The organism is Marinomonas vulgaris, assembly GCF_018145875.1.
Taxonomy (GTDB): Bacteria; Pseudomonadota; Gammaproteobacteria; order Pseudomonadales; family Marinomonadaceae; genus Marinomonas; species Marinomonas vulgaris.
Genome location: NZ_JAGSSV010000008.1, coordinates 1 through 115,343 on the forward strand (window position 1 = coordinate 1; position 115,343 = coordinate 115,343).

The following is a 115,343-nucleotide window of genomic DNA, read 5'->3' on the forward strand; positions in this document are numbered from 1 at the left end:
AGTTGATGTGACATGGTCAGGCTCGAAGGTTAAAAATGAATTGTCTCATGCGCGGGACTTATTCGCATCTTCCCTAGCCATGTATTTCTACTCATTGAACAGCCAGAGCGTTACCAACACAACAGACTTAATACTCAATAACTACATCCGACTTCGCCACGGTACAGCAAGATAAAACGTAGCCAGCCTCTACATCCTCATCGGTAATACCGCCGTTATGATCCATTTGCGTCTGACCTTCTTTTACCAAAACTTTGCAAGTACCACAGATGCCCATACCGCACGCCTTGGGAATCATCAAATCCAGTTTTGCTGCCGCAGTATGTAAGGTTTCCCCTTCGCCGATCTGAATACTCTTACCGCTGGTCGCAAACTCAATACGCAATAAATCGTCTTGATTCACAGCATCCGCTTCGGCTTGAGCCACTTCGGCTTGCTCTTTTGCATCCTCCACCACGTCGGCTGGCGTCGCGCCAAAAGACTCTTCGTGGTAATGCGACATATCAAAGCCCCGTGATTTCAATAACGCTTTGACTGCTTTCATGTAAGGGGTTGGGCCACAACAGTATATTTCTCGCTCCATAAAGTCGGGGGAAATCATGTCTAATTTGGCAGCATCAAGATAACCACGATACCCTTGCCAAGGCAGCCCGTTCTCCATTCTTTCAACAATGAGGTACAAACCAAAGTTATCCAAACGAGCGGCCATGTGATCCAGCTCTCGGGTAAAAATCACATCGCGAGGAGAACGTGCGCTGTGTATAAACGTCATGTCAACATCGGCATTGGTATCAAACCACCAGCGCGCCATAGACATAAGTGGCGTAATGCCAACACCGCCAGACAACATAAGTACTTTTTCCGCAGGAAAATCGATGCAGTTAAATTGACCAACCGGCCCGTGCACCGCCAACTCCATCCCGACGGTCATGTTGTCATGCAACCAATTTGACGCCTCGCCACCCGGCACACGTTTCACCGTGATCGAAAAGCTGTAAGGAACCGATGGCGAGCTAGAAATGGTGTAAGAGCGCATTACCTGCTGGTTGTTGATGTCCAATTCCAAGGTAACAAATTGACCTGGCTTGAAGAAAAACATCACCGGTTGCTGAGCCATAAAGCAAAACGTACGCACATCCCATGTTTCATGAATCACTTTGACACAGCGCACATTATGACGACCATTAACCCATGTTTGAGTGTTTACTGGGGCCAAATAGTCGGCATTCACGATTGGAGAAGAGGAATTGGTCATATTGAAATCTCTATTGATGAGCATGAAAATGGATAAACAGCTGGCCACCAAAACCGGCCTTTCACCTTCATTCTGAATGCTGGTGAATCCCGCTAATTAACTCTAAACGACAAGAAGTTGCTCGTGGCAGTCAAAGCCTTACCAACTACGCCGTTGCGCGTCGATTTAGGTATCAACCTGTGTCGCTAATGGGCATTTTCGTCCCCTCTGCTTAGGAGATTATACGTTCGTCATTACCGACAACACTTCGAGCCGGTAACCCCATTATTCTTTTTGTCATTTAAGGCCCAGAAAGATGAATCAACAAGACCTGATCAACAAACGCCACGCCTCTCTTGCGGATGCAAAAAGTGATATGAAAACCATGCTCGCGAATCGTCTGAGCCACTACTCGCTCGATGCACCCTTATATAACGATCCGAACCTGTTCAAAATCGATATGGAGGAAATATTTCAGAAAGAATGGCTTTTTGTTGGTATGACCAGTGAGATACCCAAAAAAGGCGACTATTTTACGGTGGAAATTGGTCAAAATCCGGTGCTACTAGTTCGCGACGGCGAAGGTAAGGTTCAGGCATTTCACAATACTTGTCGTCACCGTGGCTCTCTTATCTGCACTGAGCACAGAGGCAAGGTGGCGAATCTGGTCTGTCCATATCATCAGTGGACTTATGATCTGAAAGGCAATTTATTATTTGCCGGCACAGAAATGAACAAAGACTTCGACTTAACACAACACGGCTTAAAGTCTGCCTTTTGCAAAACCGCCGGTGGCTTTATTTTCGTCTGTTTGGGTAAGACACAACCGGACGATGAATTCGACGCCTTTCTTGAAACATTGAACGAGTACATGGCGCCTTACGATGTGGAGAATACCAAGCTAGCCGTTGAATCCACCATGCACGAAAGAGCAAACTGGAAACTCGTGCTTGAGAACAACCGCGAATGCTACCACTGCGCCGGCAGCCACCCAGAATTACTCAATACCTTATTGGAATGGGACGACACGGAAGACCCTCGCGCACCGCAGGATTTCCACGATCATTACAACGCCCAAGCAAGTGAATGGGATGCTGAAGGCATTCCTCATCAACACCGAAGTTTTGGGGCAACACAGCGCAATCGCATCGTACGTATGCCGCTCAAAAAAGGTACCAAGGTAATGACCATTGACGGCTCAGCGGCGTGTTCAAAAAAACTAGGTCGTGTGCTCAATGCAGAACTTGGTTCCATGCGAATTTTACACCTGCCAAATTCTTGGAATCACATGCAATCTGATCACTTTATTGTCTTTAGAGTGTTGCCTGTGTCAGCACAAGAAAGCATAGTGACCACCAAATGGTTTGTGCACAAAGACGCCGTAGAAGGCGTTGACTACGACGCCGACAAGCTTCGTCATGTATGGGATGCCACGAATGAGCAGGATAAAATATTAGGAGAGCGTAATCAGATGGGCATTAATTCAATCGGCTATCAACCAGGTCCCTATTCGCAAACCTACGAATTTGGGGTGATCAATTTTTTACAATGGTACTCAGATACCATTCAGAAAAACCTGTCATAACAAAAAGCCGATAATTCATTATTCAAAGCACGATGACCGCTAAATCTCAGTGGTCATCGCACTTGTATAGAAAGTTGTCGAATTCGGAAACAACCAAAACGCTTCAATTATAAAATACGCTTCAACAACCGATCAGCACGAGTTCGAATGACTTTTTTCAGTAACCGCTGGATTTTTGAAGGGTAATCGCCCATGGCATCCAACTGCTCAAACGACGCCACTCTGTGGGTATGTTGGAAAATATTGTCATACTCGGCCGTAAATTGAGCGAGTAAATGCTTATCAGGGTCTTCAATCAATAAACCATTCTCAAGGTCAAGCGACCAAGCCCTTGGATTAATATTATGTCCTGTCAGCAGCATACTGCACTGATCAACCCACAACCCCTTTAAGTGAAAACTGTTGCTGTCATGCTGCCACAGATGCAACGACAAAACGCCTGACTCAATGTATTTCTGGTTCACACGAGCAAATTTACGCAAATTTATCTCATACAAATAGGGCAAGCCCGCGATTGCACGAAAAGGCTGATCGGGTGGAATGTAAAAATCGTTGGCGGTTTTATCACCCACAATAATATGAACTTTAACACCTCGCTTTAGCGCCCGTTTTAATTCTCTTAGCACCGCTTTGGGCATATTAAAATAAGGCGTACACAACACCAGCTCTTTCTTAGCGTCGGCCAACATGCGAATGATACGATTATTCAATGCATTTCTGCGCCTACCTACACCAACTAAAGGCGTCACAGCCACACACTGATCCGTTAAGGGTTCGTGTTTCAGCTGGTAAAACGCTTTCCCTAATGCCAAACGGCATTGTCGTATAGAAAACCGCAATTCTTTTGTGGAAGGCAAAGGGCTTCGAGACAAATCGTTCACAGCAGGGTGTTGAATCAACTTATCAAGGATAAAGTTCACCATGCTATTGGCCAGCGTCGCGTGTTGAATCAGGTGGTAGCGGTCAAATCGATAGCGATCCTGATGATGCAAATACACATTGTTGAAACTGGCACCCGTGTAAAGCAGGGTATCGTCAAAAATAGAGCCCTTTAAGTGCAGCACGCCAAACACTTCGCGATTTCGTACTGGCACACCATACACGGGGACTTTATGAGGGTATTGCTCAGCAAAGTCTTGATACATGCCGGCATTACCTTTGCCCTTTTTAGCGCCGATTAACCCTCGTTGAGCACGATGCCAATCCACACACACCGCCACATCCAAAGAGGGATTGCGCTGTTTTGCCTCGTAAATGGCCGTTAAAATTTCTCGCCCAGCGGCATCATCTTCTAAATACAAACCCACCAGGTAAATACGCTTACTGGCTTTGCGGATCATTTCCAGCAAAACCTGTCGATATTCAGCTGCAGAATGTAAGAAACGAAACGCATCGGGGGCGATGGCGAAAGAAGACACAGGAGCCAATAGAGATCGAATGGGCATAATGAAAATGCACTACCTTTATTAAAAACTAACGAGCGACTGTAACAAATCCCTCTCATTTTTCCTAAGACAATTGTGTGAACAAGCGTATTTTTGACCATCAAAAGCCATAAAAAAACCCCATAGAACAAAGTGCTATGGGGTATGTCTCACGAAAGCAGTATGTTTAAGTGGCTTATTAAACGCGCGATATTAGATCGCCTCGCTGGGTGAAACGCACTAACACTTTATAGAGCCCATACGCATCATGGCTTCCCGCCAACTCTCGAATGGAGTGCATTCCAAACGTTGGCAAGCCAATGTCGATGGTTGGCACGCCAATTTCACCCGAGGTGATCGGTCCTATGGTGCTACCACACGCCATGTCACTGCGTACCACAAAACATTGAACCTCGTAGTTTTCCTGAGCCGCGATGTCCCGATAAATACTGGCCGTCTCACTGTTCGTTGCGTAACGTTGATTCGCGTTCACCTTGATCACAGCGCCCTTATTAATTGCTGGAGCGTGCAATTTATCGTGCTTATGAGCGTAGTTAGGGTGCAAAGCATGGGCATTGTCTGCCGACACCAGCATAGAGCGCTGCATGGCTTGAACATATTGCTCAGGGTTGGGTGTTAAACGACGCAATACATCTTCCAAGAAAGGCCCGTTCGCACCACATGCTGACAAGCTGCCAATTTCTTCATGGTCCGTGCACACCAATAAACTTGGGCGCTGTTCTTTCGAATCCAACAAGGCTTTAAGCCCCACAAAACAACTCAATAAATTATCCAAACGAGCCGAGCAAATGTATTCTTTATGCAAGCCTACCAAGGCGGCTGGCTGGGTATCGTACAGACTCAATTCGAAATCAAGAACACTGTCGACTGCTAACGCTGGATATTGTTTTTTAAGCTGGCTTTTCAGTAGCTCATGAAGGTCAAACTCGTTTTCAACGCCACATAAAATCGGCAAAATTTCCTCTTGAGGATTCACCGAAAAGCCCTCGTTTGCCTGTCGATTTAAGTGAATCGCCAGGTTAGGAATCACCGCGATTGGATCAACAAAATCCACCAAACGACTCACAATTTCGCCGCCTTGTGTTTTCAGGGTAATACGGCCGGCGATCGACAAATCACGATCCAACCAAGTATGCAACAAAGCGCCACCGTAGACCTCCACACCCAACTGATGGAAACCAAAACGGTCAACCTGAGCATTGGGCTTTAGCTTCAAACACGGGCTGTCGGTGTGTGCCCCCATCATTCTCCAGCCGAGTTGATTCAGATTAAGCTGAGGCACAGTAAAAGCGATCAAAGAGGAGTCATTACGTGTGACAAAATATTGCCCGCCCTCGTCAATCACCCACTCTTCAGATTCGATTAATTCAACAAAACCCTGTGCTAATAAATGTTTTTTCATCGTCGCTGTGGCGTGAAAAGGCGTTGGCGACGTATGAAGAAAGGACAATAAATCGTCGTTAAAATGTGTAAGTTCCATAATGACCTGTCAGCACAATGCTGTAAAAAAGTGACTTTTTAACACTTTGGCTGGTTTTACAGCCCTGTGTCTAATATGATTTTGACTATGACGTTCCAACTAGACTGAGAGAACCCATCCTGGATGAATTATAAACGCCTTTTGCTTTGCCTTTTAACCGGCTACACCTTCGCCTCAACTTCCGCGTTGGCTTATCAAGAATTGCAACCGCCTCATGAATACGACAAGGTATCAAAAGAGCTCGTTGAGATGCTAGAAGGCATTCATTATAACAGACCCGTTATTGACGACGCCATTTCGGCTAAAGCCTTTGATTACTATATTGATGCGCTTGATCCAAGCAAAAGTTTTTTCTTGAAAAACGACATAGCCGCTTTGTCCAAATACAAAACCCGCTTTGATGATGCGCTAAAAAGTGGCGACACCCAAGTGGCTTACACCATTTATAATCTCTATTTGAATCGTTTGGAAAGCCGCCTTATTTCGCTGCAAGAAAACCTGCCAGATATGGTGAAAAGCTTCAATTATGACGTCGACGAATCCCTAAATGCAGACCCTGAAGCACTCACCTGGGCGGCAACCAACGCTGAGTTGGACGATTACTGGCGCAAACGCCTTAAAAACCGCGCCTTGACACTTAAGCTAAATGGCGAAAGCGAAGAAGAAATTGTGTCGATTTTAGAGCGTCGCTACAAAAACCAGCTTAAGCGCGTCGATCAAACTAACGCCACGGATGTTTATCAAACCTTCGCCAACGCAATTACCTCGGCTATTGATCCGCACACCAGTTACTTTGCACCTCGCGCATCCGAGACATTCAACATCAACATGAGTCTATCCTTGGAAGGCATTGGCGCAGTGTTACAAATGGACGATGACTACACCAAAATCGTGCGTCTTGTGCCTGGTGGTCCTGCCGCGACACAAACCGACCTTGCCCCTAATGACCGCATCATCGCCGTAGGCCAAGATGACGAGCCCATGGTCGATGTGGTTGGCATGCGCCTAGACGATGTTGTCGACATGATTCGTGGCGAACGAGACACCACAGTCACGCTGGAAATCACCCCAAGTAAGGGCGACACTCAGACCAGCAAACAGATTAAAATTGTGCGTAAGAAAGTCAAGCTAGAAGATCAGTCCGCACAAAAAGAAATCGTCGAAGTAGAACGAGATGGAGAAACCTACAAGGTTGGCGTCATCAGCTTACCGACGTTTTATTCTGACTTTGCCGCCATTCAAGCGGGTGAAAGAGATTATAAAAGCTCAACTCGTGATACGAAAAACTTAATTGAAGAACTTCGTCAAGAAGACATTTCCGCTCTGATCTTGGATTTACGCAATAACGGCGGTGGCTCACTTCAAGAGGCCAACGCCTTAACAGGGCTGTTTATTCCATCAGGCCCAACCGTTCAAATTCGCGATCAGGGTGGACGTGTCACACCGTTAGGCGATACGGACACAGCCATTACCTACAGTGGTCCTATGGCGGTATTGGTGAATCGAATGAGTGCATCCGCATCGGAAATCGTCGCCGGTGCTTTGCAGGACTATGGCCGCGCCTTGATTTTAGGCGATCAAACCTTTGGTAAAGGCACAGTTCAAGTATTGCAAGACATGGACAAAGGCCAGCTAAAAGTTACTCAGGCTAAATTTTATCGCGTTTCAGGAGAAAGCACCCAACACAAAGGCGTCATGCCTGATATCACCTTCCCTTCTCTCTTAGACAAAGAGGCGATTGGTGAGAGCGCGCTGGACAACCCACTGCCATGGGACAAAATACACGAAACTCGCTACCCTGTTTATTGGAACATTCCAGCGTATCTGCCAATTTTAGAACCTCGCCATCAAGCTCGAATGGCCAAAGACCCTAATTTCGTTGCCATCAACGATCAGATCGAAGACTTCAAAGAGCAAACAGAGAGCTACAAAAACATCTCTTTAAAAGAAAGCACGCGACTTGAACAACAAGAAGCAAACAAAGCCCGTGAACTGACACGCGAGAATACTCGTCGAGAAGCTCTTGGCTTGGAATTACTCACCTCGGTTGATGACATTGAAGCCATAGAAGAAGACACCTACGCAAAGGAAGCGTCTGAGATTTTATTGGACTTTATTGCCACCAACCAAATGGCGCAAGAACAAGCAGAAAAGAAAACCGCACAAAACTAACGTCATCTGGGCGCACAACTGTTAAGCTGTGCGCCCTTTTCATCATCTTAAAAGAACGTATTTAACACCATGGCTAAAGCGTCATCCGATCGCAATACAATCGACCTATTTGGTAAAGCCCCAGGTCGACCACGCACCCAACCTTTAACGCGTAAAGACCAACTTAAAATCAACAAGCGTGCACAACGTGAAAAGGAAAAAGCCCTTGGGTTAAAGCGCTTAGAATTGGTGGTGGAACAAGACACCATCGCTAAACTCGATGCACTTTGCGAACAAGCTGGCGTAAAACGCACAGAATGGCTCACACAGCACATCAACAAAACTTTTGGCAAATCAAAAGCTGTATTAGCCCAAACCCGCACGAAAAAATAAGCTCATTTGCCATAGTGATTTGTTATACTTGCCGACCTTATTCACCCGCAAACAATTTTTACTGACTTCCCATGGCCAAACTGTATTTTTATTATTCCGCAATGAATGCGGGGAAATCGACCGTTCTGCTTCAATCGGCTCACAACTACCAAGAACGCGGCATGAAAGTGTTACTGCTAACCGCGTCTATTGATGACCGCTTTGAAACGGGTCAAATCGCATCACGTATTGGCATTTCAGCCGATGCCAGCTTATTCGATAATCATACTGACCTCATGTCGCTGGTGGAAAACGAGCCCAACGGACAACCATTAAGCTGTATTTTAATCGATGAAGCTCAGTTCCTCACCAAGCAACAAGTGTATGACCTGTCTGAAATCGTCGATACATTGCACATTCCCGTGCTCGCTTTTGGCATTCGTACCGATTTCCAAGGGGAACTGTTTGAAGGCAGCCAAGCACTGCTTGCGTGGTCAGATAAATTAATTGAATTGAAAACCGTTTGTCACTGTGGCAGCAAAGCCACTATGGTCATTCGTTTAAATGCCGAAGGTATCCCTGTAAAAGAAGGCGCACAAGTCGAAATAGGCGGTAACGATCGTTACCTGTCTGTTTGTCGAAAACATTTTAAAGAAGCCGTAAGAGAGTAATTATGTGGTTCAAAAACGCCCAAATCTTCCAATTAAAAGACATTGAATCACTCGATACAAACGAGCTTATCAATAAAATCCCTGAATTCCCTCTAAAAGAGTGTGGCTCCCAAGAAGAGTTTTCTTTCGGTTGGTTACCTCTTATTCGTAATAGCGAGCAATGGAGCCTTGCCAGTGATCACTGTTTATTGTTTCGCGCTGGCAAAGAAGAAAAAGTCCTTCCCTCTTCTGTTATTCGGGAGGAACTCGAAAACAAGGTCGCCGAAATTGAATTGATTGAAGGCCGCAAAGTGGGCCGTAAAGAAAAGTCAGATATAAAAGACGAATTGGTTTTTACTTTACGACCTAAAGCATTTTCAAAACGCAGTGATATCTGGGCCTACCTTGATTTAAAAGCCAACATTCTGGTTCTCAACAGCACCAACGCCAGCATGACGGAATTGCTATTTAAACAACTACAAGTCACGTTAGGCAGCTTTGCCATGGCGCCCTTACAAGCACAAGTTTCACCGTCATCCTTAATGACGCAATGGCTCACCAAAAACGAAGTACCCGCCAGTTTAGAAACCGGAGCAGAATGCGAGATCCAAGACGCATCGGAAGACAAAGCGACCATACGTTTTAAATCTCTTGAACCTCTATCCGAAGACGTTACTCGTCATTTAGAAGAAGGCATGGCCGTCAAAAACCTCGCTTTGCGTTGGACAGACAAACTAAGCTTTGTACTACACGATGACTTAACATTGCGTAAAATAAAAGTAGACGATGCCCTTAAAGAAGCCGCTTTCAACGATTCACAGGGAGGAGGATTGTCTGATATGGACGCGAACTTCTCATTAATGTCGTTAACACTGCGTGAGTTTTACGCATCCTATTGTTTGTGGTTCGAAATCCAATAACATCGAACTGACCCAAGCTTTTCCACAGATATCGTGGATAAGCTTGGGGAGAACATTGGCTAAGCCAGACAATCAGCCCACCTTACTCAGTTCGCTTAAAAAACCACCTACTTCTTCATAAAATTGCATGGTATAACATTCATTATTTTGAAAATAAGCGAAAGTGAGCCTTACTATCTATCGCTTCGTATGCACCTATAATCGACAGTTTACAACGGGTCAAATACCTCATGACAAAGCTAAAAAAAGAACAAGACATCGCCGTAAGAGTCACTCTTGTCGGCGCCTTTTGGGACGGTGTACTAGGACTAGCCAAAATCGCTGCCGGCTACTTTTCCCAATCTCAAGCTTTAATCGCCGATGGTATCCATTCCCTGTCGGATCTGGTCACCGATGTGTTTGTGTATTTCGCCTCTGCCAACTCACGTAAAGGCCCAGATGAAAACCATCCCTATGGGCATTTGCGCTTCGAGACCCTAACCACGGTTTTCCTAGGCATGGTACTTATTGTTGTTGCAGTAGGCATTGCATACGAATCCATTACATCAACCGCCTCGCTCGCACAATTCACTTGGTATGGCGCGGCCGCGTTGATCTTGACCATAGTCGTCAAAGAAGCCATTTTTCATTACACCAAACGAGCGGGCGAAAAAATTCACAGTAAAATGCTTGTCGCTAACGCGTGGCACAGTCGCAGTGATGCGCTGTCATCCATCGCTGTATTAATTGGTTTGGCTGGTGTGTACTTTGGCTATGGCTGGGCTGACATGATTGCTTCTATTGTAGTGGCTTTATTAATCGGCAAAATGGCGGTCAGTATGGTGTGGGAAAACCTAGCCGAATTAGTAGACACAGCGCCAGACCCGAAATTGATCGAGCAAATTAAAGAAACAGCCAACAGCTTGAAGCATGTTATGGCGCCTCACGATGTTCGCGCTCGCTCCATGGCCGGAAAAGTGTATCTCGATATGCATATTCACGTTCCTAGCCACGCCAGCGTGAGTGAAGGCCACTACCTTGGTGACTTGGTCGCGTACACAGTCAAAAAAGCCCACCCTCAGGTGGAAGATGTGATGGTACACATTGATACAGATGAAAAAATCCAGACCGACAGCTTCATTGATAAATCAGGCAAACCACCACATTTACAATTACCCGCTCGCCACCAGATCATGGCGGACTTAGGGTTCCTACTGCGTCAGCACTCGGCTTATGTGGATATCCCTAACACTCGCTTGCATTATTTGAATAACATGCTGGATTTGGAGATTGTCGCCCTTAGCGACAAGGCACCAGACAACGCTGACTTAAAAAAGCTCACCGCTGGCATTTTGTTCGACCTAGAGAACACCCGTTATATTAACAAGGCGTCTGTGTTCTGGCTGTTTCCTAGCTAATGATCTGAATCACTCTCTTGATCGTCTGTGGCGTTATCTTGAAGATACGCCGCAGGCAGCGCTTTACTGGTTTTCGCTCCCATCAGTTTGAGCTTCTCCGCTCTGGACACCAGATTACCACGACCTGCTGTTAACTTTTTCAGTGCCGCATCGTGGGAGCGTGTTACCGCCTCAAGCTTGCTGCCGATGTCGTCCATGTCTTGTACAAAGCCAGAAAACTTATCGTACATGGCCCCTGCTTGACGGGCGATTTCAATGGCATTTTGGCTTTGTTTTTCGTTGCGCCAGATGTTCTGAATGGTTCGCAAGGTGGCCAACAAGTTAGACGGCCCAACAATGATAATATTATGCTCAAACGCCTCGCTAAATAAGCCGTTATCACCTTGTAACGCTAAACCGAATGCCGCTTCAATCGGAATGAATAAGAGCACAAAATCTAACGAGGTCACGCCCGGTAAATCATGATAGGACTTAGCACTCAGCTCTTTCATGTGACGACGCACCGCCTCAAGGTGCTGCTTCAAAGCACGGTTTCTGTCTTCGTCTGTATCGGCCTCCATGTAAGCCAAATAACTGATCAACACCATTTTCGAGTCAACAATAATTTGTTTACCTTCTGGAAGGTGAATCACCACATCGGGCTGTAAGCGGCGACCTTCTTCGGTTTGATACGAGGCTTGCGTTTGATACTCTCGTCCTTTTTCTAAGCCAGAACGCTCTAAAATGCGTTCCAAAATCACTTCGCCCCAGCCGCCTTGCAGCTTATTTTGTCCTTTCAAGGCATGCGTAAGGCTCACGGCGTCATCGCTGATTTTTTGATTCAGTTGCTGCAAGCCCTTAATTTCTTTCACCAAAGAAAAGCGCTCGCGGGCCTCTTCCTGATAGCTTTTCTCGACGCTTTCTTGGAACTTCTGAATTTGCGACCCAAGGGGAGTAAGTAAAGAGCCAAGCTGGCGTTCGTTTTCTTTGGCCAATTGCTGACCTTGATGGCTCATAATATCGTGGGCAAGTTGCTTGAACTCAGTTTCATTTTGCTTTTTTTGCTCACGATAAAACGCTTCTTTCTCCTGCCACACACTTTGGGCTGCGGCAAACTGCTGCTCTAAAGTCAGCGACTCTTTTTCCAAATAGTGAATGTGATCTTTCGATTGCTGCAAAAGGCGCTGCAATTCCTCATTTTGTTGCTGCATTTTTACATCAGCATGGTGCCACTGCCGACGCATAGACTGTACAATAACGCCTGCGACCGCAGACAGTAATATTGCACCGATACAAAAGCCCGATAACACCAACACGGCTTGCCATTGCCACTCTGCCATATAATTAACAACCTGCTATTTTTGTAGAAAAATCAATCACTCTTGAGTTAAGTGGATAAGTTTACATGGATTACTATCTAAGCCCAACACACACGCAACGCTTTGACCTAGAGATTAAAAATAGTCAGTTTATTACCCATGTGGCGCGCACTAAAGGTCGCGATCAAGCAAAGGCATTTATTGATGAAATGCGCCAGCGTTACCCAGATGCCAACCACAATTGTTGGGCGTTTGTTGCCGGTGTACCCAATAATGCCCATTTGTGGGACCAAAGTGACGATGGCGAACCCAAAGGCACAGCGGGCAAGCCCATGTTAAACGTATTGCAACATTCTGATTTCGGCGAAACCACCGTGGTGGTTACACGTTTTTTTGGCGGCATTAAATTGGGTGCAGGCGGGCTAGTCAGAGCCTACAGCCAAGCGGTGCAAGAAGCCCTAACGCACACCGAACACGAAAATATTTATCCGCGCCTCCCTGTTCAGCTAAAAATATCCTACCCTTTACTGGGTAAAGTCGAATATTGGCTTGAACAAAGTGACATAGAAATCACCGAAAAAACTTATAGCGACAGCATAGTACTCGACCTTGCTGTTATTGAACGCACCTGGCCTGAGCAAAAAATCGCCCTAATCGATTTATGCCAAGGCAGCTTAACTTTAATTGAACCGGACAACGCATAACTATGTACCAAACTGGACAAAGATGGAGTAGCCGCAACGAGCCTGATCTCGGCGTTGGCATGATTGTAGACAAACAGAACAAGTCTTTTACCTTGCATTTCCCCGATGCAGAAGCGGAACGTCAATACTCAAACGACCAGACCAGCCTTGTTCGACGCTCGTTAACCGACGGCGATCAGCTGCACTATCAAGACAACACCTACACCGTTTTAGAAGTTGAAGAGATCAACGGCCTTATCGAGTATCGCATCAGCGAGGACGACGATTGGTTGGAAGAATCGATTATTCAATTTCCTCGCAACGACAAAAACGAACTCGACTCGCTATTAGCCTTGTCGCCAGCGCGTCGTATGTGGTTTGACCTACGTCGTCACACGTTGGAGCATCAGGCGGCCAATGCCGCATCGCAAGTGCGCGGTTTGATGGGTCTAAAAGCGGAATTATTACCGCACCAGATTTATCTGGCACACGACATTGCCAATCGCCCTAAAGCTCGCGCCTTGCTGTGTGACGAAGTCGGCATGGGGAAAACCCTAGAAGCAGGGTTGATTTTGCATCAACGCTTGCTCAATGGCTTGTGCAAACGCGCTCTGATTCTGACGCCAACCAACTTACAACACCAATGGTTAGTGGAAATGCTTCGTCGCTTCCATCAGCCCTTTACGCTGATCAATGAAGCTGTGTACGAAGATTACATGGATGGCGACGACAACCCCTTTGAGCAACAACCTTTCGTCATCGCCCCCATCGATTGGGCCAGCCAACACCCGAAAGCCACCCAGCACATGCTGGATGCAGAATGGGACATGGTCATTGTCGACGAAGCACACCACCTTGCTTGGCATCCAGAAACACCGAGCATCAGCTATCAAGTAGTCTCTCGCTTAGCTGCTCAAACAGAATCCTTACTGCTGTTGAGCGCCACACCTGAACAAACGGGCGAACGTGAGCACTTCTCTCGCTTGCAATTGCTCGACGCAGATCATTACCACGACTTCGAGCATTACCAGACACAGCAGCAGGCTTTTAAACAAGCCGCAGAACTGGCGGAAGCTTTATTGCCTTTCACCCAAGCGGAGCAACAAACCGACGCCCTTGATTGGACCCAGGCTTTTGGCGATTACCTAGGCGAAGTCAGCGCGAAAGATTGGTTCCAAACACTCACAACGGAACAAGGCGATGCACAAATAGCCGCCGCTCAAGACGCCATCAGCTGGCTGATTGACCGTCACGGCACAGGTCGAGAAATGTTCCGCAACACACGGGCGGCGGTTGGCGGTTTTCCTGATCGTTTTGTTCACGCTTATCCATTGGATAACAATGAGTTTTTCGAATCGGCTAATCATCATGTTCAACCCGAAACAGATGTGGCAGACGGCCTGTGGGAAAAAGACCCACGTTGGGGCTGGCTAAAAGAATTTCTTGAATGCCAAGCCGACAAGGTCTTGGTGATTTGTCACACCGCCGACATGGCGCAATGGCTCAACGACCAGCTGACATTTGCTGGCTTTCAGAGCGCCGATTTCCATGAGCAAATGCCACTGATCCACCGCGATCGAGCTGCGGCCTATTTTGCAGACGAAGATGGCGCACAAATTCTGGTTTGTTCTGAAATTGGTAGCGAAGGTCGAAACTTCCAGTTCAGCCATCACATCGTCATGTATGATTTGCCGGAACACCCAGATTTGCTTGAACAACGCATTGGTCGTCTTGATCGCTTAGGTCAGTTGAATGACGTGCAAATTCATGTGCCTTACATCAAGCAAAGCGTGCAAGAGCGCCTGTTCCATTGGTATCACCTTGCGCTCAATGCTTTTTGCCGCACCACAGGTTCTGGCGACAAAGTGGAAGAAGCTTTTGGCGACAGCTTACACGCCTATTTACACGGTCAAGACGATGACACAGACCTGCTAAAAGAAGCCAATGCGTACCACGAAGCCCTGCTCAAACAGATGGAAGAAGGTCGTAACCGCTTATTGGAAATGAGCTCTTGTCGTCCAGAACAAGCCCGTGCCTTGATCGATCAAATCAATAACCAAGCAACAAAAGGCCTTCACCACTACATCGAGCAAGTCACCCATGCGTTCAATATTTACGCCGACTGCATTAACGATGAGCCGGAACGCGCCGCTTGGTTCTTGCGCCCTTCGACCGACATGATGCTAGAAGCCCTGCCAGGCATTGAAGAAGAAGGAAAAATGCTGATGCTCGACCGCCGTCAAGCCAGCCAACGTGAAGATGTGGCTTTTGCCACCTGGGAGCACCCTTTAATCACTATGCTCATGGACGAAGTACAGGGTTTCGATTCGGGTAAATTAACCTCTGCCATTCTACCAATCGCCGCCCTTCCTGAAGGTACGGTGTTGGTTGAGAGTATGTTTGTCATTGAAGCCACTGCGCACCCACGTTTGAAATTGGCTCAGTCGTTGCCAATGACCCCTATGTGGCAATTGTCTGACTCCAATGGCAAATTCTTACACCAACAGTTCACCGCGGACAAATGGGCGGAGAAACTCAAAGGCGTGCCGAACCGAGTCGCAGAACAATGGGTGGCGGCGTTACGCAAAAACCTGATCGAAGTATTACAAGCCCACCAGCTTAACGCACAAGATCAGGCTCGCCCTATTGTTCACGCAGCGAAAACCGCGTACCAACATCGTTGCCAAAACGAAATTGAACGTCTTGCAGAGCTGCAAGCCTTCAACAGCACCATTCGTGATGAAGACATCGAGCGCCTTGAAGTGAATATGCAGGAAGGTTTGACCCGTATCGACGAGCACCAAATCCGTTTGGATGCGATTCGTATTATCTTGACCACCAAGCCAGAATAATACGAGTGAAGGACTCTCTGTGAAAAGCAATGCGCCTATGAAGAGCAATGTGCCAAGTTTAGAGATACTTTACGAAGACGATTGGTTTGCCGTTATCGACAAACCGGCTCAATGCTTGTCTGTGCCCGGTCGTGGGCCAGATAAGCTTGATTCGATTTTGCATCGGGCAGAATTTTTGTTTGGCGAGGCGTTTGCCATACATCGCTTGGATGAAGCCACCTCTGGCTTGATCCTAGTGGCGAAAACCCATGAATGCCAAAAGCGCATGTACGCGCATTTTCGTGAACGGGAAGTAAAAAAGGAATACCGCGCCTTGTTGCGCGGTCACTTGCTCGGCGAGCGGGGCGAAGTTCGCAAGCCGCTGCGCTGTGACTGGCCTAATCGACCAAGGCAAATTGTTTGCACCGACGAATGGAGCAAAGATTCCATCACATTTTGGCAATCAATAGGGCGTGAGGGTAACAATACTCGCGTTCGGCTAGTGCCTTTCACTGGCCGCTCTCACCAACTTAGAGTCCACATGCAAAGCCTTGGACACGGCATCATTGGCGATGAGTTTTACGACGACCAATTTACCGACGAACCTCGGCTGCTGCTACACGCTTATCGGCTGGAATTTCGCCATCCTTTTACCAACGCTTGGGTCGCGTTTGTCGCGCCCTGTCCTTTTTAAACACCTTCTGTTGAATTCACGGCCTGCCAAACTTGATTCGCCGCTTGATGCAATAGGCTGTGTCGCCATGCCACCTTATCTTCTTGGCGATCGTAGCCGCCGCCAATCACGCAAGCAGTGGGAAGATTCAACGCAATACAAGTTTCGATAACATACTTGTCCCGAGCCAATACTCCAGCATCCGTCAGGTTGACGTAACCCAGCCGATCGTCTTGATGAACATCCACCCCGGCGTCATAAAAAATAAAATCTGGCTGATGGGATTTCAAAATCTTCGGCAAGGTATCGGTTAGGATAGCCAAATATTCTTCATCGTTCGTGCCTTTGGGAATGGCAATGTTAATACCGCCAGTTTGTTTAACTTGCGGGTAATTCTCTTCGCAGTGCCACGACACGGGAATGATGTTTGCCCTATCTCTAAAAAAGGCGACTGTGCCGTCGCCTTGGTGTACATCGCAGTCCAAAATCAAGACTTTCTTCGCCTTACCACTATTTACCAAAGCCAACGCGGCGACAGCAAGGTCGTTAAAAATACAAAAACCAGCCCCATAGTCTGGTCCAGCATGGTGAGTGCCACCCGCTAGATGACAAGCCAAACCATGCTTTAACGCCAATTCGCTGGTCAAAATAGTGCCTGACACCGCCCGCAACGTCCGCTCTACCAGCCATTCAGACCAGGGTAAGCCAATGGCTTTCTCTTCTTGCTGGCTGAGTTCTCCGCGAATAAAGCGCTGAACATAGGCTTTATCGTGGGCATTCATCAATGTCGTTAAAGAAAGTGGCACAGGCTCATGGGTATTTGCCGCCGTTAGTATGCCCTGCTCTCGCAAAGTATCGGCTAACAGTGCAAACTTCTTCATGGGAAAACGATGTCCCGCCGGAAACGGAATGCTGTAATGAGGATGATACACCAAAGGTAACAGAAGAGGTGAAAAGAGAGGCATAAACGTCCAAATCCCTATGGTTATTTGTTACTGACTTTTGGCCACCAGCACTTTACGCATGGCTTTGTTGAAGGATTCGATTAAGTGCGGCGGAAAGCCTTTACCGCTTTCGAAATTGACCATTTGCACAGCTCGCATGGCGCTTTTACTGTAGTCACTTCCCGACTTACCCCAAACAAAATCAATAAACATCACCGCCATAGACAAAATAAACGCCCCTTGTGGAATAAGGGAGCCGACTAAACCTTCTGGGAACCCTGTACCATCAAAACGCTCTTTATGCGCCTGAACCATGGCCACAGCGTCTTCCCACCCAGAGTGTTTGGCTAGCAATTTTGCCCCCACTAATGGGTGATTCTGTTCGGCTTGTCTTTTTAAGGATTCGTCATCTTTGCAATTAAGAATCAGCGCCATGCCCATATTATGCATATAAGCTGCGGCACTTAATTGCGCCTGATCAACTGGCTGGGTGCATTCCATATTGATCAGCTGACATAACTTTAAAATGCGTTCACTTCGCTCGGAAGAGTAGCCTAATAAACGATTTAACTTCTGACTGAAACCTGTGAACAAAAGAATGTCGTTCTGCTGTTCTTCTGAGAACGTCACCTTGATCAACAAGGAAGACAAATCGGAATCCCTCGTTTCTTCTTCTATCACTTCTTGCGAGCAAAGGGTAAGTAATCGAGTGGTTAACACCAGACGATGCTCAGCGTCTTCTTCTGCGTATAAGGCATCTAGGCCTTTTTGCAACATATCCCGACGCTCGCTGTCGGCCACATGGGATTGGTAAATTTGCTTCAACAACACATACACCTGCTCGATCACCACATTGATAAGGTCACCCAAATGGGAATGGTACTCAATATAACCGCCGCGCATACCATCGACAATTTCTTCGAGCTTATGCAATATCCCCACCAAAGGATCGAGAAAACACACTGAGCAATTGCCTTTCATACTGTGCAAAGAGCGAAATAATTTATCTAGCTTGTCGAATGAAAAACCGTCACTTTCAATACTGTTGATGATCTCCTCGATTTCCTGCTGGGCTTCCACATAGCATTCCATCAAATCGTCTTTAATTTCTTTTTCCAGTATTGAAAACGCTTTACAAGCAAAATGGCTCATTTTTTTCTTCCATTACAAAGGGCACATGTGACCAAACACATTCAATCTATCGAAAAGTAAGTATAGCGCTCAGCACACCTTCTACTCACTAATGAAACTCTCTTTCTCTCTGTTTTAAAGAGATTGCATGATCAAAATAATACTGCACCGCCATGCCTAAATAATCATACTCATCACCAGTACGAGCAATGATACCGATACTGCCCTGTTGTTGGTATTTTTGCGGCTGATAATAGGTTTCCAATCGCCAGCCATTATCGTTGTCATCGTATTTTTCTCGATACAAAGAGGTGCGTACATCATCGTTAAAGTAGTAACTCACCCCCAGCCGAGAACTGGTAATATTGCTCAGGGTTTTTTCAGTAGAAATATAATTGGCGGTCAATGAAAAGTCGCCGAGAAAAGCTTCGCCAATAAATTGACCGATCACATCGCGCTCGGTTTCAAGACGTTCGTCCATGGGCTCCACTTCACTGATGCCTAGCCCTAATCCAAGTCGCCCATAGCCATTCTGTAAAAACCAATTTGAAGAAAACTCAGATTGCGCCACGCTGGTTTCGGAAGACCCTGTTATTAAATAATTGCTATTGAGTAAAAGTTGTGTGGATAAATAGGCATTGAGCGGGATATTTATCTTGAAATCGATGTTCAGCAGGGACTGCTCATCTAACAAGCCATAACCAAGCCCAAAAACAAAATTGGGGTGTGCCTTTTCCTCTGAAATGTCAGTATTGGACGAGCTTTCGGTGGACTGACTTTGGGCGTATACCGTGTTACTCAAGGTTAATGATAGGACAAAGATACGAAAAAAAACGTTCACAAAGTGCCTTTTAGAATGTTTAGCGGATGAATAAACAAATGTGTACCTATTGTGACGACTCTCAAACAAAATCGCCAGTAACAAAAAGCCAACTATTTTCTGATAAAATGCAGGGAATTCAGAACACCGCTGGGATTCGAGAGAAAAGCCCAATATAATAGCGCCAAAGTCGATTAGACGAACAATTTTTTAGGTTTATACGTTACATGGCAAAAAAACTTTTTATCCAAACTCATGGCTGTCAAATGAACGAATACGATTCTTCTCGTATGGCAGATTTACTTGGCGAAAGCCATGAAATGGAACTGACTGACAACGCTGACGAAGCCGATGTGCTTTTGTTAAACACCTGTTCTATCCGTGAAAAAGCACAAGATAAAGTGTATCACCAGTTAGGGCGCTGGAAAAAACTCAAACAAAAGAACCCTAACCTAGTGATTGGTGTGGGCGGTTGTGTGGCAAGCCAAGAAGGCGACGCCATTCGTAAACGCGCCAAACATGTGGACATGATTTTCGGACCACAGACCCTGCACAAGCTACCAGACATGGTGAACGCAGCAGGAAAGCATATTCCAATTACTGATGTTACCTTTCCTGAGATTGAGAAATTCGATCATCTCCCTGCTCCTCGGGTAGAAGGTGCTGAAGCTTTTGTTTCCATTATGGAAGGCTGCAGTAAATACTGTACTTTTTGTGTCGTGCCTTACACTCGCGGCGAAGAAGTCAGCCGTCCTTTTGACAGTATCTTAGTAGAAGTAGCACAACTGGCGGAACAAGGTGTGCGTGAGATTCATTTGCTCGGTCAAAACGTGAACGCTTATCGTGGCGAAACACCAGACGGTGATGAAGCAGATTTGGCTGACATTATTCATGCCGTGGCACAGATTGATGGGGTCGAGCGCATTCGCTTTACCACCTCTCACCCAGTTGAATTCAGTGACAGCTTAATAGAAGCATTTAGAACAGAGCCCAAACTGGTTAGTCACCTACACTTGCCTGTTCAGAGCGGGGCTGACAACATTCTTAGCGCTATGAAACGCGGTCACGATCGTCAGTACTATATTGATAAGATCAATCGCATAAAAGAAGCGCGCCCAGGTATCAGCCTCTCCTCTGACTTCATTATTGGCTTTCCCGGCGAAACAGATGAAGATTTTATCGACACCATGAACCTTATCCAAGAAATTGGCTTCGATCATTCATTTAGTTTTGTCTATAGTCAACGCCCTGGCACACCAGCATCGAATTTAGAAGACGATACACCAGAGGAACTTAAAAAAGAGCGCCTCGCCATTCTACAACGTCGTATCAGCCAGCAATCCTACGACATCAGTCTGGCCATGGTCGGCGAAGTACAACGCATTCTAGTCAGTGGCTACTCGCCGCGTGATCCAGGCCAACTGCAAGGTCGTACTGAAAATAATCGCATCGTGAATTTTCGCGCTTTCGATCCACAGTTAATCGGCAAATTTGCCGAAGTGGTCATTACCGACGCTTACCCAAATTCCTTACTCGGCGAATTAGTGGGCTCTGAGCTCGACGCCGATTTCGTACTTTAAAATAAGGTAACTCTTGGACACTACACAGACAACTCAACAAATCCGTTTGGTACCTGCCGAAGCCGAGGCTTTGGTTGGCCTGTGCGGTCAACTCGATGAAAACATCAAGCTCATAGAAAAACGCCTTGATGTTACCATTAAGTACCGTGACAACCTTTTTGACATTTCAGGTGAAAATTCAGAGCACGTTGCGGCCACGAAGACCTTACTGGAAAATTTGTACCGCGAGGCACAAGCCAATACAGAAATATCGCCTGAAACCATCCATCTTTATCTACAAGAGTCAGCGATTGAATCGTTAACAAGCAGCAAACGCGGCAAAAGCGATCAGCTAGTCATCAAGACCCGCAAGGCATTTATTAAGCCCAAAGGTGCGAATCAGCAAGACTATGTCAAACAAGTGCGTAAGCACGACATCAACTTCGGCATTGGGCCGGCTGGTACAGGCAAAACTTATCTTGCCGTTGCCTGCGCCGTAGAAGCGTTAGAAGCTGACCGAGTTGAGCGCATTATGTTGGTTCGTCCAGCGGTGGAAGCCGGAGAAAAGCTTGGTTTCTTACCGGGGGATTTATCACAAAAAATCGACCCGTATTTGCGCCCTTTATACGATGCTTTATACGAGATGCTTGGTTTTGAGTTGGTTGACAAGTTAATAGAGAAAAACGTGATTGAAATTGCGCCCTTAGCCTTTATGCGTGGCCGTACTCTCAATAACGCCTTTATCATTCTAGATGAAAGCCAAAACACCACGCGCGAACAAATGAAAATGTTTTTGACGCGTATCGGCTTTGGTTCAACCGCGGTGATTACTGGTGATACTACTCAAGTCGACTTACCTCGTGGCACGTCTTCAGGCTTGGCTCAAGCCATGCATGTACTCAAAGGCGTGAATGGCATCAGCACGACTATTTTTAACTCTGCCGACGTGGTGCGCCATCCTTTGGTTCAACGCATTGTAGAAGCTTACGATCGCTTTGATGTGGAAGTAGAAGCAGAAAAAAAAGCGCGCACCGAAGCACGCCTAGCCGCACAGGCTGATGTTACGGAAGGTCATTCCTAATGCCGCAAGTGGAACTGGACTTACAAATTGCAACCAACGACACCGCACACTTACCCAGTGAAGCGGATTTTTTATTGTGGGTTGAAAAAGCGCTGGCCAATTCAGACGATGAGTTCGAAGTCACTATTCGCATTGTCGATGTCGAAGAGAGCCAAGCGTTAAATCATGAATACCGTGGCAAAGACAAACCGACTAATGTATTGTCATTTCCATTCGAAGCACCACCCGGGCTTGAGCTTGCATTGTTAGGCGATTTGGTAATCTGTAATCAAGTTGTGGCAATGGAAGCCGAAGAACAAAAAAAAGAGCCGCTTCATCATTGGGCCCATATGACCATCCATGGCATCTTGCATTTATGCGGCTATGACCATATAACTGATGACGAAGCCGACGAAATGGAATCTCTAGAAACGAAGCTACTGGCTTCTCTTTCCATTTCAGACCCCTATTTGATTAAAGAGTGAGCTAACACCCCAATGAGTGACGACCGATCGAGTACATCCAACGATCAACATAAATCTTGGTTTGAGCGTTTAACGCAAGCCTTCAACGATGAGCCACGGAGTCGAGGTGACATCGTAAAACTTCTAGAAGCGGCCGTGAAATCAGATATTATCGATCGTGATGCCTTCACTATCGTAGAAGGCGCGCTGGAAGTATCCGAAGTACAAGCACGAGACATTATGATTCCGCCGTCTCAAATGGTGGTGATAAAATCGGAGGATGACCCTAAAACGTCGCTGCGTAAAATCATCGACTCTTCCCATTCACGATTCCCTGTGGTCGGTGAAGATTCTGACGAAATTCTAGGTGTGCTTCTAGCGAAAGATCTGTTGCCATTCTTGTTCAAAGAAGGCGAGGTCACCATTGAAGACATAATGACGTGTTTACGTTCTGCCAATTTCATTCCAGAAAGTAAGCGCCTGAATGTGTTATTAAATGATTTCCGCACTAAACGCTATCACATGGCTCTAGTATTGGATGAATACGGCAGTGTATCTGGCCTTGTAACCATCGAAGACGTGTTAGAACAAATTGTTGGTGAAATTGAAGACGAAACCGACAAACTGGACGACGAGACTATTCAGGTCACGACAGAACCGGGTGTTTATATGGTTCCCGCTCTATCGAGCGTGGAAGACTTTAATGAGTTCTTTAAAGCCGACTTAGACGAAGAAGATTTCGACACCATAGGTGGTGTGCTAGTACAACAATTTGGGCATGTTCCCGTGCGCGATGAAGAACTTACTCTCAACGGTTATCATTTTCGCGTAGTCAAATCCGACGGCCGCCGTATAAAAACCATTCATGTCACTAAAATCAATCTAAACGATACAGAGTAAAACACCCATGCCCCACCCCGATTCCACTAACACAACAACGGGGTGGGCGCCTCGTTTTACGACTTTTCTACACACCCTTTCTCCTCTTTGGACAACACTGATTGGTCTTGCATCAGGCGCATTGGGTGTCACCAGCTTCGCCCCTTTTCATTTTTGGCCAGGTTATTTTGTCAGCCTCGTGGTGTTCAGCGCGTTTGTGATCACCAGTCCAACCAGTAAAGTCGCTGGCTGGCGCGGCGTCAGTGTTGCATTAGGCTTTTTTGGTGCAGGCATTTCTTGGGTTTACGTCAGCATCGCTGAATATGGCCAAGTGGGCGTTCTGATCGCCGGTGTCATCACTCTCGCGTTTATCCTGGTGCTCAGTTCATTCTGGGGCTTGGCCGCCTTGTTTGCGTGGCGGTTAATACAGAAATTTCCTTCGCTGCCTGCCAGCCTGTGGATTACGATCTGCTTATTGCTTGGTGAAACAGCAAGAAGTACTTTTTTCACTGGTTTCCCTTGGCTATTACCCGGTTACGCGGTTGAAAATAATTGGTTGTTTGAGCTCTTACCTCTTGGCGGAATCTGGCTAACCAGCACCGCGGTGATATTAACGTCCAGTGTCATAGCGGTCACTTTGCTGACGCCTTCTAATCCGAGCCAACCAACCAGACAACCGATTCTCTGGCTTGCCCTATTGGGACTTTGGGGCAGTGCTGCCTACTTGCACTATGCTCCTGTGACCTGGGTACAAGAAACCGCTCACATCAAAACCACCCTGGTGCAAGGCAACATTAAGCAAGATGAAAAATGGCTTGCTCGCATGGCGAAGCAATCCCTCAGTTTTTATCAACAAACGACCATAGAGCATCTAGACAGCGACTTGGTCGTTTGGCCTGAAACCGCGATTACTTACAGCTACCCACAAGTCAGCCCTTATCTGAAATCCTTTAGCCAAGAATTAGCAGACAGCCAAACCACTTTGATTACAGGCATTCCCGATGTCGGTGAAAAAACGGGGGAATACTATAACGCGATCTGGGCAACAGGAAATGGCTTTGGTTTGTACTACAAGCGCAGGCTGGTGCCTTTTGGTGAGTACATTCCTTTTGCCGAATACGTGGGGCCCATTTTGGATGTTTTTGGCATGCCTATGTCTAGCTTCAAATCAGGAGACGATAACCAGCCCGTGTTGCAAGCTGGCGAATGGGGCATTGCGCCTTTTATCTGCTATGAAATTGTCTATGCAGAGCAAGTTAGGCAGATGGTGAGAGACAGCGATTTGCTTATTACCATCAGCAATGATGGCTGGTTTGGCACATCATTTGGCCCATGGCAACATTTGCAGATCGCCCAGTTTCGCGCCAAAGAAACAGGACGCTACGTAATCCGAGCCACAAATACCGGTATCACGGCGTTTATTGATGAAAAAGGTAACATCATCGCCCAAGCGCCGCAGTTTGAACAAACGACGCTCACTGCCAACGCCAAAACGTTCAGTGGCATCACGCCGTATGTCAACTGGGGAAATTGGCCTACGATTTGGCTATTAGGCCTGTGTGCTGCATTATCCTATCTGTTTAGGCTTTATCGACGTCGTGACTAGACAGCAAACCATAATGACAGATTTCGCAAGACCCTAGTGGCTGCGTTGCTTCGACAATATTATCGTGACCACAGGACATGCATCGATAAGTACCCGGCTCGACTTCTGTGCCAACCACATGACACTCTTCTAGTGGCACTGGATTATTGTTGGCATGGTTGATCAACCAAAGCAGCGCGGCATCTTCTTTTTTGTCGAGCTCTTCAACCAGATCCTGACCCTCGTCCATAACAAGGTGCCAGTTAGCATCTACCCAGGCTTCGGTGTAGCCCATTTTGTCGTGCCAATATGCGTTCATCAATGCCATGTCTTCAAGTAACCAATCTTTGGCACCGACCAGTGTTTTACGCGCTTCTTCAACCAAATTAGAATCACTGACGTGGTTTGACGAATCTTTTTTCACAGTTTTCATAACTCCTCCTCTATGCACCTTCTAATTAGCGCTTCATCTCTATAAAATAACGCAAAAATTCAGACTCTGCTGGCCATTAGACTCATTTGTTGCGCTATGTCGCGCTAATGGCCCTCTTTGATCATAAAGAGAATACAGATCTGCCAATCTTACGTCGATCATGGGATAAGAATACATCATGCAAGAGCAATATAATCCGCAGCAAATTGAACAAGCGGCGCAATCTTTTTGGGACGAGAACAAGGTCTTCAAAGCGGTCGCAGATTCCAACAAAGAAAAATTCTACTGCCTTTCCATGTTCCCTTATCCAAGTGGCCGACTGCACATGGGTCATGTGCGCAACTACACCATCGGCGATGTTATTTCTCGCTATCAGCGCATGCAAGGTAAAAATGTACTTCAACCTATGGGCTGGGATGCTTTTGGTTTACCTGCTGAAAACGCAGCGATTAAACACAAAACAGCTCCTGCTAAGTGGACCATGGAAAACGTGGCCTACATGAAAAACCAGTTAAAAGAACTGGGCTTTGCATACGATTGGGACCGCGAAATTGCCACCTGCACACCAGAATATTACAAATGGGAACAATGGTTCTTCACTCAATTAGTAGAAAAAGGCCTCGCTTACAAGAAAACAGCGGCCGTGAACTGGGACCCTGTGGACCAGACCGTATTGGCCAACGAGCAAGTCGTTGACGGGCGTGGTTGGCGTTCTGGCGCTTTGGTTGAGCGCAAGGAAATTTCTCAGTGGTTCATTCGTATCACCGACTACGCTGAGGAATTACTGAATGACCTTGATAAATTAGACGGCTGGCCAGAAAAAGTAAAAGCCATGCAGCGCAACTGGATTGGTCGCTCCGAAGGCCTAGAATTCAGTTTTGCAGTCGAGGGTAAAGACGAGCGTTTATCGGTTTACACCACTCGCCCAGATACCATTATGGGCGTCACTTACGTGGCGGTTGCAACTCAGCACCCATTGTCTTTAGAAGCGGCTAACCACAACGCAGAATTGGCTGCATTTGTCGAAGAAAGCAAATTGATGTCGACAACAGAAGCCGACATGGCGACAGCTGAGAAAAAAGGCATGGACACAGGCTTCAAAGCCATTCACCCAATCTCGGGAGATTCGGTGCCTATTTATGCGGCTAACTTTGTGTTGATGGATTACGGTTCCGGCGCGGTGATGTCGGTTCCTGCCCACGATCAACGTGATTTCGAATTTGCCAAAAAATACGACCTCACTATCAAGCAGGTTATTCAGCCTGCCGGTGAAGAAAGTATTAATTTGGATCAGGAAGCCTTTACCGAAAAAGGTACCTTGTGCAACTCCGGTGAATTCGACGGCATGGCCTTCAAAGAAGCCTTTGATGCCATTTCCACTTGGATGGTTGAACGTGAATTAGGCGAAGTTAAAGTCAATTATCGTCTTCGTGATTGGGGCGTGAGCCGTCAACGTTACTGGGGAACCCCTATCCCAACGATTAACCTTAAAGACGGCTCTGTAGTTCCTGTTCCAGAAGACCAGCTTCCAGTTGAATTGCCCACCGATGTGATCATGGACGGTGTAAACTCGCCTATTAAAAACAACCCAGCTTTCTCTTCTATCATGTTTAATGGCGAAGAAGCCGAGCGCGAAACCGATACCTTTGATACCTTCATGGAATCCTCTTGGTACTTTGCTCGTTACTGCTGTCCAGACTCAAAAGACGCCATGCTAACGGAAGAAGCCAATTACTGGCTCCCTGTTGACCAGTATGTTGGCGGCGTAGAACATGCCATCCTGCATTTGTTGTACTCACGCTTCTTCCACAAATTGCTTCGCGATGCCGGCTTGGTCACTTCGGATGAACCGTTCAAACGCCTATTAACTCAAGGCATGGTCAACAAAGACGGCACCAAGATGTCTAAGTCAAAAGGCAATACGGTTGACCCTCAAGAGATGATTGAGAAATACGGCGCCGATACCGTTCGTTTGTTTATCATGTTTACCGCGCCACCTGAACAGTCTCTTGAATGGAACGATGCGGGTGTAGACGGCGCATCCCGTTTCTTGCGTCGTTTATGGGCCTTGTCATACCGCCACACTAACGCTGGAACGGTGGGCGAGCTTAAGATTGATGAGCTTAACGGTGCACAAAAATCCTTGCGTCGTAAAACTCATGAAACCATTCAAAAAGTCACAGACGATATTGAACGTCGCCAGACCTTCAATACAGCAATTGCCGCGGTGATGGAGCTGTGCAACGAGATAAGCAAATTTGAAGACACCTCGGTACAGGGTCTTGCCGTAGAACGCGAAGCTCTGGAAGCCGCAACCTTGTTGTTGTCTCCTATCGTGCCACACATTGCCCATCAGCTATGGGCCGAATTGGGTCATACTGACAATGTGGTGGATACGCCTTGGCCGACCTTAGACGAAGCCGCCTTGATCAAAGACGAACTGACCATTGTGGTGCAAGTTTTGGGCAAGAAGCGAGCTGAATTAACCGTTTCCGCCAGTGCGGACAACAAAACCATTGAAGCTGAAGCCTTAGCACACCCGGGCGTGATCAAGCATCTTGAAGGCAAAACGGTACGTAAAGTCATCGTTGTGCCAGGTCGTTTGGTTAACATCGTCGCTAACTAAACCCCTGCCGCCAGAGGTGGCACTGCCACCTCTGGCTTGCTTGACGCATTTTTACTCACTCAATCGAGATCACGGATATGACCGCCACCTTCACACAAACAACACGTCTTTTATTGTTAGCGTTACTGACCATGAGTTTAGTGGCTTGCGGCTTCCATCTTCGTGGCCAAGTGAACATTGCCAGTCAATACAAAACCCTGACTCTCACTTCTGAGAGCGGATCAGACAGCTTCGAGCGCTCCCTGCGAATCGCCTTAACCAAAGCCGGCATTACCCTTGTCGACAAGGCAAACGCCACCGATGACACCTTAAATCTGAAGATTAACAAGATCACCACATCCGATGTGGAGCTTGCGCGCAATGCTTCAAACGATGTATCACAAGTACAGCGCACGTTAAGCAGTCAGTATTTTATTCGCCAAGCCGATGGAAAAGCGGTTTATGGCTCACGTACCATCAGCACCAACAAAACCCTGACCAACCAAGACGCTGAAGAGAGCGCAAAAACCTCTTACAACAAAGCACAAACAGACAGCATGAGTGAAGAGCTGGCCAACCAGCTGCTTTACGACTTAAACTACGCGCCCCAATAAGTCGTCTTTTAATTTAAGCACTCACTACTTAGGCACTTACGATGAAAGTCAGAGCGGATCAACTCGCCCAACAGCTGAAAAAAAACCTCGCGCCTATTTACATTATTTCTGGCGATGAGGTTTTATTGGTGCAAGAAGCCGCCGACAGCATTCGCAAAATAGTGCAACTGCATCGCATTGAAGAACGCCTACGCTTTGTGGCAGATGCGCAATTTGATTGGCAAGATGTGATCAACGAGAACCAAAGCCTGTCTTTGTTTTCAAGCCGCCGCTTGTTCGATATTCAAATCGATAAAATGGGTGAGAAACACACCAAGGCATTAGCACAGCTAGGCCAGTCTCTTAGCGAAGACAATATTATTCTGCTAACCCTACCCAAACTTGATGCCCGTAGTCAAAAAGCCAAATGGTTTACTCAATTAGAAACCCAAGGCGTGTTTGTGCAGGTTTGGCCAATCGATGGCAACCGCCTTCCCGCTTGGGTGCAACAGCGTGCGCAAGCCTTAGATCTGTCACTCACCCGCGATGCCGCGAGCATTGTGTGTGAGCGTGGTGAGGGCAACTTATTGGCCTTATCTCAGGAACTTGAAAAGCTAGCATTGATACATGGCCAAGGGGCAAAAATCGATGCTGAAAAAGTGGTTGAGTCGGTGGCAGACAGCAGTCGCTATTCCATTTACGACCTAAGCGATCGCTTATTAATGGGCAAAACCAAGGACGCCATGCATTGCCTCAGCCAGTTACTGGCGGAAGGCGTAGAAGCCAGTATTATCCTGTGGTTATTCAATCGCGAAGTTCAAAGTTTGACCAGTCTACTGCAAAAAATGCAAACCTCCAGCTTCCGACAAGCCTGTCAGGCGGAAAGAATTTGGGACAAACGCATTCCTTTTTACGAAAGCGCCCTGTCTCGCCACAACGCCATCACCTTGCCTTACATGCAAAACTATTTGGCGCTCGTCGATAAATCGATCAAGGGCTTGGAAGGCCCAGACACAGAAACCGGCTTTCGTAATTTAGTGATGATGTTTTGTGGTTACAAGCCCGTCATCACCGAATTAGATGTAGCATGAACCCAACAGATGACACTAAGCCAATGACAATGACAATGAACCAAGATCCTCTCGTTTTAGAAGAAATACAGGTATGGACAACGCCACTCTTCGTCACCCAAATGCCAGACCATGACTTTTTAAAAGATGCCCTGCTTGCGGCTGTGTACCAGCAGAAAGATCGTCAGCTCACCGCAATCGACAGTGGCGTTGCTCCCAAAGCAAAACACGCCATGCACGAAAGCACTTTAGACTTTTTAGAATTGGCTGACGCCAATGTGATGGAAGCCAAACGCGCACTCGAAGAATTGGTGCTTGAAGTTGCAGCCAGGGTGAATCAAGCTTTTTGGCCAGAGGACATGGAAGCCGATGCACGCATCATTGAATCTTGGTATCACGTCACCCAACACGGAGGCTATCATGACGCCCACTCTCACCCAAATTGCTCTTGGTGCGGCATTTATTATCTAGATCCGGGCGATGCCAGCGAAGCAGGCAAAGGCGGCCTAAATCGTTTTTATGACCCAAGAGTCAACGCAGAACATTATGCCGATCCAGGTACGGCCTACTTAGGCGGCCACGGTGTGTGGGACTTCACGCCTATAGATGGCCAAATTGTGATTTTCCCGTCGTACTTGAAACATTCAGCCTTGCCCTACTTTGGCAACAAAGACAGAGTCGTCATTGCTTTTAATTGTATTATTGACGCTTACTGAACCCATTCTCGGTGCCATAAAACGTCTCAGCTGGTTATCTTTCTGACTATCTGTCTCTTTTTGTGCATTTGTGAAAGAAAACCCATTAGTTTCCTCTCAAAGATTCACAACAGATTGGTTTTTGTAGTAATTTAACAAACCATGTTGGACATTGACGGGGAATTTTATGCGTTTTCAGTTTGATCAACTCAATGCTAGCCAGCGCTATCACCTGATCACTCAAACCATCACACCACGGCCCATCGCGTGGATTCTAACCAAAAACGAAAACGCAAGTTTCAACCTTGCGCCTTTCTCCTATTTTGCCCCATTAAGCCCAGACCCTGCCCTTTTAGCTGTGTCTATCGGCAATAAAGCTACTGACGTTCCCAAAGACACCAAACGTAATCTAATACGCGAACAGGAATGTGTTTTGCATATTCCCAGTGGGGAATTAGCTGAAGCAGTCAACGAAAGTGCCGCCAGCACTGATTATAACGAATCTGAGCTACCAAGAGCGGGCTTATCTCTTACCGACTTTGTCACCAGCTTACCTAGAATTGCAGAGGCCAATATTGCCTTACATTGTCGACTGTACGATATACACAGCATAGAAAAGGCCTCTTTTGATGTCTTATACCTAGAAATTATCGACTTGTATGTGAGCGATCATCTTGTCTCACAAGACAATAATCGTACTACCATCGACAACCAAAAACTGAATCCGCTTTCGCGCTTAGGAGGCAACGACTTCGCGCTCCTAGGTGACATAGTGACGATTCAACGTCCTAACTAGGACACTATACAGATTGAGGTATCCAAAATGGACGTAACACAACAGGTAAACGCATTTCCTTTTATGGTTAATGCAGAAAGTGATATTGCCAGTTCTCTGATCGAACTCGCCAGCATCAGAACACTCAAATCCGGTGACATATTGGCGAAACAATTTGAAATTGGTCAACATATTTATTTTTTATTAGACGGCGAAGTAGCGATTTCAGTGCCTCTGACTGACACGGGGAAATCTTACAATGTGGGGTTAATCAACCACGTCATGTCCCCTATCGGCTGGTCTGCCTTTCGTCATCCGTCCCGTTACGCTACGACCTTTACCGCGACCCGTTCGACAACCTTGTTAATGTGGCCCATTGTCGAGTTACAAAAAATACTCGACTCCGACCATGCTTTTGCCAGTCAATTTTTGCAATTTGTGTATCAAGAATCCTTACCGGTTTTGACCAATATTCAAAACCAAACTCGCCCGTTTTTTTCAAATGAGTCACTGGCATTTGATGAAACTCGTCCGCTTCTTGACTCTGATACTCAAACCTATGCGATCAAGGACGCGACCGCCCTATTAAACTACGCTCCCTTTTGCGACACCTTTACCCAAGCTGAAATTCACACTCTGGCCAAAAAATCGTCTATTTTACTGGCGCACCAAGGGGATATTTTAAGCCAGCAAGACCAGCCAGCCGATGGTCTGTATTTGCTAATCAAGGGCAAGGTCGTTGTCAGTTATCAAACGGAATCTGGCGATCTGATCACGACTCGATCCATTGCCCGCGCGGGCACGGTATTGGCTTGGTCTACACAAAATGAATCTTTGAAGAATCGCACCTCGATTATCTCCTCCCGTGACAGCAGCATTCTTTTTATCGCCCAAAAAGATTTGCTAGACATATTTGACGACAATCCCAAGTTCTCAGTTAAATACCTTTATCGACTCATCTGGCTTGTCGGCACTCATTTGTTGGCGGCGCGCATGCGCTATTTATCGCAAATTGCCAACGATGAAGTGCTGGCGGTTAGCAATGTGATTGAACAAAACGCCGCCCTTTTACCGGTGAGCTCTCCCCTTTATAAAGTCAGCGAGCTGCTCAAAAGTGCCATCACCACCGATGAAGCCTTTGGCGTCTTGTACAAATGCCTGCACTTTGGCTGTGTGCTAGAACGCACCATATCAGGCATGTGCCTGGACATCTTAAAAGATTTACAGCGGGAAAATGCCTTTTATCGCCATTTACAAAATGTCTACGACACCATCAACAGCTTGCCCAAAGACACCCCGGTATTAGACGCAAGACGCCACGGCACCGAGCTGTTCAAACAGGCTTTTCAACAAGTACCTTATGTCGTAAAAGGCTTAGAAAATTTACCGAAAAAAGCCGGTTCCTTGTTTATTTATAATCACTTGTTAGGATCGTTAACCAATCGTCTGCCTAATGGTTTCCGCTTTTCCATGGATGCACAATTTATTGGCACCATGGTGATAGACAACGAATACGGCGTGTCTGGCCAACGCGTAGTTCGCCGCAGCAAAGAAAGTGAATTCTGGCGAGATGATTTTTATGGCCGCTTTGGGAATATCTTCATCAACAGTTGGGACAACCTGACCAAAGACACGCCTGAATACGATGAATTTATCCGCCAATCGCAAGACGCTTTGCGTCATAACTTTCCCTTGATGATATCGCCCGAAGGGAAAAGTTTCAGCACGCAGCACTCACCAGGTGCGTTTTTGCCCCATGCCTTTGAGTTAGCCGGTTCAATGGAAGCAGACGAGCCTTGGATCGTGCCCATCGCTGTCGCAAACTTTGACAAGCGCGCTGATCACAATATCTACACTGTGATCATCAAGCCGGCGTTCAAATTGTCGAGCAAAGTGGATTATAAGGACAAAGACGCACTCAATCGATTTTTAGCCTCGTATCAAGAAGAATACAAAGGGTATGTTAGCGAAGCCGTCGAGCTGTCTCGTGAGATTCGCCAATACCCTATTTTCAGCGGAAAAAATGGCTATCGCTCTAATGTGATGAGCTTGAATCAAATTGACGTTGAGTTTGAATCAGACGTTCGTGAACTTGAATTTCATCTGGCTTATCAAGAATACAAAGAGCGCCCAGTGGCGTTTTACGGCTCTTCTACCATGCGATTGTGGAGCAATTTTGCCAAACACTTCCGCGATTCCGACGGTATCAACCTAGGTTTTGGCGGCGCTACGTTAGAAGCCTGTGTGTACTACTTTGAGCGCATTATCCTGCCACACAAACCGCGCTCCTTGGTTATATACGCGGGCGATAATGACATTGGCAACCACTGTGATAGCAATAAAGTTGTAGAACTCTATATTGAATTATTACAGAAAGTGGATCGTCATTTACCGGGTATCCCAGTGACCTTAGTTAGCATCAAATGCAGTCCTGCTCGGCTTGCCATGCGCGACACCATTGAAAAGACCAACCTTCAGCTGACTCGACTCGCGAAAACGCGGCCAAACACACAGTATCTCGATTTATTCTCGACTCTTTTGGATAAACAGGGCGACATCAAAGCAAACCTGTTTGAAGGCGACAAACTGCATTTAAACCACAAAGCCTATGATTTGTGGACGGAAAAGCTACTCACCACAGCCGAGTTTATTTTCCAAAAGTAAGACACCTCCTGTATTCAATCAAATGTGTTCAATCAAAGCGCCCGACCAGGGCGTTTTTTATAACAGGCAAACATAACAACAAGAGACGACAATACAGAATATTGTATATTCAAAATACAGGCGCAATAAACGCCCTTCGCATATTGACCTTTATTCAAAAAAACGTCAGCATACAAAAACTTTCGAAATCACAGATTTAATTATTTTTATGAACCAACTTTTCTTAAATAAACACAACGGCGATAAACGTAAAGCTAAGAAGCTCTGCGGCGCTGACGTGTGGAATTAAGATTCAAATAATTTCCCGGCAGCATCTCTGCTGACGGTCTCTCCCTTCTTTTCAGCAGAATGCATACCGGCCAAAATGAGGCAAAAGTATGTTTTACGGCGCAATTACGGCATTAATTACTCCTTTTCGTGACGGCCAATTAGACGAAGACGCTTTGCGTAACATTGTACGCTGGCAAATCGATCAAGGTATCAACGGCTTAGTGCCCGTCGGCACCACAGGCGAATCACCAACCTTAAGCGAGCACGAACACAAGCGCGTGATTGAAATTACCGTACAAGAAACCAACAAAGCCGTACCCGTTTTAGCCGGTGCAGGGTCTAATAACCCCGTCGAAGCAGTGACCTATTCAGAATATGCCCATCAAGCTGGCGCCGATGCAACCCTTCATGTCGCTGGCTATTACAATCGCCCTAATCAAACCGGCCTGTACGAGCATTTTAAATACGTACACGACAACACCAAACTGCCCATTATTCTTTACAACATTCCACCACGCTCTGTCGTCGGTTTAGAAGTCAGCACATTGGCTCGCCTTGCTGAGCTACCTCGAGTTATTGGGGTAAAAGACGCCACTGGGGATTTAACCCGCCCTATTCGTGAACGTGCGCTGATTAACAAACCCTTCAACTATTTAAGTGGTGATGATATTACTACCGTGGCCTACAACGTGGGCGGCGGCAATGGCTGCATCTCTGTGTCTTCTAACGTAGCCCCCAAACAAGTGGTGGAATTACAGCGTTTATGCCGAGAAGGCAAATTCGTTGAAGCCGCACAGCTACAAGACAAACTCTTCGCTCTGCACAATGCGTTATTTATCGAACCCAACCCAGCAGGACCAAAATACGCCATGTCCTTACTTGGTTTATGCTCAGAAGAGTGCCGCTTACCAATGGTGCCATTACAAGACAGTACAAAAGCAACGATTCGTCGTATTATGGAAGAGTTAGAATTAATTTAACCGGTTTCAGCTTAAAATTGGCTTCGATGAGGACATTGTAATGGGTACAGTACATTTTGTTGGCGGTGAAAAAGGCGGCGTGGGCAAATCCATGACGGCACGAGTGTTAGCGCAATATTGCATCGATCACGATCAGCCATTTTTAGGCTTTGATTGCGATTCCTCCCATGGCACTTTTTCACGTTTCTACAGCGAGTTTTCATCGCCTATTGTCGTGGGTGAAGAAGACAGCTTGGACGGCATGCTGGCCGCCATTGAAGAATACCCAGACCGCGACTTGATCATTGACTTGGCTGCTCAAGCAGCGCAACCACTTGGAAAATGGATCGAAGAAACCGACGTATTTGGCTTGCTCGACGAACTTGGCTATCAAGTCTGCTTATGGCACGTAATGGACGATGGTGCCGATTCGGTGGCTTTGTTGGATGACTTGTTAGCGCGCTATTCGCAGCCTTCTGTCGACTTTGTCATTGTGCAAAATCTTGGCCGCGGCAGTGATTTTTCTCGCTTCAAAAAATCTGAGACCTTTCAAAAAGCCACAGGTTGCGGCGCTCTGATTATTGAATTGCCAAAGTTACAAAGTAAACTGACGCAAAAAATTGATTTCAATAACAGCAGTTTTTGGGCGGTTGCTAACGACAAAGGCATTATGAACATTGCCGAGCGTCAACGCATGAAAGTCTGGTTACGAAACGCTTATGAGCAACTAGATCAATTAGGCTAACGACAATATCACCAGCAACAAACCAAAGCCGTTACGCAATAAAAAAGCCAATACAAACTGTATTGGCTTTTTTGGTTTGTGCTGAAGTTTATGGGCGGGCTAACGGTCGTTTTACTCTTGTACATCCATGTACTTATTCGCCCAGACTCGATTCTCTTCCAAGGTGGAATAACGAGTCGACAGTTCAGACGCATTTAATGTGCCTTCTGCGATACCACGCTGCTCACGCAAACAGTCGTAAGTGGCTTTAATCGCCGCAAAATAAGCCGCATGGCCATTTACCACGATGCGCACGCCATTCGCAGCCAACCGTTCGCGATCACGCAGTTCTGGATTATCATACGCCACCAACATAACGGGAATGCTAATGTGCTGACTAATGGCTTCTAGGTGATCAAAGTCACGAATGCCCACCATGCAAATTCCATCCACACCCACCGCTTCGTACGCCTTTACTCGTACTATGGTTTCTTCGAGGGTAAGTTGACCGGCATTTGTACGAGCAATGATGCTCATTTTTGGATCTATACGCGCTTCCAACGCCGCTTTTAGCTTGCCGACCGCTTCTTCAATCGGAATTAAGTCTGTCGATTTATGACCATATTTTGCAGGCAACAAGGTGTCTTCGATGGTCAAGGCTGCAACGCCAGCACGCTCAAGCTCCACAATAGTGCGCATCACATTTAATGCATTTCCATAACCATGATCCGCATCGGCGATAATTGGCAAACGCGCTACGCGACCAATTCGAGTCGCCTGCTCTGTAAACTCGCTTAAGGTGATTAGAGCAAAATCCGGTGCAGCAAGCACCTGCAATGACGCGACAGAGCCACCTAGAATACCCACTTCAAAACCCAAGTCTGCAGCAATGCGTGCCGACATAGGGTCAAATGTTGATGCGGTGTAGTAGCATTTTCCACTTGCCAGTAACGCTCGAAAATCATTGCGTAAATCGTGCTGGGACGGTGTTGCCATAGATTAGATACTCCTAAAATGTCGCTAAATTTCATAAGTGTTATTGTCATTATTATATCCACTTGACTAAGACAGCCAGATAGCGTCATGACCAAATGGTTAATTTTGCCGGTAAACTACCACTCCCCAGCAAAAAATACACCAAGCTAAAACAAAATTTCACACTAAAGTTGCTTTTGGGCGCACGTTATACTTTCTCTTTCTGTAGTAATTTTTCTACACCAGGGTAATTAAACTCATTAAAAGATACAATCTTGAGCTCATCCTTGTATCTTCCATAATAATTTCTAATTTTAAGGAACTTTTTGCCTTTTCAGTAAGTGACAGGCCTCAGCACTAGGGATAACATATCTACACAAAACGTATCCCATCTGATCTCAGATCTTATTAATCATCTTAAGGTTCTCAAATGAACGCTTGGTATCTCATCTGCTTTCTCTCTGCATTGGCGGTAATCATTGCTTTTACCAACCAATACATTCTCAAAATGCAAACCACCATTGCCATAACAACTGGCTCTGTTGTGATTTCCCTGTTGTTGATTTTAGCGGTGAAAATGCTTGGCGATGAAACCGCTGTGTTTATCACTCAAGTGGTTTCTGGTATCGATTTTAATCAGTTGCTGCTTAAGGGTATGCTAGGCTTTTTATTGTTTGCAGGCGCACTGGAAATAGACCTTACAGCACTTAAGCGCCAACGTTGGGAAATCACCATATTGGTGTTGTTTTCGACCTTAGTTTCCACTTTTATTGTGGGTTATTTGAGTTACTATCTGTTTGCTTTGTTTAACTTCCCGATCCCGTTTATCTATTGCTTACTATTTGGTGCCTTAATCAGCCCAACTGACCCAATTGCGGTGCTAGCTATTATTAAGCAAATGAGCGCACCACAAGGTATTTCCATTCAGGTAGAAGGCGAATCCTTGTTCAACGATGGTGTTGGCCTGGTGATTTTCACCACTATTTTTGCTGTGGCGTTTTACGGTACCGAAGCCAGCTTCAGTGAAGTCGCCGAGCTTTTCTTAGTAGACGCCATTGGCGGTATTATTTTTGGCCTAGTCATCGCCCTTGTCGGCCACTTTGTTATTATCAACTGCAAAGACATCAATACCCGCCTCTTGGTGACATTAACCATTCCTTCCGCTGGCTTTGCGCTGGCCAATATTTGGGAAATTTCCGGCGCGCTCGCCATGGTCACCAGTGGCATTCTACTTGGTAACATTACCCGCGCGACAGCATCCAAGCGCCGCGGCCCAGACGGCACCCGCTATGTGAAAGACTTTTGGCATGCAACCGACAGTTTCTTGAACGCTTTGCTGTTTTTGATTATTGGTATGCTCATTGTCACCATGCCACTCACCTGGGAAATCATCGGTCTAGGGCTGGTTATGGTGCCTGTTGTGCTTTTCGCTCGTTTTGTCAGCGTCGGCAGCCCTTATCTTATCTTTAAGCGCTTTCGTGAATACGACAAGCACTCGGTGAAGATTTTAACTTGGGGTGGGTTACGAGGCGGATTAGCGTTGGCCATGGCCGCCGCCATTCCTCCTAATCAATTTACTTTGGAAGGCTTAGACCTGCATGACATCATGGTTATTATCACCTATGTGGTGGTGATATTTTCCATCATAGTGCAGGGTTTGACAATTTCACCGTTGATACAAAAAAGCATTCAGGCGGCTGAAGAAAAGTCCCACTAAACAAGAGATTAACACACAGGTATTTAAGGCGACTTAAATACCTGTGAGATTTGGTTCGCCATAGGGTTCACAACCTCATCAAACCAACTCAACGACAGTGTTTGCACCAGCACTGTGTAACCATCAGCATTAAGCGAACTTTGCACATAAAACGCTTGCGTGCGCCACACCTCCCCTTCCGCCGACATCAGTTGCCAACGCCCAGACAAATGCACCTGTCCTTCAAGATCTGCGTAAAACTTGTCCACTTCAATACTGAGCTCAGCAATAGCATACGCCGGTAATCGCTGCCCGCTGAACCAAGATAGCTGCGGCAAGGTATTTTCCAAACGCTGCTGAGTCAATCGGGTTAACTGAGCCGATAGGGATTCAGCCCATAAGTTTTGCTGCGAGCGATGCACGACGCCTTCTTTGCTGACCAACACAATGTCGTTACCCGCCAGATAGTTCGCCACCACGACCGGCATCAATTGCACAGACTGTGCCGATGTCGGCAAGGCAGACACCTGCTCCAACTTTGCATCGAGCAATAAATATTCTTTACTTGGTGGCGCCACTGGTGCGGCACAACCGAGTAACCAGCCGCTAAGCACACCAATGGATAACAGTCGCTTGTTGATGATCATGCTTGTCTTTCCTTTATTGAGCGGCGCTTGGCACTATATCGGCCTTAGGTTTACGATCGAAAATCAAGGTATTAGGATTTTCTCTTAATTGACGCAGCAAGGGCTGCAATTCATTCAAAGCGCGCCCTAAGGACACCATGTTTTCTCGTAACGGACGTCCAATTTGACCATTCGCTTGGTAACTTTCTAATGTGACGCTCAACTCGTTGATGGTCGCGGCCAAGTCGGCAGGCAATTGCTGGGTGGCGGACTGATCCAACAATCGCTTCACACTGACACTCAGCCCTTGAAGCTGCTGCAAGGTTTGGCTGGCTTCATCCATGGTCTGACCCAGCTTATCGAAAGTTTGTGACAGGGGAACATCAGACAAACCATCCAGCAGACGGCCTACTTTGGACTCAAGATTCGCCAACGAATCAGGCGCGGTAGGGAAAATAAAATGGCCATCGTATTCGCGCCATTGTACGTCCGAAGGGTCGCTCATAAAGTCCAAACTCACTACCCTCGCAGCATTTAAATAGTTGCCTATCATCAGGCTCGCTCTTAAGCCATTCTCAATGCCATCCTCGATAAAAGCCTGCCATTCCGCTAAGGAAACATCGCCATTTGGGTCTAAAAAGTTCAATCGTTGAGGTTCGATTCGGGCACGAACTGGAATCAGCGGCGCATTTAAAGAAGCAAGAGACGATAAAGAAATATCTTTAAAAGGCACCTCTAATACTGTCCCGACTCGAACACCTCGGTATTCCACCGCGGCGCCCGGCATTAAGCCACTCATATTGCTGTCGAACAAAAACACATAGTATAAATACTCATCGTAGCGATTATTCACCGCGCTGTATTGGGAATCGAATAGAGTAAATTCCGTCATGTCTGCCACCGGCGCGCCCCCTTCTTCTCCTTCTGGCAGGCCAAAAGTAATACCACCCGCAATCAGTGTTTCCAGAGAATCAAGGCGTAAATCAAAGCCACTAGCGGAACTGTTGAACTCGAAACCAGGGGTAATCCAAAACTGCACATCGGCGTTCACCAAGGCATCATAAGGAGAACGAATCACCACACGATATACGATGGTGTCTTGGTCGGCATCGAACGCCACTTTTTCGACATAACCCACTTCGTAACCCCGAAAGTGCACCAAAGATCCGACATCTAATTTCGCACCGTCTTTACTCGACAACACGATGCGTATGCCTTCCGTCTCGGTTGATAACGGTGGCTGACTTTGTAACGTGAATTTAGACTGCTGCTTACCATCCACACCGGGCGTCATGTCAATATACGCCCCGGATAATAGAGTTCCTAGACCACTCACTCCTTCCTTGCCAATGCGCGGTTTAACCACCCAAAACTTCGCATCGTCTTTGAGCATTTGCTGAGTGCCTTGATTCATCCTGACTTGAATAATGGCGTTTTCAAAATCGTCGCTTAAACGAATGTCTATCACTTGCCCCACGTCCACGTTACGGGATTTCAGCTTAGTTTTGCCCACTTCTAACGCATCGGCGTTGGACGCGACTAAGGTAATCACCGGGCCTTGACTCGACCAGTTCTGATACAGCATCCAGCCTGCGACTAAAAGCGCAATTAAGGGCACCAACCAGATAGAATTGAACCGTACTTTGCGTGTGCTCTCGATGGGTTTAACGGGGCTATTCACTCGGTTCTCCTAGCGGGGACAAAGGCAAACGACGAGATTCGTCTTTATCCCATAATAATCTTGGATCAAAAGACATCGCCGCCAACATGGTCAACACAATCACGGCCGTAAAAGACAATACGGCTGGTCCCGGCAAAATGGCCATAAAATGTCCTATTTGTACCAAACTGGTTAAAATTGCCACCACAAACACATCAATCATCGACCAACGCCCTACCAACTCGGTAATACGATACAAGGTCATTTTTTGTGACGTTAGCCGCTTGCTGGGGTAATAACTTTGCCAACACAACCAACTCAAAGAAAAGACTTTTGCCAAGGGAATCACCACGCTTGCGAACAAGATAATCAAGGCCACCGGATAAGATTCAAGCGACCAGAGCAAAAACACGCCACCTAAAATAGTCGAAGGCTCACTGCTGCCTAAAAAGGTGGTTTCCATGATGGGAAACACATTGGCGGGGATATACATGATTAACGCTGCGATTAATAAGGCAATGGTCGTGACCACACTTTTCGGTCGTCGACTATGAACAGAGTGACCACAGCGATCACAGTGATGCGCGCTGCCAAGCAAGGTAGCACCGCAAAAATGACAACCGATCAAGCCCTGTTGTTTTGCCGTGCCCATGACGATCTGGTGATCGGGAGACGGCCCAGCGACCTGATTCCAAAACCAACGTTTGTCAACAAGGGTAACGGTTTTCAGCAGTAACAAAACATAGCCGCAAAATGCCCAAAAGGACAGTTCAAAGGAGATGTCTGCCATGCTGCTCATCTTCACCAAAGCGACCAAGACGCCGACTAAAAACACATCGACCATCAACCAGGGTTGAACCACTATCAACCAACGAACACAGTAGCGCCTAAGGGAGTGGTATTGGTTTGGTCGCCGAAACGACCACACCAGCGTCAGCACAGAAAGCAGATACACCATAGGGAACACAAACAAAGCCAGACTGATAATGGCCCCAAGAATGAGATAACCCTGACTGAGCAACACGCTTAAAGTATTAAACAGGGTGACAGTACGGCCAATACCGTTCACAGAAAACCCCAGAAAAGAAAAACTCAACGACAAGATCAACATCAGCAGGGCAGAAAGCCCAACACTGAGAATACGAGCCGACACGCGATTATGCAGACTCAATAAAACATGGCCACAATGGGTGCAACGAAACCGCTCCCCTTTTTGCAAAGGCGGCACTCGATGAACAAAATCGCACGCCTCACAGGTAGTTACCGTTTCATAAAACATCGTCATTATCGATGAGAAGTGCCTGCACCGCCGCCGGAATGACCGTGAGGGCCGCCGCCAGGCATCATCACACAAGCCGAAACACTAAACACCAACAAAAGTAAAAAAGCGGGACGCAGTAAATATTTCAACGATTTCATAGCAATCTCCAAAATGCGTATTATTTAAATCAGATAAAAAAAGCTTATACAGTTAACCTATTAAGGACGGGAGGGTCTTTGTGCCCCGCCTTTGCCTTTCACCGGTCGCTTACCATTACCTTTGGATGCGTTTGCCGGCTTACCGCCTGGGCGTTTTGTGTTGCCTGCGGGCCTCTTCCCGTCACCAAACGGGCGTTTGTCTTTCGGTGGGTGCTTGGTATTGCCTTTTGACACAACAGCGGCTTTGGCTTGGGGCTTAGGCTTGTTGGTTTTTCTTGGGCCATTACGGGATTTTTTCGCAGGCGTTGTGGCTTCAGAAGAAGAATCTTCAACGGCTTTTAATAACACCGACAATTCTTTTTGTGTCAGATCTCGCCACTCTCCAACCGGAACGCCTTTTAAATTCACGTTCATGATTCGGGTACGTTCCAGTTTTACCACTTCATAACCAAAGTGTTCACACATACGACGAATCTGGCGATTTAGACCTTGCACCAAGGTAATATTAAACACATTAGGCGACACTTTTTTGACAGGGCACTTTTTTGTCATGGTGCCCAATATGGGCACACCGCCCGCTAAACCGGCAATAAAGTCGTCGGTAATGGGCTTATTCACCGTGACTAAGTATTCCTTTTCGTGGTTATTTCCGGCCCGCAGTACTTTGTTAACTAAATCACCATTATTGGTCAAAAAGATCAGGCCTTGGGAATCTTTGTCGAGTCGACCGATGGGAAAAATTCGCACCCCATGGCTAACAAAATCAACGATGTTGTTTCGTTCAGCGCTTTCGGTGGTGCTGACAATACCGACCGGTTTATTTAATACGATGAACACAAAATCATCGGCGTCTTGTGGCTCAATGATTTGTCCATTCACACGCACCGTATCGCCGGCCATCACCTGATCGCCGACTTTGGCTCGCTTACTGTTGATGTAAACATTGCCTTGCTCGATGAAGCGATCGGCGTCTCGACGTGAACATATGCCGCTTTCGCTGATGTATTTATTTAGACGAGTAGAAGACGCATTAAACATAAAGTGCCATTTTGATTGGATGAATTTTGTTAGTTTGTAAATGAAACATGAAAAAATCTAAACAAGAGTATATAGGAAAACCTCTCCTAAATACGCCTTGCGTTATGTCTCCCGCTTCCCTTTCAGGCAACGCCCACGGGGCTCGTTGCTTTCAAATAACACGATATCTGAATGCAAAAACTCCGCTGCCGCCGCAGAATCTTTTACTTTCACCGCACTGCGGGTCAGCATTTCTTCTTCAAAGGCATCGAGTACATTGTGACGAATACCCGTTTCTCTCCAATGGGACAAAGACCAACACCCTTTGGTGATTTCACGCGCCAAGGACAAGGCATCTAACACAGCTTGATTCGCCCCTTGGCCTTTAAACGGACTCATTGGATGGGCAGCATCGCCAATCACTGTCGCTTTGGGGCTGTTCGCCAACCATTTCGGCTGTATTAACGCACGGTCATAAACCGGATAACCCGATACTTTACTGGCTTTTGTTGTCGCTAAAATCTGCGGAATAGGATCATGCCATTGCGTTCGACGACAGGCTTCGGCTTTTAATGCTTCAGCGCCTTGTGCACTAAGCGTTTTCGCATCCTCTTCTGCCATAGGAAAACTGAGCTGCCACATCACCGATTCTGCATCGTAGGGCATAATGTAAATACGCTCATGGCCGTTAGCGGTTTGAAACACGGTGGCAGAATCTAATAGTTCGCTGTCGGTGTTTGGCAAATCGCTGAGTGGACAAATGCCCAAAATCACGATGCAGCCAAGGTACTCAAGGGGCGTCTTTTCATCACCAATTAACTGCTGGCGCACCAGGCTACGAATGCCGTCGGCACCCACAATCAAGTCCGCTTGCGCGTGTTTTATTTGCCCAGCCACCTCAAAGGTTAAACTTACTGGAGCGTCTTCTGCTTGATGAAAATCAACCAACTGATGATTCCATTGCACCTGGTTGTCACCACCGAGTTGTTCGAGTAAAGCCAAACGCAGCGACTGACGAGCAATGTGTACATTAGAGCGTTTTACACTGGCCTGATCTGACGACGCCATCCACTTGCGCATGCCCCATTCGCCCACCTGCTTGCCTTCTGGCGTATGAACCACATGCCGCGTCGACACAACGCCCTGATCTAACGTAAAAATACCCAACCCTTCAATGGCTCGGCTGGCCTGTTGCAAAGTCAAACCGTAGCCTTGCGAACGTACATCAAAACTTTCGTCGCGCTCGTAAAGCGTAAAAGGAATACCACGATGCAAACAAGCCACTGCAAGAGCAACACCGCCAATACCGCCGCCTATAATCGCCACATGGGGGTATTGATCTGCTTTCACCTCTGGAAAATTCTGTGCGGGTAAAATACCGGTTCCAGCACAAGCAGAACAGGCGTCTAAATGGCCTTTGGGTTTTTCTGGAGCAACCCCGTCACCATTGGATTTTTCAAAGGTTTCTAGCGCCTGCAAATAATTAAGCCGCACTCTTTTGCGTAACCGACGGCTTTTTTTTCCACGGCCTTGGCAATCGGGACACTCGGCCCACTTGCCCTTATTCACCTATGTGCCAACCGTTGGTAATCGGATAACGACGATCGCGACCAAAGCCACGAGCGGTAATGCGCACACCAGTAGGCGCTTGGCGACGTTTGTATTCGTTCACATCAACCAAACGCAGCACGCGATACACGGTATCGCGGTCAAACTGCCCCGTCGCCAAAATGGCCTCGGCGCTTTGGTCTTCTTCAATGTATAGACGCAGAATTTCATCCAAAATATCGTAGCTTGGTAGCGAATCTTCGTCTTTTTGATCAGGCGCTAATTCCGCCGATGGTGGGCGCGTGATGACTCGCTCAGGAATCACATAACCCAAGGTATTTCGGTAACGACACAGTTTGAACACCAAGGTTTTAAACACGTCTTTTAACACCGAATAGCCGCCCACCATGTCGCCATATAAGGTCGCGTAGCCCACCGCCATTTCGCTCTTGTTGCCGGTAGTGAGTACCATCAAGCCTTTTTTGTTGGAGATGGCCATCAAGGCCACGCCACGGGTGCGCGCTTGTAAGTTCTCTTCGGTGGTGTCTTTGCCGTAACCCTCAAACTCTGGTGCGAGCACATCGGTAAAAGCAGACACCATGGATTCGATCGGCAACACGCTGTATTTCACACCAAGCAAATTGGCTTCTTCTTCGGCGTCGTGCAAACTAATAGACGACGTGTAGGTGTAGGGCATCATCACCGCTTGCACACGATCAGCACCAATGGCGTCCACGGCCACCGCAAGGGATAAGGCCGAATCAATACCGCCGCTCAACCCTAATACAATGCCTTTAAAGCGGTTCTTAGTAATGTAGTCTCTAAGACCCAGCACCATGGCTTGATAAACACTCGCTTCTAGGCTCAAGGCGGGGGCAATGAGGCCTGCTACCGGCTCCACCTTGTTGGCTTGGCTTTGATCGACCATCATGTCAACGCAATACAAACCCGATTCAAACCAAGGTGCTTGTCTGATTTTCACCCCTTTTGCATTGACCGCAAAAGAGCCACCTTCGTAAACAAGCTCATCTTGTGCGCCCATGTAGTTCACATACACAATCGGTAAACTGACTTCGGTGGCACGCTGATGCAATAAAGCCTCACGCTCACCCATTTTCTCGGTGTGATACGGCGAAGCGTTTAGGTTGAGGATCAATTCGGCGCCCGCTGCTTTTGCTTGCGCTATCGGCTCTGGATGCCAAATGTCTTCACAAATACTCAAACCAACGCGCACGCCTTTAATGTTGACAATGCCCGCTTCTTGCCCTTCACGGAAATAACGCTTGTCATCGAACACCAAAAAGTTCGGCAGTTTTTGCTTGGCGTACTCGAGTAAAAGCTCGCCTTGATAAATCACCCCAGCGCAATTGAATAATTCGCCATCAATGCGACGCGGATAACCGACGATCACATAAATGTCACGAATTTCTGCCATCATCTTGGCCAACGCAGATTCAATACGTGGGTCTAAACTGGAGCGCAGCAATAAGTCTTCAGGCGGGTAGCCAGTTAAGGTCAATTCGGGAAACACCACCACATCGGCTTGTTCGTCATCGCGCGCTTTATTCGCCGCGTCGATCACCGATTGGGTGTTTCTTGTGATGTCGCCGACCAGCATGTCCAGCTGGGCCATTGCAATTCGTAATGTCATACAGTTGCTATCTCGTGAACTCTGTTAGAATATGCCCGTTATTGTCTGGAATTCCCCAAGCTAGGTAAAGTCTATGATTGTACGTTTAATCGTTTTTGTTGCTATTTTCTCAATTGGTTGGTGGTTGTACCGACAGTTTGTCGCTTTTAAACGCAGCCAAGCTCCTAGTAAGAGCCAAAAGCACAGCTCGGATAAAAAAAATGATACGCAAGAAAGTATGGTTCGGTGCGAACAGTGCGGTACTTTTGTACCAAAATCTCACGCCATTCACGATCAAGAAGCCCGCGCTTTTTGCTGTGCAGAGCATCTAAAAGAATTCAATCAACAACCCTAACCCATCCATCGAATGATAATTGCCTGTCACGCCACCACCAGCATTGATACTGCCGTTGGTTTTGCGAAGCACAAAGGCGATGGAACTCGGTGGTATCGGCGTTTTCATAACGATGCCACTGGTAGTAAAGCAAAGCGCTGTTTGACGCCGCTTGCCAGGTCTTTTCGTTTGGGGTGTATTGTGCTTGATTTAACTCACAAAACCCTTGGCAAAGACTAACGCTTCCACCGGCAAAGTCGGCTGAGTCGACAAACTGCCGCTCAAATTCAGTCCAAATAAGCTGATCTTTGTCAACGTCACTAAGCTGACCACGCCACTGATAAGACGCCATCATCGATTCCTGATAATGCATCGACACACTGGACACCGCCAACAACAAACCAATTATTGGCAAAGAAATCCAGCCTCGTTGATCGAGGAATAAAAGCAGGTTTGATCGCATTATCGCCTCCCTTTACAAACTGATAATCTGATTGCCAATTCCTTGGCATGGTGGCGAATAACGCCAGACTTCTCCTCGCATGGATGCGTACTCTTGCGCACCCAAATCACTAAGGTCGTCCCGACAATTATTCAGGCGATATTGATATTCCACCCATAGAGCACGCACTTTTACTAAAGGATATTGGCCATAATCGGTAGCTAATGCATCGACTAGTCCATTGTCTGTTTCGTCTAACAAAGGCAAAACAGCAAGTCGCTCTATGCCATTCATCAACTCTTGTGAATTGCCACTGAGGTCGGGGGTTCGCCATAAAGCATCGCTGCCATCTTTACCAGGGGACAAATACCAATAAAATCCATCTTGACTGGCCAATATCCCTGACTGCCCCCGAACAGCATCATTGTTAAAGACAATGGTACTTTTATCACCACGACTGTTTACCTTAGTCACTTGCCCATAATACACACCATCACAACCAGCAAAACGGACTGTATCGCCTTCGTCCCAATGACAATCCAAACGTACCTCGGTAGGGTTTTCGTCGATGAACAAGGAGCGTCGACATAAACCATAATCTATCCCGCGCAACCAATCCGACTGGCTTGATACTGTTCGTGAAGACAAACGCGAAGGCGGTGATTGGCCTGATTCAATGGTTAGAAATGCATTATTATCCAGCGCACAACCTGCTGGCTGCAAACGCGCCCATTGGGCTTGAAAATGCGCCTCAACGGCCGCTTTTATTTCGAACTGATCTTGGTAGATTTGTGCCAATGCATGCCGGTCTTGCAGACGTGCCAAGGCCGTTACAAGTAAGGGAAGAAAAAGCGCAATCAACGCCATCACAACCAGCATTTCGATCAGTAAACTGCCTTTATATTGAGTTCTTGACATCATGGGATACTGACTCCTTTATCAGATTCATCAGACGTTGGCGCAATGGAGTACAGAGCAGCCTGAAACCAGATAGCAAGTTGATCTCCACGACAAATTTGGCAGCTAGGGTAAGCAACGTCTTGATCAGGCTCCTTGCTTTGCCATTCAGAAAAGCCTGTCAACCTGGCCATTACGGTTTGTTTTTGCTGATTATCGGCGCGCTTTTGCTGTTGTTGGGCGTATTCTATGGTTTGCCAATGGGACGTACTTTGTCGCTGGGCGACAGACAACACCACAGCAAACAGAGCCAAACATAAGATAACCTCCATCATCACCCAGCCACCTTGCTGCGATCTTCTAATGCGAGCACGGTTTATAGTCAGATTTTTCATAAGCAGGTCTCCAGCGTTTTTGGCTGAATATCCGTGCTGTAAAATCGTCCGCTTTGATTTAGCACAAGGCCCGTCTGCCAACCCTCTAAACAAAATTCAAAGGTGCCGTTTTGATAGGCTGACAAGCCATGTGTTTGAAATTCGACCTGCGTCTTCTGGGTTGGAAAGCCATTCCACACCACTTGTACCCCATCATCGAAAGCATGTTGGCGGAATATCTGTTTGCTACTGTCACTGTCTGTCGCCTGATACAGGCTGAAGCCAGATGACCAAACTCCGTTGCAATCGACACCACCACAGAGAAAACTGGTTTGGCCACTAACCACCGCCAATTGCCGCGCCTGAGTCAAGGCGTCGGCAAGCTGCTGACGCTGCTCTTTAAGCGTTTGTTTGTCTTGGGTTGTTTGACTGATTGAAAGGAAAGGCGAAGAGCCGAAATAGGCCAGAACACTGATGATGGCGAGGATACAGAGTACCTCTAGAAGGGAAAATCCCCGTTGCTGATCCATAAACAAACCTCCTTGTTTGTTATTGAGATGCGCTCGTCTTGATATGACTCTGTTTAGACTAAACTATGGAAAACCATTTGTTAATATGATTGGCAATTTGTCTGGGTTTTTGAAACGGCAATGAGTGATCACAAGCGCTCAAGGTCATATGTTGCCAATGTGTATTTTGCTCGCTTAATAAATCGTAATGTTGTTTAAGCGCCTCATGGCTTAACTCTCCCGAAAACAAAAACACCTGCTCCGACGCGTCGATAATGTCTTGTCGCAAGGTAGGCTGTTTCGCCATGACTTCCACATAATCTGTGACGGCATCAAGCGCATAAGCAAAGCCAAATGGGCGATGCGCTAAGCGTGATTGTGTGGTGGCTTCCGCAACAGGGTGCTTACGACGATTCGGTGACACGCCATCCATAAAGCTCGCCACGCCCAGTTCTACGTCGCCCGTATCACGGATCAATTTCGACGCATGACGATATTTTTGGCGTACATCCATCAATGAAGACAAATCCTCTCGATCGAGGGAAGCAGGCTCAAGCAAGGCCATTTTGACACTTTTTCGCCCTCTGGAGCGACGCTGATGGTTCAAATTTAACGCCACCAAACCACCTAAGGAATACGCCACCACATCAAAATTGTCCCATTTTAAATGCACTAACAAAGCGTCTACTTCTTCGGTTAACTCAGCAATGCTCACCGCCTCTTCTTCACCGTGCTGATGAAATGAATCGCCCATGCCTTTTAAATCAGGCACCAACATCCAGCGCCATTTGGTCAAATACGGCAACATGGGAGAAAAGGTAATTTCTCCCGCCACACCAGCGCCATGCAACATCAAGCACTTAGCGTCAGTATTAGCGTTGGGATTTTCATAAAGGCGATATGCGATGTCCGCATTGGGTAAAGAAAGAAAAAATACGTCAGACACTTGTAATTAACCTGTGAGGAGCCTTATTAAAAGAATACAATGTTTGCTATTAGCAAAATGACTTTATATTGAAATGTTTGCAGGGTGCGCGAATCATTGCCGTCGTGTGAACGAGCATATTACTAGGTATTGATTAAAAATGTCAGAAGTCGAATACGTAAATCTTCCTTATCAATCGTCGTTATTGTCTTTTTTCTCAGCGGTTAGGGACCTTCCCTATCCGGCGTTACTCGACAGCAACCATGAACACTTTCCTGATACCCAGTTTGATATTCTAGTGGCAGCGCCCCTAGCGCGCATCCATCCAGCAGCAGGCGCTCAACCCATCACTTGGTTCCGCACGCCACTTTATATGCTCAGCCAAACTGACAATCCATTGTCCTTGCTCAACGAATTAATGACCTTAATTTGCCAAGAACCTTGGGCAAAATCGGCCCCTAAAGATCTACCTTTCATTGGTGGCCTGTTGGGTTATTACGGTTATGAAAGCGGCCACTATGTTGAGCAATTGCCAGACACGGTAAAGCATGACATTCAATTGGATGATTTGAGTTTGGGTTTGTACTCCTGGGCCGTGGTTACATCGCATTTGAAGAAAACCACACAATTGATATTGTCGCCTTGGTGCGACTCAGAAACGGCGGCGGATCTTATTAATCGCTTCACCAGCGCCTGCGACGATGTATTGGTGAAACACGAGTTACATCACTCCAACCCCTTTTGTCTAACAACCCCCTTTACATCGAACATGAGTGACGCAGACTACGCAGAGAAGTTCGCAGCGGTGCAAGGCTATATTCAATCTGGGGATTGTTATCAGGTGAACCTAGCGCAGCGCTTTTCCAGCACTTACCAAGGGGATACCTTTACGGCCTATCACACTTTACGAGATGCCTGCCCAACGCCTTTTGCGGCGTATTTGCAGCTGTCTGATGGGCAAAGCCTGCTAAGTCATTCCCCTGAGCGGTTTTTACTGTGCGATCAAGGCCGTGTGGAATCCAAACCCATCAAGGGCACCATCGCCCGAGGCAAAACCCCAGAAGAAGACCAAGCCAACGCCGATCAGTTAATGGCCTCAATCAAAGACAAAGCCGAAAACCTGATGATAGTGGATTTACTGCGCAACGATTTGGGCCGAACCTGCCTAACGGGTAGCATCAAGGTGCCCAAGCTCTTTGCCCTTGAAAGCTACGCCAATGTGCACCACCTTGTTTCTACCGTAGAAGGTCGTATCGATCGAGCCGACCAAGCTATCCAAGTGTTTCATCAAAGCTTTCCTGGCGGCTCTATTACCGGCGCGCCCAAAATTCGCTCAATGCAAATCATCGATGAACTAGAGCCACACCAGCGCTCTGCCTACTGTGGCTCTATTGCCTATTTCAGTGCAAACGGCCAAATGGACTCCAGCATCACTATTCGAACCCTAGTTGCTGACCGAGGAAAACTGCATTGCTGGGCAGGCGGTGGACTGGTCGCCGACTCGAAATGCCAAGAAGAATACCAAGAAACCTTTACCAAAGTAGGCAAATTAACTCATACTCTAGAACAAGACTTTTTGAAATAGGCCGTATCATGTCTGACATAGAGCAGTTTTTACAAGCTCCTCCTATTGATCTCAATTTGGATGACATTCGTGCTGCATTAGACAAAGCACCTTATGCGCAACAAATTCATAATCCAGATGAAAGCCTGTTTACTAACGACCACGATTTGCAATATCAGTCTGCTGCGGTTCTGATTCCTATCTGGCGAGAACCCAAAAACGATGAATTGTATGTACTGCTAACCCAACGCGCCTTGCACATGCGCAATCACCCTGGGCAAATGGCTTTCCCTGGCGGTAAGCACGATCCCGAAGACGCCAGCATGCAGTACACGGCGTTACGTGAAACCTTGGAGGAAGTGGGCCTGTCTCCAGACTGCTTCGATCTGCTCGGCGAATTGGGTGAATACTGTACGATTTCTGGTTACTGCGTGAAGCCCATTATTGCTGAAATGACAAGAAGAACCGAGTTGAGCTTATGCAAAGACGAGGTTCACTCTGTTCACTGGATTCCATTACGCTATTTACTCACGCCACAAAATTACTGCTTCACAGAAAAAAAAGTTGGCGCTATCACACGCAGCTTTCTAGAGATTGAATACAAAGAAGTAAGAATCTGGGGCGTCACCGCAGGTATTCTTTATGGGCTTTACCAAACTCTGGCTGATAATTCACGCTGAACAAGCCGGTCGTGTTATGGCGACATTATAAGGTTAGTGCGCTTTCGTATTTTGCTTCGTTCGAGCAACTTGGTAAGGTATAAGCACTCTAACTTACACTCTGGTATCCCGTCCTATGTCAGCATTTGATTTAACGTCTTTTATTGCCCATCATCAAGAAGACGCCGCTCAAAAAATCCTTCACAGTGCCATGAGCGCTTTTGACAACATCGCTGTTTCTTTCAGCGGTGCCGAAGATGTGGTACTCATCGATATGGCCGTTAAAGCAAACAAAAATGTACAGGTTTTTTCTCTCGATACCGGTCGCTTGCACCCCGAAACCTATCGCTTTATTGAGAAAGTAAGAAAGCATTATCAACTTGAGATCGATGTCTTATCTCCCGATCACCAAGAGCTAGAAACCTTTACCCGCCGTAAAGGTTTATTTAGTTTTTTTGATGACGGCCACAAAGAATGTTGTGGCATTCGGAAGGTACGACCCCTGAAACGCAAGCTAGCCACCCTTGATGCTTGGGTAACGGGCCAACGCAAAGATCAAAGTCCAGGCACTCGCAACGTGTTGGCTTTCGCAGAGGCAGACAGTGCGTTTAGCACAGACGAAAAAACCTTATTCAAATTCAACCCGCTGGCGAATTGGTCTTCTGAAGATGTGTGGAATTACATTAAAATGTTCGACGTACCCTATAACGAGTTGCACTCAAAAGGGTTTGTTAGCATAGGATGCGAGCCTTGTACCAGGCCAGTGCTGCCAAACCAGCACGAACGAGAAGGTCGCTGGTGGTGGGAAGAATCTGAACACAAAGAGTGCGGTTTGCATATCGGCAATGTGATTCCTACTCAGCAAGGTTAATCTCGCAGAAATAAATATCAGAATGGCTAAGAAGCTTAGCCATTCTTTTACGCCTCAGGGACGTCTTTTTCGTTGTTCAAAAATGCATGCCAAATATTTTTGAATCGTCCACAGCAAGCTTCTAATTCTTCAATATGCTGCAGCAATAACGTACCCGCCGAAGTGATCGCCGTGGTGCGGCCATGTCGAACCAATAATGGCTCTTTTAGGTCTTTTTCCAATTTTTGAATGTGCTGACTGACTGCAGGCTGAGTAAGCCCTAAGCGTGCGGCGGTTTTGGTAAAACTGCCTGTTTCAACCAATACTTTAAAGGTCATGAGATGTTGTGTATTAAGCATAAAGATTCCTTATAACTTTTTGCATTATGCCTAACCAACCAACGCCCATCATTGACCTATATCGTGTTTTCATGAAAGACTGAGAATTATTCACTGTATGGATGTTGAGCATGACAAGGTCACTGGATGAAATGTCTCTTTGGTACGAAAGACAATCTGGCCCCAAACCCTCTAGGCAAGATGACCACCGCACCCCTTACCAAAGAGATCGCGCCCGCATCATTCACAGCGCCGCCTTTCGGCGCTTACAATCAAAAACACAGATTCTCGCCATTCGCCAAAATGACTACAGCCGTACTCATTTAACCCACTCCCTTGAAGTCGCCCAAATTGGCAGCGGCATTGTTCATCAGCTCAAACACAGTAACCCAGCCCACGCCGATTTTCAGCCTTGGCTCGCCGACGACGCCCTCATCGAAACCATTTGTCTTAGCCACGATATCGGCCACCCACCATTTGGTCATGGGGGCGAAGTCGCACTCAATTACATGATGCAAGCCCATGGCGGCTTTGAAGGCAACGCGCAATCATTGCGTATTTTGGGCAAGCGCGGCTCTTACTCACCAACATTTGGTATGGACGTAACTCGACGCACCCTACTTGGTATTTTAAAATACCCAGTCGTTCACGACACCGTGGTGGGCCACTACTCTGCGCCGTTGGCTAACTTTCGCCAATTTAAAGCCTCTGATTGGGCGCCACCAAAATGCGTTTACCATGAAGAACAAGATTTGCTCGATTGGATACTAGAGCCTTTTAGTCGCGACGACAAACAGTGCCTGCAATCTATTAGCAAGCAGCAAAATGATCGCCATGCTAAATCTAAACACGCCAGTTTTGATACCAGTATCATGGACTTGGCGGACGACATCGCATACGGCGTTCACGATTTAGAAGACGCCATCGTGTTGGGCATGGTCACCAAAGACATGTGGTCAATTCATCTAGAACCCAAACTGGCGGCGTTGGATTCAAATTATCTAAGGGACAATCTAGACACCTTACGCACACAACTGTTCAGTCGACAAAGTCATCTACGCAAAGAAGCCATTGGTAGCTTAGTAAGTTGGTTCATTACCTCGTGTCATGTTTACACTAGAGACGAGTTCGAGCACCCGCTACTGCGCTTTCAAGTGGGTTTACCCGAGGCGCAAAAACAGGCCTTATCTTTACTAAAACACTTTGAGATGCAGCATATTATCCAACGCCCAGAAGTGCAAATGCTGGTCTACAAAGGCCAACAAATGCTGTTGGAAATGTTCGAAGCTTATTCAGCCGACCCCGCTAGACTTTTGCCCAGCGACATCGCCAATGAGTGGCAGAAAAGCCAAGACAAAGGCGATAACGGCCTGCGCATTATTTGTGATTACATGGCCTCCATGACAGATGACTACGCGAGTCGCATGTACACCAAGCTTTTTGTACCCAGTTCTGGCTCAGTGTTTGACCCTATGTAACTACATGGCCTCCATGACCGATGACTACGCGAGTCGCATGTACACCAAGCTTTTTGTACCCAGTTCTGGCTCAGTGTTTGACCCTATGTAACCAAGACCAGCGGCTGTGTTATTCGCTCAGCCGCTGAATCAGTTCAAGAACATCAGGCAAAATCGTCGTTTGCTCCTGTTGCCACTCAGCACAAAGTGATCTAACAGCGTCTTTGTGCTCTGGTGCTGATTGTAACCAAGCCAATGTTGCCACTTCAATGTCGTTTAGGCTTTCCATGGCGTGAATCGGTGCCCCAAGTGCCAGCAGTTTTTCTTTTAGATCAATGTCGTCGATCAAGTCTACAATCATCATACAGCTTGCCTTTTTATTCTATCAATACGCCAAATGGCTCGATTTTAGCGTATCACTTTTTCTTCTAATAATAGATCAAAAATCGCTTGCGCCTGCTCTTCAACGGATTCGTTTCTCAACACTTTACCGCCACCACCTACAGGCTTTGCCGTGGCGGCCTTCATTCGGTCCGCTGCAGTTTTGGCCTTCACCACTTTAAGTCGCTTAGGTTTGGGTTTCGCTGGTGCCACTTGCCAGTGACTGACGGCATCATCAACTCTCGAACCATAATCGAGTGTCGTTAATGTTGCTCTTAATCCACGGGCAAAAGCACTCTGTCGCGGTTCTTGAGCGGCGGAATCCACACTGGCAATAAAAGGCAAAGAAACCGTTACTACGCGACGCTGACCCCGAGGCAAAGCCAGTAAGACTTCGGCTTCAAATTCGTCGACACGCACAATGTCGGCAATGCGCGGCACTATAGGCCAACCCAGTTGTTCAGCCAATAAATAGGGCAGCATGCCAGACGATTCTCCGCTCTCGGCGTTCACGCCGGTCAACACAATTTGACGCGAATGATGTTGTCGATTGGCTTTGAAATACGCCACCAACACCGGTACGGCATCGTCGCCTTCCCCTTGAGGTAATACCGTAAAGCCATCTAACCCCATGCCTGCGTATTGACGCAGCACGGTTTCGTGGGCGTTGCCGGCATGCAACAAGGTAAGCTTATCTTGAACCAATTTCAGCCCCAGCTCGACCGCTCGGCCATCTTGCTCTGCTCGACGAGCCCGACCCGATTGAGGGTGGCGACCAATCGACACCAAAGAAACGACGTTCACATTAGGCTGCATTGCTATTCTCCCCATGAATTTGCTCGGCATGTTTCGCCAACTGGTGTTGTTCAACTAGGCTGGCTAAGGCCATAAGAAGCGCGTCGCTGTCTGCAATGACCGCAAGATCCGCCCGCTTTACCATATCGCACCCCGCGTCGGTATTAATCGCAATCACCTTGTCACATTGCCCTATGCCTTGCATGTGCTGAATCGCACCCGAAATACCCACGGCCACATACACCCGCGCGGTCACCCAGGTACCAGACGCCCCCACTTGTCTCGCTCGTGGCATAAAACCCTCGTCTACGGCCACGCGACTGGCGCCTTCTGTGGCCCCCAACGCCGTAGCCGTGGCGTGGAACTGCGCCCAATTATGAATGCCGTTGCCTGCCGATAAAATAAACTCGGCTTCCGCCAAGGGCACAGCGCTGGCATCCACCGCCATTTGACCTTTTTCTTTGAGTCGAGCTGATGGGACTGCCATCGGTTCAAGCACCATTGGTAAGGCTTGATGCTGTGTGTCTTCAATGGGGTCCGCGCACTCTTCCAATAGTGTCACAATACGTGGTGTTGCTCGCTTAATGTCCATACTGCCCGACGCACCGCGGGACAGACATTGCTCCCTATCAAGCTGCCAAACGTGAGCCGCCAAACGCTCGCCGATACGCGCCGAGAATCGACAGGCCAAATCTGCACCGCCGTGCACGCTGTCAGGAAAGAGCCAGTGCAAAGGTTGATACTGCGACTCAATTTGTTGTAACGCGCCAAGCCTCGCTTCGGGAGAAAAGCCATCGTACACGGTGTCTTCAAGGTGAAACAGTCGATCCACGCCCGAAAGCCCAAGCTGATCGTCCTTTATCTGTCCAAAGCACACCAAGGCCACCGCGCCACAACATTGGGAATTCACATCGCTGTACTGCACGACTAAGCGATGGGCTTGGCCTAGCAGATCTTTATCGTGAGCGGTCAAACGCCCTCCCACCATGTCGGCGACCACCATGATATAAAAGTCGGCCTGCTCGACGACATGCAATGGCCGCGCTGTCTGCGTATCTTTCGAGGCCGACCTTCTTGTCGTCGTATCGACCGTCAACAGATTGGCTCTGTCGATGCGTTTTATCCCATTCGGGCCAATAAAGCCGACGTCACGGACATTTTTTCTTAACAGTCCAGAAGGGCCTCGAACGTCACCTTGCTGGCTTTTAACCAATGAAAGGTGCAAAGGATGAAGCCTGTTTCGAACAATCCATTCTGCTCTTGGGTCTCTTCGAATGATGTCACTCATCAATGCACCTCCTCGACCAACTGTCCGACTAATATTTCAGCGATGTCTTTCACCACAGGACGTGGCTCAACGACACCTTCCAACATGGCCGTGCATTGCTGACAGCCTACCGCTACCATTTCTGCACCGGTACTGACCACATCTTCCATACGCATGTCAGCAATACGACGCTCTCCCGGTATGTCCGTTATGGGTGCGCCACCGCCACCGCCACAACAACGGGAGCGAAAAGCCGAGCGCTCCATTTCTGCGATATCAATTCCTAAACTCGCCAACAACTCTCGCGGTGCTTCGTATTCGCCGTTGTAACGACCAAGGTAACAAGGATCATGGTAAGTCACCTTGCCCCCTTTAAACGTGTCCAGTCGCAAACGGCCTTCTTTCACCAAACGATTCAAAAAAGTGGTGTGGTGCAATACCTCCACCCCATCCAGTGCGGTTGAACCAAAATCGCCGTATTCGTTTTTCAAACAATGAAAAGCATGAGGGTCGGTCGTGACAAGAGTAGAAAAACGATATTGCGACAAAGTGGCTAGGTTACGTTTAGCCAAACTTTGAAATGTCGCGTCGTCACCTAAGCGGCGCGCCACATCACCACTGTCTCGCTCTTCATCCCCTAAAATCGCCACATCTACCTTTGCGGCTTTAAGCAGAGTCACAAAGGCACGAAGAATACGCTGACTGCGCATATCAAAGGCACCATCTGAAACCCAAAACAGTACTTCGGCTTTTTTTACGTCTTTCATCAAGGCTAAATTTTGATCAGCGGCCCAATAGGTTCGACTTTCTGGTGAGTGGCCATTGGGATTGTCTGTGGCGATAATGTTTTCCAACACTTGAGCGCCTTTATTCGGCGTGTCGCCTTTTTCCAAGGTCAAAAAACGGCGCATATCAACAATGGCGTCCACGTGCTCAATCATCATTGGGCACTCTTCCACACAGGCACGACAGGTTGTGCAAGACCAGAGAGTATCTGGGTGAATCAGCCCGTCGGTGATGATCTGATCCGCACCACCTTTGGCATAACCCACCTCTTGCACGCCACCTTTTCCATCGGGGTACGGACTGCCGGCGTACTGAGCATCGCTGCCGCCCGCAAAGCCAACAACCATATCTTGAATGAGTTTTTTCGGATTCAGTGGCTGACCTGCAGCAAAGGCTGGGCACACGGCTTCACAACGACCGCATTGCACGCAGGCATCAAATCCCAGTAATTGGTTCCATTTGAAATCACTGGGTTTGGCGACTCCGTGCACTTTGTTCACGGCGTCATTGTCGCTGAACAAAACCGGCTTTAAGCCGGTCGAGCGTCCGCCACCAAAGCGCTCGGAACGACGATGAAACGCCAGATGCAAGGCACCGGCGAAGGCGTGTTTCATAGGCCCGCCCCATGTCATCCCAAGCAGCACTTCGCTCAAGCTCAGTAGAATAAGAGCGGACAACACCAAGGTGAATACCCAACGGCCTGTGCCATCGGGCAATATGCCGGCAGCGGGTAAGGTCAGTACAAAAAAAGTCACTGAAAACGTCAGCAAACTTTTTGGTAGACGCATCCATGGCCCTTTTGAAAGCCGTGATGGTGGGTTTAACCGACGCTTGAAAACAAACAGTGCGCCACAAAACATCATCACCAAGGCCGCCATTAAAGCCCATGCCAGTAGCGTATTATTTACTCCAAACACATGCACCAGTACGATAAGCGCCATGGCTAAGACAAAGCCACCTCCCGTCGCGACGTGCGTACGGGAAATGTATTTATCTCTGTCTACCACATGGTGTAAGTCGTGTAAATAACGCGTCGGCATGGCCATTAGACCTGCCAAAATAGCCACTTCTTCAGCCTGACCCGCGCGCCATAGGTTGATGCGACGAATCGCCCCAACCCCAGCCAACACCAGCAGAACCCCTATCAATGTGGGTGGTAACCAATCCAGCATCATACTCAACCCCTTATTGGATCAAAGGTCCTTGCACAGACGCAAAGCGTCGTACATAGCCGCGTGCACATTACGCTGGGAAACACCGTCTCCCAAACGCCACAGGATCATGCCCTCGGACGACGTATCCGCCAGCGCTGGTTGCGGCTCAATGGCAAACAGGGTTTCGTTATCAATTTGCCCTTTGTTTTTTGATCTGGGTTTTAACGCGTAGTAAAGGTCTTCGTTAGGGCGAATGCCGTTCTCAATCACTACTTGATCCACGACACGCTCTTCTTTTTGCGCCGTGTACTCGTTTTCCAATACCGCCACCAACTTATCGCCTTCGCGGTACACCTTGTCGAGTAACATGTCGGAGGTCATGATGACCTCTTTTTCATACAAGGAGCGGTAGTACGTTGGAAAAGTCGTGCCGCCTATGCCGACACCTGGCTTAATGTCGTCGGTGACCAATTCCACCAAAGACCCCTTAGATGCCAGAAAGTCTGCCGCCGACATACCAGAGAATTCACAAATAGTGTCGTAAACCAAGACATTTTTGCCCGGTTCCACCTTGCCACTCAAAATGTCCCAGGTGGAGACCACCAAACCTTCCGACGCACCCCATTGTGGATTTTGTTCCATAAAAGGTCGTCCTCCCATGGCCAAAATGCAGACATCGGGCGTTAAGGAGCGAATCATGTCTTCATCGGCGGCGGTGTTTAAACGCACCTCCACGCCCAAGCGCTCCACCTCCATCACCAGCCATCGAGTAATGCCGGCAATTTGATCTCGCTGTGGCGCTTTGGCCGCAAACACCAACTGCCCGCCCAATTCGCCTGCTTTTTCGATCAAGGTCACCTTGTGACCACGCTCTGCGGCAACTCGTGCGGCTTCTAATCCACCAGGCCCACCACCGACCACGACAACATGACGAACAAGCCCCGTGGTTTTTTCGATAATATGCGGTAAGCCCATGTATTCACGAGACGTTGCCGCGTTTTGAATACAGAGTACGTCCAGCCCTTGGTATTGGCGATCGATGCAGTAATTAGCACCAACACACTGACGAATTTGATCCACCTGATCCATTTTGATTTTGGCAATGAAATGCGGATCGGCGATGTGCGCCCGCGTCATGCCGACAAAATCCACATAACCCGCTTCAATGATGCGTTTGGCTTGATTCGGGTCTTTGATGTTTTGAGCATGAATCACTGGCACATTGACCACTTCTTTAATGCCAGCGGCCAAGTACAAAAAAGGCTCCGGCGGGTAAGTCATATTGGGAATCACATTGGCCAAGGTATTGTGGGTATCGCAACCCGAGCCCACCACGCCAAAATAATCCACCATGCCGGTGGCGTCGTAATATTGGGCGATTTTTTTCATCTCTTCATGGCCTAAGCCATCAGGATGAAATTCGTCCCCTGTGATGCGCATGCCCACCACAAAATCAGGACCCACTTCCGCTCGTACCGCTTTGAGGACTTCCATACCGAACTTCATTCGGCCTTCAAAAGTGCCACCCCATTCGTCGGTGCGTTTATTCACCCGTGGTGACCAGAACTGATCAATCATGTGTTGATGTACCGCCGACAATTCAACCCCATCTAAGCCGCCTTCTTTAGCGCGACGTGCCGCTTGGGCAAAATCGCCAATTACACGCCACATTTCCTCTACTTCGATGGTTTTGCACGTCGCACGATGCACAGGTTCACGAATGCCAGATGGCGACATCAGGTTGGGCCAGTTTTCACCATCCCAACGGGAACGACGCCCCATGTGGGAAATTTGAATCATGATTTTGCCGCCATGCTTGTGTACCGCATCGGCGAGGTTTTGAAAGTGCGGAATAATACGATCGGTGGACAAATTCACCGAACTCCACCAGCTTTGCGGGCTATCGATCGACACTACACTGGAGCCACCACAAATGCTCAAGCCACAGCCACCCTTGGCTTTTTCTTCGTAATATTTCACATAACGCTCGGTGGTCATGCCACCATCGGTGGCATACACTTCCGCGTGCGCTGTGCTGACAATACGATTACGAATCGTCAATTTATTGATGTTTAAGGGCTCGAACAACGCATCATACTGGGACATAACAAAACCCCGTTACAGTAGGTAAAAAAGAAAAATTATTAAGCGGGTTACAGCGGCGTCACGGAGAAATAACCAAGATCGCAACCTTCTTCAGCGCCGCTTTGGGTTTGTTCCGAGTGGGTTTTGATAGTCGATCCCTTGCTCGCTAAAATTTGGTCTAACGCGCCGGCAAACCAGCCTGTAAACATGTAATCCACCTTGCGATTGACTTTTTTGCTGTGAATTTTTTCGTAGTGGTACACAAAGCAGGAGTTTTCCAATCGCACCGTCGCCGTGCCATTTTCTAGGTCCAGCGCTTCAGTAATAAAAAAGCCCCAACCCCGTTGCGACAAACGATTCAAGTAATGATGCCAAACGGCTTCGCCCTCGATGCCGTGGCAAGCCGCTTCTTGTTCACACCAAAAATAGGCGGATTTATAACCTGCTTTGTAAAGAATATCGGCGTAGCGCTCGGCACCCACTTCTTCTTCAATGCCCATGTGATTATTCACAAAAAAGTGACGTGGCACGTACAGCATAGGTAAGGCGTCGGTTGTCCAGACACCGGTTTCGTCGTCCACTTGAATGGGCATTTCTGGCGCGTGTGTGGTCATGATCATTCTCCCCAAACTTCTTTTAATAAAGTGACCCAGTTTTCACCCATAATTTTCACCACTTGACGCTCGCTAAAGCCGCCTTTTAATAGCGCTTCGGTTAAATTAGGAAAGTCACCGACTGTACGCATACCCAATGGATTGATGATCTCGCCAAAGCGAGTCAATCGACGGGCGTAGCCTTTATCGTGAGTGAGGTATTCGAAGAAATCGTAACCGTGGCCTTGGGTGAAATCGGTGCCAATGCCGATCGCGTCTTCACCGACAATGCTGTAGATGTAGCGAATCGCTTCCACATAATCGTCAACGGTGGCGTTGATACCGGCCTTGAGGAAAGGCGCAAACATGGTAACGCCAACAAACCCGCCATTGTCGGCGATGAATTTCAGCTCTTCGTCGGTACGATTGCGTGGATGCTCTTTTAAACCGGCAGGTAAACAATGGGAATAGGCAACGGGCTTACTAGATTCGATGATGACTTCTTTGGCGGTGTTCGCGCCAACGTGTGATAAATCACACAACATACCAACGCGGTTCATTTCAGCGACAATTTCGCGACCATAACCCGATAAGCCGCCATCACGCTCATAACAGCCCGTACCAACAAGGTTTTGCGTGTTATAGCACATCTGCACTATGCCCACGCCCAAATCCTTGAAGATCTGCACATAGCCAATTTGGTCTTCAAACGCATGGGCGTTTTGAAAGCCCATCATCACACCTGTTTTGCCTTCGGCTTTGGCGCGGTGAATGTCTTTGGTGGTGTACACCTTGGTCAGTAAGTCGCTGTTGGCCTCGATCAACTGGTTCATTTCGACCACGTTGCGCACTGTGCCTTCGAAGTTCTCCCAAAACGACACCGTGCAATTAGCAGCGGTTAACTTGCCTTTTGCCATGTCTTCGAATAATTCACGGTTCCACTTCGCGCAAATTAAACCGTCGATGATGATGGACGTGTCGTGCAATTCTGCTGCCTTCATTGTTTTCCTTACCTCTCACTGTTGGTAAATTCCAATCCACTGAGTGTAATTTTTAGGTCGATGAGGCAACTGGCTGGAAACGACCTTAGGAGCACTAAAACCGACTTTCGTTTTTAGCGGTCAAAAAGGCCGAGATAAAATGAGAGTAATCACAGGAAGTAAGCAAAAAAAGGAGGTAAACACTAGCAGGAATAGATACGACCTAGCAGAAGGACATCTTCAGCGACACCATTGTGCGAAGCAATACTGGGCAAACGCCCCCATTGTTCAAACCTTTGGCCGGTGAACAAAGCAAGGCTGTGATGATTAGTCGCGTACAGATAAGCGACAAGATGGGTAAAACCAATGTCGGCATGATGGCAGTCGAGATGCTGCAAAAATTGCTTACCAAGACCATGCCCCTGCCATTTGGGCAACACGTAAAGGCTAACTTCCAAGGCACGATCAAACGCAGGCAAACCATAGAAGGGTTCTAAAGAGCACCAAGCGATAAGCTCGCCTTGATGCTCTACAACCAAAAGGGGGTGACGATCTGAACTGGCTTCCTGCCAATCCATCACCTCTAATAAACCAATAGTCTGTCGAGAGTCGGCCACAAAATTCGATGCATTGCCTTGTTGATACACATCCAACAAGGCCGGCACGTCGTCCCATTCAGACCGACGGATGGTAAACATTAGCCTTGTTCAAGCAAACGACGTAAATCAATGATCGCCGTATTGGCACGGGCAATATAAGACGCCATTACCAAAGAATGATTGGCTAACATACCAAAACCACTACCGTTCAGAATAAAGGGTGACCAAATACTGGTTTGTGTTGCTTCCAACTCACGAATGATTTGACGCAAACTGACCAAAGCATTTTTGTCTTGCAAGGTGTAGAAGAAATCCACTTCCATGGCGCGCAGCATGTGAACCAATGCCCAGCTGGTGCCTCTAGCTTCATAGAACACATCGTCCACTTTTGACCATGGCGTGCGCACGTAACGGTTGTTTTCGTCGCTCTCATCAATCTGTGAACTTTCATCGATCACACTGGCTGAAAGACGCTGGGATAAACTGCCTAAGCGCGTGCTGACATCCGATAACCAGTCGGATAAGTTATCAGCTCGGGCATAGAATTGCGCTTTACTGCCAGACGCCCCTGCCAAACGGTTCAAATACGCCATTAACTCTTTGTTACCACGACGGTATTCGCTTTCACTGGACGGCAAGGCCCAGCTTTTGGTGTCGAAGTTGAATTGCGGCTCAGCAATTTTCAAGTTCACGTCTTCTGTAGATTGCGATTGTGAGCGACTGAATTCTTTTCGAAAGGCACGGGCCAAGTCACGAGACTGCACTAGCACGCCAAATTCCCACGCCGGCATGTTATCCATGACCAGTCCTGGCGGCATGATGTCATTGGTGATAAAACCACCCGGCTTATCAAGCAAGGTTTCTACTATGGTGTGCAAGGTGCTGGCCGTGGTGTAACCCACCACTAGTTTTTTACTGTTGTCTAAATAGCCCTGCGCCGCGGCTTTTTCTTTGGCACTGGCCACCACATCGAATGGATCAGGCTCACTGCTCCAATACATGCCCAAAAAGCTCAACAAAACAACCGCCAAAGCCACAATAGACGCGATCACCTTGCCCAAGCTGGAGAAATTAAAATTCGGCGTTATCGCCTGTAATTTGCTCGTTAACCACGACATTTTTACCTACCTTAATCTCGTTGTAATTTATTCGCTAACCAGGTCCACTTTGTAATCGGCACGATGGAATATCATCGCACGGACACGAAACTCAGTCACTCGACTGTTGATAATTTGATAAATCAATCGCGCTTCTTTATCGTTCGGCCAGTATATAGCAAGCGACTGCTGGGTTTTGGCGACTTCGTCAATTATAGGCTGAATTTCCGTTATTATTTCTTCTTCAGGCAAACTAAACAGGGTTTTAGGCAAGATAAAGCGCCCAATTTTGGGCATCAGTGCCTCACGTTGGCTGACAGGTTCCTTACGTGGCGCTGCTGCGGCCGCACGTCGTCGATCTTTTAAATCTTGTATCCGCGTCGTCATCTCGGTAATAACTGGGTCTTCTGGGTTGACGGAGCGAGCGAAGTCTACATTACGCGCGGCTTTTTGGTAGTCTCTATTTTGTGCGGCTTGCCATGCCCACTGAGTATAACGGTCGACAATGGCGGCAATGCCTTGAATCGCTTGATAATTGCCAGGGTCTCGGCCCAAGACGACTTGAAAATACAGGTTGGCGTTGTCATCAACAGGGGTGAGCAAGCGCTGTTCTTCCAGCGCAATGTCACCTTGTACGATCAGCCTTTGGGTGACGATCTCTTCTGCTGTCAGGGCGGGCTTTTGCTCTACTGTTATTTTTTCGCTGACTTTCGTGTCGGTAACCGTTGGCTTTGTAGGCGCTGTGACCGGGGGAACAATGGCCTCGGCCACCACACCTTGAGACGAGGGCTTTACGTTTCCCTGACACCCAACCATGAAAAGTGCAATAAATAGAAAAGAAACTCGTTTAATGACCAATTTGCCCCCTTAAGATTGGCAACTTTACAATGGATTGGTAGTCTACACGCACCTTATAGCACAATGAAACACACTGATCGCGTTTCCTAACCGGTTTCATTTTATTGAAGATTCTTATGCGCCTATTCGTCCTCTTATTGTTATTGACGTGTCACTCTGCCTCTTACGCCTTTACGTTTGGCGCCACATCGGCTTTTTCTGAACCGGATTTTCTCCCAGTTGAGCAAGTATTTAAGCCCTATGTAGCTAACCCAAAAGAAGGCAGGTTACAAACTACCTGGCAAATAGAAGATGGCTATTATTTGTACCAAGAGCAGTTTTCCATAACCGGGCCAGACGCAAATCACTTACACTTCTCAGCTTTCCCCCCTGGCGAAATCAACGAAGATCCCTATTACGGTAAAGTAAAAGTATTTCGAAATGAACTGGTCTTGACACTGTATTACGATATTCAGCTCCCGCCTGGCACACCGATTAATGCTAATCTTTCTTACCAGGGCTGCGCTGATCGAGGTTTGTGCTATGCACCACAAAGCTTACCGATTCAATTTAGTATTCCGGCTCTATCCGACGCTTCCATGTCGCCCAACTCAAATCAACCGTCGTTTTCAAAACAACCAACAATCACCAACAACCACTTATTAGACACGCCATCATTAGCACCTTCTGAAGCAGAATCAGTCACACAATTACTCAGCTCCAATGATGTTTGGTCAACCTTGTTGGTAGTGTTTGGTTTAGGACTGTTGTTATCTTTAACACCTTGTGTGTTGCCCATGGTTCCCATTGTTAGCGCCATTGTAGTCGGTACTAGGAACTCACGCTTAGGAGCGCTCTATTACAGTTCGATATATGTGTTGGGGATGGCACTCACATACGCCGCGATTGGCGGCTTGGTCGGCTTATTTGGAACGCAATTAAACTTACAAGCCCAATTACAAAACCCGATTTTACTTGCTATCAGCGCCCTCCTTTTTGTATTGCTGGCACTTGCAATGTTTGGCTTTTATGAGCTCAAACTGCCGTCTTCTTGGCAGCAGAAGTTACAAATGTCAAACACCAACACAGACTCCACTTGGCAAACCAGCCTCAGTGTTTTTGTGGCAGGGGTTCTCTCGACTTTAATTGTATCACCCTGTGTGTCGGCACCGCTGGCCGGAGCGCTGCTGTACATTAGCGGTCAAGGCGATGCCTGGTACGGCGCCGGTATGTTATTTGTGATGGCGCTCGGAATGGGCATTCCCCTTTTGATGGTGGGGTTGTTTGGCCCGAAAATATTGCCGAAAAATGGCGAATGGTTAAACGACATTAAAGTGTTCATGGGCTTTGGCTTACTGGCCATGGCGGTGTGGTTGATTACCCGATGGTTGCCTCTGAATGTGCATTTGTATTTATGGGCCTTGCTGGCCCTGATGATGAGCAGTTACTTTTTCCATCGCTGTTTCAGCACAACATCACACCCGGTACGTTGGTTTTTTGCATTAGGTTTGTTTTTATTGGCTTGTGTGGAGTTTGTCGGCGGCGCTACCGGTAGTCATCAACCCATGCGACCATTGATGTCATTGTCCGCTCCCACGGCAAGCACCGAACAAGAGACTGAGCTTTTTGCTGCCACTATTACATCGCTCGATGAACTCGAACAACTGGTGGCTAACGACGACGAGCGACTCATTATGCTGGATTTCTATGCTGATTGGTGTGTTAGCTGCAAGGTGTTGGAGGAGATGTTCCTCGCTGCCGATGTGCGCCCTTTACTGGAGAAAGTGCAACTGGTTCGAGTCGATGTCACCGACAACTCCGCTGATAACAAAGCCATTATGCAAGCCTTTGCCATTTTCGGCCCTCCGTCGTTGATTTTTCTCGATCAGCAAGGGCAAGAACGTAAAGCGTTAAGCTTAATGGGAGAACCCTCTAAAGCAGATTTGGTAGCACGCTTAACGGCGCACATTACTCCGTAAAGACACTGTGAACGCCTGTACCCAAAACAGCCGCCCAGCAACTTGTTTACAAGCGTTCAAAAAATAGACAGAGCAAAGCATTTTCGGTTTTTTTGCAGCATAACTGGACAATTTCCCGCTTTTTATCGATAATTTCCAGTTACCAGCTTTTTTAAAATCACCATCTTTAGAAAAGCCAAGCTTGCAAGGCATCGCAAGTGGCACCCTAAACTTATAATAATCGATGACCACTTAATCATCGGACCACTCACACAGACAGAAGAGAGTAATCATGGACATTCGTAAAATCAAAAAACTAATCGAGCTTTTAGAAGAATCCAACGTCTACGAAATTGAAATCAAAGAAGGCGAAGAAGCAGTTCGTATTAGTCGTGGTGGTGCGCCAGTACAAGCACCCATGATGGCAGCGCCTATGATGGCGGCTCCAGCAGCTGCCCCTGCAACACCGACTGCGGCGCCAGAAGCGCCTGCGGCTATTGCTGGTCACTCGGTAAACTCTCCAATGGTGGGTACTTATTACAAATCTTCTGCACCTGGTGCAAAACCTTTCGTCGAAGTAGGCCAAAAAGTAAACGTTGGCGATACCATTTGCATCGTTGAAGCGATGAAGATGATGAACCAAATTGAAGCGGATAAAGCGGGTACAATCGGTGCCATTCTTGTAGAAGACGGCGAACCAGTTGAGTTTGACCAGCCTCTTATTACCATCATTTAATCCAACGCAAAGGTTTCATCATGCTCGATAAGGTATTGATTGCTAACCGAGGCGAAATCGCGCTACGTATTTTACGTGCGTGCAAAGAACTCGGTATCAAAACCGTTGCGGTTCATTCTAAAATTGACCGCGACCTACTCCACGTGCGCCTTGCAGACGAATCCATCTGTATAGGTCCAAACCCATCTGCGCAAAGTTATTTGAACATTCCCGCTATTATCAGTGCGGCAGAATTAACAGACACTTCAGCGATTCACCCAGGCTACGGCTTTTTGGCAGAAAACGCCGATTTTGCTGAACAGGTTGAACGCTCTGGTTTCACCTTCATTGGTCCAAAAGCCGAAACCATTCGCCTAATGGGCGATAAAGTCTCTGCTATTAAAGCGATGAAAGAAGCAGGCGTTCCCACTGTACCTGGCTCAAATGGCCCAGTACCTTCTGATCCAGAAGAGTGTATTCGTGTGGCGAACGAAATCGGCTTCCCTGTGATCGTTAAAGCTGCAGCAGGCGGCGGTGGCCGTGGTATGCGCGTTGTTCACAACGAAGGCAGCCTTCTAAAATCGATCAGCATTACCCAGTCTGAAGCGGGGTCCTACTTTGGTGACAGCACGGTTTACATGGAAAAATTCCTACAAAACCCTCGTCATGTTGAAGTGCAAGTTCTGGCAGACGGTCAAGGCAATGCGGTGCATTTGTACGATCGCGATTGTTCTTTGCAACGTCGTCACCAAAAAGTTCTAGAAGAAGCACCTGCACCAATGCTTGACGAAACCTCTCGTCAGGCGTGTCTAAAAGCATGTGTAGATGCCTGCATCAAGATCAATTACCGCGGCGCGGGTACCTTTGAATTCTTGTACGAAGACGGTAACTTCTACTTTATCGAAATGAACACACGTGTTCAGGTTGAACACCCAGTAACTGAAATGGTAACCGGTGTTGATATCGTTAAAGAGCAACTTCGCATTGCTAGTGGCTTGCCATTGTCTTTAAAACAAGAAGACATTAAGTTAAACGGCCACGCGGTAGAGTCTCGCATCAACGCTGAAGACGCCAAAACCTTCATGCCGTGCCCGGGCAAAGTGGAATACTTCCATGCTCCTGGCGGTATGGGTGTACGCGTAGACTCTCACCTGTACAGTGGTTATTCCGTACCTCCGACTTACGACTCAATGATCGCTAAGATCATTTGTCATGCACCGGATCGTACCGCTGCATTAAAACGTTTGTCTGGTGCCCTTGATGAAACCTTCATCGATGGGATAAAAACCAATATTGAACTCCAAAAAGAGCTTGTTAATGACGCTAACTTCATTGCTGGTGGCGTTAACATTCACTATTTAGAGAAGAAACTTGGTCTTTAATGGCTAACGTTTTGTCCCCAATGAAGCTTTCATTCATTGGGGACAAACATTTTCCTCTCGCCTCACGCACCAAGCTTCGCTATTCTATTCCTGTTTGTTTATTCCCTGTTAATTGTTGGACTCCATTTTATGCCTTGGCTTCAAATCCGTATTCATACCACACCAGACCACGCCCCTGCTTTTGAAGATACACTGCTAGAGTGCGGTGCTTTAGTGGTTACCTTTGAAGATGTCCACGACGACCCAGTTTATGAGCCAGAACTGAACACTACGCCACTTTGGAAGAACACCAAAATTACCGGTTTATTTGAAGCCGATGCCGATGTCGAACACATTCGCCCCGTGGTTGAACACAAAGCCGTTGGGCTTGGTGAAATCGATATCGATATGAAAATCGAAATACTCGAAGATAAAGATTGGGAGCGCGAATGGATGGACAGCTATCACCCCATTCAATTCGGCAAGCGCCTTTGGGTTTGCCCAAGCTGGCGCGAGGTCCCAGACCCAGACGCCATTACCCTAATGCTCGATCCAGGCCTTGCGTTCGGAACAGGTACACACCCTACCACCGCATTATGCTTGCAATGGCTCGACAGCATTGATTGCCAAGACAAAACCATCATTGATTATGGTTGTGGATCTGGCATTTTAGGTATTGCTGGCCTATTACTCGGCGCCAACAACATGGTGGGAATCGACATCGACCCACAGGCGGTGCAAGCCACTCAAGCCAATGCAGAGCGCAACAAAATCGACCCAAGCCGGTTAGAAGTGAAGTTGCCACCCTATGAATCTGATCTTCAAGCCGACGTGGTGGTGGCCAATATTTTAGCCGGTCCTTTGGCGCAACTGGCTCCAACCATTTCAGCTCTTGTCAAGAAAGGTGGTCAATTGGCTTTATCAGGCATTTTGGCCAATCAAGCTCAAGAAGTGATTGAGGCCTATGAAGAATGGTTTACGATCGACTCCGTAGTAGAAAAAGAGGAATGGGTGCGTATCGTCGGCACGAAAAATATCTAACTCTACTCATAATGTCTTGAGTTTTGTTGGCACACACTAGTCATCACACTTACCCAGTTTCAAAGAGGAATACTGCTCCACATGGCCAATAGCTTGATTACTCGTTGCCCTAAATGTTCTACCGCATTTCGTGTGAGTGACGATGTTTTAAGCATGGCCAAAGGAAAAGTCCGATGTGGTCAGTGTTTTCATATCTTTGATGCCACAAAAGTACTTAACCAACAAGACTCGCCAAGCCGTCAGAATTCGCCGAGCGATCACAAAGCACCTCGCCAACACCCTGAACCGCTCGCTTCAACACCCGCGACACAGCCTGCGTCACCACAGGCGGCACCAAACGCTCTTAACAACACTCAAACCAAAGACGAAGAAATCGTTAACCCAGATTGGTTAGACACTTTGTTTACTGACGAAGACTTGCAGCCGCCAACTGAAACCTTTAATACCGCCCCAGACACATCACAAGCTCCCCAGCCTCCTGCTTCTACTCCTTTTCCTGCGAAAAAAGAGCCTGCGCGCGAAGAGACGGCAAAGGAGCAAAAGCAAGAAGAGCTTGCGCCTTGGGAACTGGAGTTAGCGGAAGTAGAAGCCGCCCTTAGCTCAGCCGCAAAACACAGCCCGCTAACGCCAGAGAAAGCGCACTCCCCCGCGGCTCAAGTATCTATAGACACAAAAGAGACATCTAAAGAAACACTACCAGACACAAAATTGCCGCCACAAGCAGCAAAGAACCTCTCAAGCGAAGAGAAAAAAGTACCTGCCTTTGATTTAGATGCCGAACTTAATGCCAACCCCGATCAGCTTAAGGCCAGCCATCAAGCCAGCCATGCTTCTGAACCGGACTACATGTCGGCACTGCATTCACTGGCTCAAACAGCAGCCGAAGAAACTCGCCCCTCTGACGGTAAAAATCAACATTCTATTCTGGAACAACTTTCCGCCCAAGAAAGCCTAGCTCCCTTGTTGGAAGATCACGAAAAGAGCACACCCAAAAAATCTCGAGCGGCCCTATGGTTTTTGGCATCAATTCTTGGTCTTGTATTGCTCGCGGCTCAGGTCGGCTTACATTTTTTTGATGAAGGCAGTCGCTCAGCCAATTTCAGAGCCATTTATCAATCTTTTTGTTCCTACACTGGTTGCTCCCTTCCAGGCTTTGAAGACATTGAAGCCATCAGCATCCAGCATGTTCGCATACAAAGTCATCCCTCCATTGCCAATACCTTACTGGTGAATGCGATCATCACCAACACCAGTGCTTTCTCGCAACCCATGCCCAAAATTGCACTCGAATTCTTTGATTTAAACGGTCTGCCCGTTGCAGCAAGACTCTTTGCACCCAACGATTACCTGCACAAAGATTTTCTTGATATTACCTATATGCCGCCAAATACCCCTATACATTTGGTGATTCCTATTCAAGATCCTGCAGCCAGAGCCGTCACTCACCAGCTAAGAGCCTTCCCCTCAGACACGCGTTCTTATTAGAATTTTCGTGTTTTTGTTTGTAAGCCAAATAAAGCACAAAAAATAAGCAGTTTTTGCGCTGTCAAGACTTCAAAAACAGCGATTGCCTAGGTATTATTCACGCCCGCTCGACACTGTCGACGATCTTTAACATTCAATCCAGTATTCAGGAACATCATGGCATTTGCTATTGGCCCGTATTGCGTAGACAAGCCGGTTATTCTTGCCCCTATGGCGGGTGTGACCGATTTGCCTTTTCGTCGCCTTTGTCACGACCAAGGCGCAGGGTTAGTAGTATCCGAGATGGTGACCTCCGATGTGCGACTGTGGAATTCAACCAAAAGCCGCCATCGCTTAATCCACGATGCAGAAGTCTCGCCACGGTCGGTTCAGATCGCCGGTGGTGACCCTACAATGATGGCTGAAGCGGCTCAGCAAAATGTTGAGCTAGGTGCGCAAATCATTGATATCAATATGGGTTGCCCTGCTAAAAAAGTCTGTAACAAAGCCGCTGGCTCTGCGTTGTTAAAAGACGAGGCACTTGTTCGTGACATACTGGAATCGGTGGTAAACAGTGTTTCTGTTCCTGTAACACTCAAAATTCGTACTGGGTGGAGTGTGGATCAGAAGAATGGTCTTACGATTGCAAAAATGGCCGAGGACATAGGCATCAAAGCGTTGGCCGTTCATGGAAGAACTCGCGAATGCAAATTTCAAGGCATGGCTGAATACGATACCATCGCTGAGATCAAGCAGTATTTGAGCATTCCTGTTTTTGCAAACGGGGACATCAAGGACGCGCAATCGGCGAAATTCGTCAAGGATTATACCCAAGCCGACGGCATTATGATTGGCCGCGCGGCACAAGGAAGACCTTGGATATTTCGTGAAATCAATCACTTTTTACTGACTGATGAATTGTTACCACCTCCGTCTTTGTCTGAGGTGAGACAGCTTGTATTGGGCCACGTGAGCGCCTTACATCAATTTTATGGTGATTATTTAGGCGTGCGAATCGCTCGCAAACACGTTGGCTGGTACCTGCAAACGTTAGCGGACAACACTCAATTTCGTAGCCTGTTTAACCGTATTGATAATACGCAAGAGCAGCTTGATAAATTGCACGAGTTCTTTGTTTGTCAGTAGGCAAACGAACCTTACACTTAATGTAAAACGCTCAGCATGAAGACGCAGATCCGCCTTTGTGAAGAGCTCAATGTTCATTAATAAATGGTTAGCTTTAAAAATAGAAGGTCATTCTGTGGTAGAACAAACTCATACTCATACGTTTCAAGCCGCTTCTTCAGAGCAGTCACAACCTTTACGTGACAATGTTGAAAAAGCCCTACAAAACTATTTCGCTCATCTTGATGGGCAGCCAATTACAGACTTATATCAGTTAGTCTTAGCCGAGGTTGAGGCGCCTTTGCTAGAGTCTGTCATGAGCTACACAAAGGATAACCAAACCAAAGCATCCACCATCCTTGGGTTAAACCGAGGCACACTTCGCAAGAAGTTGAAGCAATACGGCATGCTATAAGCACAAAGAAAAAAGGGCGGATTCGCCCTTTTTTTCGTCTTACCCTTCCCATGTTTATTTAGTGTTAAATTAATTGCGAGAACCATGATGGCAAATCAAAATACTGTAACTCCAATCAAACGAGCGTTAATCAGCGTGTCCGACAAAGCTGGCATTGTCGAGTTTGCACGTGAACTAACCGCTCAAGGCGTTGAAATTCTTTCAACGGGTGGTACTTACCGTCTTTTATTGGACAACGATGTCAAAGCAACCGAAGTATCCGACTACACTGGCTTTCCAGAAATGATGGATGGACGTGTAAAAACACTTCACCCAAAAGTACACGGCGGCATTCTTGGTCGTCGTGACATCGATGGTGCCATCATGAAAGAGCACGGCATCAACGAAATCGACATGGTCGTAGTAAACCTTTACCCATTCGAGGCGACCATTGCACGCCCTGACTGCGACCTGCCGATGGCCATTGAAAACATCGACATCGGCGGCCCAACCATGGTTCGCTCGGCAGCAAAAAACCACAAAGACGTGGCCATTGTTGTTTCTCCAGCCAGCTATGATGCTTTGCTTACTTCTTTGAAAACAGACGGTGGCTTAACCTATGAGCAACGCTTTGACCTTGCTGTAGAAGCATTTGAACACACGTCAAATTATGATGGCATGATCGCTAACTTCTTGGGTAAAAAAGTCCCTGGTGGCAGCGACGAGTTCGCCCGTACCCTAAACTTGCAATTCAACAAGCAAGAAGAAATGCGTTACGGTGAAAATCCACATCAAAAAGCCGCTTTTTACGTGGAAGCCAAGCCTAAAGAAGCGTCTATTAGCACCGCCAAACAATTGCAAGGCAAAGCCTTGTCTTACAACAATATTGCCGACACCGATGCCGCACTTGAGTGTGTAAAAAGCTTCGATAAGCCCGCTTGTGTGATCGTTAAGCACGCCAACCCTTGCGGCGTAGCAACGGCGGCTTCTCAACTAGAAGCCTACGATCTTGCGTTTAAAACCGACCCGACCTCGGCGTTTGGTGGCATCATTGCGTTTAACCAAGAATTAGACGCAAAAACGGCTCAGGCCATTGTGGATCGTCAATTCGTTGAAGTCATTATTGCCCCTAGCGTCAGCCAAGCCGCTTCAGACATTGTCGCCAGCAAACAAAATGTACGCTTACTGGAATGTGGCCAGTGGTCACAAGATAAGCCAGCGGCATTGGATTACAAACGCGTCAATGGCGGCTTGCTCGTACAAGACAGAGACGATGGCAACATCACAATAGACGACTTAAAAGTGGTTTCTAAACGTCAACCAAGCGAAGCAGAACTGAAAGACTTATTGTTTGCCTGGAAAGTGGCGAAATTCGTCAAATCCAACGCTATTGTGTATGCGAAAGCAGAACAAACCATCGGAGTGGGCGCAGGCCAAATGAGCCGTGTTTACAGCGCGAAAATCGCCGGTATCAAGGCCGCTGATGAGAACCTAGAGGTTCCTGGTTCTGTGATGGCATCCGACGCCTTCTTCCCTTTCCGTGACGGCATAGATGCCGCAGCGGCCGCGGGTATTACCGCCGTAATCCAGCCTGGTGGTTCAATGCGCGATGACGAAGTCATTGCAGCTGCTGACGAAGCCGGTATGGCCATGGTCTTCACTGGCATGCGTCATTTCCGCCATTAAAACACCGTCGTTCATCACTGAATTTTAAAGGATATACTGAAAATGAAAGTTCTTATTATTGGTAATGGTGGTCGCGAACACGCTTTGGCATGGAAAACGGCTGAATCCGACGACGTCAGCAAGGTTTTTGTTGCACCAGGCAACGCAGGCTCGGCGACAGAGCACAAAGTAGAAAACGTCAATATTGGTGTCACCGACATTGCCGAATTGGTTGCTTTTGCAAAAAAAGAAGCCATCGATCTAACGATTGTTGGCCCTGAAGCACCGCTAGTCATCGGCGTGGTGGATGCCTTTGAAAAAGAAGGTCTGGCTATTTTTGGCCCAACTGCCGCAGCGGCGCAGCTAGAAGGTTCTAAAGCCTTCACCAAAGATTTCTTAGCCCGTCACAATATTCCAACCGCGGCCTACGGCAACTTTACTGAGATCGCACCAGCAGTTGCTTACATCAAGCAACAAGGCGCACCAATCGTGGTAAAAGCAGACGGTTTGGCCGCAGGTAAAGGCGTGATCTTGGCGCAAACCGAAGCGGAAGCTATTGAAGCCGTTGAAGACATGCTGCAAGGCAATGCGTTTGGCGACGCGGGCAGCCGTGTCGTTATCGAAGAGTTTTTGACTGGCGAAGAAGCCAGTTTCATTTGCATGGTCGATGGCGAAACTGTCTTGCCTATGGCCACCAGCCAAGATCACAAAGCACGCGATAACGGCGACTTGGGACCAAACACCGGCGGCATGGGCGCATATTCTCCCGCACCTGTAGTCACTCCTGAAATCCACGATCGCATCATGAATGAAGTGATTATGCCGACCGTAAAAGGCATGAACGCCGAAGGCAATCGCTACCGTGGTTTCTTGTATGCTGGTGTGATGGTGGCCGCTGATGGCACCCCAAAAACACTGGAATACAACTGCCGCTTTGGTGACCCAGAAACACAACCGATCATGATGCGTTTGCGCTCTGATTTGGCAAAAATGTGTCTGGCGGCTATTAACGGCACATTGGATACCGTGGAAGCGGCTTGGGACCCTCGTGCCAGTTTAGGTGTGGTACTTGCGGCAGGTGGCTACCCAGCCGACTACCCAAAAGGCGACGTCATTTCTGGCTTGAATACTGAGCTTCCAGCTCATCAAAAAGTATTCCAGGCTGGTACTGCGCTCAAAGACGGAGACGTTGTGACCAACGGCGGACGCGTTCTTTGTGCTGTATCGCTAGGTGATACCGTGGCTGAAGCCCAAGCAGGTGCTTACGACGTAGTGAAGACCTTGTCATGGGAAAAAGTGTACTTCCGTACCGACATCGGCCACCGCGCCATTGCTCGTGAACAAAAAACTCACTAACAAAAGTAACAGCTCGCGCTAGCGCAACTAAAAAGCCCCTCGATGCATGCACCAAGGGGCTTTTTTTGCGTTTACCCTGTTCATGACTAGGCTGTCATGGGAATCAATATCTGGCCATTATTTAAAAACTGAGGCTATTTTTTAAGTTGAGACTCTTTTTTGTCTAACCAACCCTTGAAGACACGCCCTGCCTCCAACACCAATAAGCCAAAAATCACACCACCAACCCACCATTCAAACCCCAGTACAAACCCTAATACGGCCACCATTCCATAGCCATACATCAAATTCTGACGAGTCTCAGGATTTTTTTGTCTAGCAAACCAAGTCACACCGAGTAACAACAAGCTGAACCAAACATAATGTTCCACCAACATTGGATATAGCATTCAATCCCCTATCTAGTTAATAATGACAGCCTTTATAGATTTTGCTTGGGCTAGCCTTTTGTTTCATCGATTCATTTTACTATTTTTACTGATTGCCTCCAACACAGCATGGAGCGCCAACGTCATTTCCATTATCGACGACGTTCACGATGCCACCAATATTGGCAACAACGGGGCTTACTTTATCGATCCAAGCGCAAGCCTCTCTCTTGAAGACGTACAGTCCGATCAATACAGCAAGCAATTTCGTCCACTGAATCGCGAGTACTTACAATTTGGCTTTGTACAAGGCAATATCTGGATTCGTAACGACATCGCCATTAGAACCACCAACAGCACACCTATATTATTAGAGATCAATTCGCCAAGACTGCAGTATCTGGACATATACTTACCCAATTTGTACGACACGCAAGTTCAAGCCGAATTGGGTGGTGCACGTCCTTATACGAACCGTCCGGTGAAAACGTCCAATTATGTATTCCCAATTCCACCCAACACCCCACCTGTCTTCACTTTGTACATCAAGCTGTCATCGTATCTGCCGATCAATGCACAGATTGAACTCAAAACACTGTCTAAACTCAGTCAAGATACTCAGTACAATTTAACCCTCACGGGGTTATTGATCGGTATACTGCTGACTCTTTTCGTGTTTAACGTGTTCTTTTTCATCAGAACCTCGCACCCCATGTATTTAATGTACGGGATTTTGCTGATCGGCATTGTGATATTACACTTATCAATCCACGATCAGATGTCACAGATCTTTCCGGACTACACAAATGTGCAAGAGCGAATTTATAACTTAGCGGCACTGTCCTGTTTGTGCGCCATTGTGTTTTTCTCTCGACTTTATCTTGATAACCGCACTTATTTACCCAAAATGGACAAGGTATTGTTGGCGATTGGCTTTATTAACGCCTTGTTTGCTGTCTTGTTTTTAGTGTCTCCCGAAAAAATACACATTATTGCCTTGTCGTGCATGATGATCAGCACGCTGATCATACTCACCATACACGCCATTATTGCCTTTATTAATAACGTGCCTTTTTCGCAATACTATCTAACCGCGCGACTTACCTTATGTGTGGGGTATTTTACTTGGATCTTATCTGTGTATGGCATAGTGCCCAGCATGGTTATTTTTCAGTGGGGTTTGACTGTGACCATCATTATTGAAGCCATGATTCATTTTACCGGCATGATTGCGCAAACCTCTCCTTTACTACAGAGGCAAACTCAAAGAACGCCGCAAACTGAGGCTAAGGTGACGGATCTATTGTCGGATGTGTCCAGCCGATTACGCCGACAAACACACCTCATTGGCAGCGCTCTTTCTTGCCTTGAGCAAACTGTAGAGTCAAATGACAATAAAACATCTATTAATAACAGTCAGGTCGCGAATAACAATATCCAAAACTTAATTGAGCGTTTGGACATGTTTAGTCGACTCAACGAGTCACTGACTATCGAACAACCTACGCCGCAGCCACTTAATCAACTCATTGATAACGCCTATAGCAACACCCAACGGTTAGATCAAGACAGCGCTGTAATCGAAATAATCACTCATAAAGCGGATCAAGTAGAAATTTTAGAAAACGCGCCTTTACTCCAACATTTAATCGAGAACTTGGCGCAAGAATGTAAGCACTTTACCGATCAAACACTCACAATTAACATAATGCGTCATGAAATTAACCGAGAGGGTATCATGCTTTTGGAGCTAAACTGTTACCCACTTCCTTCTCGAACACGCACCACGACTGACAGCTTGGATTTAGGTATGCACTACATCACCATGCTAATCCAGCATTTAAAGGGGCAGATCCAATTTTCCGAAAACAACTTGATGCGAAGTGCCAATATCCAAATCCCTATTCGTGCGCATATTCGTCCTATAAATACAGACACAGCACATCAGCATCATTTCGATATTGTATTGTTTGGTCAAGCGGACAGCGACCTGCAAAAAACGCTCAGTTTATTGCAAAGCCATACTAACAAAATTGAGCATTTTACCACCCTTGATAGCCTCTTAGAGCACCTAGAATTACCCGCTTTGAGAACCACAGGGACAATTATTTTGGTCTTTGATAACGGGGGTCATATCCCTCACATCACCCAACAACGATTATTGCCGTTGATGCGCGAAGAAGACCAATGCTTACTGATCAGCAACAATGTTAAAATGTCGTTAAATTATGCGAAGAAGCTCGGCTTTGATGAATTACTGACCAGCGTCGAACTGGATAACCAACTTGAGCCGCAACTTTCGCGTTTAATGCAACGGGGCGATCGACTAAAGAGCAACACCTTGTCGCGGATCAACCCATAGAGCAAAATACCTTGATGTCATTCTCGGAACCTTAAATAATATCGATGAGAGGAAAAAATATGGACTGCTTATTTTGCAAAATCGTCAACAAAGACATACCCGCTACGATTTTATTTGAAGACGAGGACGTGATTGCGTTTGAAGACATCATGCCGCAAGCGCCTAGCCACTTCTTGGTAATACCAAAACGTCACATAAGCACGCTCAATGACCTTACCGATGAAGATGCTCCCATCATCGGTAAGTTACAAATCACCGCGGCAAAGGTGGCTAAGCAAAAAGGTATCAGTGAAGCAGGTTACCGAGTAGCAATGAATTGCAACCAAGATGGCGGACAAACCGTATATCATATTCACATGCATGTATTAGGCGGCCGCGCTATGACATGGCCGCCAGGTTAATATTGAGAGGAAACAAAATGATCTCTTTTTTGGACAAGGCAGTACTACAGTTTGATCGAGCATTACAGACTCTGGTTCCCCACGCTGCCAATGCGTCTCGCCCGTCACCAGCTAACCCGATAGATGAAGGCGAACTGACACAACAGGAACGCCTTCACGCCTCCGGTTTAATGCGTATTAACCATACAGGAGAAGTATGCGCCCAAGCCCTTTATGCAGGCCAAGCCACCACCGCAAAACTTCCCGCCGTTCGTGACGAAATGGAACATGCGGCCAATGAAGAAATCGACCACCTAGTGTGGTGCGAACAACGCCTTTACGATCTTGGCAGTAAACCCAGTGTATTAAATCCCTTGTTTTATGGGGCGTCTTTTGTAATTGGTGCAGGTGCAGGGCTAATCAGCGACAAACTAAGCTTAGGTTTTGTCGCCGCCACTGAAGACCAAGTTTGTATGCACCTTGAAAAACACATGGCCACTTTGCCTTCTGCCGATGCGAAGAGCAAAGCCGTACTAGAACAAATGCACATAGATGAAGCGCGCCATAAAGCAATGGCACTTGAAGCTGGCGGTTATGAATTTCCACGACCAGTCATGTCAGTGATGACGCAAGTGTCAAAAGTAATGACCACAACGACCTACCGGATGTAATCATGAACAGAGACCTTCACTCCATTCGCCGAGACTATAATTTCGACGACCTTTTGGAAGAGCAAAGCGGATCAGAGCCGTTTGCCTTGTTTGATACCTGGCTTGAAAAAGCCATTGAAGCATGCCCGGATGATCCAACAGCCATGATGCTAAGTACAGTTGATACCGATGGTTGGCCCCATGCTCGTGTTGTCTTACTAAAACAACGAAACGACAGCGGGTTTTCTTTTTTCACTAATTATGACAGTGAGAAGGGTCAACAATTAGCGCTGAATAATAAAGCCTGTGCCACCTTCTTCTGGCCGGCGTTATCGCGACAAGTGCGCGTTGAAGGCACCATCGAAAAAGTAGAACGCAGCGTCTCTGAACAATACTTTGCCAGTCGCCCTCGTGGCAGTCAGTTAGCGGCGAGAACGTCTCAGCAGAGCGCTGTCATTAAAAACCGTGAACATTTACAACACGCGTTTGAACAAGAAGAGCAAGCCTTTGCTGATCAAGACGTGCCCTGCCCTGAAAACTGGGGTGGGTATGTTTTACGACCTCACTTTGTGGAATTCTGGCAAGGTCGACCCAGTCGACTCCATGATCGAATTTGCTTCACCAAGGAAGCCACGAGCTGGGTTAAAACACGAAAGGCACCCTAAATCTAAACAGATACGCTCATTTGTTAGAGTTATCGACTTAATGTCGCCCTATTAAAGCAGGTATCGGAACGTTAAACTGATCCGTTCCTGCTTTATCTTCTTTCGTACAGGCAAGGTATGTTGCCACAATACTTGCGTCGACGCCGACATCACCAACCAACTTGCGTCTTCCAATTCCACAGTGTGCTTTATTTTATGATTGGTTTTCAACCGAAACACAAAGCTTCTCGGCGCGCCAATGCTTAACATAGCAATAACTGGCGCAGGCCCTAGTGACTTCTCATCGTCTGAATGCCACCCCATATACTCTTCGCCATCTTGATACCAGTTCAGTAACACTGAGTTAAATGGCTGTTCAGCCAACTTTTCAGCTTCTTCCTTTATTGGCAACAACCAATTTGGCCAACCATTTCCTTGATGGTCTTTCCCTGAGTAGCGATAACAGCACCCCTCTTGTGCTACAAAAGCCACTTTTCGTGGCACCAGAATGTTCCGACCAAACATCGACAATTGTTCACGCTCCCAATGCAATTCAGCCTTGAGCGCATCCATCAGTGACGAGGTGCTTGAGCTAAAAAATGAGTATCGGTATGATGGCTTGGTTTTTATTTGACGATTCACTTTGGACCTCAATGCAATCCGCTTACAACACCCAGAAACGCAGCGCTTTTTTAGACGTTTATCGCGGCTCGGCGGTGTTGTTGATGATGATTTTTCATTTTTGTTGGGACTTACGTGATTTTGATTTTCTCACTTTCTCTATTCACGACCCTTTCTGGGTGTATTTTCGCAAAGTCATTCTGTTGCTTTTCCTTAGTGCGGTAGGCTGGTCCAGCTATCTGGCTCATATCTCAATGAAACAGAAAAAAGCCCCTTTTTGGCGACGAGATGCCAAACTGTTTTGCTCAGCCGCTGGTATTTCTCTAGTGACCTATCTTGCTGTTCCAGACCAGTGGATTTACTTTGGTATTTTACACTTTATTTTTATCGCTTCCCTTATTACAAGACCTTTCGCAGGCTGGCCTATTGTTTCAGCCCTTATTGGAGCAAGCATCGTTTTTCTTTACCAACTCACACACTGGCTACACTTCCCCAACGCCTTTGCCATGATCACTCAATATATTTCCTTACCGAGCAGAACCCTAGACATCGTTTTCCCCTTTCCTTGGCTTGGTGTGGTCTTAATAGGTCCTATAATCGGCCACTTACGCTGGCACCAATGGTCTCTCCCAAACAATTTGCTGACATCTATATTGGCTTACATGGGACGCCATGCGCTGCCCTTTTACTTATTGCATCAGTTGGTACTGTATTCCTTGGTCGCCTTATCTAAAATCATAGCCACCAGTTTATTATGATGATTTTTTGCCCCTAAGCGACGTCACTTTCAATAGAAAAAAATAGATTTTTTTTACGTTTCTATATTGCCAATGGCTAACTTTAGAAGCTCGAAGGCAAGCAAAGTAAGTAGGCACTTCACTGGGGTGTCGTTTCCTATTTTGGTACTTTTTTCAAGTCTTGATTTTAGACGAATACATCACTATTGTTCGCGTCTAAATCACTCGCTAAACACTACATCTAGTGTGTTGATCTAAAAACACACACTACATAGTGTAGATTATCTCTTTTACTACGCACAATTGGGAAGTTAAGTCATGAGCACTCTCACAGTTACTAAACGTAACGGGACGACCGAAAACATCAACCTAGAAAAAATTCATAAAGTCATTGCTTGGGCTTCTGAAGGGTTAGACAACGTCTCTGTTTCCCAGGTGGAATTAAAAGCACGCATCCAATTTTTTGAAGGTATTCGCACCACAGACATTCACGAAACCTTAATCAAATCGGCAGCCGATTTAATTTCTGAAAGTACGCCCGATTATCAATACCTTGCCGCTCGCTTGGCTATTTTCCATTTGCGTAAAAAAGCCTTTGGTGATTTTGAGCCACCGCACCTTTTTCAACACGTCAGCAAGCTGGTTCAACAAAAGCGCTATGATTCGCAACTATTGGAAAACTACACAGAAGAAGAGTTCGATACCCTAAACTCCTTCATCGATCACTCTCGCGACATGGATTTTTCTTACGCGGCTGTAAAGCAGTTAGAGGGGAAATACCTAGTACAGAACCGTGTTACCGGTGAAATATACGAAAGCCCTCAGTTTATTTATATTCTTGTGGCGGCGTGCTTATTTGCTAATTACGACAAAGTCGAACGTTTGAATTTGATTCGTCGTTTTTACGATGCAGTTTCTAAGTTCAAGATCTCTTTGCCAACCCCTATTATGTCAGGCATTCGCACACCAACACGTCAGTTCAGTAGCTGTGTATTGATCGAATGTGGCGACTCCCTTGATTCCATCAATGCCACGTCCAGTGCTATTGTGAAATACGTCAGTCAGCGTGCTGGAATTGGCGTAAACGCTGGCGCGATTCGTGCTCTTGGTAGCCCTATTCGTGGCGGTGAAGCCTTCCACACAGGTTGTATTCCTTTTTACAAACACTTCCAAACAGCCGTGAAAAGCTGTTCTCAAGGGGGCGTTCGTGGTGGCGCAGCGACGGTGTTTTACCCAATCTGGCACCTTGAAGTCGAAAGCTTATTGGTGCTTAAAAACAACCGTGGTGTAGAAGAAAACCGTGTTCGTCACTTGGATTATGGCGTGCAATTTAACCGCCTGATGTACCAGCGTTTGATCAAAGGTGGCAACATCACACTGTTCAGCCCATCTGACGTGCCTGGCTTATACGATGCTTTTTTCGCTGACCAAGAGGAATTCGAGCGTCTTTATCACTTATACGAACAAGACTCTTCGATTCGTAAGCAAACGATTAAAGCGACAGAACTCTTTACTTTATTCGCTTCAGAGCGCGCCAGCACCGGCCGTATTTATTTACAAAACGTCGATCACTGTAATACGCACAGCCCTTTTGATCCTAAGGTGGCGCCGGTTAAACAAAGTAACTTGTGCTTAGAAATTGCCTTGCCAACTAAGCCATTGAACAAAATTGATGACCCAGACGGTGAAATCGCCCTTTGCACTTTATCCGCATTTAACCTGGGCGCACTAAACAGCCTAGATGAACTGGAAGAGTTGTCTGAATTGATCGTTCGCGCTCTAGATAGCTTACTGGATTACCAAAACTACCCTATTCCGGCAGCCCAGCGCGCCACAGAACTGCGTCGTACTCTAGGTGTGGGTGTCATCAACTACGCCTATTACTTGGCAAAAAATGGCGTTAAATACTCCGACGGTAGCGCCAACGCACTGACACACAAAACCTTTGAAGCCATTCAGTATTTCTTATTAAAAGCTTCTAACAAGCTTGCGAAAGAATTCGGTCCTTGTTTAGCTTTCGACGAAACAAGTTACTCCAAAGGCATTTTACCGATCGATAGCTACAAAAAAGAAATCGATAAAGTGGTGTCCAATGAGTTGTTTTACGATTGGGAAAGCTTACGTGCCGACATCGTTGAGCATGGGTTACGTAACTCCACTTTGACCGCATTGATGCCGTCTGAAACTTCTTCGCAGATCAGTAACGCCACCAATGGCATAGAACCACCACGTGGTTTTGTTTCCATCAAAGCCAGTAAAGACGGCATTTTGAAACAAGTTGTGCCTGAATTTGAACGTTTAAAAGCGGACTACGAATTATTGTGGACGATTCCATCCAATGATGGCTACTTGCAGTTGGTTGGGATCATGCAAAAATTTGTCGACCAAGCTATTTCGGCCAACACGAATTACGATCCGCAAAAATTTGAAGCACAAAAAGTCCCCATGAAAGTCATTTTGAAAGACTTATTAACGGCCTACAAATTAGGCGTCAAAACGCTTTACTACCACAACACTCGTGACGGCGCCGATGACAAGCAAGAAGATATGGACGATTGTGCTGGCGGCGCATGTAAAATTTGAGCCATTCATCCACTGGCTGCGTAATAATGACGTAGCCAAAAGCCAACCGACATTAGTTCGTTTAATGGCCTATTAACAACCCAAGGCACTTTTTGAAAAGAAAGTGCCTCTCGCTTTTGAGGAATACCCTGAGACATGAGTTACTCAACTTTTAACCGCAAACACTTTGACAGCACCAAAGAGCCTATGTTCTTTGGTGAGAACGTCAACGTGGCGCGTTACGATCAACAAAAACACCCTATTTTTGAAAAACTGATCGAAAAGCAACTGTCCTTTTTTTGGCGTCCAGAAGAAGTGGATTTGTCGACTGATCGTAAAGATTTTCAACGCCTTGAAGCCCATGAACAGCATATTTTTCTCAGCAACCTGAAGTACCAAACCCTTCTAGATAGTGTACAGGGACGCTCTCCAAACGTGGCATTTTTGCCTATCGTTTCCTTACCTGAGCTCGAAACTTGGATTGAAACCTGGTCATTTAGTGAAACCATCCACAGTCGCTCCTACACTCATATCATTCGTAACATTGTGAATGATCCGACTAAGATCTTTGATGACATAGTCACCAACGAAGAAATTACCAAGCGCGCAGACAGTGTGTCCATTTATTACGATCGTTTGATTGAAATGGTCAATATTTACAACACCATGGGCACGGGCACCTTTAATATACCGGGCAAAGGAGACATCAAAATCTCCATGCCAGCGCTGAAAAAAGCCCTATATCTGACCATAGCATCCGTCAACGTGTTGGAAGCCATTCGCTTTTACGTGAGTTTTGCTTGCAGCTTTGGTTTTGCTGAACGTACCTTGATGGAAGGAAATGCCAAAATCATCAAGTTGATTGCACGAGATGAAGCTCTTCATCTTACTGGCACTCAACATATGTTGAATCTAATGGCATCGGGCAAAGATGATCCAGAGATGGCCATTATTGCCACAGAGTGTAAAGACGAAATGCGTGACATTTTTATTGAGGCGGCTGAGCAAGAAAAAGAATGGGCCAACTACCTGTTCAAAGACGGCTCCATGATAGGGTTGAATGCACAAATTCTGGGTCAATACGTGGAATACATCACTAACGTGCGTATGCAAGCGGTTGGTTTAGAACCTCATTTTGCTACTAAGAACAACCCAATTCCATGGATCAACGCTTGGCTTGTGAGCGATAACGTTCAAGTTGCTCCGCAAGAAGCGGAAATCAGCTCCTACCTAGTTGGGCAAACAGACAACAGTTTAGATGATTCTGATTTCGATGACTTCGACCTCTAACCCAAAAACACCTATACAAGACGCGCCTGTTCATCGCGTCTTGTTAGGTAAAAAGCAAATTCTAGTCACAGAAAATGAGCCATTATTAGTTCAACTAGAGCGAGCTGGTATCCCAGTTGAATACCAATGTCGCGAAGGTTACTGTTCGTCTTGTTCAATCAAATTGTTGCGTGGCCAAGTGATCTACCCCTTTGAACCCCTAGCCTGGGTGCAAAGCGGTTATTTACTTGCTTGCTGTGCGATTGTAAAAAGCGACATTGAAATCGCTTTTTTCGACTAGACATCAAAGGTATCACCCAAACAGTTAAGACAAAGTTCGGTATCCTGCGTAAATCCGCGTTATCGTGGTGATCCAACAAACCACTCCGAAGCCGTAAGCTAAAATAGGAAAATACGTTGGCACCAGGCAAATCAGTATCAGAAACGCAATGGTTTCAGCGCCTTCTGCCAACCCGCCAATAAAGTACAAGGATTTTCGGCCGTAATCCAAACGCTCAATTTGTCGTTTTTCCGCCATAATAGCAAAGGCCAAAAAACTGCTGCCGGTTCCCATAAAAGACAATATCAAAAAGCTCGCTGCTAGAGCGTTGTCTGCCGGGCTCATTAAAGCGAAGCCGAAGATAACCGCAGAATAGAATATAAAATCCAGTGTAATGTCTAGATAGCCGCCCAAATCCGTTGGCCCCTGAACTCGCGCCACCGCGCCATCTAGGCCGTCCATCAAGCGATTAAACACCACACAAATCAACGCCAGCGACGTGTTCCCCATATAAAGAGCCGGTACGGCCATCATTCCGACAACAAACCCCACCAGAGTAATCCAATTGGCTTGAATGCCACATTTATCGATCACTTTCGCCGTGAGACGCAAGGGTTGCTTAAAACAGCGAATAAAAAAAGTATCTAGCATGAAAAGGACAGCCTCATTACAGAAAAATAGGGGTAAGATTTTGTATAATACACCTAATCTACTTTATGATGCCCTAAGCACACATTATTTCGACTTATCCTTCCGAAAAAAACAAGGCTATTATGATACACGTAAAACAATACGGCTCCGCTGGCCCACATCTCATTGTGATTCATGGGTTATTTGGTAACGCAGACAATTGGCACTCAATCGCACAAACCTTGGCTGAGCATTTTATTGTGCATTGCATTGATTTGCCGAATCACGGTCGTTCAGACCCTATGCCAGAAGCCACTTACCCTAAAATGGCGAACGCCGTGCTGGATTGGGCAGCTTCAAACGGTATCACCGAGTTTTATTTATTAGGGCATTCCATGGGGGGAAAAGTGGCGATGCAAATGGCGTCGATCGCTACTGATATCCAACAAGTCAGCATCAGCAAGCTTATTGTGGTGGACATTGCACCGGTAGAGTATCAACCTAGCCATACAAAAATATTCCAAGGCTTGCAGGCGATCAACGAAATCTCGATAGGGTCAAGAAAAGAAGCTGACACGGTATTAAGTCAGTTTGAGCAAAATACGGCGATCAGACAATTCTTACTTAAGAATTTAGTACGAAAAGACAATGGCTATGGTTTGAGTCTCTCTGTCGATAACATTGCGAACAGCTACCCTACCATATTGCAAAAGCCACCTATTGAGCATCCTGTCAACACGCCTACCCTGTTCATCAAAGGCGAAACTTCCGACTATATTGTGGCCAAATATCAACAAGCTGTTGAGTCCTTGTTTCCAAACGCCAGCTTTAAAATCATTTCAGGTGCGGGTCATTGGCTACACGCTGAAAAGCCTCTACCTTTTACCAGCCTGGTAAAACGTTTTTTACTGTAAAAGCTAGCATTCTTCCTCAGAGCATAATCCATAATGCTCTTTGAGGTAGGAAGCCGATGGTAATACCACGCTGTGAGATTTGATTAGGTATGGGTTAAAACTGACCTTTAGCTTGTCTGGATAAGAAGGGGCTAATAGCTTTTCTTTGTTTTGCCATGTTGATATTTTTTCGGCCAATGCTTCTAACTTTGCCGCCGTGTCCGAATAAACCGCAAACATAGAACCGGCGCGCACAAAAGCATAGGAAGGACCAATCATCACTTGGCGCTTGTGGAATAATAACCTAAGCACATCTTGTGCAACGCCTTTTTGATACAATTCAGTGTCCACCAGCGAGAAAATCAGCGCCGAGTCCTCAAGGACGAAGTTGATCGACTTCAATACAGAAAGACGATCGGTTGCCGTTTCAAAAAAACGAAATTCAAAACTGTATTCAGCGCCTTTCTCCATCATTGCCTGTTGATCAATCAACAGGGTGTCGCTGTGCACTATCGCCAACGGTTTTCGATCTAACCAGATGCCTTGCAACAACTTAAGGCGAGTCTCAAGAGGCGCACCAGAGAAAACCGCCGAAGCCGATAAAGCACAGTTTAAGTGTATCTTGTCGTATTCTTCTTTGCCGACAAACAGCGCGATCACCACCCCTTTGGAGCCGACGCGACAGACGCCCCGGAAACTGTTCACTCCTACGGTGACGATCACATCCTTCTCCGTAATCTCAGCAGAACGAGTTAAAAACACCGCTCTGCGGACCGGAATCACATCGGAGTCCACGGTTAACAACCGAGAAAGTTGAAATGACAAAGCGCGCGCTGAACTTTCCTCGGTATCATGCACCAAATACACCGACGCCAAGGGCTTTGTTGAGCACAATAAAAACAGCAACAAAAAGCAGACAGTCAGCATGCGCTTGCCCTGCTTAATGCCATGTTCTAAGCAAATTCTCTTCACCAGACTAAAACGAAATACTGGTAAAAATATAAGCAAATGAATCGTCTGTGTAATTATTATGTTTAGAGACAAGTGCGTTATTATTCAAATACGTTTCCATACCTATTCCCATCCTTGCTTTTGAATAGCCTCCTAAAGGCAACTTGTAAGAAAACCAGGTATTGAGCAATTCATAATCATACCCACCCAGTTCTTTTCCATACCAGTAATAACTTTGCAGCGACCAGCGATCACTGATTGGCACACTGCCAAAAAGCGATATCATCACCGGCGTCGTGGCATCAATCAGTCTTTTATTGTCGGTGTCCGTATCCTGATAAGCGTACGTAAAACGGGTTAAAGCGCCAGAGCGAAAGCGCCAATCCAGCTCAACTTCAACGCCATTAATGGTCACATCTTCCGTGACGCCTTCCTCAATGGGCGCATCTACCTTGCTAAACGCAGAGAAATACTTCCGACTCAGCACCATGTCTTTTACTTGATCTTGGTACAGCTTTACATCGAATGATACACCTTCACTCGGCCAATAATGATAATACCCTAGCTCGTAGGAGGTAATTTTCTCTTCTTTTTCACCATCTTGAGCATACGTGGTGGTAGAACTGGCACCATTTGATAAAACATAATGCCACTTCATAAATTGATCTGACAAATCAGGCGTGCGAACCGCTTGAGAAACATTAAAGCGAAACGATTCTTGCTCAGACAGCTTGTACGTCACACCCAGTTTAGGCGACAAAAAGATATCGCTCATTTGACTGCGTTCCAGCATAGCGCCCGTATTAATCACCCAGTGATCACTGGCTCTGTATTCTAAATTAGAAGATATACGAAACACTTCATCGCTCGCCGTACCAGACAAATAATGCTCGGACTCCGCTTCGTCTAAACGATAACCGACGGCGGAAATCAGTCGTAGCTTATTCGTGGCTTCCCACGTACTTTGCAATTCGATGTCGTGGCGAGTTTCTTTCAAATCCACATCGTAAGAAGCCGTGACGGGGACTGTGCTTGTCACACCAAATAGTTGCGCATAAAAAGCAGGAGAAAGCTCAATATCATGATTTTCGTTCGAGTCCGATTGATCATAGTAATATTGGATTTTCACATTATGATCTGCCGACACTTGTTTGCTATAACTTGTCTTAATGTGCTCACGATCAACAAGGGTGACAGGGTCATTGAGGTCACTTGCATAACCTTGGTTGCTTGACCCTTGTATATTGTCCTTAAGCGAACTGGCTCCAATATCGAGATCAAAAAAACTGGTTGCCGTTTCTTTTTGGATAAACACATTACCCATACGGGTACCGTGCCCATCGTGGCGCTCATCGCCTTCTGCATCCACATCAAAGCCTTCAACATTACTGGTCGACGCCGATGCACGGTAGCTCCAGTCCCCTTGCAAACCACTATGCTGCCCATACAGCCTATAATCGCCACGAGAGCCAGAATATGCCGTAATGCGATTACCTAATGTCTCCAAAGGAGAGCGAGTAATAATATTGACCACAGCAAAAAAGGAGTTAATGCCATAACTCGCTGCATTAGGGCCTCGATTGACTTCCACCCGGGCCACATCTTCAATACTCAATGGCAAGGTAGCCCATTCCACTCGAGCCAAGCCGGCACTGTACACAGAACGTCCATTCACCAACACCTGAATACGACGATATTGCTCAAGTTCCGTACCATGATAAGACGCTACTTTTTCACTGGAACTGTAATAAGGCGTAACGGAAAAACCTGGCACAAAGCGCAATAAATCCTCCACATACTGCACGTTAATGCGACGAATGAAATCACCGTCTAACACCGACAAACTAGACGACACATCTACTCGTGGCTGAGCTATTTTAGAGGGCGTAACCACCACAGGAATTTGATGACCGATTTCTTGAGTTAAACAAAGATCCGACAAGCACAAGTCAGGTAATGGGTCAGGTAAAAAAAACGCATCCGGTGAGTCTGCCCAAATATTGACGCAGAACACAGAAAGAATTGCGATAAGTGCAGTACCTAATTTGTTAAAAAGACGATCAAACATGCCTATTTCAACCTGTATTCATCCGCTAAGTAAGTGCCCAAAATACGTACCTCTTCGGAAAAAAACCGCAGTTCATCTAACGCGGCTTGCATCGCTGGAGATTGAAAATGCGCCTCAACATCTACGTAAAACTGAGTGGCGGTAAAATTACCATTCACCATATAACTTTCCAGTTTCAACATATTAATTCCTTGCGTCGCAAAGCCTCCCATTCCCTTGTAAAGAGCGGCAGGTATGTTTCTTACACGGAACATAAAAGACGTAATGTAGGTAACACCGTCTTCATAAATTGGCATTTTTTGTTGTCGAGCAAACACCAAAAAGCGCGTTGTATTACCAACCGAATCGTTGAAGTGAGATTTTAAAACCTTTAAGCCATAAAGCTCGGCGGCCAATTCAGAAGAAATAACTGCCAAACCAGCCTCTTCATGTTCGGCGATATGTTTTGCAGCACCGGCTGTGTCATACATCGCCTGCCCTTTGGCCCCTAAGCTTTTGATGTTGCCATCACATTGCGCTAAGGCTTGCGGATGACTACCAATTCGTGTGATCTGATCCAAAGCCATGTCGTGTCGTGCAATCAAACAATGATTTACCGGCTCAAAATGCTCTTTCACTACGTACAATTGCGTACGTTTAAGTTCTCGGTAAATTTCTTCGACGCGCCCCGCAGTAGAGTTTTCGACGGGGATCATGGCGTAATGGGCTTCGCCACGCTCCACCATCTGCAACGCATCAACAAAGGTAGCGCAATGTATACTTGTTAGGTCAGGAAAGGTGTGCTTACACGCTAAATGTGAATAAGCACCTGGTTCGCCTTGATAAGCGACAAGCTGCATGGCGTCGTAGGTTATGATTTGGTCTGGCATAGTGAAATCTGTTTCTGTGATATATTTTCGTTACATTAGCAAATTGACGCCACGTTTTACACAAAAATGACACTTAACACACAATCTCTCATTATTTATTTAGACCACGGAATCACACGCCAATGAAGAAACTTTTTATCACCCTAGTAAGAGGCTACCAACTGTTAGTCAGCCCCTTTCTTGGCAACAACTGCCGCTTTTATCCAAGCTGCTCTCAATACATGATTCAAGCGATCGAAGCACATGGCATCATAAAAGGGGTGTATTTAGGCTTGAAACGATTATCAAAATGCCACCCATGGCACGAAGGTGGCATAGACCCGGTCCCTCCGTGTCATTGCCATACAAAAGGCACAGACAACCAAGAGGCAAACCAGAAAACACAAAATGACAATCATGAAAATAACAACCATGACAAACGCTAAATAGCATCATGGCGTAAAAACAAATTAACCAGACAAAAAGCAAAGTGGAGAAAAAAGTAAAAACTTCCGTTTTCTAGCTTGCGTTCACCATTTGTAACTTGAGACTACTGGCAACCAAAACCGCCTGCGTTCGATTATTGATGTCGAGCTTTCGAAAGATCGCTGTGATATGAGCTTTTACTGTTGCTTCTGAAATAGACAACTCAAAAGCAATTTGCTTATTAAGTAGCCCTTCATGCAAATAGCAAAGCACCTTGTACTGCTGAGGGGTTAACTCAGCGACTTTATTTTGCATCGATAAGTCGGGCTTTGGCTGATTAGCCACTTCAATTCTAAGGGCATCAGGTAGCCAGATATCGCCGGCTAAAATGGCATGAATTGCTGCAACATAGGTAGAAGGCTCACTGGTTTTTGGGATGAAACCTAGAGCGCCAGCATCAATAACCTTGGCAACCATGGCGCTATCTTCGCTACCAGAAATGACCGCTACCGGCACATCGGGAAAATCTTTTCTAATACGAATCAAACCGAACAAGTCACCACTGCCGGGCATGTTTAAATCTAACAACAACAGATCAAGATCGTCTAGATCTGCCAAACATTGTAAAGTTGAATCCAAATCATAGGATTCGACTATGTCTATACCTTGTATTTCAGACCGTAACGCGCCACTGAGCGCGCTACGGAACAAGGGGTGATCATCCGCGATAACAAGTGAAATCACTGTGTATCCTTTATTAAATATGAGAGCTATTCCATATTTAAACGGTTTTCGATCAAATCATCAACCACACTTGGGTCAGCAAGTGTACTTGTGTCACCTAATTGATCATGCTCATTAGCTGCAATTTTTCGTAAAATACGACGCATGATTTTACCAGACCGTGTTTTCGGCAAGCCTTTGCTCGACCATTGAATCAAGTCGGGAGTGGCAATAGGGCCAATTTCTTGACGAACAAATTGCTTCAAAGACTTAGTTAGCTCTTCATCTGGCGTTACACCGGCAACAGCACTGACGTACACATAAATACCTTGGCCTTTAATGTCGTGAGGGTAGCCGACAATCGCTGCCTCCGCCACAGACGGGTGAGCCACAAGCGCGCTTTCTATTTCAGCGGTGCCTAAGCGGTGTCCTGATACGTTTAAAACATCGTCCATGCGACCCGTGATCCAGTAATGCCCATCTTCATCTCGAGACGCACCATCACCAGTGAAATACATGCCCTCAAAAGTACTAAAATAGGTTTGTTCGAAGCGTTCATGATCGCCATAAACAGTACGCGCCTGTCCAGGCCAAGAGTCCGTAATAACCAAACCGCCCTCTTGCATTACGCCCTGTCCTTCTTGAAACACACCTTGAGCATCAACCAGCGCCGGCTGAACACCAAATAATGGCCCAGTACAAGAACCTGGCTTAATGTCGCCCTGAACAATACGCGGCGTCATCATCATGCCACCCGTCTCAGTTTGCCACCAAGTATCTACAATAGGACACGCAGAGTTACCAATTTCACTGAAGTACCAAGACCAAGCTTCCGGGTTGATTGGCTCGCCCACACTTCCCAGAATCCGTAACGTGTCACGATTACTAGAACGAGTAGCCTCATCGCCTTTAGACATCAAAGCACGAATCGCAGTTGGCGCCGTGTACAAAAGCGTTACGCCAAATTTATCAACAACACGTCCGATGCGACCAGAATCAGGATAAGTCGGCACACCTTCAAACAGAACACTGGTCACGCCGTTCGCCAAAGGCCCGTAAACCATGTAACTGTGACCTGTGATCCAACCCACATCAGCCGCACACCAATAGACGTCATCAGGTTTAAGGTCAAACACCAACTCGTGTGTTAGCGACGCATATACCAGGTAGCCGCCTGTAGTATGAACCACACCTTTTGGCTTGCCCGTTGAGCCTGAAGTATAAAGAATGAACAGAGGATCTTCTGCGTTCATTGGCTCTACTGGACAATCTGTACTTTCGTTTTGTACTTCAGTGTCCCAATCAAGATCGCGACCTTCAAACCAAGGCACGTCTTTTTTGGTGTAGCGATAAGTGATCACATTTTTGACTGATGGGCAGGCGTCATTTGCTAACGCCATATCAACATTGTGTTTCAGAGGAATAGTATTGCCAGCACGACGACCTTCATCTGCGGTAATAACCAATTTTACCGCACAATCGTTAAGACGATCGGCAATGGCGTGGGCAGAGAAGCCACCAAAAATAACAGAGTGAATCGCCCCAATTCGAGCACACGCCAACATGGCGTACACCGCTTGTGGGATCATCGGCATATAAATAGCAACACGATCGCCTTTTTGTATGCCTTTGCGTTTAAGCAGGTTAGCCAGTCGACCAACTTCGTCATGGAGAGTTTGATAAGTAATGGCGATCTTGTCGTCTGTTTCAGCGTCGCCTTCGCAGTAGTAAGCTACTTTATCCGCCGATGTGGCTAGATGACGATCAATACAGTTATGAGCGACGTTCAGTTCGCCGTCTTCAAACCATTTGATACTGACATTACCACGTTCGAATGAGGTGTTTTTAACTTTTGTGTATGGGGTGATCCAATCTAAACGCTTCCCTTCAGCGCCCCAAAACGCATCGGGCTGTTCAATCGATTCTTGATAGCGTTTTTCAAACTCTGCTTGACTAACGTTGGCTGTTTTTGCCGCCTCAATTGAGGTTGCGCTATATAATGACTTCATAACCCGCTCCATTGTTAAATTTGTTATTCGGATGCCGGACTACTATAACCCGCTTACATCATCCTTGTATTCCACTTTAGTCTTATGGCAAAAGCAGGGAGCTTTCCTAGTCAAAGCTCCCTGCTTTAAGAAAAAACGGTAAATTAATATCCTGTTTTTTCGAAGGCATAGACCAAGCCTGTTGAATAATAGGCAACGCTTTTAACAAAAATTCATCACCCTGTTCTTGTATTTTTAACTGGGACGCCGACCAAGTACGAATAAAGTCCATGGTCTGAGACAAGGACCAATGACATTTAAGTTCAAAATGAGGCGTTTCCATTAACTTAAAAGGAAATTCAATGTCGCGGTATTGGTTCCGCAATAAACGACTTTGAGCGGGCCAATAATCCGTCAAATGAGACAACACCGACTCCGTAATCGCCTGATCTTCGGCCTCCCCCACTTGCAACCAGTTATAACCCCAGCAAACAAATAAACCACCGGGCTTCAACACACGATGCACTTCTTGCCAAAACGCCTCCAAATCAAACCAGTGCAGCGCATGGGCCACACACACAACGTCAAAATGATTATCTGGATACGCTGTGTTCTCAGCCGCAAACACTTGGTAATTCACTCGTCGATGAGGAGTGGCCGCGTGTATCTGAGACTCACTGATGTCTGACGCTTCAACACGCTCAAAATAAGCCGCTAAATCGACTGATGCCTGCCCTGTACCACAGGCACAATCCCACACGACACCGGGATTTGCCACTTGATGTGACAGCCAATAATACAACTCAGCCGGATACATGGGGCGAGTTCGAGAATATCGAACAGATGAATGCCCATCAAAAGTACGCATAACCCCCCCTAAAACAATTTATTACCATGGTTAAAAAAAACATTGTATAAATCCTCACCAGATCGCTCGAAACATAATGAGTTAACTGGATAAAACATCAAATCGACTCAATACAGCACGGGCCTCATCAACCCCTTTCACCCGAAACGCTTTCATTCCTATGGCCACAGCGGCATCAATATTGACCTGATTATCATCGATAAACAGAATCTCGCCTGCTTCAACCTGTAATTGATCAAGAACATGCTGATAAATAGCACTATCAGGCTTGACCAATCCAACCTGATGGGAGGCAAAATAGTGGTGGAAGTGACCTGCCAAGCCCATTTCCCCCATTAATCTCGGCCAATGAGCCGCGTTGGTGTTGGATAAAATCGCTCGATGACATTCTGGTTTGACCGAACAGACTAAATCTAACGCGCCATCGAATAAGCCTCTCGGCCAAGCTTGAAAGGTTTTCTTAAAAACCTCTTTGTCTGTGCTGCTCCCCACTTCTGCCAATAGCCCTTCGGCAAAAGCATCAAACGAAATTTTTCCAGCGTCAAACGCCGCTACCGTTGGCGACCGCAACCATTTCAGCCAAACCTCAGACTCTTCTCCCTGGGTATTCAACATGGCGTGCATTTTACAAACATCGCCTAAGTCAACCAGCACATTCCCCAAATCAAACACCACCACCCGAACGCCTTGTGTATTTTCCATTTTCTACTCACCCTTCACTTATCGGCAACAATTTGCTCACATAAAAACAAGCTCTTTACAAAATCATAGTACAGCGCCTATTGTTACTCGGTTACATGATAAGCAATTTTTTGCTCATTACGACCAAGACACAATAAGCAAAAAACAGCGCAAAACTATGCAATAAAATCGCAAACAGCATAACTGAAATATAAAACCCTTAAATATCAATGAAGTATATTTTTGGCATGATAATCGCTATATAAATTCAGTACCCCATCAATAGGAGAAAAATAATATGAAACTGGGATCCATCACTAAAACCATCTTATCCACTGCAACAGCGGCTGCCATCACTTTATCAGCGACTGGCGCGTCTGCAGCGGATAACCGTAACTACATTCTAGCAACAGCGTCTACGGGTGGTACTTATTATCCCGTGGGTGTAGCCATTGCCACCTTAAGTAAAGTAAAGCTTGAGCCAAAAATCGGCATGTCAGTGTCGGCTATTAGCTCTGCAGGCTCAGGTGAAAACATCAAACTTCTACGTGAAGACCAAGCACAATTTGCGATTCTACAAGGTCTTTATGGCGCTTGGGCATGGGATGGCGAAGGTCCATTCGAAAGCTCTGGTAAACAAGAGCAGTTGCGTTCTGTTTCCATGCTTTGGCAAAACGTAGAGCATTTTGTGTTGAAAACGGATTTGACCCAAACGGGCACCATGTCTGATTTGAAATCCTTAGAAGGCACTAACAACAAGTTCTCTATCGGTACGAAAAACTCTGGTACAGAAGGTTCTGGTCGTCAGCAGTTAAAAGGGCTAAACATCAACCCTGACAACTTTGCGTTGGCTTACATGGGTTATGGTGCCAGCGCTGATGCTATGCAAAACGGCAACATCGATGGTATGAACACACCAGCAGGAGTTCCAGTTAGCGCGGTTACACGATTGTTCGCTTCTATGGGTGACAAGGTCACCGTGTTGGATTTCACCGACGAACAAATCAAAGAAGCCAACGGTAATTACGATTTGTGGACTCGTTATGAGATCCCAGCGAATACTTACCCAGGCCAAACAAAAGTCATCAACACTGTCGCACAGCCTAACTTCCTTGCCACTCGTGCCGACTTATCTGACGACGATGTTTATGAGCTTACGAAATCCCTTTATGAAAACTTGTCTTACTTAAGCGCCATTCATAAAGCGACCGCAGTTATGTCTATCGAAAAAGCCATTGCAGGTCTTCCTGTGCCTTTGCACCCAGGTGCGGCGCGCTACTACCGTGAACGCGGCATTAGCATCCCAGCCCGTCTGATTGCTGAATAACATCTGCTAACCTTATAAACGCGCCGTACTTTGGTACGGCGCGCTTTCTTAGTTCTTGTCTCAACGCGTATTTGTACACATAAAGGTCGCTTATCTATGACTGCTTCATCGCAACAACCAACCGAAGATCAAGATATTAATCTTGAAGATTTCGAAACCAAACACCGATCTGGACTATGGTTGAACCGCTTTGTTTTCAGCCTGTCTATTTTTCTGGCCATCGCTCACATTTACATTAATACCATCGCTACCTTGCCAGAACTGTGGGTATCCGCTTTCCATTTCGCTGGATTTGGTACCTTGTGTGCACTGCTTATACCTGCCAATCCCAAATGGCGTGACAGCAAATTAGCCATGTATTGTGACGGCGTAATTGTACTGTTATTGATTGGTATGGTGCTTTACATCGTTTTCTTTGAAGATGCGCTGTACGCGCGAGGCGTGACCTTTAATACCGCCGACTGGGTCGTTTCCAGTATTGCTGTTTTATTGTCTTTAGAGCTTATCCGCCGTACCAGCGGATGGTTTATTCCCTTTTTAATTGTTGTCGCCCTAACTTATGTTGTCCTTTGGGGCAGCTGGCTTGGCGGCATGTTTAACTTCCCCGGCTTAAGTGTTGAAACCTTACTGTACCGCAGCTTTTTCAGTACTGACGGTATGTTTGGCTCCATTTCACGTATTTCATGGAGCTTTGTCTTCATGTTTATTTTGTTCGGTGCTTTCTTAGTGAAGTCTGGTGCGGGAGATTTCATCATTGATTTATCTCGCTCATTGGCAAGCAAAATGATCGGTGGGCCTGGCTTTGTTGCTGTTCTAGGCTCAGGCTTAATGGGCTCTGTGTCTGGCTCTTCTGTGGCCAACACCGTATCAACGGGTGTGATTACCATTCCTCTCATGCGCCGTGCTGGCTTTCCGGCTCGTTTCGCTGCCGGCGTTGAAGCCGCCGCCTCGACTGGCGGTCAGTTGATGCCACCGGTGATGGGGGCAGGTGCCTTCATCATGGCGTCTTACACGCAAGTTTCTTACGTCACCATCATCAGCGTCGCGGCCATTCCCGCCCTTTTGTACTTCTTGTCCGTAGGTTTCTTTGTCCGCGTAGAAGCCAAGCGCAGTCGAGTGATTGCGACCGAGAGCGACGACGCTGTGAAGGTTTCACAAGTATTAAAAGAAGGCTGGCATCATATTGTTCCTCTTGGCGTGCTGGTTGCTTTGTTGATACAAGGTTTTACACCAACTTACGCGGCAGGTATCAGTATTCTTGCGGTTATCTTGGCGTCTTTCTTGTCGAGCAAACACCGCATGGGCCCAGCCGCTATCTTGGATGCCATGGCACAAGGTGCGAAAAACATGTCGACCACAGCTGTATTGTTAGTGGGTATTGGTTTGGTGGTCAACGTAATCAGCACCACAGGCGTAGGTAACACCTTCTCCTTGTTAATCACCAACTGGGCGGGCGGCAGCTTATTCTTTACCATTATTTTGGTGGCGATTGCTTCCTTGATTTTAGGCATGGGTTTGCCTGTTACTGCATCCTACATCGTATTAGGCACCCTATCGGCTCCGGCATTATTTAACCTCATCGCTGAAAGCCAACTACTCGATATGATGGCGTCTGGTAATTTGCCAGAAACCGCCAGCGCTGTCTTTATGCTGGTAGATCCTTCTGCGCTGGCAACCTTGGCTCAAAGCATGCCAATGGAGCAAGCACAAGCTTTATTAGCCCAAGTGCCGAATGACTTCAAAAGCATGTTGATGGATCAGGCATTGGGTGCAGAATCTGTGGCAATGATTTTGGTGACCGCACACATGATCATCTTTTGGCTATCCCAAGACAGCAATGTCACCCCACCTGTCTGTTTAACGGCCTTTGCCGCAGCGGCCATCGCTAAAACACCGCCAATGCGTACCGGCATGACCGCGTGGAAACTCGCTAAAGGCTTATACATAGTACCGCTATTGATGGCTTACACACCTTTGATTGGTGGTGATCCAGATATCTTATTACGTCTTACTTTCTTCATTACGCTTGGTATGTATGCCCTTGTGGGTGCGATGGAAGGGTATTTAGAAGATAAACTGTCCATCATTCCGCGTACCATTTTACTTGTTTCTTCTGTGATGATGCTGTGGCCAAACTTGGACATTTGGATCCAAGTTATTGGGTTAGTACTTTTCTTAGCTATCTTTGTGATGGGTAATAAGTCTTACCGAAAAACGCTGTAGTTTAGTACCGCTATGACACTAAAAAGGCTGCAATTGCAGCCTTTTTTTATTTACCCTCATAACAACAAGCTATGATCCGTTAAATTAATAGCCGCGAGTTTGAGTCAACTTACTTACCCAAGACACCGCTTTGTACTCTAACGCTGAGAAAAATGACAAGCCCAAACGCTCCGCCACGCCTTTTGGCTGCTTGTAAGCGATGTGAATCACGTCTGCTTCGGCGTAATTCGATACCAAATACGCATCGCTGGTCATCACCACATCCACCAGCTTATTCTCCAAGGCTTCCGAACCGTACCAAGTATCGCCTGTGGCAATGGCTTCAATGTCTAATTGCGGACGCTGGCCCGATACAAAACGCTTGAATAAACCATGAGTATCTTCCAGATCTTGCTTGAACTTCTCACGGCCCTCGTCGGTGTTTTCGCCCAACATGGTAAGTGTTCGTTTGTAGCGGCCAGCCGTATGAAGCTCCACATCAATTAAGCTTTTATCCAGCAATCTGTGTACGTTAGGAATCTGCGCCACGACACCGATGGAACCCAAAATGGCAAACGGGGCAGCAATGATTTTATCGGCCACACAGGCCATCATATAACCGCCGCTGGCAGCGACCTTATCCACACAAACCGTTAAAGGAATATTGGCTTCACGAATACGCTGCAGTTGAGACGCCGCAAGACCGTATCCATGCACGACGCCGCCGCCACTTTCTAAGCGCAATACCACTTCGTCTTCTGGCTTGGCCACACTTAACACAGCAGTGATCTCTTCGCGCATGGTTTCCACTGCTGAGGCTTTGATATCACCGTCAAAATCCAACACATATAAGCGCTTCTTCGTAGTGACTTCAGCTTTTTTACTGGCTTTTTTGTCTAACTTATCTTTTTTCTTCTTTTCTTTGTCTAAATTCTTCAATACTTTCTTGTCAAATAATTGACTGTCTAATGAGGCTTTCATCGCATCATAATTATCATTTAACTTGGTGACAGACAAACTTCCTGGTTGCGACTTGCGCTTCCCACTGGCCACAATGGCCAATAAAAACCCTATTACTAGGGCAATACTGACCAGTTTTAGTAAAAAACCGGCATAATCCACTAAAAATTCCAATATAAACATCCTCTTACTTTTTATTACATTTTTGAGATAGCGGAAGGCTTCCCATCAATAACGAGCATCACCTTTTATTATCCGACATTAATCTGTCCTGTAGATACTGTTTTGTATTTGCCTTATTATCTGCACACTTTACATCGCCCCCCGCGACTCTTACCGGACAAAAAAACTAACAAGATTCTTTTGGGTAGACTTAAAACAGAAAAATCTTGTTAATTTTTTTGCACATTTTTAGTGCCTATCTGATAGGAGAAATCCATGAAACCTACTTTATCCCAAGCCTTTGGAAGAAATTTCCTTGGCTCATCCCCCCTATGGTACAAACAAATCATCCTCGCTTTTTTGATTATCAACCCAATCGTTTTAGTCACCTTAGGGCCATTTATCGCCGGCTGGTTGCTGATCATTGAGTTTATTTTTACTCTGGCCATGGCGCTTAAATGTTATCCGTTGCAACCCGGTGGCTTATTGGCGATCGAAGCGGTTGTCTTAGGCTTAACCACTGCCGAAGGGGTTTACACAGAGGTCTCTCATAACCTTGAAGTTATCTTACTGCTGATGTTCATGGTCGCTGGCATCTATTTTATGAAAGACATGCTGTTGTTTATTTTCAACAAGCTCTTGGTAAAGGTAAAATCGAAAATTGTTATTTCATTGATTTTCAGCTTCTCCGCGGCCATGTTGTCTGCTTTTTTAGACGCGTTAACCGTCACCGCAGTTTTAATCAGTGTTGGAGTGGGGTTTTACTCTGTCTATCACAAAGCCGCCTCTGGACAGAGCTCAAATAAAAACCATGACCATGGCAAGGACGATTCTATTTTGCCGGTCAATGCAGAAGATCTAAACGAGTTCCGTTCTTTTCTTCGTGATTTGCTCATGCATGGAGCTGTCGGTACGGCACTGGGTGGCGTAGCCACTTTAGTCGGTGAACCTCAAAACCTATTGATTGCCAAAATCGCTGGGTGGGATTTTATCGAATTCTTCGTTAATGTAGCGCCCGTCTCCATGCCGGTTTTTGTTTGTGGCTTGTTGACTGTTGTCGTGTTAGAAAAAACCGCCTGGTTTGACTACGGTGCAAAGTTACCAGATACCGTTCGCGACATTCTCAATAAATTTGAGCAAGAAGAGAGTCAAAAACACACCAACAAAACCAAAGCTCAGCTCATTATTCAGGGCGTGGTGGCCGTTCTATTGGTTTTTGCTTTGGCCTTTCATGTTGCCGAAGTGGGCTTGGTAGGCTTGATGGTAATTGTATTACTGACGTCATTTAACGGCATTATTGAAGAACATAGAATTGGCCACGCATTTGAGGAGTCTTTGCCCTTCACCGCTCTTTTAGTGGTGTTTTTTACCGTGGTATCTGTGATTCATGCGCAACATCTATTCCAACCTGTCATCGATGTGGTTCTCAATATGCCCACGGACAGTCAGCCCATTATGCTGTTTATTGCCAATGGCATTTTGTCGGCCATCAGTGACAATGTGTTCGTCGCCACTGTGTACATCAATGAAATCAAGGCCGCGTTAGACGCTGGCACCATTACTCGCGAACATTTTGATGTGTTGGCAGTAGCAGTCAATACAGGCACTAACTTACCCAGTGTGGCAACGCCCAATGGTCAAGCGGCTTTTCTGTTCCTATTAACCTCTGCCATTGCACCCTTATTGCGTTTGTCCTACGGAAAAATGGTCTGGATGGCGCTTCCTTACACCATAGTATTGAGTCTGGTTGGTGGTTTGTGTGTCGTCTACTTGCTCTAATTCTCTTTGCATAACCAGCGTATCAACCAAAACCCACAGACCTAAAAACCAGATCTAAAAAAGCGCCCCATGACAGTGTTGTCATGGGGCGCTTTTCATATATCTACAACGTTTTATCTCTAGTGCTTAACGCGCCACAAAGACTGCCCCGATTTTTTATCGATTAGATCCAACCGCTCTTCATGGGCTTTCAATTCATCGTCGCTCGCTCGTATGACTTTTAACATGGGACGATCCGCTGCAAGACGGCGAATGGCTTCTGCTCCACCGTCTTCTTTTGACTCAGAACCAGAGTCACTGGCGAGACCCAAGCTGGTTTGCCCCCCCGTCATCAATAAGTACACATCGGCCAGAATCTCAGCGTCTAACAAGGCGCCATGCAGCTCACGATGAGAATTATCGATGCCGTAACGACGGCATAAAATATCCAAATTGTTTTTCTGACCTGGATGCTTTTTACGGGCATACACTAAGCTATCAAACACACCGCACACTTCCGCGGTTTTTGGGTAGCCGCCCAGTCGAGCAAACTCGTGATCCATAAAGCCAATATCAAAGGGTGCATTATGAATGATTAATTCTGCCCCCTTGATGAAGTCAAAAAACTCTTGGGCGACCTGATGAAATCTCGGCTTATCAGCAAGAAACTCGTTACTGATACCATGGACTCGAAACGCCTCTTCTTCGACTTCCCGATCCGGATTGATGTACACATGAAAATGACGATTGGTTAGCTTACGGCCAATCATTTCCACACAACCAATTTCGATAATGCGATGCCCTTGTTTAGGGTCTATGCCCGTGGTTTCCGTATCGAGAATGACTTGTCTCATGATGCTGCTCTAAGCTCCTCGATGCCTTGGTTTGCAAGCTGATCGGCAATTTCATTACCTTCAATGCCCGCGTGACCTTTTACCCACTTCCAAGTGACCTCGTGCTGCTGGCATTGCTCGTCCAACGCTTGCCACAAATCTTTATTTTTCACCGGCTGTTTCGAAGCGGTCATCCAACCTTTACGTTTCCATCCGGCCATCCATTCTGTGATGCCTTTTTGCACGTAAGACGAATCGGTATAGAGGGTAACCGCACATTTTTCTTTGAGTGCCTTAAGCCCTTCAATGGCCCCCATTAATTCCATACGGTTGTTGGTGGTATCCAGCTCACCGCCACACAAGCGTTTTTCGTGTTCGCCAAACGCCAACCAAGCGCCCCATCCACCGATTCCAGGATTGCCCTTGCAGGCGCCATCTGTGTACATTATGACATTTTTCACTCTTTCATCTCTTTTGCTGTAGGTTTCGATAATGGCGGCACCCGAACACGAGCACCCGACCATCGCGGTTTAAGCGGAATAAAACGTTTTACTTGCTTCGTTGCCGTCATCACGTAGATCCCACTAAAAGGCAGCTTTAGAGGCCTTAGTAATGAGTCGATCCATGTGAATCGAGAGCGCCACTTGCCACTTTGCAGCGGCGGCTCGTAAAATACGAAGCGTTTGGATTCTAATGTCAAACCCGCTACTTTTAACCAATCTTCTAAGCGTTGATGGGCAATAAAATGGCCGCACCAAGGGGCCCGTTTGCGTTTGTTAGAAAAGCATTTTGAAAACAAACGGCAAAATCCCCAAGCGCTGATCGGATTAAACCCAATAATAATCAACTTACCGCTTGGCAATAGGGTCCTCGCCGCCTCTCGTAAGTCGTCATGGGGCGTGGCGGAAATATCCAAGGTGTGATGAAAAATATGCACATCAATTCCGTCGCTTTCAAAAGGCAATTCACTGGCACGGGCCACCACAGTATTCGCTGGTGCACCAAACTCCAATGCAGGCGCGACCTGTATGGTCTCTCGTAAACGATGATCTTGGATATCCAAGGCTTTTAAAGGAGATTGTGCCACCAAATAGTAACCAACGGCGAGATCAAGTTCTTGGGTAATCTCACTCAGTTCCTGTTCTAGCAGGGTATTGCCAAGGTCGCTTTGATACCATTTTTGAAAAAATTGTCTTGATTGATCATCCAACATACAATGAATTCTCTTTTTTAACAGCATGACGGTGTCGTTGCTTGACCGGCCCTTGTGCAAATAATCACGTATTTTGCAGAGTAGACCCTTGATGACTATTTTTCCGCTTCCCGCCTTCAACGACAATTATATCTGGATCCTCCAAGATAAAGATAGTTCCGCAATTTGGGCGGTGGACCCTGGCAAAGCTGAGGTCGTCCTAGACTATTGCCAACAACATCAACACTCCCTGAAAGGGATTATCATCACTCATCACCATAAAGATCATACTGGCGGCGTTGCAGAATTAAGAGAGCAAACAGGCTGCGTGGTGTACGGCCCTAAACATCTTGTCAATTTGGTGACACACCCCGTTGATGATGGCGACAGCCTAGACATTTTTGCTCAACGCTTCAGCGTGTTAGCAACCCCTGGTCATACCCTAGATCACCTGTGTTATTTTTCCTCTTTAGAAGACACGGCAACAAATGCACCCACACCTGAGTCACCCATATTATTTTGTGGCGATACCTTATTCAGAGGCGGTTGTGGTCGCATCATGGAAGGTACACCTGAACAAATGCTGGCCGCCATGGAAAGGATTGCCGCCCTCCCCGATAACACCAAGCTGTATGGCACTCACGAATACACTCTGGCCAATTACCGCTTCGCGCTGTCTCTTGAGCCTGACAACCTAGACCTCATTAACAGCACCGACTTATGCCAACAATGGCGTAACCGAGGCCAAGTCACTTTACCAACAGAGCTGAGTGTAGAGAAAAAAACCAACCCTTTTTTACGTACTCACCTCAATTCCGTAAAAAATCAAGCGGCTCAACAACTTAACGAAATACCCAGCGAAGATCCCGTCGCGGCTTTTAGCCAAGTGAGACGTGCAAAAGACAGTTTTAGTTGACCTTGCCGATCACACCTTTAAAATGCCTAAACTTTATTCAACTATGTGGACTACATGACATATAAATTTTTTTGGGTTTGTCTCGTCAGCTTAGCATTAAGCGCGTGTCAAACTGCGTCTCAATTAGAGCAGAACGCCTCACCGTCCGACGTCATCGAGTCTACTGACGACAGTGACATTCCCGAAGCCGATACCGAGCAACTCGGCTTTATCGATACAGTGCCACCGGTGGATAGCGCGTCTGACACAGAAGACGACATCGATCTTGTTGCTGTTGAACCTGAACAACCAAAAGAGCCCGATGACTTATGGGACCGAGTTCGCGCTGGCTACCAGCTGAATCTGGACATTGACCGCCCGCGCCTTTCCTCGCAACTACGCTGGTTTAGCACGCACCCTTCTTATTTAGACCGAGTGTCAAAACGAGGCGAGCGTTACCTTTTTTACATCGTTGAAGAACTTGAAAAAGCGGGCATTCCAACTGAAATCGCTTTGTTACCTGTGGTGGAAAGTGGGTTTGATCCCTTTGGTTACAGCCACGGCCGCGCTTCAGGCCCTTGGCAGTTCATTCCGTCTACCGGTCAAATGTATGGTTTGGATCAAACATGGTGGTACGACGGTCGTCGCGATATTATTGGCTCGACACAAGCCGCCATTGCTTATTTAACACGTTTGCACAAGATGTTTGATGGCGATTGGTTACACGCCTTAGCCTCTTACAACTCTGGCGAAGGTACGGTTATGCGTGCCATTCGTAAGAATAGAAAAGCCGGTTTACCAACGGACTTCTGGTCACTCGATTTACCCAAAGAGACCCGTGCTTACGTTCCGAAATTGATCGCCTTAGCAAAAATCATCAAGAACCCCGATCAATACAACTATTCGACCTATTTTATTCCCAACAAGCCCTACTTTGATGTGGTGAATATTGGTGGCCAACTAGACCTTGCCCAAGCGGCCGACATGGCTGGTATCAGCATTGATGAAGTTTACTTGTTGAACCCAGGCTTTAACCAATGGGCGACATCGCCAGATGGCCCACATCGTTTGCTTATGCCCGTTTCAAAAGCCAAAAGCTTCCGTACCAAGCTAGCACAAATTCCCGATAATGAGCGTGTCACCTGGGTTCGCTACACGGTCGAAGCAGGCGACAGCCTTTTGTTGGTGGCTAAACAGCACAACACCACCGTTGGCGTACTGCAAGATGTAAACAAGATTTCATCTACCATGATTCGTGTCGGCCAAGAACTGATGATCCCCGTGGCAGGAAACAAGATCGAAAGCTACACACTCAGCTCTCACCAACGTTTGTTGGCGAAGCAGTCTCGTGCGCCAAATCGTAACCGTATTAAAGTCAACTACACGATTAACCCAGGCGACAGCTTGTGGTTGATTGCCAATAAATACGACGTAGACAGCAAAACCCTCGCACGATGGAACAACATGGGGCTTGCCGATCCGCTGTTTCCAGGCAAAAAACTGGTGGTTTGGCTAGAGCCTAAACAATCAGAAACCAGCACACGTAGCGTGATGAAACGCGTGGTTTACACCATTCGTTCTGGCGAGTCTTTAGCCATTGTGGCGAACAAGTTTAAAGTGTCTCTTAACGACATTAAAGATTGGAACCCTAAAGTCAGCAGTCAAAAATATGTCCAGCCTGGCGATAAGGTCACCCTTTTAGTCAATGTGGTTGGCGGCTAATGGCAAGACACTCTACAGACAAGAGCTAAGAGTACGTTTCAAGCAATAAAAAAGGGTTGGTGCAGCACACCAACCCTTTTTTAATATTTTCAATATTAGAATGGCTTAACCAGTGGCTTATTCGTAGCGACACAAGTAAGCGGTGGTTTCTTCTACTTTCACGTTAAAACTAAGATTTGCTTCAACAATAAAGGTTTCGCCTTTGGCAAACGTCGCCCATGCAGATTCACCAGGCAATTTGACGGTCAAAGCGCCAGACACAACCGTCATGTATTCACGTTGGCTAGTGCCAAATTCATACTCACCAACCGCCATAACACCTACGGTTGAAGTGCCATCACTGTTGTCTAAACCAATCGATTTCACTTGATTGTCAAAATAGCTGTTTACGGTTAACTCAGTGCTCATATCGCTTCTCGCTTACTGTGATAAAAAATCTTGTCTGTGACACACCACGCCCCTAAGACGTTTTGTTGTCTACCATCTCTTCAATAATCCATTCTTTAAATGCCAACATGGCCGAGGTAACGGATCGTCTTTTTTCGTACACCAAATAAAAAGAGCGATTGGTGATCAAGTGTTCATCAAACAACACCTTCAAAGTACCTGCTTCCATTTCTGGCATAATTAATTCAGGGTCTGTCAGCGAGATTCCCAAACCTTGCGCTGCCGCACCAGCCGTTAAAGAGCCACTAGAGAACATCAAACCACGACGAAATAAAGAGGGGTCAAGGTCATGCTGCTGAAGCCAATCGTGCCATTCATCTTTACGTTTCGTCACGTGCAATAAAGGATAAAAGCGCATGTCTTCTGGCTTGTTAATTGGCTGCTCAGGCTTGATGAGTCGAGGATGACACACAGGAGCCAACCGTGCAGTGCGCAAATAATACGCCTCAACGTCGTCCCAATCTCCATTACCAAAATACACCGCCATATCAATGTCGTTGGCAGCAAAATCTACCAACCCAGTCAAGGCACTGATTTCAATTTGAATGTCTGGGTAACGGTCTTGAAAGCGCTCCATTCTTGGCATTAGCCATCGAGTCAGGAAAGCGGGGGCCACAGCTAAGCGCAGAGAGCCAGACTTTTGTTGGCTTTTCAACTCCGCCGTAGCGGTTTCCAATTGCTCGAAAATACTTTTAATTGGCTTGAGATAAGATTCTCCGGCCTCCGTCAAAATCACTTTGCGTTTGGTTCGCCGAAACAGCTCCAGGCCGAGAAAGCTTTCTAGCCCTTTGATCTGATGGCTAATCGCCGATGGCGTGACGGATAACTCTTTTGCCGCTTTGTTAAAACTGCCATGGCGAGCCGCGGATTCAAAGCATTTTAGTGAGTTCAGTGGGGGCAAACGATTAATAAGCTCGTCTCCAATAGATAAGAAAGAGTAACTAATATCGTGAATACAGTTCAACTGTCAAACAATAAATCCACCTTAGCTTTTTCTCTTGATTACAGAAGAAGCCAAGGGGTCAAAAAATGCCTATTTACGCCTCAGTCACTATTCTTCATCGCCCAGATTTGAGCTATTAGACGAGGGGTTAGTCTCAGCCGACATGGCACGCTTAGGAGGTAATTTAAAGGCTTCAAATCCGTCCTTTTGCTCATTGTCATGGAAACGCGCTTTGCTAACCGGTTTTTTGGGCGTTTTTTTAGCCGCTTTATTCTGGGATTTTGCACCGGTTTTCTTTGTTGCTGGTCGAGTAGGTTTAGGTGGTTGTAAACCTTTGAATTTGCCTTCTAACCCTTCAACAGTGTCTATCGGAAAGGTTTTCTGCAAAAACGCTTCGATGGCTTTAAAGTTGAGCCAATCTTTTGGCCCTACCAGTGAATAAGCGTCACCTTTAAACCCAGCACGACCGGTACGACCCGTACGATGCACAAATTCCTCTGCTTGCTTAGGCAAATCGAAGTTGAAAACATGCGACACACTGGCGATATCCAACCCACGAGAAGCCACATCGGTACTCACCAAGACGTCAAACTGGCCTTTGGCAAAGCTTTCCATGGTTTTATTTCGCGCACTTTGAGATAAGTTACCGTTCAGTGCTTGAGTGGTTAACCCCCAGCTGGCAATCATCTCGGACAATCTCACTGTATCGCTTTTCGTCGCGGTGAAAATAATCGCCTGCTTAATGGTCTGACCCATTAAGATGTGTTTCAACAGTGCTTCTTTATGGTCTAAGTGATCACATAAAAACACATGTTGAGCGATGTCTGTATGCTCGTCAAAGCCTTGGCCCACGGCAACACGAGAGGGTTCACGCAACAGTTCGTTAGCGATCTCGCTCACTTGGGTGTTGTCTAGTGTCGCCGAGAAAAACAAGGTTTGGCGTTGTCTATGGCTCGCCGCGGCATTAATAGCACGCATGGCTTCGGCAAAACCTAAGTCCAACATACGGTCGGCTTCGTCAAGGATCAATAACTCTAGACCCTCAAGAAAAACATGACGTTGCTTTAAGTGATCGACCAAACGACCTGGCGTCGCAACGATGAAATGTGGGTCTTTTTGCAACTGCTTATGTTGATCGTTAAAGTTTTCGCCGCCTTGAATCAAGATGGATGTGAATCGACTCGACGCCAACAACAACCGCAATTGACCAAAAACTTGCTTCGCCAACTCACGGGTAGGCACCAATACCACAACACGAGGGTCGCGTTTAGACAGGGCTTTTTTCTTATATACCCGATGAAGGGCTGGTAAAAGGTAGGCGAGTGTTTTGCCAGATCCGGTTTTGGATGACGCTAATAAGTCACGACCCGCCATCGCTTCTGGAATGGCACGATTTTGAATCTCCGTAGCGGCATCAAAGCCAAGATGACCAATGGACTTCAAAATACGATTATCAAAACCAAATTCTTCAAATAACAAACAAACACCCCTTTTACACTGTAATAATTCACTCATACGGCGCTAAAGCGCGCCGTTGATAACGTTGTCGTATTATAACCTAGACACCGGTCAATACGTCATTCATCTTTCATTAAAAGATAGCTTTTACCCGCACTGATCAACCCCATACCCATACCTTCAGGGGTTTTAACTTGCCCTATACAATCAGCAATGCCATAAAAGACATTTCGCCCCAACAATGCTTTCATGCCGTAACGCATGGAAATATAAGGACGCTCTTCGTCTTCAAACATCGCCATCCAAAGATCGCAATCTATTCCCAGCACCAGAACATCATTAGTATGAGTGCTGAACTCAATCGCCTTGCCTTTATCTGTCTCAATCCACTGCCACCCGGTCACTAAAAATGGCGCGTCTTCTACCTGTATTCGTACTTTTTCGACGGGCGTAACCAAAAAATACTCGTCTTCTTCTCGCCACAATATCCGGCTAAACATATTGACCATGGCTGGACGTTTGATTTTTCCACCCTCATGAATCCAGTCGCCATTGGCCTTAATAATCAAATCCATATCGCCACAAAAAGGTGGCGTCCATGTGTGAACAGGAGGTAGTGCAGACGTTTTCACGTCAGATAAGCCTTTTAAATTCATGATTATTTTGTTCCTTATTGTCTCTGTACTCGAGTTTAGTCGGTTTATCATGAGCGTAGCGGATTAGATTGCCTCACTCCAACTACAAAATTATTCAACTTGATCCACAAGCCTTGAATAGTATTCACTGTTAGAATGACTACATAAAATAATTTATCAAAAACGTTGACTCTTTAACGTCTTTCTAATTTGAGAAGTGTGACATTATGAAATCGCAATTAGTAACCAAATTTCAAGATCCAACCCGTGGCGTCTATTTTATCGGCACAACACCGCCAAAGTCGTCCCTTGGAGAAGAACAACTCGAGCAAGTCAGCCAAAAATTACTAGAACGCTTGGATAATATCGACGTAGACGGCTTAATTGTCTATGACATTCAAGACGAAACCAGCCGCATTGATAAGCCTCGTCCTTTCCCGTTTATGGAAACCCACGACCCACGCGCTTGGTCGAAACGCTTGCACCAAGCCTCTGACAAGCCAGTAATTACTTATAAATCCGTTTCTTCTCGCAGTTCAGCGGAATTTTCCGGCTGGTTATCTGAAGCATGGGAAGAATATGGTATTCGCGATTTGGTACTCGTTGGCTCACCGTCGTCAAGCGGCGATATCAAACTACCACTGCCAGAAGCTTACCAAACACTCAAAGCCTCACCTCATGATTTTAACCTAGGTGGTGTCACCATTGCCGAGCGTCATGCGAAAAAGGGCGACGAGCATTTGCGTCTGACCAGAAAATCCGAATCTGGCTGCGAGTTCTTTATCTCGCAAGCGGTTTACAACCATCAAGCCACGGCGGATCTGATTAGCCAATACGCGCGCACCTGCAAAGAACAAGGCACAGCACCGAAGCGTATTATTTTGACCTTCACTCCTTGCGGCAGCGCCAAAACCCTTGAATTTATGGAATGGCTGGGCATTTCTGTACCCGATGCGACTAAGCATCGCATATTGGATGCCGAAGCCCCATTAGAAGAGTCTATAAAGATCTGCCGGAACGCACTAGAGCAAATCATCGAAACGGCCTTACCATTGGGCGTGCCATTAGGTTTGAACATCGAAAGCCTAACCAACCGTAAAGAAGAAATCGATGCTTCCATTAAGTTGTATCGATTATTGAAAGCGACCTTAGATCTAAAATTAGCAGAACAAGGTTTGGCCAAATAACCCAGGCCAAACCGAGCAATATCCACTCAGAGTAAGGTTTCTAATTTCTCTAACACATCCTCAATACGAATATGCTGCATGGCCTTAGGGTCATGCACCGTGCTTGCCCAAGGCAGTTGACTCACTGGTTTGCCGTATTCTTTTTCCGCCAAATGTTCATACACACTAACCACATTATCGATGTCCTGATAAGGGCCGGTACGTTTTGGATTAGACAGCGCGTACAAGCCCAACACAGGCGTTCCGACTAGGGTCGCAATGTGAGCAGGCCCAGTGTCTGGACTCACCACTAAATGGGCGCCTTGAATCAACCGGCACATGGCTTCCACCGAAGTTTTACCGACTAAGTTCACTACACCAACGGTGCCTTTTTCGATTTGTTGCGAAAACTCTGTTTCCAATGGCGATGGCCCACCCGTTAATACCGGTGTGTAGCCTTTTTCCAATAAACGCTGAACCACGGCACGATTGCCTTCTAGGGTCCAGTTTTTCTCGATTTTCGAGCCACAAGGGTTCACCACGACATAAGGCTTAGGCAATTTGAACATATCGTCCGGTAAACTTAGCTCACAAGGAAAACGAACATCCTTCACCCCCAACAGGCTAGCAATAGACAAAAACGAATCCAGCACGTGCTGCCCTCTCGGCTCTGGTGCGAGTTCACTAACAAACCAATTTTGTTTTTCACGGGAGCGCGACAGGGAAAAACCAATACGTCGCTTGGCTTTTAGCATTCGCATCAACACGCTAGAACGGGACGACCATTGCAAATGCAGCAAGGCATCAAAGGTGATGTGCTTTAGCGCTGCTCGTAAAGCAAACATGCCAGAAAAACCGGTTTTTTTGTCGTATTCAATCACCTCGACGCCATCGACCATACGCACTAATTTGGCTTCTAGCGGCGCAGTAATCCAAGTAATTTTGGCGTTTGGATGGCATCGCATAAGCGCTTGCACCACCGCCACTGCATGACACACGTCTCCTAAGGCCGACAAACGAACCACGGCAATGTGCTGAATAGTCTCTTGTTGCGCCTTCTCTTGCTGCATAGCGTCCTCTAGGGCTGTTTATACTCGGCAAGTATTATAGAATAGTCACCATTAACAGTCCTAGCCATAAGTCAGATCAATCCCTAACTAATAGCGAGCAATATGCCACAAACTATCAAAGTGTCGCCTACGGTTCATCTTTTGCAAAGCGATGCAACTCTTCCTATAAATGCGTCTTGGTTTGAACCTGATTTCTGGCAGTCACAAGATGCTTTGAGCGGAACAGGCAACGGTCGCGGGGCCGTTTGGTTTATTAACAGCACATTTGGCGACTTCGTTATTCGCCACTATCGTCGGGGAGGCTTAGTCGCCAAATTCAACAAAAGTACTTTTTTTTACACGGGTATAAAAAACACACGCCCTTGGCAAGAGTTGAATTTATTAGAAACCATGCGCGCCTTAAAACTGCCTGTTCCGCGCCCGATCGGCGGCCTTGTCACCCTTGTAAGAGGGTTTTACCGCAGCACTCTGATCACAGAAACCATCCCACACGCCAGCGACCTCTTTGATATAATCAAACAAGGCAAGAGTCAGGACCTTAATTGGACAGAAATAGGCGCTGTGATAAAACGCTTCCACGAAGCAGGAATTTATCATTCAGATTTAAACTGCCACAATATAATGATTGATCGAGATAGCGCTGTTTGGGTCATCGATTTTGATAAATGTGAGCAACGACCCATTCATGTAACTTGGCAACAAAACAACATTGATCGACTAAAACGCTCTTTGGACAAAGAATCCGAACGACACACTTCATTTGATTTTTCTAACGCGCAATGGCGCGATTTTATGGAAGGCTACCGTGGCTAAAAAGATAACAACCCTAGACAAAAGCATCACTGATTTTATGGGGCCAAAACACTGGGTCAGTTGGTTTGCGATGAGCATCGCTTATTTATTGAGCTTTTTGCCTTGGTCAGCACAACAAGGTATCGGTAAATACCTCGGACGTTTTTTACATTTACTGGCCAAACGTCGCCGTCACATTTGCGATGTGAATTTACAAATTTGCTACCCTACTATGACATCCAAAGAGCGCCAGGTGTTGACCAAGTCACACTTTGAAAGCATGGGCATAGGCACGATAGAAACTTTTTCTTCTTGGTTTCAACCACAGAGTCGTTTTCAGTCTAGAATAACCTTTGAAGGCCAAGACGTCGTAGATAAAGTACTTGCCGAGGGTCGTGGTTGTATTTTAATCAGTGGGCACTTTTCACCTCTGGACATTTGCGGCAGTCAAATGCCGCGTTTTATGGACGTTCATCCCATTTATAAGCTGCAAACAAATCCGGTAATGAACTGGGTGATGGAGCGTCAACGCAAAGCCATTTTTTCTAAAACGATTGAACGAACCAACATGCGTGAAGTGCTTAAATCACTCAAACAAAATAAAGCTGTTTGGTATGCGGTCGACCAAGATTATGGCCGAAAAAACTCGGTGTTTGCGCCTTTTTATGGTCGCCAAGCCGCCACCATTGCTCACATCGGACGTATTGCAAAAATGACCAACGCCCCAGTGGTACTATACGATTACGGCAGAACGAAAACGGGGTATTACCTAAAGCTGACCGAAGTTGAAAACTACCCAAGCTCGGACGATGTTGAAAACGCGACTCGCATTAATGAGTTGATGCAGTCCGTTATTGAGACAAAAAAAGAGCAATATTTTTGGTCACACCGACGCTTTAAAACCCAAGAAATAGCGGGTTCACCCTCTCCATACGATAAATAATGTCGCAGGCAGCACCAAGCGGTGCTGCTTTCTGGCACCTTTTGCTATCTATTTTCCAAACGGTTGTAATCCAATATTCCGCTTTCTCTTGGCTTTTGCTGTTTATTCAAATTGGCAATAGCGTCACTGACAAACCAGAAATTAGGATGGGTTCTACGAACGCCATAGCGGTCTAGCAAACGACCATAATCGGCGGCCGTATTTAAAGAGGCCACCTGCTCGGCCCAGTCTGCTATATCGACTGTCTCCACCTGCATCAACACATTAGGATAATCACCCAGCACCCCTCGCACCACAGTCACGCCATCTTCGTTAGGCAAGCGTGCCGCTTCTTCATCTAAAAGACTGGAAATATTCGCATGGGCTT

The 115,343-nt window shown here is 46.7% G+C and carries 107 protein-coding genes (1 of these 107 running past the window's edge); 55 read left to right on the forward strand and 52 right to left on the reverse strand.

The genetic code is table 11. The features are described 5' to 3' along the window. Nucleotides 1–127: 127 nt before the first annotated feature. Complete coding sequence (locus tag J9B83_RS08250) at nucleotides 128–1,255, reverse strand: hybrid-cluster NAD(P)-dependent oxidoreductase (RefSeq protein ID WP_236037206.1); 1,128 nt, start codon at nucleotides 1,253–1,255, stop codon at nucleotides 128–130. A 295-nt stretch (nucleotides 1,256–1,550) separates the two neighbouring features. Between J9B83_RS08250 and J9B83_RS08255 the strand changes: the two genes are divergently transcribed. After that, the gene (locus J9B83_RS08255) at nucleotides 1,551–2,819 is read left to right on the forward strand and encodes an aromatic ring-hydroxylating oxygenase subunit alpha (protein ID WP_211536285.1); all 1,269 of its coding nucleotides are present in this window, start codon (nucleotides 1,551–1,553) and stop codon (nucleotides 2,817–2,819) included. 107 nt (nucleotides 2,820–2,926) lie between these two features. Here the strand turns inward: J9B83_RS08255 and pssA are convergent, their stop codons facing one another. Both pssA and J9B83_RS08265 read right to left on the reverse strand, forming a co-directional pair. After that, a complete protein-coding gene (gene pssA / locus J9B83_RS08260; protein WP_211536286.1) occupies nucleotides 2,927–4,264 on the reverse strand; it encodes a CDP-diacylglycerol--serine O-phosphatidyltransferase in 1,338 nt (445 codons plus the stop codon). A gap of 178 nt (nucleotides 4,265–4,442) precedes the next feature. Then, nucleotides 4,443–5,744 (reverse strand): M18 family aminopeptidase, encoded by a 1,302-nt coding sequence (locus tag J9B83_RS08265; protein WP_211536287.1) that lies wholly within the window; start codon nucleotides 5,742–5,744, stop codon nucleotides 4,443–4,445. Between the two features lie 123 nt (nucleotides 5,745–5,867). Between J9B83_RS08265 and J9B83_RS08270 the strand changes: the two genes are divergently transcribed. The 5 genes from J9B83_RS08270 (at nucleotide 5,868) to J9B83_RS08290 (ending at nucleotide 11,234) form a co-directional block, all read left to right on the forward strand. Continuing rightward, nucleotides 5,868–7,916, forward strand: a complete 2,049-nt coding sequence (locus tag J9B83_RS08270) for a carboxy terminal-processing peptidase (RefSeq protein ID WP_211536288.1) — start codon at nucleotides 5,868–5,870, stop codon at nucleotides 7,914–7,916. Nucleotides 7,917–7,985: 69 nt separating this feature from the next. After that, nucleotides 7,986–8,288, forward strand: a complete 303-nt coding sequence (gene ybfE / locus J9B83_RS08275) for a LexA regulated protein (protein WP_211536289.1) — start codon at nucleotides 7,986–7,988, stop codon at nucleotides 8,286–8,288. A 71-nt stretch (nucleotides 8,289–8,359) separates the two neighbouring features. Further along, nucleotides 8,360–8,938 (forward strand): thymidine kinase, encoded by a 579-nt coding sequence (locus J9B83_RS08280; protein WP_211536290.1) that lies wholly within the window; start codon nucleotides 8,360–8,362, stop codon nucleotides 8,936–8,938. A gap of 2 nt (nucleotides 8,939–8,940) precedes the next feature. Further along, nucleotides 8,941–9,837: a recombination-associated protein RdgC gene (locus tag J9B83_RS08285; RefSeq protein ID WP_211536291.1), complete on the forward strand. Its 897-nt coding sequence runs from the start codon at nucleotides 8,941–8,943 to the stop codon at nucleotides 9,835–9,837. Nucleotides 9,838–10,067: 230 nt separating this feature from the next. Continuing rightward, entirely contained in the window at nucleotides 10,068–11,234 is a 1,167-nt protein-coding gene (locus J9B83_RS08290) for a cation diffusion facilitator family transporter (RefSeq protein ID WP_211536292.1), read from the forward strand. Here the strand turns inward: J9B83_RS08290 and J9B83_RS08295 are convergent. Next, entirely contained in the window at nucleotides 11,231–12,553 is a 1,323-nt protein-coding gene (locus J9B83_RS08295; RefSeq protein WP_211536293.1) for a DNA recombination protein RmuC, read from the reverse strand. The two genes, J9B83_RS08290 and J9B83_RS08295, sit on opposite strands and share 4 nt — an antisense overlap. 65 nt (nucleotides 12,554–12,618) lie before the next feature. On the opposite strand from J9B83_RS08295, the gene J9B83_RS08300 reads away from it, so the two are divergent. From J9B83_RS08300 to J9B83_RS08310, 3 genes are read left to right on the forward strand one after another with little or no spacing between them, the layout of a single operon-like run. After that, a complete protein-coding gene (locus J9B83_RS08300) occupies nucleotides 12,619–13,236 on the forward strand; it encodes a YigZ family protein (protein ID WP_211536294.1) in 618 nt (205 codons plus the stop codon). A 2-nt stretch (nucleotides 13,237–13,238) separates the two neighbouring features. After that, nucleotides 13,239–16,067: an RNA polymerase-associated protein RapA gene (gene rapA, locus J9B83_RS08305; protein ID WP_211536295.1), complete on the forward strand. Its 2,829-nt coding sequence runs from the start codon at nucleotides 13,239–13,241 to the stop codon at nucleotides 16,065–16,067. A gap of 19 nt (nucleotides 16,068–16,086) precedes the next feature. Then, the gene (locus tag J9B83_RS08310) at nucleotides 16,087–16,740 is read left to right on the forward strand and encodes an RluA family pseudouridine synthase (protein WP_328797719.1); all 654 of its coding nucleotides are present in this window, start codon (nucleotides 16,087–16,089) and stop codon (nucleotides 16,738–16,740) included. Here J9B83_RS08310 and J9B83_RS08315 read toward each other — a convergent pair. The 3 genes from J9B83_RS08315 to J9B83_RS08325 form a co-directional block, all read right to left on the reverse strand. Continuing rightward, on the reverse strand, nucleotides 16,737–17,600 hold the full coding sequence (locus tag J9B83_RS08315; protein ID WP_236037207.1) for a histone deacetylase family protein: 864 nt from the start codon (nucleotides 17,598–17,600) through the stop codon (nucleotides 16,737–16,739). The two genes, J9B83_RS08310 and J9B83_RS08315, sit on opposite strands and share 4 nt — an antisense overlap. A 111-nt stretch (nucleotides 17,601–17,711) precedes the next feature. Further along, on the reverse strand, nucleotides 17,712–18,815 hold the full coding sequence (locus J9B83_RS08320; protein ID WP_211536297.1) for an HD-GYP domain-containing protein: 1,104 nt from the start codon (nucleotides 18,813–18,815) through the stop codon (nucleotides 17,712–17,714). Nucleotides 18,816–18,903: 88 nt separating this feature from the next. Then, nucleotides 18,904–19,635 carry a hypothetical protein gene (locus J9B83_RS08325; protein ID WP_211536298.1) on the reverse strand — a complete coding sequence of 244 codons (732 nt, stop codon included), beginning with the start codon at nucleotides 19,633–19,635 and terminating at the stop codon, nucleotides 18,904–18,906. A gap of 206 nt (nucleotides 19,636–19,841) precedes the next feature. Here J9B83_RS08325 and miaB point away from each other — a divergent pair, with 206 nt between their 5' ends. From miaB to lnt, 5 genes are read left to right on the forward strand one after another with little or no spacing between them, the layout of a single operon-like run. Further along, nucleotides 19,842–21,194 (forward strand): tRNA (N6-isopentenyl adenosine(37)-C2)-methylthiotransferase MiaB, encoded by a 1,353-nt coding sequence (miaB, locus tag J9B83_RS08330; RefSeq protein WP_211536299.1) that lies wholly within the window; start codon nucleotides 19,842–19,844, stop codon nucleotides 21,192–21,194. Nucleotides 21,195–21,207: 13 nt separating this feature from the next. After that, the gene (locus J9B83_RS08335; protein ID WP_211536300.1) at nucleotides 21,208–22,254 is read left to right on the forward strand and encodes a PhoH family protein; all 1,047 of its coding nucleotides are present in this window, start codon (nucleotides 21,208–21,210) and stop codon (nucleotides 22,252–22,254) included. After that, nucleotides 22,254–22,718: an rRNA maturation RNase YbeY gene (gene ybeY / locus J9B83_RS08340; RefSeq protein WP_211536301.1), complete on the forward strand. Its 465-nt coding sequence runs from the start codon at nucleotides 22,254–22,256 to the stop codon at nucleotides 22,716–22,718. Before J9B83_RS08335 ends, ybeY begins: the two co-directional genes overlap by 1 nt. 12 nt (nucleotides 22,719–22,730) lie before the next feature. Next, nucleotides 22,731–23,597, forward strand: coding sequence for an HlyC/CorC family transporter (locus J9B83_RS08345; RefSeq protein ID WP_211536302.1), 867 nt, complete (start codon nucleotides 22,731–22,733; stop codon nucleotides 23,595–23,597). A gap of 7 nt (nucleotides 23,598–23,604) precedes the next feature. Continuing rightward, on the forward strand, nucleotides 23,605–25,182 hold the full coding sequence (gene lnt, locus J9B83_RS08350) for an apolipoprotein N-acyltransferase (protein WP_211536303.1): 1,578 nt from the start codon (nucleotides 23,605–23,607) through the stop codon (nucleotides 25,180–25,182). Here the strand turns inward: lnt and J9B83_RS08355 are convergent. Continuing rightward, nucleotides 25,157–25,594 (reverse strand): hypothetical protein, encoded by a 438-nt coding sequence (locus tag J9B83_RS08355; protein WP_211536304.1) that lies wholly within the window; start codon nucleotides 25,592–25,594, stop codon nucleotides 25,157–25,159. The two genes, lnt and J9B83_RS08355, sit on opposite strands and share 26 nt — an antisense overlap. Nucleotides 25,595–25,772: 178 nt before the next feature. On the opposite strand from J9B83_RS08355, the gene leuS reads away from it, so the two are divergent. The 8 genes from leuS to J9B83_RS08395 all read left to right on the forward strand — a co-directional run bounded on the left by leuS (nucleotide 25,773) and on the right by J9B83_RS08395 (nucleotide 35,970). Further along, on the forward strand, nucleotides 25,773–28,220 hold the full coding sequence (gene leuS / locus J9B83_RS08360) for a leucine--tRNA ligase (protein WP_211536305.1): 2,448 nt from the start codon (nucleotides 25,773–25,775) through the stop codon (nucleotides 28,218–28,220). Nucleotides 28,221–28,297: 77 nt separating this feature from the next. Continuing rightward, nucleotides 28,298–28,813, forward strand: a complete 516-nt coding sequence (locus tag J9B83_RS08365) for an LPS-assembly lipoprotein LptE (protein WP_211536306.1) — start codon at nucleotides 28,298–28,300, stop codon at nucleotides 28,811–28,813. Nucleotides 28,814–28,854: 41 nt separating this feature from the next. Beyond that, a complete protein-coding gene (gene holA, locus J9B83_RS08370; protein WP_211536307.1) occupies nucleotides 28,855–29,883 on the forward strand; it encodes a DNA polymerase III subunit delta in 1,029 nt (342 codons plus the stop codon). After that, on the forward strand, nucleotides 29,880–30,578 hold the full coding sequence (locus J9B83_RS08375; protein WP_328797720.1) for a putative 2OG-Fe(II) oxygenase: 699 nt from the start codon (nucleotides 29,880–29,882) through the stop codon (nucleotides 30,576–30,578). Before holA ends, J9B83_RS08375 begins: the two co-directional genes overlap by 4 nt. 166 nt (nucleotides 30,579–30,744) lie before the next feature. Further along, complete coding sequence (locus tag J9B83_RS08380) at nucleotides 30,745–31,353, forward strand: flavin reductase family protein (RefSeq protein WP_211536308.1); 609 nt, start codon at nucleotides 30,745–30,747, stop codon at nucleotides 31,351–31,353. Nucleotides 31,354–31,380: 27 nt separating this feature from the next. After that, nucleotides 31,381–33,996, forward strand: a complete 2,616-nt coding sequence (locus J9B83_RS08385; protein ID WP_211536309.1) for a cyclic nucleotide-binding domain-containing protein — start codon at nucleotides 31,381–31,383, stop codon at nucleotides 33,994–33,996. A gap of 377 nt (nucleotides 33,997–34,373) precedes the next feature. After that, nucleotides 34,374–35,246 carry a 4-hydroxy-tetrahydrodipicolinate synthase gene (gene dapA / locus J9B83_RS08390; RefSeq protein WP_211536310.1) on the forward strand — a complete coding sequence of 291 codons (873 nt, stop codon included), beginning with the start codon at nucleotides 34,374–34,376 and terminating at the stop codon, nucleotides 35,244–35,246. A 40-nt stretch (nucleotides 35,247–35,286) separates the two neighbouring features. Continuing rightward, nucleotides 35,287–35,970, forward strand: a complete 684-nt coding sequence (locus tag J9B83_RS08395) for a P-loop NTPase family protein (RefSeq protein ID WP_211536311.1) — start codon at nucleotides 35,287–35,289, stop codon at nucleotides 35,968–35,970. A 111-nt stretch (nucleotides 35,971–36,081) separates the two neighbouring features. Here J9B83_RS08395 and J9B83_RS08400 read toward each other — a convergent pair whose 3' ends face one another. Further along, nucleotides 36,082–36,945 carry an isocitrate lyase/PEP mutase family protein gene (locus J9B83_RS08400; RefSeq protein ID WP_211536312.1) on the reverse strand — a complete coding sequence of 288 codons (864 nt, stop codon included), beginning with the start codon at nucleotides 36,943–36,945 and terminating at the stop codon, nucleotides 36,082–36,084. Nucleotides 36,946–37,354: 409 nt separating this feature from the next. On the opposite strand from J9B83_RS08400, the gene J9B83_RS08405 reads away from it, so the two are divergent. Continuing rightward, a complete protein-coding gene (locus J9B83_RS08405; RefSeq protein ID WP_211536313.1) occupies nucleotides 37,355–38,641 on the forward strand; it encodes a cation:proton antiporter in 1,287 nt (428 codons plus the stop codon). Nucleotides 38,642–38,664: 23 nt separating this feature from the next. Here J9B83_RS08405 and J9B83_RS08410 read toward each other — a convergent pair whose 3' ends face one another. From J9B83_RS08410 to J9B83_RS08435, 7 genes are all read right to left on the reverse strand, one after another. Continuing rightward, the gene (locus J9B83_RS08410) at nucleotides 38,665–39,267 is read right to left on the reverse strand and encodes a PqiC family protein (protein ID WP_211536314.1); all 603 of its coding nucleotides are present in this window, start codon (nucleotides 39,265–39,267) and stop codon (nucleotides 38,665–38,667) included. A 13-nt stretch (nucleotides 39,268–39,280) separates the two neighbouring features. Then, a complete protein-coding gene (pqiB, locus tag J9B83_RS08415; RefSeq protein ID WP_211536315.1) occupies nucleotides 39,281–40,927 on the reverse strand; it encodes an intermembrane transport protein PqiB in 1,647 nt (548 codons plus the stop codon). Then, nucleotides 40,920–42,191 (reverse strand): paraquat-inducible protein A, encoded by a 1,272-nt coding sequence (locus tag J9B83_RS08420; protein ID WP_211536316.1) that lies wholly within the window; start codon nucleotides 42,189–42,191, stop codon nucleotides 40,920–40,922. The genes pqiB and J9B83_RS08420 overlap by 8 nt, the downstream gene beginning before the upstream one ends. Next, the gene (locus J9B83_RS15910) at nucleotides 42,191–42,325 is read right to left on the reverse strand and encodes a hypothetical protein (RefSeq protein WP_268927866.1); all 135 of its coding nucleotides are present in this window, start codon (nucleotides 42,323–42,325) and stop codon (nucleotides 42,191–42,193) included. Before J9B83_RS15910 ends, J9B83_RS08420 begins: the two co-directional genes overlap by 1 nt. 60 nt (nucleotides 42,326–42,385) lie before the next feature. Then, entirely contained in the window at nucleotides 42,386–43,363 is a 978-nt protein-coding gene (gene rluF / locus J9B83_RS08425) for a 23S rRNA pseudouridine(2604) synthase RluF (RefSeq protein ID WP_211536317.1), read from the reverse strand. Nucleotides 43,364–43,465: 102 nt separating this feature from the next. Next, the gene (locus J9B83_RS08430) at nucleotides 43,466–44,911 is read right to left on the reverse strand and encodes an FAD-dependent oxidoreductase (protein WP_211536318.1); all 1,446 of its coding nucleotides are present in this window, start codon (nucleotides 44,909–44,911) and stop codon (nucleotides 43,466–43,468) included. Beyond that, the gene (locus tag J9B83_RS08435; RefSeq protein WP_211536319.1) at nucleotides 44,904–46,541 is read right to left on the reverse strand and encodes an NAD+ synthase; all 1,638 of its coding nucleotides are present in this window, start codon (nucleotides 46,539–46,541) and stop codon (nucleotides 44,904–44,906) included. The genes J9B83_RS08430 and J9B83_RS08435 overlap by 8 nt, the downstream gene beginning before the upstream one ends. Nucleotides 46,542–46,614: 73 nt before the next feature. Between J9B83_RS08435 and J9B83_RS08440 the strand changes: the two genes are divergently transcribed. Beyond that, entirely contained in the window at nucleotides 46,615–46,875 is a 261-nt protein-coding gene (locus tag J9B83_RS08440) for a PP0621 family protein (RefSeq protein ID WP_211536320.1), read from the forward strand. Here the strand turns inward: J9B83_RS08440 and J9B83_RS08445 are convergent. The 5 genes from J9B83_RS08445 to J9B83_RS08465 are packed head-to-tail and all read right to left on the reverse strand — an operon-like array spanning nucleotide 46,859 to nucleotide 50,022. Then, a complete protein-coding gene (locus J9B83_RS08445; RefSeq protein WP_211536321.1) occupies nucleotides 46,859–47,317 on the reverse strand; it encodes a hypothetical protein in 459 nt (152 codons plus the stop codon). The genes J9B83_RS08440 and J9B83_RS08445 overlap by 17 nt on opposite strands. 12 nt (nucleotides 47,318–47,329) lie before the next feature. Continuing rightward, nucleotides 47,330–48,217: a hypothetical protein gene (locus tag J9B83_RS08450; RefSeq protein ID WP_211536322.1), complete on the reverse strand. Its 888-nt coding sequence runs from the start codon at nucleotides 48,215–48,217 to the stop codon at nucleotides 47,330–47,332. Further along, complete coding sequence (locus J9B83_RS08455; RefSeq protein WP_211536323.1) at nucleotides 48,214–48,588, reverse strand: capsule biosynthesis GfcC D2 domain-containing protein; 375 nt, start codon at nucleotides 48,586–48,588, stop codon at nucleotides 48,214–48,216. Before J9B83_RS08455 ends, J9B83_RS08450 begins: the two co-directional genes overlap by 4 nt. Then, the gene (locus tag J9B83_RS08460; RefSeq protein WP_211536324.1) at nucleotides 48,585–49,097 is read right to left on the reverse strand and encodes a GspH/FimT family pseudopilin; all 513 of its coding nucleotides are present in this window, start codon (nucleotides 49,095–49,097) and stop codon (nucleotides 48,585–48,587) included. Before J9B83_RS08460 ends, J9B83_RS08455 begins: the two co-directional genes overlap by 4 nt. A gap of 58 nt (nucleotides 49,098–49,155) precedes the next feature. Next, nucleotides 49,156–50,022 (reverse strand): alpha/beta fold hydrolase, encoded by an 867-nt coding sequence (locus J9B83_RS08465; protein WP_211536325.1) that lies wholly within the window; start codon nucleotides 50,020–50,022, stop codon nucleotides 49,156–49,158. A gap of 139 nt (nucleotides 50,023–50,161) precedes the next feature. Here J9B83_RS08465 and pabB point away from each other — a divergent pair, with 139 nt between their 5' ends. From pabB to J9B83_RS08480, 3 genes are all read left to right on the forward strand, one after another. After that, nucleotides 50,162–51,586: an aminodeoxychorismate synthase component I gene (gene pabB / locus J9B83_RS08470; RefSeq protein WP_211536326.1), complete on the forward strand. Its 1,425-nt coding sequence runs from the start codon at nucleotides 50,162–50,164 to the stop codon at nucleotides 51,584–51,586. Nucleotides 51,587–51,594: 8 nt separating this feature from the next. After that, nucleotides 51,595–52,245, forward strand: coding sequence for an NUDIX hydrolase (locus J9B83_RS08475; protein WP_211536327.1), 651 nt, complete (start codon nucleotides 51,595–51,597; stop codon nucleotides 52,243–52,245). A 115-nt stretch (nucleotides 52,246–52,360) separates the two neighbouring features. Next, complete coding sequence (locus tag J9B83_RS08480) at nucleotides 52,361–53,095, forward strand: phosphoadenylyl-sulfate reductase (RefSeq protein ID WP_211536328.1); 735 nt, start codon at nucleotides 52,361–52,363, stop codon at nucleotides 53,093–53,095. Nucleotides 53,096–53,142: 47 nt separating this feature from the next. On the opposite strand, the gene J9B83_RS08485 is transcribed toward J9B83_RS08480, so the two are convergent. Further along, complete coding sequence (locus tag J9B83_RS08485) at nucleotides 53,143–53,433, reverse strand: LysR family transcriptional regulator (protein WP_211536329.1); 291 nt, start codon at nucleotides 53,431–53,433, stop codon at nucleotides 53,143–53,145. 110 nt (nucleotides 53,434–53,543) lie between these two features. On the opposite strand from J9B83_RS08485, the gene J9B83_RS08490 reads away from it, so the two are divergent. Further along, nucleotides 53,544–54,890: an anti-phage deoxyguanosine triphosphatase gene (locus tag J9B83_RS08490; RefSeq protein ID WP_211536330.1), complete on the forward strand. Its 1,347-nt coding sequence runs from the start codon at nucleotides 53,544–53,546 to the stop codon at nucleotides 54,888–54,890. Nucleotides 54,891–54,999: 109 nt separating this feature from the next. Here the strand turns inward: J9B83_RS08490 and J9B83_RS08495 are convergent, their stop codons facing one another. The 10 genes from J9B83_RS08495 to J9B83_RS08540 form a co-directional block, all read right to left on the reverse strand. Beyond that, nucleotides 55,000–55,233 (reverse strand): hypothetical protein, encoded by a 234-nt coding sequence (locus J9B83_RS08495; protein ID WP_211536331.1) that lies wholly within the window; start codon nucleotides 55,231–55,233, stop codon nucleotides 55,000–55,002. A gap of 44 nt (nucleotides 55,234–55,277) precedes the next feature. Further along, complete coding sequence (gene etfB, locus J9B83_RS08500; protein ID WP_211536332.1) at nucleotides 55,278–56,066, reverse strand: electron transfer flavoprotein subunit beta; 789 nt, start codon at nucleotides 56,064–56,066, stop codon at nucleotides 55,278–55,280. Continuing rightward, on the reverse strand, nucleotides 56,056–57,333 hold the full coding sequence (gene etfA, locus J9B83_RS08505; RefSeq protein ID WP_211536333.1) for an electron transfer flavoprotein subunit alpha: 1,278 nt from the start codon (nucleotides 57,331–57,333) through the stop codon (nucleotides 56,056–56,058). Before etfA ends, etfB begins: the two co-directional genes overlap by 11 nt. Beyond that, on the reverse strand, nucleotides 57,333–59,273 hold the full coding sequence (locus tag J9B83_RS08510; protein ID WP_328797721.1) for a (Fe-S)-binding protein: 1,941 nt from the start codon (nucleotides 59,271–59,273) through the stop codon (nucleotides 57,333–57,335). Before J9B83_RS08510 ends, etfA begins: the two co-directional genes overlap by 1 nt. Before the next feature lie 18 nt (nucleotides 59,274–59,291). Beyond that, the gene (gene dgcA, locus J9B83_RS08515; protein WP_211536334.1) at nucleotides 59,292–61,358 is read right to left on the reverse strand and encodes a dimethylglycine demethylation protein DgcA; all 2,067 of its coding nucleotides are present in this window, start codon (nucleotides 61,356–61,358) and stop codon (nucleotides 59,292–59,294) included. A 47-nt stretch (nucleotides 61,359–61,405) separates the two neighbouring features. Next, nucleotides 61,406–61,951 (reverse strand): DUF5943 domain-containing protein, encoded by a 546-nt coding sequence (locus J9B83_RS08520; RefSeq protein ID WP_211536335.1) that lies wholly within the window; start codon nucleotides 61,949–61,951, stop codon nucleotides 61,406–61,408. Between the two features lie 2 nt (nucleotides 61,952–61,953). Beyond that, nucleotides 61,954–62,931 carry a dipeptidase gene (locus J9B83_RS08525; protein ID WP_211536336.1) on the reverse strand — a complete coding sequence of 326 codons (978 nt, stop codon included), beginning with the start codon at nucleotides 62,929–62,931 and terminating at the stop codon, nucleotides 61,954–61,956. 182 nt (nucleotides 62,932–63,113) lie between these two features. Then, nucleotides 63,114–63,608 carry a GNAT family N-acetyltransferase gene (locus J9B83_RS08530; protein ID WP_211536337.1) on the reverse strand — a complete coding sequence of 165 codons (495 nt, stop codon included), beginning with the start codon at nucleotides 63,606–63,608 and terminating at the stop codon, nucleotides 63,114–63,116. Continuing rightward, nucleotides 63,608–64,627, reverse strand: a complete 1,020-nt coding sequence (locus tag J9B83_RS08535; RefSeq protein ID WP_211536338.1) for a DUF2333 family protein — start codon at nucleotides 64,625–64,627, stop codon at nucleotides 63,608–63,610. The genes J9B83_RS08530 and J9B83_RS08535 overlap by 1 nt, the downstream gene beginning before the upstream one ends. A gap of 27 nt (nucleotides 64,628–64,654) precedes the next feature. After that, complete coding sequence (locus J9B83_RS08540; RefSeq protein ID WP_236037208.1) at nucleotides 64,655–65,464, reverse strand: hypothetical protein; 810 nt, start codon at nucleotides 65,462–65,464, stop codon at nucleotides 64,655–64,657. Between the two features lie 116 nt (nucleotides 65,465–65,580). Here J9B83_RS08540 and dsbD point away from each other — a divergent pair, with 116 nt between their 5' ends. The 9 genes from dsbD to purD all read left to right on the forward strand — a co-directional run bounded on the left by dsbD (nucleotide 65,581) and on the right by purD (nucleotide 76,522). Then, entirely contained in the window at nucleotides 65,581–67,422 is a 1,842-nt protein-coding gene (dsbD, locus tag J9B83_RS08545) for a protein-disulfide reductase DsbD (RefSeq protein ID WP_211536340.1), read from the forward strand. A gap of 271 nt (nucleotides 67,423–67,693) precedes the next feature. Beyond that, nucleotides 67,694–68,137: an acetyl-CoA carboxylase biotin carboxyl carrier protein gene (accB, locus tag J9B83_RS08550; RefSeq protein ID WP_211536341.1), complete on the forward strand. Its 444-nt coding sequence runs from the start codon at nucleotides 67,694–67,696 to the stop codon at nucleotides 68,135–68,137. A gap of 20 nt (nucleotides 68,138–68,157) precedes the next feature. Beyond that, nucleotides 68,158–69,498: an acetyl-CoA carboxylase biotin carboxylase subunit gene (gene accC / locus J9B83_RS08555; RefSeq protein ID WP_211536342.1), complete on the forward strand. Its 1,341-nt coding sequence runs from the start codon at nucleotides 68,158–68,160 to the stop codon at nucleotides 69,496–69,498. A gap of 129 nt (nucleotides 69,499–69,627) precedes the next feature. Continuing rightward, entirely contained in the window at nucleotides 69,628–70,518 is an 891-nt protein-coding gene (prmA, locus tag J9B83_RS08560) for a 50S ribosomal protein L11 methyltransferase (protein WP_211536343.1), read from the forward strand. An 81-nt stretch (nucleotides 70,519–70,599) separates the two neighbouring features. Further along, nucleotides 70,600–72,003 carry a zinc-ribbon and DUF3426 domain-containing protein gene (locus J9B83_RS08565; protein WP_211536344.1) on the forward strand — a complete coding sequence of 468 codons (1,404 nt, stop codon included), beginning with the start codon at nucleotides 70,600–70,602 and terminating at the stop codon, nucleotides 72,001–72,003. A gap of 156 nt (nucleotides 72,004–72,159) precedes the next feature. After that, nucleotides 72,160–73,128 carry a tRNA dihydrouridine synthase DusB gene (gene dusB / locus J9B83_RS08570; RefSeq protein ID WP_211536345.1) on the forward strand — a complete coding sequence of 323 codons (969 nt, stop codon included), beginning with the start codon at nucleotides 72,160–72,162 and terminating at the stop codon, nucleotides 73,126–73,128. 115 nt (nucleotides 73,129–73,243) lie between these two features. Further along, nucleotides 73,244–73,522: a DNA-binding transcriptional regulator Fis gene (fis, locus tag J9B83_RS08575; protein ID WP_148835335.1), complete on the forward strand. Its 279-nt coding sequence runs from the start codon at nucleotides 73,244–73,246 to the stop codon at nucleotides 73,520–73,522. Between the two features lie 87 nt (nucleotides 73,523–73,609). Continuing rightward, complete coding sequence (purH, locus tag J9B83_RS08580) at nucleotides 73,610–75,187, forward strand: bifunctional phosphoribosylaminoimidazolecarboxamide formyltransferase/IMP cyclohydrolase (protein ID WP_211536400.1); 1,578 nt, start codon at nucleotides 73,610–73,612, stop codon at nucleotides 75,185–75,187. Nucleotides 75,188–75,229: 42 nt separating this feature from the next. Next, a complete protein-coding gene (gene purD / locus J9B83_RS08585) occupies nucleotides 75,230–76,522 on the forward strand; it encodes a phosphoribosylamine--glycine ligase (protein ID WP_211536347.1) in 1,293 nt (430 codons plus the stop codon). Nucleotides 76,523–76,656: 134 nt separating this feature from the next. Here purD and J9B83_RS08590 read toward each other — a convergent pair whose 3' ends face one another. Further along, on the reverse strand, nucleotides 76,657–76,911 hold the full coding sequence (locus J9B83_RS08590) for a hypothetical protein (protein ID WP_211536348.1): 255 nt from the start codon (nucleotides 76,909–76,911) through the stop codon (nucleotides 76,657–76,659). A 58-nt stretch (nucleotides 76,912–76,969) separates the two neighbouring features. Here J9B83_RS08590 and J9B83_RS08595 point away from each other — a divergent pair, with 58 nt between their 5' ends. The 4 genes from J9B83_RS08595 to pdxH are packed head-to-tail and all read left to right on the forward strand — an operon-like array spanning nucleotide 76,970 to nucleotide 80,947. Continuing rightward, nucleotides 76,970–79,252, forward strand: a complete 2,283-nt coding sequence (locus tag J9B83_RS08595; protein ID WP_211536349.1) for a 7TMR-DISM family protein — start codon at nucleotides 76,970–76,972, stop codon at nucleotides 79,250–79,252. Between the two features lie 59 nt (nucleotides 79,253–79,311). Continuing rightward, nucleotides 79,312–79,653, forward strand: coding sequence for a histidine triad nucleotide-binding protein (locus J9B83_RS08600; protein WP_211536350.1), 342 nt, complete (start codon nucleotides 79,312–79,314; stop codon nucleotides 79,651–79,653). Nucleotides 79,654–79,670: 17 nt separating this feature from the next. After that, entirely contained in the window at nucleotides 79,671–80,303 is a 633-nt protein-coding gene (coq7, locus tag J9B83_RS08605) for a 2-polyprenyl-3-methyl-6-methoxy-1,4-benzoquinone monooxygenase (protein ID WP_211536351.1), read from the forward strand. Nucleotides 80,304–80,305: 2 nt separating this feature from the next. Beyond that, nucleotides 80,306–80,947: a pyridoxamine 5'-phosphate oxidase gene (gene pdxH, locus J9B83_RS08610; RefSeq protein ID WP_211536352.1), complete on the forward strand. Its 642-nt coding sequence runs from the start codon at nucleotides 80,306–80,308 to the stop codon at nucleotides 80,945–80,947. Between the two features lie 51 nt (nucleotides 80,948–80,998). On the opposite strand, the gene J9B83_RS08615 is transcribed toward pdxH, so the two are convergent. Next, complete coding sequence (locus tag J9B83_RS08615) at nucleotides 80,999–81,499, reverse strand: alpha-ketoglutarate-dependent dioxygenase AlkB family protein (RefSeq protein WP_236037209.1); 501 nt, start codon at nucleotides 81,497–81,499, stop codon at nucleotides 80,999–81,001. Nucleotides 81,500–81,525: 26 nt separating this feature from the next. On the opposite strand from J9B83_RS08615, the gene J9B83_RS08620 reads away from it, so the two are divergent. The 4 genes from J9B83_RS08620 to yfaE all read left to right on the forward strand — a co-directional run bounded on the left by J9B83_RS08620 (nucleotide 81,526) and on the right by yfaE (nucleotide 86,416). Next, entirely contained in the window at nucleotides 81,526–82,305 is a 780-nt protein-coding gene (locus J9B83_RS08620; protein ID WP_236037210.1) for a heparan-alpha-glucosaminide N-acetyltransferase, read from the forward strand. Between the two features lie 297 nt (nucleotides 82,306–82,602). Continuing rightward, complete coding sequence (gene nrdA, locus J9B83_RS08625; protein ID WP_211536353.1) at nucleotides 82,603–84,867, forward strand: class 1a ribonucleoside-diphosphate reductase subunit alpha; 2,265 nt, start codon at nucleotides 82,603–82,605, stop codon at nucleotides 84,865–84,867. Between the two features lie 135 nt (nucleotides 84,868–85,002). Beyond that, entirely contained in the window at nucleotides 85,003–86,136 is a 1,134-nt protein-coding gene (gene nrdB, locus J9B83_RS08630; protein ID WP_211536354.1) for a class Ia ribonucleoside-diphosphate reductase subunit beta, read from the forward strand. Then, nucleotides 86,120–86,416, forward strand: a complete 297-nt coding sequence (yfaE, locus tag J9B83_RS08635; RefSeq protein WP_211536355.1) for a class I ribonucleotide reductase maintenance protein YfaE — start codon at nucleotides 86,120–86,122, stop codon at nucleotides 86,414–86,416. The genes nrdB and yfaE overlap by 17 nt, the downstream gene beginning before the upstream one ends. Nucleotides 86,417–86,440: 24 nt before the next feature. On the opposite strand, the gene J9B83_RS08640 is transcribed toward yfaE, so the two are convergent. Further along, a complete protein-coding gene (locus J9B83_RS08640) occupies nucleotides 86,441–87,046 on the reverse strand; it encodes a CDP-alcohol phosphatidyltransferase family protein (protein WP_211536356.1) in 606 nt (201 codons plus the stop codon). Between the two features lie 122 nt (nucleotides 87,047–87,168). Between J9B83_RS08640 and J9B83_RS08645 the strand changes: the two genes are divergently transcribed. Then, nucleotides 87,169–87,939 carry an alpha/beta fold hydrolase gene (locus J9B83_RS08645; RefSeq protein WP_211536357.1) on the forward strand — a complete coding sequence of 257 codons (771 nt, stop codon included), beginning with the start codon at nucleotides 87,169–87,171 and terminating at the stop codon, nucleotides 87,937–87,939. A gap of 3 nt (nucleotides 87,940–87,942) precedes the next feature. On the opposite strand, the gene J9B83_RS08650 is transcribed toward J9B83_RS08645, so the two are convergent. From J9B83_RS08650 to J9B83_RS08660, 3 genes are read right to left on the reverse strand one after another with little or no spacing between them, the layout of a single operon-like run. Continuing rightward, nucleotides 87,943–88,845 carry a hypothetical protein gene (locus J9B83_RS08650; protein WP_211536358.1) on the reverse strand — a complete coding sequence of 301 codons (903 nt, stop codon included), beginning with the start codon at nucleotides 88,843–88,845 and terminating at the stop codon, nucleotides 87,943–87,945. A 49-nt stretch (nucleotides 88,846–88,894) separates the two neighbouring features. After that, nucleotides 88,895–90,937, reverse strand: coding sequence for a TonB-dependent receptor plug domain-containing protein (locus tag J9B83_RS08655; RefSeq protein WP_211536359.1), 2,043 nt, complete (start codon nucleotides 90,935–90,937; stop codon nucleotides 88,895–88,897). A 2-nt stretch (nucleotides 90,938–90,939) separates the two neighbouring features. Further along, nucleotides 90,940–91,806 carry a prephenate dehydratase gene (locus J9B83_RS08660; RefSeq protein ID WP_211536360.1) on the reverse strand — a complete coding sequence of 289 codons (867 nt, stop codon included), beginning with the start codon at nucleotides 91,804–91,806 and terminating at the stop codon, nucleotides 90,940–90,942. A 122-nt stretch (nucleotides 91,807–91,928) separates the two neighbouring features. On the opposite strand from J9B83_RS08660, the gene yidD reads away from it, so the two are divergent. Next, on the forward strand, nucleotides 91,929–92,231 hold the full coding sequence (yidD, locus tag J9B83_RS08665; protein ID WP_211536361.1) for a membrane protein insertion efficiency factor YidD: 303 nt from the start codon (nucleotides 91,929–91,931) through the stop codon (nucleotides 92,229–92,231). A gap of 73 nt (nucleotides 92,232–92,304) precedes the next feature. Here the strand turns inward: yidD and J9B83_RS16010 are convergent, their stop codons facing one another. The 4 genes from J9B83_RS16010 to J9B83_RS08685 all read right to left on the reverse strand — a co-directional run bounded on the left by J9B83_RS16010 (nucleotide 92,305) and on the right by J9B83_RS08685 (nucleotide 96,492). Then, nucleotides 92,305–92,955, reverse strand: coding sequence for a LuxR C-terminal-related transcriptional regulator (locus J9B83_RS16010; RefSeq protein WP_211536362.1), 651 nt, complete (start codon nucleotides 92,953–92,955; stop codon nucleotides 92,305–92,307). A 26-nt stretch (nucleotides 92,956–92,981) separates the two neighbouring features. Then, nucleotides 92,982–94,943, reverse strand: a complete 1,962-nt coding sequence (gene acs / locus J9B83_RS08675; RefSeq protein ID WP_211536363.1) for an acetate--CoA ligase — start codon at nucleotides 94,941–94,943, stop codon at nucleotides 92,982–92,984. A gap of 106 nt (nucleotides 94,944–95,049) precedes the next feature. Beyond that, complete coding sequence (locus J9B83_RS08680) at nucleotides 95,050–95,790, reverse strand: class I SAM-dependent methyltransferase (protein WP_211536364.1); 741 nt, start codon at nucleotides 95,788–95,790, stop codon at nucleotides 95,050–95,052. Between the two features lie 81 nt (nucleotides 95,791–95,871). After that, nucleotides 95,872–96,492, reverse strand: a complete 621-nt coding sequence (locus tag J9B83_RS08685) for an HAD family hydrolase (RefSeq protein ID WP_211536365.1) — start codon at nucleotides 96,490–96,492, stop codon at nucleotides 95,872–95,874. Between the two features lie 277 nt (nucleotides 96,493–96,769). On the opposite strand from J9B83_RS08685, the gene J9B83_RS08690 reads away from it, so the two are divergent. Both J9B83_RS08690 and J9B83_RS08695 read left to right on the forward strand, forming a co-directional pair. After that, entirely contained in the window at nucleotides 96,770–97,798 is a 1,029-nt protein-coding gene (locus J9B83_RS08690; RefSeq protein WP_211536366.1) for a TAXI family TRAP transporter solute-binding subunit, read from the forward strand. A gap of 96 nt (nucleotides 97,799–97,894) precedes the next feature. Further along, on the forward strand, nucleotides 97,895–100,021 hold the full coding sequence (locus J9B83_RS08695) for a TRAP transporter permease (protein ID WP_211536367.1): 2,127 nt from the start codon (nucleotides 97,895–97,897) through the stop codon (nucleotides 100,019–100,021). A gap of 84 nt (nucleotides 100,022–100,105) precedes the next feature. Here the strand turns inward: J9B83_RS08695 and sohB are convergent, their stop codons facing one another. Beyond that, nucleotides 100,106–101,134 (reverse strand): protease SohB, encoded by a 1,029-nt coding sequence (gene sohB / locus J9B83_RS08700; RefSeq protein WP_211536368.1) that lies wholly within the window; start codon nucleotides 101,132–101,134, stop codon nucleotides 100,106–100,108. A 264-nt stretch (nucleotides 101,135–101,398) separates the two neighbouring features. On the opposite strand from sohB, the gene nhaB reads away from it, so the two are divergent. Next, nucleotides 101,399–102,901 (forward strand): sodium/proton antiporter NhaB, encoded by a 1,503-nt coding sequence (gene nhaB, locus J9B83_RS08705; protein WP_211536369.1) that lies wholly within the window; start codon nucleotides 101,399–101,401, stop codon nucleotides 102,899–102,901. Between the two features lie 119 nt (nucleotides 102,902–103,020). On the opposite strand, the gene dnaQ is transcribed toward nhaB, so the two are convergent. From dnaQ to J9B83_RS08720, 3 genes are read right to left on the reverse strand one after another with little or no spacing between them, the layout of a single operon-like run. Next, on the reverse strand, nucleotides 103,021–103,734 hold the full coding sequence (gene dnaQ, locus J9B83_RS08710) for a DNA polymerase III subunit epsilon (protein WP_211536370.1): 714 nt from the start codon (nucleotides 103,732–103,734) through the stop codon (nucleotides 103,021–103,023). Beyond that, nucleotides 103,731–104,174, reverse strand: coding sequence for a ribonuclease HI (gene rnhA / locus J9B83_RS08715; protein WP_328797722.1), 444 nt, complete (start codon nucleotides 104,172–104,174; stop codon nucleotides 103,731–103,733). Before rnhA ends, dnaQ begins: the two co-directional genes overlap by 4 nt. Further along, nucleotides 104,171–104,926, reverse strand: a complete 756-nt coding sequence (locus J9B83_RS08720) for a class I SAM-dependent methyltransferase (RefSeq protein WP_211536371.1) — start codon at nucleotides 104,924–104,926, stop codon at nucleotides 104,171–104,173. The genes rnhA and J9B83_RS08720 overlap by 4 nt, the downstream gene beginning before the upstream one ends. A 91-nt stretch (nucleotides 104,927–105,017) precedes the next feature. Between J9B83_RS08720 and gloB the strand changes: the two genes are divergently transcribed. Together gloB and J9B83_RS08730 are read left to right on the forward strand one after the other, a co-directional pair. Beyond that, entirely contained in the window at nucleotides 105,018–105,821 is an 804-nt protein-coding gene (gene gloB, locus J9B83_RS08725; protein WP_211536372.1) for a hydroxyacylglutathione hydrolase, read from the forward strand. 54 nt (nucleotides 105,822–105,875) lie between these two features. Further along, nucleotides 105,876–107,522, forward strand: a complete 1,647-nt coding sequence (locus tag J9B83_RS08730) for a lytic transglycosylase (RefSeq protein ID WP_211536373.1) — start codon at nucleotides 105,876–105,878, stop codon at nucleotides 107,520–107,522. Between the two features lie 117 nt (nucleotides 107,523–107,639). On the opposite strand, the gene ppnP is transcribed toward J9B83_RS08730, so the two are convergent. The 4 genes from ppnP to J9B83_RS08750 all read right to left on the reverse strand — a co-directional run bounded on the left by ppnP (nucleotide 107,640) and on the right by J9B83_RS08750 (nucleotide 111,026). Continuing rightward, nucleotides 107,640–107,930: a pyrimidine/purine nucleoside phosphorylase gene (gene ppnP / locus J9B83_RS08735; protein WP_211536374.1), complete on the reverse strand. Its 291-nt coding sequence runs from the start codon at nucleotides 107,928–107,930 to the stop codon at nucleotides 107,640–107,642. 52 nt (nucleotides 107,931–107,982) lie between these two features. Continuing rightward, nucleotides 107,983–108,933, reverse strand: coding sequence for a transcriptional regulator GcvA (gcvA, locus tag J9B83_RS08740; RefSeq protein WP_236037211.1), 951 nt, complete (start codon nucleotides 108,931–108,933; stop codon nucleotides 107,983–107,985). A gap of 87 nt (nucleotides 108,934–109,020) precedes the next feature. Continuing rightward, nucleotides 109,021–110,391 (reverse strand): DEAD/DEAH box helicase, encoded by a 1,371-nt coding sequence (locus tag J9B83_RS08745; protein ID WP_211536375.1) that lies wholly within the window; start codon nucleotides 110,389–110,391, stop codon nucleotides 109,021–109,023. 98 nt (nucleotides 110,392–110,489) lie between these two features. Beyond that, nucleotides 110,490–111,026, reverse strand: a complete 537-nt coding sequence (locus tag J9B83_RS08750) for a DUF1285 domain-containing protein (RefSeq protein ID WP_211536376.1) — start codon at nucleotides 111,024–111,026, stop codon at nucleotides 110,490–110,492. A 206-nt stretch (nucleotides 111,027–111,232) separates the two neighbouring features. Between J9B83_RS08750 and J9B83_RS08755 the strand changes: the two genes are divergently transcribed. After that, nucleotides 111,233–112,192: a methylenetetrahydrofolate reductase gene (locus J9B83_RS08755; RefSeq protein ID WP_211536377.1), complete on the forward strand. Its 960-nt coding sequence runs from the start codon at nucleotides 111,233–111,235 to the stop codon at nucleotides 112,190–112,192. Nucleotides 112,193–112,218: 26 nt separating this feature from the next. Here J9B83_RS08755 and J9B83_RS08760 read toward each other — a convergent pair whose 3' ends face one another. Next, nucleotides 112,219–113,241 (reverse strand): glycosyltransferase family 9 protein, encoded by a 1,023-nt coding sequence (locus J9B83_RS08760; RefSeq protein WP_211536378.1) that lies wholly within the window; start codon nucleotides 113,239–113,241, stop codon nucleotides 112,219–112,221. 102 nt (nucleotides 113,242–113,343) lie between these two features. Between J9B83_RS08760 and J9B83_RS08765 the strand changes: the two genes are divergently transcribed. Next, nucleotides 113,344–114,054, forward strand: coding sequence for a 3-deoxy-D-manno-octulosonic acid kinase (locus J9B83_RS08765; RefSeq protein ID WP_211536379.1), 711 nt, complete (start codon nucleotides 113,344–113,346; stop codon nucleotides 114,052–114,054). Beyond that, nucleotides 114,047–114,976 carry a lysophospholipid acyltransferase family protein gene (locus J9B83_RS08770; RefSeq protein ID WP_328797723.1) on the forward strand — a complete coding sequence of 310 codons (930 nt, stop codon included), beginning with the start codon at nucleotides 114,047–114,049 and terminating at the stop codon, nucleotides 114,974–114,976. Before J9B83_RS08765 ends, J9B83_RS08770 begins: the two co-directional genes overlap by 8 nt. A gap of 44 nt (nucleotides 114,977–115,020) precedes the next feature. Here J9B83_RS08770 and J9B83_RS08775 read toward each other — a convergent pair whose 3' ends face one another. Then, on the reverse strand, nucleotides 115,021–115,343 hold the end of the coding sequence (locus J9B83_RS08775; RefSeq protein ID WP_211536380.1) for a fatty acid cis/trans isomerase. It continues 2,029 nt past the right edge of the window; 323 of the gene's 2,352 nt are visible here — the last part of the coding sequence; the start codon falls outside the window, past its right edge; it ends in the stop codon at nucleotides 115,021–115,023.

Excerpts from the sequence above, each read along its gene's own strand:
- coq7 (WP_211536351.1), top strand. The coding sequence starts at position 79,671 with ATGATCTCTTTTTTGGACAAGGCAGTACTACAGTTTGATCGAGCATTA.
- J9B83_RS08760 (WP_211536378.1), bottom strand. The coding sequence starts at position 113,241 with ATGCAGCAAGAGAAGGCGCAACAAGAGACTATTCAGCACATTGCCGTG.
- J9B83_RS08280 (WP_211536290.1), top strand. The coding sequence starts at position 8,360 with ATGGCCAAACTGTATTTTTATTATTCCGCAATGAATGCGGGGAAATCG.
- J9B83_RS08590 (WP_211536348.1), bottom strand. The coding sequence starts at position 76,911 with ATGCTATATCCAATGTTGGTGGAACATTATGTTTGGTTCAGCTTGTTG.
- J9B83_RS08615 (WP_236037209.1), bottom strand. The coding sequence starts at position 81,499 with ATGGATGCGCTCAAGGCTGAATTGCATTGGGAGCGTGAACAATTGTCG.
- acs (WP_211536363.1), bottom strand. The coding sequence starts at position 94,943 with ATGAAGTCATTATATAGCGCAACCTCAATTGAGGCGGCAAAAACAGCC.
- etfA (WP_211536333.1), bottom strand. The coding sequence starts at position 57,333 with ATGAGTGACATCATTCGAAGAGACCCAAGAGCAGAATGGATTGTTCGA.
- J9B83_RS08655 (WP_211536359.1), bottom strand. The coding sequence starts at position 90,937 with ATGTTTGATCGTCTTTTTAACAAATTAGGTACTGCACTTATCGCAATT.
- J9B83_RS08450 (WP_211536322.1), bottom strand. The coding sequence starts at position 48,217 with ATGATGTCAAGAACTCAATATAAAGGCAGTTTACTGATCGAAATGCTG.
- J9B83_RS08270 (WP_211536288.1), top strand. The coding sequence starts at position 5,868 with ATGAATTATAAACGCCTTTTGCTTTGCCTTTTAACCGGCTACACCTTC.
- holA (WP_211536307.1), top strand. The coding sequence starts at position 28,855 with ATGAAAGTCAGAGCGGATCAACTCGCCCAACAGCTGAAAAAAAACCTC.
- J9B83_RS08645 (WP_211536357.1), top strand. The coding sequence starts at position 87,169 with ATGATACACGTAAAACAATACGGCTCCGCTGGCCCACATCTCATTGTG.
- yidD (WP_211536361.1), top strand. The coding sequence starts at position 91,929 with ATGAAGAAACTTTTTATCACCCTAGTAAGAGGCTACCAACTGTTAGTC.
- pabB (WP_211536326.1), top strand. The coding sequence starts at position 50,162 with ATGTCAGAAGTCGAATACGTAAATCTTCCTTATCAATCGTCGTTATTG.
- J9B83_RS08525 (WP_211536336.1), bottom strand. The coding sequence starts at position 62,931 with ATGAAGGCAGCAGAATTGCACGACACGTCCATCATCATCGACGGTTTA.
- dapA (WP_211536310.1), top strand. The coding sequence starts at position 34,374 with ATGTTTTACGGCGCAATTACGGCATTAATTACTCCTTTTCGTGACGGC.
- rapA (WP_211536295.1), top strand. The coding sequence starts at position 13,239 with ATGTACCAAACTGGACAAAGATGGAGTAGCCGCAACGAGCCTGATCTC.
- accC (WP_211536342.1), top strand. The coding sequence starts at position 68,158 with ATGCTCGATAAGGTATTGATTGCTAACCGAGGCGAAATCGCGCTACGT.
- J9B83_RS08690 (WP_211536366.1), top strand. The coding sequence starts at position 96,770 with ATGAAACTGGGATCCATCACTAAAACCATCTTATCCACTGCAACAGCG.
- J9B83_RS08495 (WP_211536331.1), bottom strand. The coding sequence starts at position 55,233 with ATGATGATTGTAGACTTGATCGACGACATTGATCTAAAAGAAAAACTG.
- nhaB (WP_211536369.1), top strand. The coding sequence starts at position 101,399 with ATGAAACCTACTTTATCCCAAGCCTTTGGAAGAAATTTCCTTGGCTCA.
- J9B83_RS08650 (WP_211536358.1), bottom strand. The coding sequence starts at position 88,845 with ATGCTGACTGTCTGCTTTTTGTTGCTGTTTTTATTGTGCTCAACAAAG.
- dusB (WP_211536345.1), top strand. The coding sequence starts at position 72,160 with ATGGCATTTGCTATTGGCCCGTATTGCGTAGACAAGCCGGTTATTCTT.
- leuS (WP_211536305.1), top strand. The coding sequence starts at position 25,773 with ATGCAAGAGCAATATAATCCGCAGCAAATTGAACAAGCGGCGCAATCT.
- dsbD (WP_211536340.1), top strand. The coding sequence starts at position 65,581 with ATGCGCCTATTCGTCCTCTTATTGTTATTGACGTGTCACTCTGCCTCT.
- J9B83_RS08485 (WP_211536329.1), bottom strand. The coding sequence starts at position 53,433 with ATGCTTAATACACAACATCTCATGACCTTTAAAGTATTGGTTGAAACA.
- J9B83_RS08375 (WP_328797720.1), top strand. The coding sequence starts at position 29,880 with ATGAACCCAACAGATGACACTAAGCCAATGACAATGACAATGAACCAA.
- J9B83_RS08435 (WP_211536319.1), bottom strand. The coding sequence starts at position 46,541 with ATGACATTACGAATTGCAATGGCCCAGCTGGACATGCTGGTCGGCGAC.
- J9B83_RS08620 (WP_236037210.1), top strand. The coding sequence starts at position 81,526 with ATGAGTATCGGTATGATGGCTTGGTTTTTATTTGACGATTCACTTTGG.
- J9B83_RS08520 (WP_211536335.1), bottom strand. The coding sequence starts at position 61,951 with ATGACCACACACGCGCCAGAAATGCCCATTCAAGTGGACGACGAAACC.
- J9B83_RS08530 (WP_211536337.1), bottom strand. The coding sequence starts at position 63,608 with ATGTTTACCATCCGTCGGTCTGAATGGGACGACGTGCCGGCCTTGTTG.
- pssA (WP_211536286.1), bottom strand. The coding sequence starts at position 4,264 with ATGCCCATTCGATCTCTATTGGCTCCTGTGTCTTCTTTCGCCATCGCC.
- J9B83_RS08640 (WP_211536356.1), bottom strand. The coding sequence starts at position 87,046 with ATGCTAGATACTTTTTTTATTCGCTGTTTTAAGCAACCCTTGCGTCTC.
- ppnP (WP_211536374.1), bottom strand. The coding sequence starts at position 107,930 with ATGAGCACTGAGTTAACCGTAAACAGCTATTTTGACAATCAAGTGAAA.
- J9B83_RS08265 (WP_211536287.1), bottom strand. The coding sequence starts at position 5,744 with ATGGAACTTACACATTTTAACGACGATTTATTGTCCTTTCTTCATACG.
- J9B83_RS08720 (WP_211536371.1), bottom strand. The coding sequence starts at position 104,926 with ATGTTGGATGATCAATCAAGACAATTTTTTCAAAAATGGTATCAAAGC.
- ybfE (WP_211536289.1), top strand. The coding sequence starts at position 7,986 with ATGGCTAAAGCGTCATCCGATCGCAATACAATCGACCTATTTGGTAAA.
- J9B83_RS08660 (WP_211536360.1), bottom strand. The coding sequence starts at position 91,806 with ATGCCAGACCAAATCATAACCTACGACGCCATGCAGCTTGTCGCTTAT.
- J9B83_RS08490 (WP_211536330.1), top strand. The coding sequence starts at position 53,544 with ATGACAAGGTCACTGGATGAAATGTCTCTTTGGTACGAAAGACAATCT.
- J9B83_RS08285 (WP_211536291.1), top strand. The coding sequence starts at position 8,941 with ATGTGGTTCAAAAACGCCCAAATCTTCCAATTAAAAGACATTGAATCA.
- ybeY (WP_211536301.1), top strand. The coding sequence starts at position 22,254 with ATGCCGCAAGTGGAACTGGACTTACAAATTGCAACCAACGACACCGCA.
- J9B83_RS08730 (WP_211536373.1), top strand. The coding sequence starts at position 105,876 with ATGACATATAAATTTTTTTGGGTTTGTCTCGTCAGCTTAGCATTAAGC.
- J9B83_RS08300 (WP_211536294.1), top strand. The coding sequence starts at position 12,619 with ATGGATTACTATCTAAGCCCAACACACACGCAACGCTTTGACCTAGAG.
- J9B83_RS08565 (WP_211536344.1), top strand. The coding sequence starts at position 70,600 with ATGGCCAATAGCTTGATTACTCGTTGCCCTAAATGTTCTACCGCATTT.
- J9B83_RS08385 (WP_211536309.1), top strand. The coding sequence starts at position 31,381 with ATGGACGTAACACAACAGGTAAACGCATTTCCTTTTATGGTTAATGCA.
- rluF (WP_211536317.1), bottom strand. The coding sequence starts at position 43,363 with ATGTTTAATGCGTCTTCTACTCGTCTAAATAAATACATCAGCGAAAGC.
- pdxH (WP_211536352.1), top strand. The coding sequence starts at position 80,306 with ATGAACAGAGACCTTCACTCCATTCGCCGAGACTATAATTTCGACGAC.
- J9B83_RS08475 (WP_211536327.1), top strand. The coding sequence starts at position 51,595 with ATGTCTGACATAGAGCAGTTTTTACAAGCTCCTCCTATTGATCTCAAT.
- J9B83_RS08765 (WP_211536379.1), top strand. The coding sequence starts at position 113,344 with ATGCCACAAACTATCAAAGTGTCGCCTACGGTTCATCTTTTGCAAAGC.
- J9B83_RS08440 (WP_211536320.1), top strand. The coding sequence starts at position 46,615 with ATGATTGTACGTTTAATCGTTTTTGTTGCTATTTTCTCAATTGGTTGG.
- lnt (WP_211536303.1), top strand. The coding sequence starts at position 23,605 with ATGCCCCACCCCGATTCCACTAACACAACAACGGGGTGGGCGCCTCGT.
- J9B83_RS08355 (WP_211536304.1), bottom strand. The coding sequence starts at position 25,594 with ATGAAAACTGTGAAAAAAGATTCGTCAAACCACGTCAGTGATTCTAAT.
- J9B83_RS08695 (WP_211536367.1), top strand. The coding sequence starts at position 97,895 with ATGACTGCTTCATCGCAACAACCAACCGAAGATCAAGATATTAATCTT.
- J9B83_RS08405 (WP_211536313.1), top strand. The coding sequence starts at position 37,355 with ATGAACGCTTGGTATCTCATCTGCTTTCTCTCTGCATTGGCGGTAATC.
- J9B83_RS08420 (WP_211536316.1), bottom strand. The coding sequence starts at position 42,191 with ATGACGATGTTTTATGAAACGGTAACTACCTGTGAGGCGTGCGATTTT.
- J9B83_RS08460 (WP_211536324.1), bottom strand. The coding sequence starts at position 49,097 with ATGGATCAGCAACGGGGATTTTCCCTTCTAGAGGTACTCTGTATCCTC.
- J9B83_RS08600 (WP_211536350.1), top strand. The coding sequence starts at position 79,312 with ATGGACTGCTTATTTTGCAAAATCGTCAACAAAGACATACCCGCTACG.
- prmA (WP_211536343.1), top strand. The coding sequence starts at position 69,628 with ATGCCTTGGCTTCAAATCCGTATTCATACCACACCAGACCACGCCCCT.
- purD (WP_211536347.1), top strand. The coding sequence starts at position 75,230 with ATGAAAGTTCTTATTATTGGTAATGGTGGTCGCGAACACGCTTTGGCA.
- J9B83_RS08535 (WP_211536338.1), bottom strand. The coding sequence starts at position 64,627 with ATGTCGTGGTTAACGAGCAAATTACAGGCGATAACGCCGAATTTTAAT.
- J9B83_RS08685 (WP_211536365.1), bottom strand. The coding sequence starts at position 96,492 with ATGGAAAATACACAAGGCGTTCGGGTGGTGGTGTTTGATTTGGGGAAT.
- dnaQ (WP_211536370.1), bottom strand. The coding sequence starts at position 103,734 with ATGAGACAAGTCATTCTCGATACGGAAACCACGGGCATAGACCCTAAA.
- J9B83_RS15910 (WP_268927866.1), bottom strand. The coding sequence starts at position 42,325 with ATGAAATCGTTGAAATATTTACTGCGTCCCGCTTTTTTACTTTTGTTG.
- J9B83_RS08320 (WP_211536297.1), bottom strand. The coding sequence starts at position 18,815 with ATGAGCCATTTTGCTTGTAAAGCGTTTTCAATACTGGAAAAAGAAATT.
- J9B83_RS08510 (WP_328797721.1), bottom strand. The coding sequence starts at position 59,273 with ATGATGCTGGATTGGTTACCACCCACATTGATAGGGGTTCTGCTGGTG.
- etfB (WP_211536332.1), bottom strand. The coding sequence starts at position 56,066 with ATGCAGCCTAATGTGAACGTCGTTTCTTTGGTGTCGATTGGTCGCCAC.
- J9B83_RS08445 (WP_211536321.1), bottom strand. The coding sequence starts at position 47,317 with ATGCGATCAAACCTGCTTTTATTCCTCGATCAACGAGGCTGGATTTCT.
- J9B83_RS08755 (WP_211536377.1), top strand. The coding sequence starts at position 111,233 with ATGAAATCGCAATTAGTAACCAAATTTCAAGATCCAACCCGTGGCGTC.
- J9B83_RS08345 (WP_211536302.1), top strand. The coding sequence starts at position 22,731 with ATGAGTGACGACCGATCGAGTACATCCAACGATCAACATAAATCTTGG.
- J9B83_RS08400 (WP_211536312.1), bottom strand. The coding sequence starts at position 36,945 with ATGGCAACACCGTCCCAGCACGATTTACGCAATGATTTTCGAGCGTTA.
- miaB (WP_211536299.1), top strand. The coding sequence starts at position 19,842 with ATGGCAAAAAAACTTTTTATCCAAACTCATGGCTGTCAAATGAACGAA.
- J9B83_RS08410 (WP_211536314.1), bottom strand. The coding sequence starts at position 39,267 with ATGATCATCAACAAGCGACTGTTATCCATTGGTGTGCTTAGCGGCTGG.
- accB (WP_211536341.1), top strand. The coding sequence starts at position 67,694 with ATGGACATTCGTAAAATCAAAAAACTAATCGAGCTTTTAGAAGAATCC.
- J9B83_RS08290 (WP_211536292.1), top strand. The coding sequence starts at position 10,068 with ATGACAAAGCTAAAAAAAGAACAAGACATCGCCGTAAGAGTCACTCTT.
- nrdB (WP_211536354.1), top strand. The coding sequence starts at position 85,003 with ATGAGTTACTCAACTTTTAACCGCAAACACTTTGACAGCACCAAAGAG.
- J9B83_RS08480 (WP_211536328.1), top strand. The coding sequence starts at position 52,361 with ATGTCAGCATTTGATTTAACGTCTTTTATTGCCCATCATCAAGAAGAC.
- J9B83_RS08395 (WP_211536311.1), top strand. The coding sequence starts at position 35,287 with ATGGGTACAGTACATTTTGTTGGCGGTGAAAAAGGCGGCGTGGGCAAA.
- nrdA (WP_211536353.1), top strand. The coding sequence starts at position 82,603 with ATGAGCACTCTCACAGTTACTAAACGTAACGGGACGACCGAAAACATC.
- yfaE (WP_211536355.1), top strand. The coding sequence starts at position 86,120 with ATGACTTCGACCTCTAACCCAAAAACACCTATACAAGACGCGCCTGTT.
- J9B83_RS08380 (WP_211536308.1), top strand. The coding sequence starts at position 30,745 with ATGCGTTTTCAGTTTGATCAACTCAATGCTAGCCAGCGCTATCACCTG.
- J9B83_RS08250 (WP_236037206.1), bottom strand. The coding sequence starts at position 1,255 with ATGACCAATTCCTCTTCTCCAATCGTGAATGCCGACTATTTGGCCCCA.
- J9B83_RS08295 (WP_211536293.1), bottom strand. The coding sequence starts at position 12,553 with ATGGCAGAGTGGCAATGGCAAGCCGTGTTGGTGTTATCGGGCTTTTGT.
- J9B83_RS08365 (WP_211536306.1), top strand. The coding sequence starts at position 28,298 with ATGACCGCCACCTTCACACAAACAACACGTCTTTTATTGTTAGCGTTA.
- gloB (WP_211536372.1), top strand. The coding sequence starts at position 105,018 with ATGACTATTTTTCCGCTTCCCGCCTTCAACGACAATTATATCTGGATC.
- J9B83_RS08455 (WP_211536323.1), bottom strand. The coding sequence starts at position 48,588 with ATGAAAAATCTGACTATAAACCGTGCTCGCATTAGAAGATCGCAGCAA.
- J9B83_RS08315 (WP_236037207.1), bottom strand. The coding sequence starts at position 17,600 with ATGAAGAAGTTTGCACTGTTAGCCGATACTTTGCGAGAGCAGGGCATA.
- purH (WP_211536400.1), top strand. The coding sequence starts at position 73,610 with ATGGCAAATCAAAATACTGTAACTCCAATCAAACGAGCGTTAATCAGC.
- J9B83_RS08750 (WP_211536376.1), bottom strand. The coding sequence starts at position 111,026 with ATGAATTTAAAAGGCTTATCTGACGTGAAAACGTCTGCACTACCTCCT.
- J9B83_RS08680 (WP_211536364.1), bottom strand. The coding sequence starts at position 95,790 with ATGCGTACTTTTGATGGGCATTCATCTGTTCGATATTCTCGAACTCGC.
- dgcA (WP_211536334.1), bottom strand. The coding sequence starts at position 61,358 with ATGTCCCAGTATGATGCGTTGTTCGAGCCCTTAAACATCAATAAATTG.
- J9B83_RS08255 (WP_211536285.1), top strand. The coding sequence starts at position 1,551 with ATGAATCAACAAGACCTGATCAACAAACGCCACGCCTCTCTTGCGGAT.